Origin of the sequence: Thiocystis violacea, from assembly GCF_016583575.1 — a bacterium.
GTDB lineage: Bacteria > Pseudomonadota > Gammaproteobacteria > Chromatiales > Chromatiaceae > Thiocystis > Thiocystis violacea.
The window spans coordinates 1-111,876 of the sequence record NZ_NRRG01000006.1 but is presented as its reverse complement, the minus strand read 5'-3'; the positions used below and the strand labels follow the sequence as shown (position 1 = coordinate 111,876).

The 111,876-nt window shown below is 63.9% G+C and carries 110 protein-coding genes and 4 pseudogenes (1 of these 114 only partly in view); 55 read left to right on the top strand and 59 right to left on the bottom strand.

Annotated features, from left to right (window positions below):
- Together CKO27_RS05195 and CKO27_RS05190 are read right to left on the bottom strand one after the other, a co-directional pair.
- A protein-coding gene (locus tag CKO27_RS05195; RefSeq protein WP_200373809.1) for a response regulator transcription factor crosses the window boundary here: on the bottom strand, positions 1-188 show its 5' end (the start). 484 nt of this gene lie to the left of the window's left edge; 188 of the gene's 672 nt are visible here — the first part of the coding sequence; the start codon lies at positions 186-188; its stop codon lies off the left edge, out of view.
- On the bottom strand, positions 188-541 hold the full coding sequence (locus CKO27_RS05190; RefSeq protein ID WP_200373808.1) for a PepSY domain-containing protein: 354 nt from the start codon (positions 539-541) through the stop codon (positions 188-190). The genes CKO27_RS05195 and CKO27_RS05190 overlap by 1 nt, the downstream gene beginning before the upstream one ends.
- Before the next feature lie 174 nt (positions 542-715).
- On the opposite strand from CKO27_RS05190, the gene CKO27_RS05185 reads away from it, so the two are divergent.
- Complete coding sequence (locus CKO27_RS05185) at positions 716-934, top strand: hypothetical protein (protein ID WP_200373807.1); 219 nt, start codon at positions 716-718, stop codon at positions 932-934.
- Between the two features lie 50 nt (positions 935-984).
- Here the strand turns inward: CKO27_RS05185 and CKO27_RS05180 are convergent, their stop codons facing one another.
- The 3 genes from CKO27_RS05180 to CKO27_RS24910 all read right to left on the bottom strand — a co-directional run bounded on the left by CKO27_RS05180 (position 985) and on the right by CKO27_RS24910 (position 2,489).
- The gene (locus CKO27_RS05180; protein ID WP_200373806.1) at positions 985-1,764 is read right to left on the bottom strand and encodes a YkgJ family cysteine cluster protein; all 780 of its coding nucleotides are present in this window, start codon (positions 1,762-1,764) and stop codon (positions 985-987) included.
- 18 nt (positions 1,765-1,782) lie between these two features.
- Positions 1,783-2,265 carry a YchJ family metal-binding protein gene (locus tag CKO27_RS05175; RefSeq protein ID WP_200373805.1) on the bottom strand — a complete coding sequence of 161 codons (483 nt, stop codon included), beginning with the start codon at positions 2,263-2,265 and terminating at the stop codon, positions 1,783-1,785.
- A 92-nt stretch (positions 2,266-2,357) separates the two neighbouring features.
- Complete coding sequence (locus tag CKO27_RS24910; RefSeq protein ID WP_276570128.1) at positions 2,358-2,489, bottom strand: hypothetical protein; 132 nt, start codon at positions 2,487-2,489, stop codon at positions 2,358-2,360.
- Positions 2,490-2,963: 474 nt separating this feature from the next.
- Between CKO27_RS24910 and CKO27_RS05165 the strand changes: the two genes are divergently transcribed.
- Genes CKO27_RS05165 through CKO27_RS05155 form a run of 3 tightly spaced genes read left to right on the top strand, consistent with a single transcriptional unit; the run spans position 2,964 to position 4,022 of the window.
- Positions 2,964-3,290 (top strand): cytochrome b/b6 domain-containing protein, encoded by a 327-nt coding sequence (locus tag CKO27_RS05165; RefSeq protein ID WP_338115892.1) that lies wholly within the window; start codon positions 2,964-2,966, stop codon positions 3,288-3,290.
- Positions 3,287-3,406 carry a DUF1924 domain-containing protein gene (locus tag CKO27_RS24425; RefSeq protein WP_242470741.1) on the top strand — a complete coding sequence of 40 codons (120 nt, stop codon included), beginning with the start codon at positions 3,287-3,289 and terminating at the stop codon, positions 3,404-3,406. The genes CKO27_RS05165 and CKO27_RS24425 overlap by 4 nt, the downstream gene beginning before the upstream one ends.
- A gap of 16 nt (positions 3,407-3,422) precedes the next feature.
- Complete coding sequence (locus CKO27_RS05155) at positions 3,423-4,022, top strand: cytochrome C (RefSeq protein WP_200373803.1); 600 nt, start codon at positions 3,423-3,425, stop codon at positions 4,020-4,022.
- Between the two features lie 74 nt (positions 4,023-4,096).
- Here CKO27_RS05155 and CKO27_RS05150 read toward each other — a convergent pair whose 3' ends face one another.
- The 4 genes from CKO27_RS05150 to CKO27_RS05135 all read right to left on the bottom strand — a co-directional run bounded on the left by CKO27_RS05150 (position 4,097) and on the right by CKO27_RS05135 (position 5,815).
- Positions 4,097-4,624: a Spy/CpxP family protein refolding chaperone gene (locus tag CKO27_RS05150; RefSeq protein ID WP_200373802.1), complete on the bottom strand. Its 528-nt coding sequence runs from the start codon at positions 4,622-4,624 to the stop codon at positions 4,097-4,099.
- 125 nt (positions 4,625-4,749) lie between these two features.
- Positions 4,750-5,184, bottom strand: coding sequence for a BON domain-containing protein (locus CKO27_RS05145; RefSeq protein WP_242470740.1), 435 nt, complete (start codon positions 5,182-5,184; stop codon positions 4,750-4,752).
- Positions 5,185-5,249: 65 nt separating this feature from the next.
- Positions 5,250-5,408: a DUF3309 family protein gene (locus CKO27_RS05140; RefSeq protein WP_200373841.1), complete on the bottom strand. Its 159-nt coding sequence runs from the start codon at positions 5,406-5,408 to the stop codon at positions 5,250-5,252.
- A 230-nt stretch (positions 5,409-5,638) separates the two neighbouring features.
- On the bottom strand, positions 5,639-5,815 hold the full coding sequence (locus tag CKO27_RS05135; protein ID WP_200373801.1) for a CsbD family protein: 177 nt from the start codon (positions 5,813-5,815) through the stop codon (positions 5,639-5,641).
- Positions 5,816-6,120: 305 nt separating this feature from the next.
- On the opposite strand from CKO27_RS05135, the gene CKO27_RS05130 reads away from it, so the two are divergent.
- From CKO27_RS05130 to CKO27_RS05120, 3 genes are all read left to right on the top strand, one after another.
- On the top strand, positions 6,121-6,870 hold the full coding sequence (locus tag CKO27_RS05130) for an MBL fold metallo-hydrolase (RefSeq protein ID WP_200373800.1): 750 nt from the start codon (positions 6,121-6,123) through the stop codon (positions 6,868-6,870).
- 50 nt (positions 6,871-6,920) lie between these two features.
- The gene (locus CKO27_RS05125) at positions 6,921-7,412 is read left to right on the top strand and encodes an MgtC/SapB family protein (protein WP_200373799.1); all 492 of its coding nucleotides are present in this window, start codon (positions 6,921-6,923) and stop codon (positions 7,410-7,412) included.
- A 71-nt stretch (positions 7,413-7,483) separates the two neighbouring features.
- Positions 7,484-7,996 (top strand): hypothetical protein, encoded by a 513-nt coding sequence (locus CKO27_RS05120; RefSeq protein ID WP_200373798.1) that lies wholly within the window; start codon positions 7,484-7,486, stop codon positions 7,994-7,996.
- A 55-nt stretch (positions 7,997-8,051) separates the two neighbouring features.
- Here CKO27_RS05120 and CKO27_RS05115 read toward each other — a convergent pair whose 3' ends face one another.
- The 5 genes from CKO27_RS05115 to CKO27_RS05095 form a co-directional block, all read right to left on the bottom strand.
- The gene (locus CKO27_RS05115) at positions 8,052-8,678 is read right to left on the bottom strand and encodes a cytochrome b/b6 domain-containing protein (RefSeq protein ID WP_200373797.1); all 627 of its coding nucleotides are present in this window, start codon (positions 8,676-8,678) and stop codon (positions 8,052-8,054) included.
- A gap of 159 nt (positions 8,679-8,837) precedes the next feature.
- Positions 8,838-8,996 (bottom strand): DUF3309 domain-containing protein, encoded by a 159-nt coding sequence (locus CKO27_RS05110; protein ID WP_200373796.1) that lies wholly within the window; start codon positions 8,994-8,996, stop codon positions 8,838-8,840.
- Positions 8,997-9,147: 151 nt separating this feature from the next.
- Complete coding sequence (locus CKO27_RS05105) at positions 9,148-9,411, bottom strand: hypothetical protein (protein WP_200373795.1); 264 nt, start codon at positions 9,409-9,411, stop codon at positions 9,148-9,150.
- Positions 9,412-9,539: 128 nt separating this feature from the next.
- Complete coding sequence (locus CKO27_RS05100) at positions 9,540-10,298, bottom strand: hypothetical protein (protein ID WP_200373794.1); 759 nt, start codon at positions 10,296-10,298, stop codon at positions 9,540-9,542.
- Positions 10,299-10,755: 457 nt separating this feature from the next.
- Entirely contained in the window at positions 10,756-11,367 is a 612-nt protein-coding gene (locus CKO27_RS05095; protein ID WP_200373793.1) for a hypothetical protein, read from the bottom strand.
- Between the two features lie 346 nt (positions 11,368-11,713).
- On the opposite strand from CKO27_RS05095, the gene CKO27_RS05090 reads away from it, so the two are divergent.
- From CKO27_RS05090 to CKO27_RS05065, 8 genes and pseudogenes are all read left to right on the top strand, one after another.
- Positions 11,714-11,911 (top strand): hypothetical protein, encoded by a 198-nt coding sequence (locus CKO27_RS05090; protein WP_200373792.1) that lies wholly within the window; start codon positions 11,714-11,716, stop codon positions 11,909-11,911.
- 159 nt (positions 11,912-12,070) lie between these two features.
- Positions 12,071-12,502: a PRC-barrel domain-containing protein gene (locus CKO27_RS05085; RefSeq protein WP_200373791.1), complete on the top strand. Its 432-nt coding sequence runs from the start codon at positions 12,071-12,073 to the stop codon at positions 12,500-12,502.
- Positions 12,503-12,668: 166 nt separating this feature from the next.
- Positions 12,669-13,355: a catalase gene (locus CKO27_RS24905; RefSeq protein WP_276570127.1), complete on the top strand. Its 687-nt coding sequence runs from the start codon at positions 12,669-12,671 to the stop codon at positions 13,353-13,355.
- Positions 13,240-13,482 carry a catalase gene (locus tag CKO27_RS24900; protein ID WP_420825814.1) on the top strand — a complete coding sequence of 81 codons (243 nt, stop codon included), beginning with the start codon at positions 13,240-13,242 and terminating at the stop codon, positions 13,480-13,482. Before CKO27_RS24905 ends, CKO27_RS24900 begins: the two co-directional genes overlap by 116 nt.
- Before the next feature lie 12 nt (positions 13,483-13,494).
- A pseudogene (locus CKO27_RS25250) lies at positions 13,495-13,737 on the top strand (catalase-related domain-containing protein); the annotation flags it as partial.
- A gap of 109 nt (positions 13,738-13,846) precedes the next feature.
- Positions 13,847-14,143 carry a superoxide dismutase gene (locus CKO27_RS05075; RefSeq protein ID WP_200373790.1) on the top strand — a complete coding sequence of 99 codons (297 nt, stop codon included), beginning with the start codon at positions 13,847-13,849 and terminating at the stop codon, positions 14,141-14,143.
- A gap of 165 nt (positions 14,144-14,308) precedes the next feature.
- Positions 14,309-15,232, top strand: a complete 924-nt coding sequence (locus CKO27_RS05070; protein ID WP_200373789.1) for a hypothetical protein — start codon at positions 14,309-14,311, stop codon at positions 15,230-15,232.
- Positions 15,233-15,337: 105 nt separating this feature from the next.
- Positions 15,338-16,678, top strand: coding sequence for a diguanylate cyclase domain-containing protein (locus CKO27_RS05065; protein ID WP_200373788.1), 1,341 nt, complete (start codon positions 15,338-15,340; stop codon positions 16,676-16,678).
- 34 nt (positions 16,679-16,712) lie between these two features.
- On the opposite strand, the gene CKO27_RS05060 is transcribed toward CKO27_RS05065, so the two are convergent.
- The 4 genes from CKO27_RS05060 to CKO27_RS05045 form a co-directional block, all read right to left on the bottom strand.
- Complete coding sequence (locus CKO27_RS05060; RefSeq protein ID WP_200373787.1) at positions 16,713-16,901, bottom strand: CPXCG motif-containing cysteine-rich protein; 189 nt, start codon at positions 16,899-16,901, stop codon at positions 16,713-16,715.
- Positions 16,902-17,116: 215 nt separating this feature from the next.
- Positions 17,117-17,542 carry a ferritin-like domain-containing protein gene (locus CKO27_RS05055; protein ID WP_200373786.1) on the bottom strand — a complete coding sequence of 142 codons (426 nt, stop codon included), beginning with the start codon at positions 17,540-17,542 and terminating at the stop codon, positions 17,117-17,119.
- Between the two features lie 32 nt (positions 17,543-17,574).
- A complete protein-coding gene (locus tag CKO27_RS05050; protein WP_200373785.1) occupies positions 17,575-17,961 on the bottom strand; it encodes a DUF302 domain-containing protein in 387 nt (128 codons plus the stop codon).
- A 99-nt stretch (positions 17,962-18,060) separates the two neighbouring features.
- Positions 18,061-18,345, bottom strand: a complete 285-nt coding sequence (locus CKO27_RS05045; RefSeq protein WP_200373784.1) for a hypothetical protein — start codon at positions 18,343-18,345, stop codon at positions 18,061-18,063.
- 362 nt (positions 18,346-18,707) lie between these two features.
- On the opposite strand from CKO27_RS05045, the gene CKO27_RS05040 reads away from it, so the two are divergent.
- Positions 18,708-19,025 carry a cytochrome b gene (locus CKO27_RS05040; protein WP_200373783.1) on the top strand — a complete coding sequence of 106 codons (318 nt, stop codon included), beginning with the start codon at positions 18,708-18,710 and terminating at the stop codon, positions 19,023-19,025.
- A 456-nt stretch (positions 19,026-19,481) separates the two neighbouring features.
- Here CKO27_RS05040 and CKO27_RS24895 read toward each other — a convergent pair whose 3' ends face one another.
- The 4 genes and pseudogenes from CKO27_RS24895 to CKO27_RS05025 form a co-directional block, all read right to left on the bottom strand.
- Positions 19,482-19,832: a PilZ domain-containing protein gene (locus tag CKO27_RS24895; protein WP_276570130.1), complete on the bottom strand. Its 351-nt coding sequence runs from the start codon at positions 19,830-19,832 to the stop codon at positions 19,482-19,484.
- Between the two features lie 42 nt (positions 19,833-19,874).
- Positions 19,875-21,077, bottom strand: a pseudogene (locus tag CKO27_RS05035) (sensor domain-containing diguanylate cyclase); the annotation flags it as partial.
- Between the two features lie 27 nt (positions 21,078-21,104).
- Positions 21,105-21,542, bottom strand: coding sequence for a hypothetical protein (locus CKO27_RS05030; protein WP_200373781.1), 438 nt, complete (start codon positions 21,540-21,542; stop codon positions 21,105-21,107).
- 413 nt (positions 21,543-21,955) lie between these two features.
- Positions 21,956-22,186, bottom strand: a complete 231-nt coding sequence (locus tag CKO27_RS05025; RefSeq protein ID WP_200373780.1) for a hypothetical protein — start codon at positions 22,184-22,186, stop codon at positions 21,956-21,958.
- A gap of 769 nt (positions 22,187-22,955) precedes the next feature.
- Here CKO27_RS05025 and CKO27_RS24420 point away from each other — a divergent pair.
- From CKO27_RS24420 to CKO27_RS04995, 7 genes are all read left to right on the top strand, one after another.
- Positions 22,956-23,372, top strand: a complete 417-nt coding sequence (locus CKO27_RS24420; protein ID WP_242470738.1) for a PAS domain S-box protein — start codon at positions 22,956-22,958, stop codon at positions 23,370-23,372.
- A gap of 72 nt (positions 23,373-23,444) precedes the next feature.
- On the top strand, positions 23,445-24,545 hold the full coding sequence (locus CKO27_RS05020) for an HD domain-containing phosphohydrolase (RefSeq protein ID WP_242470737.1): 1,101 nt from the start codon (positions 23,445-23,447) through the stop codon (positions 24,543-24,545).
- Between the two features lie 231 nt (positions 24,546-24,776).
- On the top strand, positions 24,777-25,529 hold the full coding sequence (locus CKO27_RS05015) for a Crp/Fnr family transcriptional regulator (protein WP_200373779.1): 753 nt from the start codon (positions 24,777-24,779) through the stop codon (positions 25,527-25,529).
- 166 nt (positions 25,530-25,695) lie between these two features.
- Positions 25,696-26,730 carry an esterase/lipase family protein gene (locus CKO27_RS05010; RefSeq protein ID WP_242470736.1) on the top strand — a complete coding sequence of 345 codons (1,035 nt, stop codon included), beginning with the start codon at positions 25,696-25,698 and terminating at the stop codon, positions 26,728-26,730.
- Positions 26,731-26,888: 158 nt separating this feature from the next.
- Positions 26,889-27,980, top strand: coding sequence for a hypothetical protein (locus tag CKO27_RS05005; protein WP_200373778.1), 1,092 nt, complete (start codon positions 26,889-26,891; stop codon positions 27,978-27,980).
- Positions 27,961-29,985, top strand: coding sequence for an Hsp70 family protein (locus CKO27_RS05000; protein ID WP_200373777.1), 2,025 nt, complete (start codon positions 27,961-27,963; stop codon positions 29,983-29,985). The genes CKO27_RS05005 and CKO27_RS05000 overlap by 20 nt, the downstream gene beginning before the upstream one ends.
- A 132-nt stretch (positions 29,986-30,117) precedes the next feature.
- Positions 30,118-30,666, top strand: coding sequence for an SOUL family heme-binding protein (locus tag CKO27_RS04995; protein WP_200373776.1), 549 nt, complete (start codon positions 30,118-30,120; stop codon positions 30,664-30,666).
- A 149-nt stretch (positions 30,667-30,815) separates the two neighbouring features.
- On the opposite strand, the gene CKO27_RS04990 is transcribed toward CKO27_RS04995, so the two are convergent.
- A complete protein-coding gene (locus CKO27_RS04990; RefSeq protein ID WP_200373775.1) occupies positions 30,816-31,799 on the bottom strand; it encodes a ligand-gated ion channel in 984 nt (327 codons plus the stop codon).
- 217 nt (positions 31,800-32,016) lie between these two features.
- Here CKO27_RS04990 and CKO27_RS04985 point away from each other — a divergent pair, with 217 nt between their 5' ends.
- The 4 genes from CKO27_RS04985 to CKO27_RS04970 all read left to right on the top strand — a co-directional run bounded on the left by CKO27_RS04985 (position 32,017) and on the right by CKO27_RS04970 (position 35,775).
- On the top strand, positions 32,017-33,888 hold the full coding sequence (locus CKO27_RS04985) for an autotransporter domain-containing protein (RefSeq protein WP_200373774.1): 1,872 nt from the start codon (positions 32,017-32,019) through the stop codon (positions 33,886-33,888).
- A gap of 31 nt (positions 33,889-33,919) precedes the next feature.
- On the top strand, positions 33,920-34,354 hold the full coding sequence (locus CKO27_RS04980) for a hypothetical protein (protein WP_200373773.1): 435 nt from the start codon (positions 33,920-33,922) through the stop codon (positions 34,352-34,354).
- 157 nt (positions 34,355-34,511) lie between these two features.
- Positions 34,512-35,063 carry an NADPH-dependent FMN reductase gene (locus tag CKO27_RS04975; RefSeq protein WP_200373772.1) on the top strand — a complete coding sequence of 184 codons (552 nt, stop codon included), beginning with the start codon at positions 34,512-34,514 and terminating at the stop codon, positions 35,061-35,063.
- Positions 35,064-35,073: 10 nt separating this feature from the next.
- On the top strand, positions 35,074-35,775 hold the full coding sequence (locus tag CKO27_RS04970; protein ID WP_200373771.1) for a VIT1/CCC1 transporter family protein: 702 nt from the start codon (positions 35,074-35,076) through the stop codon (positions 35,773-35,775).
- A 187-nt stretch (positions 35,776-35,962) separates the two neighbouring features.
- Here the strand turns inward: CKO27_RS04970 and CKO27_RS04965 are convergent, their stop codons facing one another.
- A complete protein-coding gene (locus CKO27_RS04965) occupies positions 35,963-36,529 on the bottom strand; it encodes a Crp/Fnr family transcriptional regulator (protein ID WP_338115891.1) in 567 nt (188 codons plus the stop codon).
- A gap of 554 nt (positions 36,530-37,083) precedes the next feature.
- Here CKO27_RS04965 and CKO27_RS04960 point away from each other — a divergent pair.
- The 3 genes from CKO27_RS04960 to CKO27_RS04950 all read left to right on the top strand — a co-directional run bounded on the left by CKO27_RS04960 (position 37,084) and on the right by CKO27_RS04950 (position 39,134).
- Entirely contained in the window at positions 37,084-38,031 is a 948-nt protein-coding gene (locus CKO27_RS04960; protein WP_200373770.1) for a DnaJ C-terminal domain-containing protein, read from the top strand.
- Positions 38,032-38,036: 5 nt separating this feature from the next.
- A complete protein-coding gene (locus CKO27_RS04955) occupies positions 38,037-38,354 on the top strand; it encodes a chaperone modulator CbpM (protein ID WP_200373769.1) in 318 nt (105 codons plus the stop codon).
- A 543-nt stretch (positions 38,355-38,897) separates the two neighbouring features.
- Positions 38,898-39,134: a hypothetical protein gene (locus CKO27_RS04950; protein ID WP_200373768.1), complete on the top strand. Its 237-nt coding sequence runs from the start codon at positions 38,898-38,900 to the stop codon at positions 39,132-39,134.
- Between the two features lie 166 nt (positions 39,135-39,300).
- Here CKO27_RS04950 and CKO27_RS04945 read toward each other — a convergent pair whose 3' ends face one another.
- Entirely contained in the window at positions 39,301-39,927 is a 627-nt protein-coding gene (locus tag CKO27_RS04945; protein WP_200373767.1) for a chemotaxis protein CheB, read from the bottom strand.
- 280 nt (positions 39,928-40,207) lie between these two features.
- Between CKO27_RS04945 and CKO27_RS04940 the strand changes: the two genes are divergently transcribed.
- The 3 genes from CKO27_RS04940 (at position 40,208) to CKO27_RS04930 (ending at position 44,261) form a co-directional block, all read left to right on the top strand.
- Positions 40,208-40,354 (top strand): entericidin A/B family lipoprotein, encoded by a 147-nt coding sequence (locus CKO27_RS04940; protein WP_200373838.1) that lies wholly within the window; start codon positions 40,208-40,210, stop codon positions 40,352-40,354.
- Positions 40,355-40,467: 113 nt separating this feature from the next.
- The gene (locus CKO27_RS04935) at positions 40,468-43,905 is read left to right on the top strand and encodes an HAD-IC family P-type ATPase (protein ID WP_242470735.1); all 3,438 of its coding nucleotides are present in this window, start codon (positions 40,468-40,470) and stop codon (positions 43,903-43,905) included.
- Positions 43,906-44,042: 137 nt separating this feature from the next.
- Positions 44,043-44,261 carry a YgaP family membrane protein gene (locus tag CKO27_RS04930; RefSeq protein WP_200373766.1) on the top strand — a complete coding sequence of 73 codons (219 nt, stop codon included), beginning with the start codon at positions 44,043-44,045 and terminating at the stop codon, positions 44,259-44,261.
- A 242-nt stretch (positions 44,262-44,503) separates the two neighbouring features.
- Here the strand turns inward: CKO27_RS04930 and CKO27_RS04925 are convergent, their stop codons facing one another.
- Both CKO27_RS04925 and CKO27_RS04920 read right to left on the bottom strand, forming a co-directional pair.
- Complete coding sequence (locus tag CKO27_RS04925) at positions 44,504-44,713, bottom strand: forkhead box protein (RefSeq protein ID WP_200373765.1); 210 nt, start codon at positions 44,711-44,713, stop codon at positions 44,504-44,506.
- 329 nt (positions 44,714-45,042) lie between these two features.
- On the bottom strand, positions 45,043-45,693 hold the full coding sequence (locus CKO27_RS04920) for a lipid-binding SYLF domain-containing protein (RefSeq protein WP_242470734.1): 651 nt from the start codon (positions 45,691-45,693) through the stop codon (positions 45,043-45,045).
- Between the two features lie 671 nt (positions 45,694-46,364).
- On the opposite strand from CKO27_RS04920, the gene CKO27_RS04915 reads away from it, so the two are divergent.
- Positions 46,365-47,738 carry a sigma-54 dependent transcriptional regulator gene (locus CKO27_RS04915; RefSeq protein ID WP_276570125.1) on the top strand — a complete coding sequence of 458 codons (1,374 nt, stop codon included), beginning with the start codon at positions 46,365-46,367 and terminating at the stop codon, positions 47,736-47,738.
- A 334-nt stretch (positions 47,739-48,072) separates the two neighbouring features.
- On the opposite strand, the gene CKO27_RS04910 is transcribed toward CKO27_RS04915, so the two are convergent.
- The 3 genes from CKO27_RS04910 to CKO27_RS04900 form a co-directional block, all read right to left on the bottom strand.
- Entirely contained in the window at positions 48,073-50,373 is a 2,301-nt protein-coding gene (locus tag CKO27_RS04910; protein ID WP_200373764.1) for a putative bifunctional diguanylate cyclase/phosphodiesterase, read from the bottom strand.
- A gap of 76 nt (positions 50,374-50,449) precedes the next feature.
- Positions 50,450-53,575 carry a chemotaxis protein CheB gene (locus tag CKO27_RS04905; protein ID WP_200373763.1) on the bottom strand — a complete coding sequence of 1,042 codons (3,126 nt, stop codon included), beginning with the start codon at positions 53,573-53,575 and terminating at the stop codon, positions 50,450-50,452.
- A gap of 133 nt (positions 53,576-53,708) precedes the next feature.
- Positions 53,709-54,428 (bottom strand): Crp/Fnr family transcriptional regulator, encoded by a 720-nt coding sequence (locus CKO27_RS04900; RefSeq protein WP_200373762.1) that lies wholly within the window; start codon positions 54,426-54,428, stop codon positions 53,709-53,711.
- 431 nt (positions 54,429-54,859) lie between these two features.
- Here CKO27_RS04900 and CKO27_RS04895 point away from each other — a divergent pair, with 431 nt between their 5' ends.
- The 3 genes from CKO27_RS04895 (at position 54,860) to CKO27_RS04885 (ending at position 57,382) form a co-directional block, all read left to right on the top strand.
- The gene (locus CKO27_RS04895) at positions 54,860-55,288 is read left to right on the top strand and encodes an antitoxin Xre/MbcA/ParS toxin-binding domain-containing protein (protein ID WP_200373761.1); all 429 of its coding nucleotides are present in this window, start codon (positions 54,860-54,862) and stop codon (positions 55,286-55,288) included.
- Complete coding sequence (locus tag CKO27_RS04890; RefSeq protein WP_200373760.1) at positions 55,288-55,758, top strand: RES family NAD+ phosphorylase; 471 nt, start codon at positions 55,288-55,290, stop codon at positions 55,756-55,758. The genes CKO27_RS04895 and CKO27_RS04890 overlap by 1 nt, the downstream gene beginning before the upstream one ends.
- An 832-nt stretch (positions 55,759-56,590) precedes the next feature.
- Positions 56,591-57,382 (top strand): hypothetical protein, encoded by a 792-nt coding sequence (locus tag CKO27_RS04885; RefSeq protein ID WP_242470733.1) that lies wholly within the window; start codon positions 56,591-56,593, stop codon positions 57,380-57,382.
- Here the strand turns inward: CKO27_RS04885 and CKO27_RS04880 are convergent.
- On the bottom strand, positions 57,374-58,174 hold the full coding sequence (locus tag CKO27_RS04880) for a L,D-transpeptidase (protein WP_200373759.1): 801 nt from the start codon (positions 58,172-58,174) through the stop codon (positions 57,374-57,376). The two genes, CKO27_RS04885 and CKO27_RS04880, sit on opposite strands and share 9 nt — an antisense overlap.
- Entirely contained in the window at positions 58,162-60,522 is a 2,361-nt protein-coding gene (locus CKO27_RS04875) for a phosphoketolase family protein (RefSeq protein WP_200373758.1), read from the bottom strand. The genes CKO27_RS04880 and CKO27_RS04875 overlap by 13 nt, the downstream gene beginning before the upstream one ends.
- A 308-nt stretch (positions 60,523-60,830) precedes the next feature.
- Here CKO27_RS04875 and CKO27_RS04870 point away from each other — a divergent pair, with 308 nt between their 5' ends.
- The 4 genes from CKO27_RS04870 (at position 60,831) to CKO27_RS04855 (ending at position 64,503) form a co-directional block, all read left to right on the top strand.
- Positions 60,831-61,331 carry a tyrosine-type recombinase/integrase gene (locus CKO27_RS04870; protein ID WP_276570124.1) on the top strand — a complete coding sequence of 167 codons (501 nt, stop codon included), beginning with the start codon at positions 60,831-60,833 and terminating at the stop codon, positions 61,329-61,331.
- An 83-nt stretch (positions 61,332-61,414) separates the two neighbouring features.
- Positions 61,415-62,359: a 2OG-Fe(II) oxygenase gene (locus CKO27_RS04865; RefSeq protein WP_200373756.1), complete on the top strand. Its 945-nt coding sequence runs from the start codon at positions 61,415-61,417 to the stop codon at positions 62,357-62,359.
- Positions 62,360-63,106: 747 nt separating this feature from the next.
- Entirely contained in the window at positions 63,107-63,460 is a 354-nt protein-coding gene (locus CKO27_RS04860; protein ID WP_200373755.1) for a hypothetical protein, read from the top strand.
- An 89-nt stretch (positions 63,461-63,549) separates the two neighbouring features.
- On the top strand, positions 63,550-64,503 hold the full coding sequence (locus CKO27_RS04855) for a hypothetical protein (RefSeq protein ID WP_200373754.1): 954 nt from the start codon (positions 63,550-63,552) through the stop codon (positions 64,501-64,503).
- 55 nt (positions 64,504-64,558) lie between these two features.
- On the opposite strand, the gene CKO27_RS04850 is transcribed toward CKO27_RS04855, so the two are convergent.
- Entirely contained in the window at positions 64,559-65,017 is a 459-nt protein-coding gene (locus CKO27_RS04850) for an ion channel (protein ID WP_200373753.1), read from the bottom strand.
- Positions 65,018-65,376: 359 nt separating this feature from the next.
- On the opposite strand from CKO27_RS04850, the gene CKO27_RS04845 reads away from it, so the two are divergent.
- On the top strand, positions 65,377-66,333 hold the full coding sequence (locus CKO27_RS04845) for a hypothetical protein (protein ID WP_200373752.1): 957 nt from the start codon (positions 65,377-65,379) through the stop codon (positions 66,331-66,333).
- A 360-nt stretch (positions 66,334-66,693) separates the two neighbouring features.
- Here the strand turns inward: CKO27_RS04845 and CKO27_RS04840 are convergent, their stop codons facing one another.
- Positions 66,694-67,776, bottom strand: a complete 1,083-nt coding sequence (locus CKO27_RS04840; protein WP_200373751.1) for an META domain-containing protein — start codon at positions 67,774-67,776, stop codon at positions 66,694-66,696.
- A gap of 693 nt (positions 67,777-68,469) precedes the next feature.
- On the opposite strand from CKO27_RS04840, the gene CKO27_RS04835 reads away from it, so the two are divergent.
- The 3 genes from CKO27_RS04835 (at position 68,470) to CKO27_RS04825 (ending at position 74,645) form a co-directional block, all read left to right on the top strand.
- Positions 68,470-70,044, top strand: coding sequence for an esterase/lipase family protein (locus CKO27_RS04835; protein WP_200373750.1), 1,575 nt, complete (start codon positions 68,470-68,472; stop codon positions 70,042-70,044).
- A gap of 119 nt (positions 70,045-70,163) precedes the next feature.
- Positions 70,164-72,929, top strand: coding sequence for an HAD-IC family P-type ATPase (locus CKO27_RS04830; protein ID WP_200373749.1), 2,766 nt, complete (start codon positions 70,164-70,166; stop codon positions 72,927-72,929).
- A gap of 36 nt (positions 72,930-72,965) precedes the next feature.
- Entirely contained in the window at positions 72,966-74,645 is a 1,680-nt protein-coding gene (locus CKO27_RS04825) for a Na/Pi cotransporter family protein (protein ID WP_200373748.1), read from the top strand.
- 80 nt (positions 74,646-74,725) lie between these two features.
- Here the strand turns inward: CKO27_RS04825 and CKO27_RS04820 are convergent, their stop codons facing one another.
- The 8 genes from CKO27_RS04820 to CKO27_RS04785 all read right to left on the bottom strand — a co-directional run bounded on the left by CKO27_RS04820 (position 74,726) and on the right by CKO27_RS04785 (position 85,561).
- The gene (locus CKO27_RS04820) at positions 74,726-74,956 is read right to left on the bottom strand and encodes a glycine zipper family protein (RefSeq protein ID WP_200373747.1); all 231 of its coding nucleotides are present in this window, start codon (positions 74,954-74,956) and stop codon (positions 74,726-74,728) included.
- Positions 74,957-74,973: 17 nt separating this feature from the next.
- Positions 74,974-75,372 carry a Rap1a/Tai family immunity protein gene (locus CKO27_RS04815; protein ID WP_200373746.1) on the bottom strand — a complete coding sequence of 133 codons (399 nt, stop codon included), beginning with the start codon at positions 75,370-75,372 and terminating at the stop codon, positions 74,974-74,976.
- A 153-nt stretch (positions 75,373-75,525) separates the two neighbouring features.
- Positions 75,526-76,320, bottom strand: coding sequence for a MipA/OmpV family protein (locus tag CKO27_RS04810; RefSeq protein WP_200373745.1), 795 nt, complete (start codon positions 76,318-76,320; stop codon positions 75,526-75,528).
- A gap of 121 nt (positions 76,321-76,441) precedes the next feature.
- A complete protein-coding gene (locus CKO27_RS24415; RefSeq protein ID WP_242470732.1) occupies positions 76,442-77,260 on the bottom strand; it encodes a transporter in 819 nt (272 codons plus the stop codon).
- Positions 77,261-77,437: 177 nt separating this feature from the next.
- Complete coding sequence (locus CKO27_RS04800; protein ID WP_242470731.1) at positions 77,438-79,813, bottom strand: alkyl/aryl-sulfatase; 2,376 nt, start codon at positions 79,811-79,813, stop codon at positions 77,438-77,440.
- Positions 79,814-79,950: 137 nt separating this feature from the next.
- Entirely contained in the window at positions 79,951-80,697 is a 747-nt protein-coding gene (locus CKO27_RS04795) for a porin family protein (protein ID WP_338115887.1), read from the bottom strand.
- A 740-nt stretch (positions 80,698-81,437) separates the two neighbouring features.
- Entirely contained in the window at positions 81,438-84,488 is a 3,051-nt protein-coding gene (locus CKO27_RS04790; RefSeq protein WP_200373744.1) for an efflux RND transporter permease subunit, read from the bottom strand.
- Positions 84,485-85,561, bottom strand: a complete 1,077-nt coding sequence (locus tag CKO27_RS04785; RefSeq protein WP_338115886.1) for an efflux RND transporter periplasmic adaptor subunit — start codon at positions 85,559-85,561, stop codon at positions 84,485-84,487. Before CKO27_RS04785 ends, CKO27_RS04790 begins: the two co-directional genes overlap by 4 nt.
- 504 nt (positions 85,562-86,065) lie before the next feature.
- On the opposite strand from CKO27_RS04785, the gene CKO27_RS04780 reads away from it, so the two are divergent.
- A complete protein-coding gene (locus CKO27_RS04780) occupies positions 86,066-86,407 on the top strand; it encodes a potassium channel family protein (RefSeq protein WP_200373742.1) in 342 nt (113 codons plus the stop codon).
- Positions 86,408-86,491: 84 nt separating this feature from the next.
- On the opposite strand, the gene CKO27_RS04775 is transcribed toward CKO27_RS04780, so the two are convergent.
- The 8 genes from CKO27_RS04775 to CKO27_RS25245 all read right to left on the bottom strand — a co-directional run bounded on the left by CKO27_RS04775 (position 86,492) and on the right by CKO27_RS25245 (position 93,950).
- Positions 86,492-87,832: an ArsB/NhaD family transporter gene (locus CKO27_RS04775; protein ID WP_200373741.1), complete on the bottom strand. Its 1,341-nt coding sequence runs from the start codon at positions 87,830-87,832 to the stop codon at positions 86,492-86,494.
- Between the two features lie 11 nt (positions 87,833-87,843).
- Positions 87,844-88,875, bottom strand: a complete 1,032-nt coding sequence (locus CKO27_RS04770) for an amino acid ABC transporter substrate-binding protein (RefSeq protein ID WP_200373740.1) — start codon at positions 88,873-88,875, stop codon at positions 87,844-87,846.
- Between the two features lie 69 nt (positions 88,876-88,944).
- Positions 88,945-89,412, bottom strand: a complete 468-nt coding sequence (locus CKO27_RS24235) for a hypothetical protein (RefSeq protein WP_207280602.1) — start codon at positions 89,410-89,412, stop codon at positions 88,945-88,947.
- A 155-nt stretch (positions 89,413-89,567) separates the two neighbouring features.
- Entirely contained in the window at positions 89,568-90,641 is a 1,074-nt protein-coding gene (locus tag CKO27_RS04765; protein WP_200373739.1) for an AI-2E family transporter, read from the bottom strand.
- On the bottom strand, positions 90,638-92,116 hold the full coding sequence (locus CKO27_RS04760) for an alpha/beta fold hydrolase (protein WP_200373738.1): 1,479 nt from the start codon (positions 92,114-92,116) through the stop codon (positions 90,638-90,640). The genes CKO27_RS04765 and CKO27_RS04760 overlap by 4 nt, the downstream gene beginning before the upstream one ends.
- Before the next feature lies 1 nt (position 92,117).
- Complete coding sequence (locus CKO27_RS04755; RefSeq protein ID WP_200373737.1) at positions 92,118-93,314, bottom strand: alpha/beta hydrolase; 1,197 nt, start codon at positions 93,312-93,314, stop codon at positions 92,118-92,120.
- A 26-nt stretch (positions 93,315-93,340) separates the two neighbouring features.
- The gene (locus tag CKO27_RS24890; RefSeq protein ID WP_420825813.1) at positions 93,341-93,598 is read right to left on the bottom strand and encodes a hypothetical protein; all 258 of its coding nucleotides are present in this window, start codon (positions 93,596-93,598) and stop codon (positions 93,341-93,343) included.
- Complete coding sequence (locus CKO27_RS25245; RefSeq protein WP_200373735.1) at positions 93,492-93,950, bottom strand: DUF3611 family protein; 459 nt, start codon at positions 93,948-93,950, stop codon at positions 93,492-93,494. The genes CKO27_RS24890 and CKO27_RS25245 overlap by 107 nt, the downstream gene beginning before the upstream one ends.
- A 164-nt stretch (positions 93,951-94,114) precedes the next feature.
- On the opposite strand from CKO27_RS25245, the gene CKO27_RS04740 reads away from it, so the two are divergent.
- The 4 genes from CKO27_RS04740 (at position 94,115) to CKO27_RS04725 (ending at position 98,584) form a co-directional block, all read left to right on the top strand.
- Complete coding sequence (locus CKO27_RS04740) at positions 94,115-95,962, top strand: sensor histidine kinase (RefSeq protein ID WP_200373734.1); 1,848 nt, start codon at positions 94,115-94,117, stop codon at positions 95,960-95,962.
- The gene (locus tag CKO27_RS04735) at positions 95,959-96,579 is read left to right on the top strand and encodes a response regulator transcription factor (protein ID WP_200373733.1); all 621 of its coding nucleotides are present in this window, start codon (positions 95,959-95,961) and stop codon (positions 96,577-96,579) included. Before CKO27_RS04740 ends, CKO27_RS04735 begins: the two co-directional genes overlap by 4 nt.
- A 327-nt stretch (positions 96,580-96,906) precedes the next feature.
- Positions 96,907-97,308 carry a hypothetical protein gene (locus CKO27_RS04730; RefSeq protein WP_200373732.1) on the top strand — a complete coding sequence of 134 codons (402 nt, stop codon included), beginning with the start codon at positions 96,907-96,909 and terminating at the stop codon, positions 97,306-97,308.
- A 10-nt stretch (positions 97,309-97,318) separates the two neighbouring features.
- A complete protein-coding gene (locus CKO27_RS04725; protein ID WP_200373731.1) occupies positions 97,319-98,584 on the top strand; it encodes an arginine deiminase in 1,266 nt (421 codons plus the stop codon).
- Between the two features lie 107 nt (positions 98,585-98,691).
- Here the strand turns inward: CKO27_RS04725 and CKO27_RS25455 are convergent.
- Positions 98,692-98,814 (bottom strand): annotated as a pseudogene (locus tag CKO27_RS25455) (hypothetical protein); the annotation flags it as partial.
- Positions 98,815-98,850: 36 nt separating this feature from the next.
- A protein-coding gene (locus CKO27_RS04715; protein ID WP_200373730.1) for an IS3 family transposase occupies positions 98,851-100,031 on the bottom strand; the annotation gives its coding sequence in 2 pieces (ribosomal slippage) (positions 98,851-99,779 and positions 99,779-100,031; 1,182 coding nt in all).
- A gap of 47 nt (positions 100,032-100,078) precedes the next feature.
- Between CKO27_RS04715 and CKO27_RS04710 the strand changes: the two genes are divergently transcribed.
- Positions 100,079-100,504: a recombinase family protein gene (locus CKO27_RS04710; RefSeq protein ID WP_338115898.1), complete on the top strand. Its 426-nt coding sequence runs from the start codon at positions 100,079-100,081 to the stop codon at positions 100,502-100,504.
- Here CKO27_RS04710 and CKO27_RS24410 read toward each other — a convergent pair.
- A complete protein-coding gene (locus tag CKO27_RS24410; RefSeq protein WP_242470730.1) occupies positions 100,501-100,626 on the bottom strand; it encodes a BLUF domain-containing protein in 126 nt (41 codons plus the stop codon). The two genes, CKO27_RS04710 and CKO27_RS24410, sit on opposite strands and share 4 nt — an antisense overlap.
- 145 nt (positions 100,627-100,771) lie before the next feature.
- On the opposite strand from CKO27_RS24410, the gene CKO27_RS04705 reads away from it, so the two are divergent.
- Together CKO27_RS04705 and CKO27_RS04700 are read left to right on the top strand one after the other, a co-directional pair.
- Positions 100,772-101,026, top strand: coding sequence for a type II toxin-antitoxin system HicA family toxin (locus CKO27_RS04705; RefSeq protein WP_200373728.1), 255 nt, complete (start codon positions 100,772-100,774; stop codon positions 101,024-101,026).
- Positions 101,023-101,376: a type II toxin-antitoxin system HicB family antitoxin gene (locus CKO27_RS04700; protein ID WP_200373727.1), complete on the top strand. Its 354-nt coding sequence runs from the start codon at positions 101,023-101,025 to the stop codon at positions 101,374-101,376. Before CKO27_RS04705 ends, CKO27_RS04700 begins: the two co-directional genes overlap by 4 nt.
- 135 nt (positions 101,377-101,511) lie before the next feature.
- On the opposite strand, the gene CKO27_RS04695 is transcribed toward CKO27_RS04700, so the two are convergent.
- From CKO27_RS04695 to CKO27_RS04670, 6 genes are all read right to left on the bottom strand, one after another.
- Positions 101,512-103,266, bottom strand: coding sequence for an EAL domain-containing protein (locus CKO27_RS04695; protein WP_200373726.1), 1,755 nt, complete (start codon positions 103,264-103,266; stop codon positions 101,512-101,514).
- A 62-nt stretch (positions 103,267-103,328) separates the two neighbouring features.
- Positions 103,329-104,453, bottom strand: coding sequence for an ABC transporter permease (locus tag CKO27_RS04690; RefSeq protein WP_200373725.1), 1,125 nt, complete (start codon positions 104,451-104,453; stop codon positions 103,329-103,331).
- A 2-nt stretch (positions 104,454-104,455) separates the two neighbouring features.
- Entirely contained in the window at positions 104,456-107,218 is a 2,763-nt protein-coding gene (rbbA, locus tag CKO27_RS04685; RefSeq protein WP_200373724.1) for a ribosome-associated ATPase/putative transporter RbbA, read from the bottom strand.
- Positions 107,215-108,288 (bottom strand): HlyD family secretion protein, encoded by a 1,074-nt coding sequence (locus CKO27_RS04680; RefSeq protein WP_200373723.1) that lies wholly within the window; start codon positions 108,286-108,288, stop codon positions 107,215-107,217. Before CKO27_RS04680 ends, rbbA begins: the two co-directional genes overlap by 4 nt.
- A 4-nt stretch (positions 108,289-108,292) precedes the next feature.
- Positions 108,293-108,547, bottom strand: a complete 255-nt coding sequence (locus CKO27_RS04675; RefSeq protein ID WP_200373722.1) for a hypothetical protein — start codon at positions 108,545-108,547, stop codon at positions 108,293-108,295.
- A 463-nt stretch (positions 108,548-109,010) separates the two neighbouring features.
- The gene (locus CKO27_RS04670; protein WP_200373721.1) at positions 109,011-110,402 is read right to left on the bottom strand and encodes a hypothetical protein; all 1,392 of its coding nucleotides are present in this window, start codon (positions 110,400-110,402) and stop codon (positions 109,011-109,013) included.
- 696 nt (positions 110,403-111,098) lie between these two features.
- On the opposite strand from CKO27_RS04670, the pseudogene CKO27_RS25240 reads away from it, so the two are divergent.
- Positions 111,099-111,204: pseudogene (locus tag CKO27_RS25240) on the top strand (IS1/IS1595 family N-terminal zinc-binding domain-containing protein); the annotation flags it as partial.
- A 70-nt stretch (positions 111,205-111,274) separates the two neighbouring features.
- A partial coding sequence (locus CKO27_RS04660; RefSeq protein WP_207280601.1) for an IS1 family transposase occupies positions 111,275-111,876 on the top strand: 602 nt, incomplete at both ends.

Below are 111,876 nucleotides of genomic sequence, written 5' to 3'. Positions count from 1 at the left end.
AGCACCGAGAGTCCGTCCATGCCCGGCAGTCCCAGATCGAGGACGGCGGCGGCATAGCTCTCGGTGTCGCCACGGAACCAGGCCTCCTCGCCGTCGCCCACGCGATCGACCACGAAGCCGGCCGCCGAGACGGCGGCGGTGACCGCCTCGGCCACCCGGTCGTCGTCTTCCACCAGCAGGATGCGCATCAGTCGTCCTCCTTCAAGAGGCGTCCCTGCGTGGCGTCCACCTCGACCTCAAGGAGGCGACCATCCGGGGCGAGGATCTCAAGCTCGTAGATCCAGATCGGCTTGTCCGGACCCTCGTCGCGCTCCAGTTCCACCTCGATGACCTCCCCAGGCACCTGGACCGCGACCCGTCGCAGGATCTCCGCGATGGGCAGAATCTCTCCACTGGCGCGGGCCTGGCGCGCGCGGTCGTGGTCGTGCTCGGCGCGCCAGTGACCGAAGCCGCCGTCCGCGCCGGCCAGGCTGGGCGCTAGAGCCAGGGTCCAAGCCAGTATGCCGGTCCGCGACAGATCGATCAGGTTACCTATTGTCATGGGCCTATTCTGCCTGATCCCCGGCTGACCAAACGCTGACAAACTCCGCCAGCCTTCGGTCAGCGACCGGTCGTTAGACTCTCTCCAGCGCGCGGGCAAACGGCGAGCATAAGCACTCCCCGATGTCGCCACGGTCACCCATCCGACCACGCCGAGGAGTGCGGCTCCTGCCACATGGCCTATCAGCCGGGGCGGCTGCCGGCGCTGGCCTGGGCGCGGATCATGGACCCCGCCGCGCTCGCCGATCACTACGGCGACGAGGCATCGCTGCCGGCCGAAACCCTCATCACGATCACGACCTATCTGACCGCCAGGGCCGCCGAGCAGGCGGATGGGCAACGCGCGCAGTTCTTCGCGGTCGGCATACCGGGTGCGGGCCGCTGGGAGGACTGATCCCAGCCGAGCGAGGACGACGGCGGCCGTTCGGATCCGACCGAGTCACATCAAACCTGTCGCGCGAACCACGCCAGATCCGCCGCCGATTGCCGATAGAAGGCGCCATACTCCGCCCACTTGGGCGTGCCCGTCGTCCGTGCCTCGAAATCGATGAGAACGGGGTGTTGTTGCTTGGCGAAGCCGATCGCGTCGTCCTGTCGGCCATGGCGCAAGAATGACGCGAACCCGGTGACGAAGGCCCCCTTGGCGGGGCTGCGCGTCGCCGCGAGCACCTGCGCCATCACGGCGGGATAGAGTTTGAGCAGGGTCTCCGCGTAGGCGCGCAGCACGGGGGCCTGCGCGAGCAAGGCGGCACGCTCGCCATCGAAGTCGGCACGATCGACGATGCGCCGCTGCCGATAGACCACGGGCGCCTGCTCCGAAACGTCGCAGGCCCATCCCTTGCGCGGCACGAGCATGTCCGCCTGATCCTCTTCCCGCCGGTAGGGATAAAAAGGCATGGTGCGACACCGCAGCGGCTTATCCGCCTGAATGGCGCACAAGCCCTCCTCCGACAATGCCGGACAGGGGAAGGACGGCGGCAGATAGGCGGTCGGCGCGATCAAGACCGCGACCTGCTGGCGGTTGGGCAGATGAATGGTCGTTCCAAATGGCGCCGTCAAGTCGAACGCACGGCTGCTGCGAGGGACCGGCGTCCACACCATCGCCAGGGGAAAGCGCCCGGCCTGCGCGAATGCCTCTTCAAGCGTCAGCGGCAGCCATCCGAAACAGCACTTGCCACAGGCGGTGCAGGCGAAGCGCGGCTCCGTCGCACTCTTGTTCGCCACGCGTCCCTCCCCCACCGATCAGGCCCCGCAGCACTTCTTGTATTTCTTGCCGGACCCGCAGGCGCAAAGGTCGTTTCTGCCGACCTTGGAGACCCGCGCGGGTGGCACTTTCGGATTGATCTCGCTGCCTTGATAGAGCCAGATCCCGCCGTCGCGGCGAAATTCCGACAGCTCATGCTGCGCCAGGGTCTTGCCCTGCTGACGGGTGCGAAACACGAATTCCACCTGGCCGGTCTGATCCTCGACCGTGCCGCCGACGACCCGGCGCACCTCCAATCCCAGCCAGGTCGTCTCATCAACGACGCGCTCGGCATCGAGCCGGTTGAAGGCTTGCCGCGCCTCGGGCGTGGCCGTGCGCTCCAGGTGGTCCAGATTCCCGACCACATAGGCCGCGTAGCGCGAGCGCATCAAGGCTTCCGCCGTGGGCGCCGGCTGACCGGCCAGGATTGGCCCGCAACAGGCATCGAATTCGCGGCCAGAACCGCAGACACAATCAGACATTGGTGATTTCCATACTTGACCAGGATGGGGCGAATCCTATCACCGCCCCACTCCATCCCGAGAGTGAACCTGTGTCGAGCCGTCGCCGCCTGTCACAGACCCCCGCGATAGAGCTGCGCTGGCTGCGCCTCGACGTAACGGCGAATCGCGTCCTCGATCGAGAGGACCGGCTCGACCGCCCTCCGCTCCACGACCACAGTGCGGTCGCTTTTCGGGATGTTCATCCGCCGCACCTGGCCAGACCAGGCCCTGCCGAGGATTGGCCGCGCCCGGCTATTGGAAGGGAGACGGCGTGGATCACGGACCTGCATGGCCTGGCTGTTCATCACTGGATGCTCCTGTCGCTGCGGCAAGTAAGGGTCTTCGCCGCCAAGCATCGCGGCATGGGGAGAGCTTAAGGCGCGGCGGCTGACAGAGCCCTGGACGGGTTTGTCAGCAAACGCTCAGCCTCCGCGCCCTGGGACACCACGCGGCCGGCGCCTCGACCCGGCCCAGCGGGAAAGCCTGGGGTGATGTCCAGCAGCGAGGCTTCCCTTCCGGCACCCCTTGAGCGGGAGGGCCGTCCCGAGCGGGGCCAGGATCAGGGGCGACCAACGCCAGGCGGACCGACCGGACCGGCACCAAGCTGACAAATCGCTGACATCCCCGGGCAGGGTTCCGTCAGGGGCGCGCCGCTAATCTCACTCGCCAAGGTGGCCGTGACCCTGCGCGCCCCGCGCTATCTGGGCCACAACCCGGCGGGCGGCGCCATGGTGATCGCCGTCTTGCTGTCGGTCACGACGACCGGCGTCAGCGGGCTGATGCTCTACGGCGCGCAGGAGTTCGCCGGACCTCTCGCCGACCTGGCCACACAGGTGTCCGACGCCACGGCGCACCGGCTTGAGGATGTGCATAGCTTTTTCGCCAACCTCACGCTCGCGCTGGTGATGGCTCACCTGGCCGGCGTGCTCTTTTCCAGCCTATCGCATCGGGAAAACCTGATCGGGGCCATGACCACCGGAAACAAACGGAGAGAAGACTTATGAAACAACGTCAGGCGAAGATCGAGAAATGGCTGCTGCGCAACTGCGGCTGGACCCTCGGGCGCGAATGCACCGCGACCGAAAAGGCCGATTTTCTTGCCTACATCAAGACGCAGTAATCCGGAGACCTGATCGATGAAGCCTTCCAAACCCATTCTTATCCTGCTGGCCATCGGCCTGCTCTCGCTGGGCACCGTCGGCCTGGCTTTCGGCGATGACGACGATGATGACGATGAAGGCCGCGAGGGCGGTCGCGAGGAAAGCGGCTGGATGGAGTCCCGCGCTCCGCTCGCATCCGTCGTCAATGCCACCTACAACACGGAGTGCGGCGCCTGTCACATGGCTTACCAACCGGGGCTGCTGCCACCGCGCGCCTGGGCGGAGATCATGACGCCCGCCGCGCTCGCGAATCACTATGGCGACGACGCCTCCCTGACGGACGACCTGCGTACCGAGATCATCACCTTCCTCGGCGCCAACTCCGCCGATCTGGCCCTGCAGGGCAATCCTCAGCGCGGAGACTCCAGCGGCGCGAACACTGGCGGCGCACGGCCGCGCATCACGGAAACCACCAACTTCAAGCGCGAACATGACAAGATTCCGGCGCGTCTGGTGAAGGACAACCCCGAGGTCGGCAGCCTCAGCCAGTGTAATGCCTGTCACCGCGGGGCCACGGATGGCGACTACAGCGAGCGGCGGATCGACATCCCCGGCCATGGCCCCTGGAAGGATTGAGCCAGGCTAGGCGGTCCACCCCGCGGCCGACGCGGAACGCCCGGAAAGCGACGAAACCGCGTCGGCCGCGACCTTTAGCGGTCGCCGCCGGAACGCTTCCGGTCATTGATGTGCGCGCGCTGTTCATCGGTCAAAACCGCCGCGATGCGCTCGCGCAGCTGCGTCCGGGTCAGTTCCGGATTCGCCTGCTGTTCGTCGAACAGGGCCTTGATCTGGGTGACCTGGTCGTCGGTGAGATCGAGTCGGTCGGTCATCCGGTCCAGATCGCGTTCCATGCGCGTCTGTATCATGTCCTCGCGTTTGGCCCGTTGCGCGTCAGTCAGTACGGCACTGACCTGTTTGCGGGTCTCGATGCGCTGCAAATCGCGTTGGGCTTGTTCGGCCGCCATGATCTTGCGAATCTCCGTTTGCTGCGCCTCGGTCAGATCGAGATCCTTGGCCATCCGCTGGCTGTATGTCTCGGCGCGCTGACCGGGATCCGGACGCCAGCCCTCGTCGGATCGGGCGGACGCCGTGTCGGCTCCCACGAGCGATGCGCCGAGGAGCAGGCCGGTTGCGGCGGTGATGCCCATAAGTCCGGTACGAATGCGATGCTGATTCATGATGAAACTTCCTTGATGGTGTCTGGGATGGTGGCTCGGTTGACATCCGGGCCGATGGGCGTCCCTGCCCGGTCGAGACGCTCTCCGCGTTCCCGCGGAGATTCCGGTAGAGCGCGCTGAGGTCGCTAATCCGCTAACTTGAGGATCAGGTTGTTCTCGACCGAGGTCACGTTCTGGGTGCCGCGGGCCAAGTCCACCGCGCGATCGATCATCAGCTGAGAATCCAGGGTGCCACTCAACGTCACGACACCCTTGGTGGTGGTGACGTGAATCTGAAAGACTTTCAGTGACGAGTCGCGCAGGATGTCCGCCTTGATCTTAGCGGTGATCCCCGCGTCGTCCATGTAATTCCCCGTGCTTTCGGCCTTCTCGCTCAGCGACTCCTTCGCCGCGTCCATCCTGTCGCCGGCTTTTTCAGCCGTTTGATCCATTTTTTTCCCGGCTTCTTCAGCCGTTCCTTCTTGCTGACAGCCGACGAGCCCGACGGCGGCCGACAGGAAGGCAATCAGGAACAGACTCTTCGACGAACTCAATGGCATAGGAGCTGTTTTCATTTTCATGGGCGACTCTTCGTGTTGAATAGTGAAAAGATTTGGCCACGGACCGCCAAATGCGTCATTTGCGCTTACAATCGACCAAGCAGTAAAAGGACTAACACGATGATCAGGATCGTCCCGATCACGCCGCTCGGCGCATACCCCCAACTCCGACTATGCGACCAGGTGGGAATCACGCCCAACAGCAGCAGGATGAGAACGACGAGTAGCACGGTGCCCAGTGAAATAGTCATGACGGCACTCCCGTTGAAGTCATTCAAGCGTTCGATCAAAGGCCATTCCAAGAGGACATAGTCCGAACCCTTGGAATCGCCAACCCGCGCCCGAGGTGAGGGACCATTGCCTCAACGCATCAAGATGACCCCGGCGCTCTCCATCGGTGGGCCTGGGCAAGAACCCGCCACGCGGCGAGCCAGCCTGCCCAAGACCTGTCAACGCGGATCCGCGAATCGATGGATCAGCTTCCGTCCTTGACATCTTCCTTAAGATCGCCAACGCCCGCCTGAACCTTACCGGCGTTCTTTTGGATCTTGCCTTTGATCTCCAGCGATTCATTGCCGACCGCATTGCCGACGACTTCCTTTACCTTGCCTTTCGCTTCTTCGTAGCGGCCTTTGACTTGTTCTTTGTTCATTGAGATGCTCCTGATCGGTGAATTGGGTGTGACCTGAGCGTGGAATGATGTTTCCCATCGCCCAAGCCACAGATTACGCCTCGCGATCGAGCGCGCTCGGTGCGGCATCGCACATAAGCCGATTCATTTTTCTTTGTGCGATACCGTACGGAAAACCCCGGATGTTTTCTTTAATCTGCGCTGAAAGCGTAAAGCCGAGGCATGGACCTGAGGGCTGCCTGTCCGCGTGAGCGGCTGACAACGGATGACTGAGTGAGTCCCGATCTCGCCGGCGGCCAGGACAACGACACTCACTGGAGCCTGACATGCTGTTCAAACAACTGTTCGAGCCGATTTCCAGCACCTACACCTATCTGCTCGGCTGCGAGGAGACCGGTCAGGCGATCCTGATCGATCCGGTGCTGCCCACCTGGCAACGCGACCTCACGGCCATCGCCGAGCTTGGGCTGAAGCTGGTCTGCACGCTCGACACCCACATCCACGCCGATCACATCACGGCGGCGCTGACGCTCAAGCGCGAGTCCGGGAGCCGGATCGCGCATCCCGCCATCGACGCCCTGCCCTGCACCGACGAGCCAGTACGGGAGGGCGCACCGTTAATGGTCGGCGGCATCCGGATCGACCCGCTCTTTACCCCCGGACACACCGACGGCCATCATGCCTATCGCGTCGGCGACCGCGTCTTGACCGGCGATGCGCTCCTGATCGACGGCTGTGGCCGCACCGATTTCCAGAATGGCGATGCGCCCGCGCTCTATCAAAGCGTGCGCGAAACCTTGTTCTCGCTGCCCGATGAGACGCTCGTGTATCCGGCCCATGACTACGAGGGGCGACGGGTGTCGAGCATCGGGCAGGAGAAGATGCGCAACCCGCGCCTCGGTGGCGACCGCTCGCTCGCGGACTTCGTCGTGCTCATGAGCGCGCTGGATCTGGCCTATCCGACCTTCATCGACCATGCGGTGCCGGGCAACCGGGAATGCGGCGTCTGTCCCGCCGACGTGCCGGAGGATCTCCAGCGCTATTGCGAGCGGATGGGTGAGAGTCGCCAGGGTTGAAGCGCGTGTGGTTGAGTCGCGCGTCTTGGCGAAGCGGATGAGGAGGGTTCATGGGCGACTGGTGGCAGGCGGTGATCGATACCCTGGTGGCGGATTTCTCCGATCTTCCGAACGCCGCCGAGGCGGCCCGAATCAGCGTGCGGCTCCTGATCGCGGCGCTGCTCGGGGGGCTGCTCGGCTACGAACGGGAGCAGCAGGGCAAGTCGGCGGGGGTGCGCACGCACATGCTGGTCGCCATCGGCGCGGCCCTGTTCGTGCTCATTCCGCACCAGGCCGGGGTCTCGGAAGTAGAGCTGAGCCGCGTGATCCAGGGTGTGATCGCAGGAGTTGGCTTTCTGGGGGCGGGAACGATCATCAAGGGCGGCGATGAGGAGCATGTGCGTGGTTTGACCACGGCCGCCGGCATCTGGCTGACCGCCGCGATCGGCGTCGCCGCTGGGCTGGGACGCGAGTCATCGGCCATCCTCTGTACCCTGCTCGCCTTGCTGATTCTCTCGCTGGTGCCCAGGGTCGAGCGGTGGCTGGGCCGGCGTCGGGGTTAGCCTCGGCACGAGCCCGGCCGGAAACGATTGGATTCCTCGCCGCGAGGCGAATCACCGAGGACGCGGATGTGATGAAATTCTGGCACAAGATCTTCCCGCTCGGGCATTTCATCATCAGCCTGCTGTTCGTCATCTGTGCCTTCATCCTCATCGTCCTCGCGACCCTGCAACTCTGGCACAGCCTGCAGTTGGATCGAGACCTGTCGCTCATCCAGCGCCTGAATGAGGTACTGGAGAGCATTGCCTTTCTGACCGTCGCCGTGGCCGCCCTGGAATTGGGGCAAACCCTCCTGGAGGAAGAAGTCCAGCGCGAAGCCCATATGAGCGCCCCGACGCGCGTGCGGCGGTTCCTGTCCCGCTTCATGGTCGTGCTGGTCGTGTCGCTCTCGATCGAAACCCTGGTGCTCGTGTTCCGGGTGGGACATGACGCGCCGGAGCAGTTGCCCTACGCAGCCGCCGTGGGGCTCGTCGCGGGGGTTCTGCTGGCGGCCTGGGGTGTGTTCATTCGCTTCAATTGCCGTGCTGAGGAATTGGAGCCGGAAGCGATGGCCCAGGCCAAGCGGGAGGATGAGAAGCTCGAATAAGCCGCTCGCCGGCCTGGTCCACCCGGCACGCGAAAATCCTGCCGCCGTATTCCATTTAATCGGCTTTTCGTTTGAATCCGGTGATCATGCCGCCAATCAGGTTCTCTTGATGCGACAGGCTGGACAACAACACACCAGCCACATGCACGGCAATCAGGACGAGGGTAAGGTTCGCGAAAAATTCGTGACCGTGCTTCAGTGCGTCCCCCCATGACGCCGACAGCCCGCTCATCATGGATGCCCAAGGCCCCGCGGATTCCTGTGCGCCATAGAGCGCCAGGCCGCTCAATCCGGTGGCCGTCACCGCCAACAGTAGGATGACGACCATGGCGCCCGCGGCCGGGTTGTGACCCAGGTAACGCTGGGCGCGGAAGTGCAAGGCATCCTTCAGATAGGCCAGGACTTGGTGTGGTCCGCGCACGAAGTCGGTAAACCGCGCATGCCGGGTGCCGATGACACCCCAGACCAGACGCACGGCGATCAGGGCCAGAACCAGATAACCGGCCCAGACGTGGAGGCCGAGGAATGCGTCATCGACCAGGTAGGCGGTCGCAAATCCGGCGACGAGTGCCCAATGGAAATAGCGCACCAGTGGATCCCAGACGCGCACGCGCTCGGCCGTCTCCGGCGCGAGCGTGTCGAAGGGTGCGATCCCGGCCGGGGCTAAGGCGTGTTTCGTCATCGGCTTGTTCCTCGATAGAGAATGGGGCTCGTCGTCAGGATGGACGCCGAGCCGGGACAATCGAATGAATCGAACGCCTCTCCGGGTTCGGAATGGGAATTCGAATCCTGGGTGCCAGCATAAGCGCCAGACGGAAGACCGCCTGGGAGCGAAAACCGGTCACAGCCGTCCGAGCAACAGCAGCACAAAGAGGATGAGCACCACCAGCCCGATACCACCACTGGGGTAGTAGCCCCAGTTCTTGCTGTGCGGCCAAGCCGGAATGGCGCCGATCAGCATCAGGATCAGCACGATAAACAGAATGCTACTTAGGCTCATGGTCTTCTCCTCAAGGTGGCGGGTGAGTCCGTGACGGCTTGGTTTGGCGGACTCGGTACTTAAACAGCCTAAACAGTTCACCGAGGCAGGTCGGTACGCTGGCGAACACAGCGGCAAGATTTTGACCGCCGGGATCAGGTCGGTGCGCGGCCTACTCCCGCGTCTCATCTTCCTGCTTGGCCAGCGCCATCGCTTCCGGCTCCAATTCCTCCGCACGGCAATTGAAGTGAATCAATATGCCCAACGCCGCCACTAGGACCGCTGCGACGAGGCCCACGGCGGCCTCATAGGGCCAGTGTTCCGGCGCGTCATGTCCCACGCGGAACACGAGCACCGGCGTTTCGATCGAGCGCGGCAGCACCGGCACGAACATGAAGCGGTTCAGGAACCGCCGCACGCGCGCCGGAGCGCTCATGTGCGCCTCGCGCTGGACTTATTTCACGAACAACGCAATCAAAATGATGATCGGAATCGGAATGCCGAGAAAGAACAGCAGAAGTGAACGCATGGTTGTCTCCACAAGTGGAATGGCTGGAGCCGTGGTCAGAGGTCGCGCTGTCGACCGCCGAAAATCGCCGTCAAGCTGGCGATGAAGGCGCCGCTGAGCAGCGCGATGAAGAGCCACAGAGACGCGGAAGCGGACGCCTTGCGCGCGCGGTCGGCGGCGTCCCTGGTGGCCGCCGTGGCATCGGCCAACGGGGCGCCAGGTACAGCGGCGACGGACCCCGTCGCATTCGGATCCGCTCCGAAGAGTGAATCGACGCCGTAGCCCATCGCTCCAGCATCGCGGCCGAAGGTCGCCCGCTCGGACCCGATCGCCGCCGTGGCGACGACGCCCCCAGCCTGATGGCCATTACCGATGATCGACCCGATCACGGACGTCAGCAGCGCGGCGGTCGCCAGCGACGCGACGGCCCAGGCCAGGAAGCCGTGCGCGGTGTCACGGAAATAGACCTCGTCCGCCCGCGCCCCCACCCATCGCGTTCTCAGCCGGCCCGTGAGGTAGCCACCCATGGCGGACGCCACCAGTTGCGTGAAGGTCACCCACAGGATGGTCGAGACACCAAAGGTCGTCGCACTGATCCCGGTGCGTACCCAGGGCGACACGGCGGACAGACCCAAACCAGTTCCCAGGATCAACAGAATCAGGGACAGGGCCGCCATCGCCGTGGCGCCCGCCACGATGGCGCCCCACGACACGGCACTGGCGTGAGCTTGCCGGTGTTCGTGGGAGACGTCGGGCAAGGTGCGTCCACACCCGAATTCGTCAGCGTCAGTGGCCGTGACCGGAAGAAGGTCCATGAGGAGTCTCCAGCGGATTGAGTTCAAGGAACGATGGCACGAGGCGGTGCCGTGCATCGGTACGCCATCGCACGGAAGCGGTAAGAAATTCCCGCAGCCGTCAGCGCGCGGCATCGGTTGCCACCGGTCGTCTTCCTCGGGACGAAGATGCGCCCGGTCTCGCACGGCGGTGGAGACCGCGCCTCTTGCCCTGGACGCGGTTTATGTGCGTTGCCGTACCGAGCGCATTCAGCGCTGGTGTTAGCGTTGCGATCCAGCGATGGGAAACCTTAGGCCACGAGCCTGACCGTCTCGAGGCGACCCGTTAAGGGGCCAAGCCTTAGGCAGTCCATCTGGTGTCCAGGGTCGAGCGGTGGTTGGGCGGACGTCGGAAGTAGCCTCGGCACGTTCCGCTCATACTCCCTGTTGTCGATGATGGAGATGGGCTTGTTCGACCCATCCCATCCTGCGTCGTTTGCTATTTGCTGTATTGCTTTTTAGCCTCGTCCTTACAGCGCGCCTGATCGCCGCCTTCCAGGGTCTCGCACTTTTCCTTTGCCACCGCGTAATTTGCATCGCGTGTTTGCGTGAGCGCTTTCTGGCTCGCTTCCCTTTCCGCGTCTCGCTCCATCACGCCGGCGACCGAGGATGTCTCGTCCGCCTCTGTCTTGGCATCCGATATCGTCATCCGAGCCTCGGCATCGGCCTTCAGGCGAGTCTCAACCGCCTTGGCTTCCTTCACGCAAACATCTTCGTCATTGCCGGACAGTTCATCGCACTTTTCCTCGGCGATCGCGTAGTCGGCTTCGGCCTTGGCAACGAGCACCTTGTAATCGTGCTTGGCCGATGGCTCGTATTTCGCTTCAAGCTCCGCCTCCGCGACCTTCTCTTTACCCTTGGCCTCGGCGCGGCAGATATCCTTCTTGTTACCAGTCAGAGAGTCGCAGTTTGCTTTGTCCGATTTGTATTCATCCCCGATACGGCTTTCGGCGGCCTTGTAAGCCTCTTTCGACAGGGTCTCCGCGATGGTGCCGGCGCTAAAAATCAGGCCGATCGCGGCGGCGATCGCGGTCACGTTGAGATGATTCATGTTCTGTTCCTCGATGCGATGATGGAAGATGTCATAGGCGGATCAACCGCGACAGTGATCTTGGTTATAAACCCTCGCTCATCCATCGCGGACACGCCGAACCCTATTCAAACTGGCACATCATCGTCTGTACGGTAGCACTCATAAGCCAGGGACTGGTGACAAGCAGTGCATCCAGATTCGAGCGGTGACGAATCAATCCTGTTTCAGTCCGTGCGTTGCGCCAGATCGCTCCAGCGCACCAGGGTATCCGTCGTAGCCGCACCAGGCTTCAAAAATAACTAGAGCCTATGCGTGGTACCGCACCGATCGCGCCGGTTGTTGGCTTTAGGGTGATGATTAAGACATGGAATCAATCGTTCCATGCTCAGGTGACGACACACCGGAGCCGGATGGCGAGACCTTCGACGCGAAGATCAAGGTGCTGTCCGAGTCTGTGAAACATCATGTCAAGGAAGAGCGGAACGAGATGTTTCCAAGGGCGAAAGAGTCGAAGCGGGACATGATGGAGCTTGGAGCCCAAATCGCGTCGCGTAAAGAGTAAATTGTCGCGGAACGCTCGCGCCGAGCGTAATCCGTCATGATCAAAGTCGCGCTACCGCGACTTAAATCGGCATATCCGATGGCGGTTGCCATCAGGTGTTGATGCATTCAACGATGTGCCTGCTGCTCATTCATTCAAATGATTTTTTTGGAGACAAACATGAACTACACAGAACGCGATACATACGGCATGTACAAGGGCGAATCTCATGTGCAAGCCGGTGCCGGACCAGGCCCTGAGTTGATGGGGGCCGATACCCTCGTGGGCAATGATGTCCATAACCAAAGCGACGAAAAGCTTGGAGATATCAAAGAGATCATGTTGAACATGCGCAGCGGAGAGATCTCCTACGCGGTCATGTCCTTCGGTGGTTTTCTCGGGATGGGAGAGAAGCTCTTCGCGGTGCCCTGGAGTGCCTTGACGCTCGATACCGAGCATAAGTGCTTCGTGCTGAATGTGGAAAAGGAGCGCCTGGAAAACGCCCCAGGATTCGACAAGGACCAGTGGCCCGACATGGCCGACCCGGAGTGGGCGAAAAACATCCACGCCTATTACGGAACGGAAGCCACCGTGGACGTGCCGCGTCACTAACGCGGGTTGGCCATGGCCTCATCCAGGCGCTGTCTCGGCTGGATGAGGCCCTGTGCCGTTCGCGGCAGGCGCCGCGCCGCCTCGCTGACGGCGCGATGGCGCGATGGCGCCACCGATTCGACCCCTCCAGGAGTCCGAATCATGAGCAAGCGAGGATCAACGAGCGATGCGTCGGAGCCAGCGTCGCCGGGCGCGGACCCCGTGGGCGCTCGAAGCCATGCACATGGTGATGTGGATCATGTCCGACCGCACGCTGCCGCGTTCGCTGCGCATGATCGAAGGGTTCGGCATCCACAGCTTCCGCCTGATCAACGCGGCCGGCGCGTCAACCTTCGTGAAGTTCCACTGGCGCCCCGCGCTTGGTCTGCAATCGACGATTTGGGACGAGGCCGTCAAGATCGCCGGGGCCGATCCAGACTTTCACCGTCGCGACCTGTTCGAATCCCTCACCCAGGGTCGCCCGGCGGAATGGGAATTCGCCGTGCAGTTGTTCACGCAGGAGGAAGCCGATGGCTTTCCCTTCGACCACCTGGACGCGACCAAACTGATCCCGGAGGAACTGGTGCCGTTACAGGTGATCGGGCGCCTGGTGCTGGACCGCTGGCCGGAAAACTTCTTCGCCGACACCGAGCAGGTGGTGTTCTGCCCCTCGCACATCGTGCCCGGTATCGATTTCTCGAACGATCCCTTGCTGCAAGGCCGCCTGTTCTCCTACCTCGACCACCCAACTCTCGCGCCTGGGCTCGCCCAACTTCCACCAGATTCCGGTCAATGCGCCTCAATGCCCCTTTGCCAATCAGCAGCGCGACGGACAGATGCAGATGGACCGGCCGCAAGGGCGGGTCGCCTATGAACCCAGCTCGCTGAAGCCGGACTCACCGCGCGAAGCACCGAACGTCGGCTTTCACACCGCCGCGCTGCCCGAGAACGGCGACAAGGGCCGCATCCGTGCGGAAAGCTTCGCCGACCACTACAGCTAGGCGCGCCAGTTCTACCGCAGCCAGACCGTCCATGAGCAGGCCCAAATCGCCTCGGCGCTGGTCTTCGAGCTGTCGAAGGTCGAGCACGCGCATGTGCCGCGGGCGATGGTCGGCCACTTGCGCCACATCGATGAAGACCTGGCCCGCCGGGTGGCTGACGGACTGGGGTTGGAGTCGCTCCCGAATGCCCCGATGGCGGCGCGGCCGTGCAGGATCTTCCGCCTTCGCCCGCGTTACGAATCATCGGCAAGATGAAGGACAGCCTCGCCGGGCGGGTGATCGGCCTCCTGGTGGCGGATGGCTCCGAGCGCACCACGGTCGAGGCGTTGCGGGCGGCGCCAAGCCCAGCGGGGCGCTGGCGGCGTTGATCGAACAATCCTTCGGCAGTTTCGAGGCGTGCAAGGGCGAATTAGCCAAGGCCGCGACGAGCCAGTTCGGCAGCGGCTGGGTTTGGCTGGCGAAAGACGGCGATCGGCTCGTCGTTACCAAAACCGTCAACGCGGACACACCCATCGCCCACGGCCAGCAGCCCTTGCTCACCCTGGATGTTTGGGAGCACGCCTACTATCTGGATCACGAGAACCGGCGCGTCGACTACGCGACCGCCGTGCTGGACCACTTGATCAACTGGGATTTCGCCGCGAAGAATCTGGAGGCGTGAAGCCCGGCCCTTGACCGAAGCGCTGTCTGACCGCCGTCGGCGAGAACACACCGCCTGGCCAGGCCGCGCAATGAACAAGTTCACGGGCCTCTGTTGGTTAGCGTACCGAACGATCACCGCCATGGGCGCATGGTGCCACTTCCCACCACTCACCGGTTGAACATCATGTCTTATACCTTTCCGATTCCCGCTAACGAAATCCCAGACGCCCCGCTCATCGCCGATGTGTGCGTGGACCAGGACCAATCCAATCTCAGTGCCGTCGCCTGGGGCGCCGTCTTCGCGGGCGCGGCCACGGCCGCCTCGCTGTGGATGATCCTGATGATCCTGGGGGCGGGCCTTGGCCTGTCCTCCATCCCGCTATGGCGGAACGCGGATATCACGACCGGCACCGTCGGTGTCTCCGCCATCGCCTGGCTGGTCTTCAGCACGATCGTCGCCTCGGGCATGGGCGGCTATCTTGCCGGGCGCTTTCGCACCCGCTGGTTGGGCGTGCCGCGCGACGAGGTCTGGTTCCGCGACACCGCCCACGGCTTTCTCGCCTGGTCCGTGTCGGCACTGGTCACCGCCACTCTCCTGACCACCATGATCGGGTCTGTCGTCAGTAACGGGATCCAGGCGGACGCGGCGTATGCCGAATCCATGCCAGGGGCCGAAGTGACGGCGATCCGTGCGAACGGCGGGGGCACGGGCGACCGGCTGAGCTATTACATCGATACGCTCTATCGGACCGACACCACGGACGTACCGCGCTCGGCACCGAGTGCCGCGGCAAGCGCGGAAATTGCTCGCGTCTTCAACAACGGCCTGCACCAGGGTAGCTTGCCAGCGGCGGATATCCGCTATCTCGGGGCGACGGTGGCCGAGCAGACGGGCCTAAGCCAGGACGACGCCCAGATCCGCGTGGCGGATACCTTTGGTCAACTCCAGAGCCGGCTCGGGGAATTGGATGTGAATGAACGCGCCTTGGCGGAACAGGCCCGCAAGACGGCGGCCACCGCCACCATCTGGCTGTTCATCGCGCTGCTGTCCGGCGCCTTCCTCGCCAGTCTGATGGCGATCCTCGGCGGCCGTCAGCGCGACGCCTAAGCATTGGTGCAACCGCTCCAGCCGGCCTAGCTCATAACTCCGGCCCATCGTGTCCCGTGGCGTTGAGCGCCACGGGACATTCCCGACACCACGAGAAACATAGCGATGCGTCTATCCGAGTTCATCCTCTACGATCTCGAAGCCATTCTTCAAGAATGGGAGACGTTCGCCGCATCCTTGCTTGAACCAAATCAACGGATGGATAAAATCGCGTTACGCGATCATGTAAAAGACATACTCAAAGCGATTGCCGTCGATCTCACCGAGCCGCAGACAGAATGGGCGGAAAAGCAAAAGTCGAAGGGTCGTCATGACTTGCTGGACGCGAAAGGCCATGCGTCCATTACGCACGGCAAGGAACGATTGGCGTTAGGGTTCAGCCTGAATGCGGCGGTCGCTGAATATCGAGCACTACGTGCCAGTGTGATACGACGGTGGCAAAAGTCGCTTCTCGATACAGAGATATCGGACGCGGAGATCGGGGATATGATTCGATTTAACGAAGCCATCGATCAGTCCATCAGTCAATCCGCGACCAGTTACACTTTTGAAAAAGAGCAGCAGGCGCGCGTGTTCGATTCGATCCTGTCGTCCTTGCCGGATCTCTGCTTTACCTTCGCGCTCGATACGCGGTTTGCGTATGTCAACAAAGCGGTGAGTGAATTCTTCTCGCGGCCATCGAACCAGATCGTTGGAAAACAGTTTATCGACATTGATCCGCTCAGTGGCATCGAGATTCAGCACCAAATCGAGCACGTCATCCGCGCCAAAACAGAATTGCACGGAGAGATCCATCATCAAAATCCGTCCGGACAGATTCAATTTTTCGACTACCTCTTGGTGCCCGTCATAGACCAGGAAGGCCGCGTCGAAGCCGTTGTCGGAATGGCTCGCAACATGACCGAGCGCAAGCAGCGGGAGGATCGAATCTGGCATGCCGCCAATCATGATCCGTTAACCGACTTGCCCAATCGACGCTTGTTTCTCGACCGTCTGGAACAACAGATGAAGCATGCGGCGCGGATCGGGTCACGCACCGCTCTGTTGTTTATCGACCTCGATTCGTTCAAAGAGGCGAATGATCGATTTGGTCACGAGACGGGGGATCGGTTATTACAGATCGTCGCGGATCGCCTGCGCTTGTGTGTTCGCGAGTCCGATCCTGTGGCGCGCTTCGCCGGTGACGAGTTCTGTATTATTTTGGAGGACTGGATCGACATCCAGTCGATCGAACTGGTGGCCGGCAAAATCCTGACGGCGTTGGCAAGCCCGTTTTCTATTCTCGATCACAGTGTTCGGATTTCCGCCAGCATCGGGATCGCGCTGTCTCCGCGGGATGCCAGCACGCCTGAAGACATGATCAAAAAAGCCGATCAGGCGATGTATAGCGCCAAAATAGCCGGGCGTAATCAATTCCGTTTTTTCTCGCCCCAGGAAGCGGCTTGAGGATGTCTCAAAGATGACCCGGCGCGACTGATCTTCAGTCATCCTCGCGGTGTGTCGTCAGGGTGATCAGGTTGCCGTCGCCGTCCACCTCGGCCTGAAATTCAATGGGATGACAGCAGACGGAGCAGTCCTCAATGTAGTGCTGACTGCCCGCGGAACAGTCCACGACGGTATCGAAGTCTTCACCGCAGTAAGGGCAGTGAACCCGCATGTTTTCAAGCATCCGCGCCTCCCATCAAGGAAATACTCATGCAGGGGCGACACTTAATTCGCCTCTAAAAAACTTTCCGCCATTCAAAGTCGGAGGAAACTTAATTCCCGGAAATTGCCTAATGTTTATCCATTTCAACTTCCAGTTTAGGTCACGCGGCCCGCGATGGACCGTCAAGGATTCCATGGCGAGTCAGCCGTGCATCGGCCTTTGCCGAACCGAACGCCTCATGTGTCGGAGAGCACGGTGTCGAGGTCACGTTTGTGCTCTTCTTCCTGAATCAGGATATCCTCCAGCACGCGCCGCAGACCATATTCCTTGAGTTCCTCGGCTTGGGCGATGCGCTCCCGGTAACGGCTAATGGCCTGGTCCTCGCCCGCCAGATCCTGCTGAAGCATGTCCACGCTGCTGAATGAGGTTTCGCGTTTTTCCACTTCAAGGGACGGAACCCCGCCGAGAAAGGCGATCTGGTCGCTGAGCATCACGGCGTGCTGCATCTCCTCCTGGGCATGGATGAGCAGCTCCTTCTGGATCGAGTCGAACCTGGCGCCCGTGATGGTGGCCGCGTGCTGTATATACTGGATGGCCGACGCATACTCCCATTCCATGTCCTTGTTGAGTTCCTGTAATAGCCTTTCTCGTGAAGTCGTCATGGTTTTTTCCTCGTTGAACTGACGGTGCACCCTTAGCCTGATGCCGCCTCGTTCATGATTTTGATAATCGTGCGCTCGACTTCCTCCGCGATCCCCGCCAACCGCGGAATATTGAACAGGCCCAGCAGCGTCGTTGGCTTCAATGTCGCCAGAAACGTTTGACCGCCCTCCTCATAGAGGGAGATCCGGCAAGGCAAGGCGGTGGAGACGCTCATGTCCTGGTCAAGCACGGCCTTCGCCTGTTGCGGTTGGCAGACCTCGAAGATCAGGCATTCATGCGCAAACGCGATGCCTTTCTTCGCCATGGTTTCCTTTAGGTCATGAACCTGCATGACGCCAAAGTGATTAGCTGCCACGGCAGCCTGCAAGGCGGTGGCCAACTCCGTGACGGTTTTCTCCGTCGTTAATTTGATCAGCATCGATATTCCCTCTTGGTGAAGCGTTCACGTCACAACCCTATGGCGCATACAAGACGCGAATGCGCGATTCTTTCTTCGACAGCCCTTTCACGGCGATGATCAAAACCCGAGGATGACCGGTGGCAGATTGGTTACGGCAACGTCTCCATCGAGCTTCACCGCGATCGGTTGATCGGTAACGATGTTGACCAGTGGTAGCTTGGCGACGGCAACGTCCGCATCAAGCTTCACGGGGATCGGTTTATCGATAACGAGGTAGATCGGAATGGGTTTATCCGTTGAAACATTCAAGTTCACCGTAAGCGGACAACCGGATAAAGCCATCGCGAACAAAATAACGATGACAGCATTCCATTGAATCGCCCGTCGGATAATCTTGTTCATATCGATCCGCACCAGAAAATGACGCGCCCACCTCGATGTCGTCGTTCCCCTCTTAATCCCGATGATCGGAGTCGCAGCGCTCGATCGACGGATGGCGCACCCGGCATAAGGGTAAGGGTTGGCGCGAATATTAGCGGGGCGGGCGATCGCGATCTGTACGCTATCCCACGGAGAACCCTTGGCGCTGACGGCTATTCTCGCGCTACGTTCGTTAGCCCACCGACGGCGAACACTTCGGTATGGATGGCGCGGCCACGGGCCAACTGGCTGAAGTCATGATCCTAGAGCGGCTGTGGGGCGCTACAGTGGCCGCCTCCGGGTCGATACAGACCCCCAGCCGCCCGGTGAGGAGGCGCTGGCACATGCCACTCACTATGGTCTCTATGGGGCTGCTCATCGCCATGCCGATCGTCGGCTATTTTCTCGTCGGCTCGCATGGACACCCGGTTCTTTTCTTCAATACTCAACTTCCCGTCTTGATCGGCGAGAATGAAACCCTCCAATACGCTTTGCGGGGCCTGCATATCCTCGGCGCGATTGCGCTCGTCTTGCTTCTGGCCATGCATATCCTTGGGGCATTGCGTCATGCCTGGGCACTCAGAGACGGTGTGATGGAGAGAATGGTGCCGTCCTTGAACCGAGAGAGCCACGAGCAATCGCGATCGGACAGCGATACCTAGGCTGTTTCATCAATTCTCGTTGCGAGCCAGATGCCGGGTTGTAGGGGCGAATGAATTCGCCCCTACGAGGAGGATGCCGCGTGACATCCGGTCGATTCGAGCCTTGGAACCCTGGCCGGGCGGACGATCCCACCACGAAGACAACTACCGCATACACGCCCACTTCAAGCCGGGGTGGTGCCCCAATCGAGAGGATCGGCGCGTGGAGTGGAGGATGGGCCTCGCCGCGCTCGCCCCATCCTTTTATCTTGAGCCTCGGAGCGTACAGGATGGGCCTCGCTCTCGCTCTGCCCATCCTACGGATTGGAGCACTACCTCAAGCCGGATCTGGTCAGTAGCGCCGGGGCACGCACCCATGCGCGCGATCGTCCAGGAGGCGGGCTTCGGCGACGTCAAGAGGGTGGACGAACCTCAAGGGCGCGTTCGACTTCCATCCTTTACCTTCCGATCGTCCATTCACGCCGGCGTCGGGAGCGCTTCACCCTCACCGAACTGGATGCCGAGCAGGCACCGACGCTCGCCTGGAAGGGGGTGCGCCCAGACGATGGAGCCGGTGTGAAAGGTCAGCTCATCACTGGCGTGCCCGTCGTCCTCGACCGCGAGCCTGATTGGCGTGTTCGCCGGAAAGGTCCGCTCGGCGAGAATCCGCATCCCGTGCGCGCTGATGTCTCGCGACACCGCCTGATAGCGGCTCGGCGCGGTGATGTCACGCGAGGGATCGATCACCTGGAGCCGCACCCCATGGGTGATCGATCGGCGCGGGTCGCGTCGGCGGTCCGCGTCGGGCGCGGCGGACCCGGCCGCCATGGGAGCGGTCGCACCACCCGTCAGCTCAAGGTCGACGCGATTGCGCCCGGCGGCTTTCGCCTGGTACAGGGCGCGATCGGCGCGCTCCAGGAGCGTCTCCAGGGATTCCTGCTCACCCCTCGAACAGGCGATGCCGGCGCTGATGGTGATCGAAACGGGATGTCCGGCGAGCATGATCGGCTGTGTCGCCAACCCCAAGCGGATGCGCTCCACCACCTCATAGGCTTGTTGATCCGTCGTCTCGGGCAGCAGCAACACAAACTCATCGCCGCCCAAGCGCGCGAGGACATCGATCTCGCGGAGCATCTTCCGGCAGAGGTGGGACAAGGCCACTAACGCCTGATCCCCCGCCGCATGTCCATTCGCGTCGTTAATCTGTTTCAAATTATCAAGATCGATCACCGCGACCGCCAGCGCATGCTGGCCACGGCGCGCGCGGTTCAGTTCGCGGTCGGCCACCGTGAAGAAATGACGGCGGTTCGAGATCCCGGTGAGAAAGTCCGTTGTCGCCTGTATCTCGATGGCTTTTTCGAGGCGTTTGCGCTCGGTGATATCGAGGGCATAGCCCGCCAGCAGCGTTCTTCCACCCTGGGAGATGGGGAATTTGATCGAAGAATAGTCACGGCCGCTCCAATGCTCTTCCACGGTTAGTACCTCGCCCTTGGTTACAACAGCCCGATCGTCGGCGCTTATCCTGGCGGCGAGCTCGGGCGGAAACAGCTCCGCCATGGTCTTGCCCGCGATGTCCCGTCCCGCGAGACCAAGCACCTGGCGGAAATTCTCGCTGGCCAGGATGAGGCGGCTCGCGGTGGGCGTCACTTCCTTGAGATAGATGAAAATGGGCGAGTGGCGCATGAACAGCGAGAGCAACTCTTGATTGTCGCGCAGCGCCTTCTCGGACGCCTTGCGCTCACTGATGTCGCTCAGGATGACCCGCCAGAGGGGCGTCTCGTCCGGTCCTTCCGGCCCGAGGCTGGTCCGCACCTGAACCCAAAGGGGTCCATCGTCCGCGCCGCGTAGACGTAGCTCGTAGGACTGAGGCTGGCCTGACTCCAGGAGCGCGCGCCCGCCGCCGTAGTGGATATCCTGATCCTCGGGGAGGATGAAGCGCCTCAGCGGTTGACCGACCAGACCCGCGCGAGGGGTGCGTAACAGCGTGGCGGCAGCGAGGTTGGCCTCTTGGATCAACCCAGCCTCGTCGAGGGTCAGATAGCCCACCGGGGCCAGATCGTAGAGGTCGAAATAGCGCGCGTGCGAGACCTCTAGGGCGGCCTAGGTGCGTCGCAGCTCCTCGTTCTGCAACTCCAGCTCGATCTGGTGCACATCCAGCTCATGGCCCAGCCGCTCGGCCGCCTTCGGTGTAAGGATCCGCTTTCTGGAGGCTTTCCTCTTGACCACAAGCCGTGCCTCGGCCCGCTGGCGGAGGTCTCCCGTCATCGGGGGATGCGTCAGGCTCGTCGATTCCGCCAGGGAGCGGATACACCGCAGATCCTGGATATATTTCCAGAAAGCCGTCGCGGCGGCGCGGGCGTGCTCCTCGCACAGGTCTTCACCGGCGCGCGCGTAGTGGGCGCGAAGGGTATGACTGTGCATGCTTACGAACTTCCTGAGGCCGAGATGGCGATCGGCGAGGATGGCGGCCGTGGTCTCCGGGTCGGAGGAGATATCGCGGCAAATCTTGTCCGGATCAACAATTAGCAACTGGCGCATCGTTTCCATCCTGAGGCGTACTCCGCGACGGTCGTTGGTGTACGACTCTGGCTGGTCCGGTGGATTAAGGGGTCTGTCGGGCGTCGTGCCGGTGGTCGGCGAGACCCCGCCGCCCCCTTGGGGTCTGTTCTTATTCTGTGTTTACTCTGGCCGAGCCACCCGGCCGCGACCTTGATTTCGATCAAGGCTTCGGATTGTTTATCAATCGATACGACTTTGGGCAATCCGTGTATTCGCCAGGTCTAGAGCAGTACCGATTAAGGATGAGACGTTCGCTCGCATGGCGTGTGAAGGCGCCGATTGCCTGGAACGACCATGGCCCTAAGCCACGCTGGCCACGCGCCGGTGCAAAGGCTCCCTCCGAAAGCGGTCGCTCCCGATCGATGTCAATGAACGAAACGGTCATAAGCACCTCACCACGGGGATGGGCGCAGATACCGAAACAGGGTCACGGCCGCCTGGTGAGCCGTGGCCCGGTCCAGCGGGTAGCCACCCGCCTTGGCATAATGCCGGCGGATGGTCTCGCGATGGGTTGACACGAATTCCTCGATCGCAAGATTTCTGTCCCCCATGATCGCTCCAAAGGCACTGAGGTCGGTCTCCAGATCCTTATAGAGAATGGCTGGGTCAAGGTTCGATATCATCGTCGTAAGCATCCATGGCGAAGCGCCTGGATTCAGGCGGTCTAAGTACGGTCGCACACTCGGGAGCCATCGTTGCTCACGAGACGCTGTCGAAAGCGACGGTTCGCATTGACGCGGCATTAGGTTGCGGACGGTTGAAACCGTGCCCATTTTCGATTTCGATCTTGAGCGACGATACGCCTTCGTAATCGACTTCAGCCGCAGGCGCGACCTCATTAAAAGATCACCCTTGGCCGCGATCGCCTGGCGTCAATGAACCGCCCCAACAGGCCATGGAGCCCATCGCATTACGCGGAGACTTGCCTTAATGCCTGTCGAGTAACCAAATCGACTTATTCCTGACGGCAAGAATTCAGAGTAGACATGATACCGAATAATGTCTGTTCGGTAACGCACAGAGATTTCCAGCCTTACCACATACTGGTCGCCGCCGCTGAACCATGACGAATGATATACTTACAAATCAATAGCTTGCAACCAATGATTGGCACTCGCCGACTCACGCAAATCGCTGACCGATTTAGAGATACTCGACATTTCTTGTCGCGACCGCCCCTAATTATTCGGATTTTACCTGACCGACTATATTCAAAAATCAGTAGAAATACTCAATTAACAAGATACTTTCAATGGTTTTTTTTGTGCCAAGCGAACAGACAAGCATGTACATTGTGCGCTAAAATGTGATGGTGCCGGAGCATATTTGAACCTGACCTGACCTGACCTGACCTGACCTGACCTGAATTTCATGATGTAGCGCGGCGGCTCCATGTCTAATGATGACTCGTCCACGGAGGCAAACGCATCCGACGTTCCCACTGATAAGGTGGTAGACCCATCGACAAACGGCCAAGCCTTGCGCCTGTCGGAAGCGCGTTATCGCCGCCTCTTTGAAACCGCGCAGGACGGAATACTGCTCCTCAATGCCGAGACCGCTCAGATCGAGGACGTCAATCCCTTCTTGATCGATATGCTTGGCTATTCCTATGACGAATTCATGGGCAAGAAGCTCTGGGAGATTGGCGTATTTAAAGACACCGCCCTGAGCATCGACATGTTCATCGAATTGAAGGCGACCCGCTTCATTCGATACGACAATCTCCCGCTGGAATGCAAGGACGGGCGACGCATTTCGGTCGAGTATGTCAGCAATGTTTACGACTGCGGCGGGACGGACGTCATTTAGTGCAACATCCGCGACAATACGACGCGCCATCTGGCCGAGATCGCGCTGAGCACGACATCGCGGGCACTCAAAATGCTGAGCGAAAGCAACCTGGCGCTGCTCAGTTCGACGACCGAGCCCGATTTGCTCGCGGAATATTGCCGGATCGCCGTCGAAACCGGCGGCTACCGGATGGCCTCCGTGGTCCTGGCGGACACGGGACCGGACCGGCGTATCCAGGCGATCGCCCTCCATGGTCACGAGGATGGATACGCGGCGGTGGGCCCGCGAACCTGGGCGGAAACAGAGCCGGTCGATGGCCCCATTGGATGCGCGATCCGGTCGGGGCAGGTTCAGTTTTCGGAGGACATTTCCACCGACCCGGTGATGGCACCATGGCGGGCCGAGGCGCTGAAGCGTGGTTACCATTCCCTGATCGCCGTGCCCTTTCCGCTGCCCAGCGAGACCATGGCCTGCCTGATCCTCTATGGCAAGCGACGCGATCTCTGGTCCGGCCCCGAGCGGAAACTCTTGCAGGAAATGGCGGCCGACCTGGCCTTTGGGATCGCCGCCCTGCGCACGGCGGCGGTCAAGGTGCAGTATGAGGCAAACCTGCAAGTCAGCCTGGAGCAAACCATCCAGGTCATCGCCGACACCATTGAAGAGCGCGACGCCTATACCGCCGGACATCAGCGACGGGTGGCGAGCCTCTGCACCCGCATCGCCGAGGAGCTTGGCTTGCCGGCCGATCGCGTGCGTGGCCTGCATCTGGCGGCGACCATTCATGACCTGGGCAAGATCAGCATCCCAGCCGAGATCCTGGCGAAACCCCGGCGCCTGAGCACGATGGAATTCGGACTGATCAAGGAGCATCCGGCCATCGGGTTCGAGATTCTCAAGAAGGTCGTCTTCCCATGGCCGATCGCCACCATCATCCGGCAGCATCACGAGCGGATCGATGGGTCCGGTTATCCGCTGGGTTTGACGGGGGAGGCCATCCTGCTGGAGTCCAAGATCCTCGCCGTCGCCGACGTGGTCGAGGCCATGGCGTCGCACCGCCCCTATCGATCCGCCTTGGGTCTTGAGGCGGCCCTGGACGAAATCACCACGCATCGCGGCCTCACCTTCGACGCCTCCGTGGTGGATGCCTGCCTGCGCGTCTTCCTCGATCGGGGGTACAGCCTTGATGTGTAAGGTGCGCTCCGTGCGCCGTCCGGCAACCAGGGCCAGGGTGTCATCGTCAAGGTCGTGTCCGAGCCTGTCGTGCCCTTGCCGCCGGTGGCCGAGTGGCCGGGCGACTAGCCGGAGGATCGACTAACCTTGCCTTGTACGCCAGCGAACATAAACCGTCTCGGCCGCGCGACGTTACCGACGCCGAAACCCTCGCGGCCCGACGCCCGGCCGATCACTTTATGAAGGCAACGCATGCCCATCCTGCCCAACCCACCGCTCCCGTGCCCGCGACAGAACCATCTGCTCGCCGCCCTGCCCGCGGGTGAATTCGAGCACCTGAGCACGGAGCTGGAATCGGTCCCACTGCCGCTCGGAATGGCCCTCTACGAGCCCGGCGTGGAACTGAGCCATGTCTATTTTCCCACCAACGCCATCGTCTCCCTGCTGTACGTCATGGAGAACGGCGCGTCCGCCGAGATCGCCGTGGTCGGCAACGATGGCATCGTCGGCATCGCCCTCTTCATGGGGGGCGGCACCATGCCGAATCGGGCCGTGGTGCAGAGCGCGGGTCACGCCTATCGCCTGAAGGGACGGCTGCTCAAGCAGGAGTTCGCGCGCTTCGGAGGACGTCGCCACGGTACCTTGCAGCCACTGCTGCTGCGCTACACCATGGCCCTGCTGACCCAGATGGCGCAGACAGCCGTCTGCAATCGTCACCACACGGTGGACCAGCAGCTCTGTCGCTGGCTCCTGCTCAGTCTCGACCGACTACCCGACAACGAGCTGCGCATGACCCAGGAGTTGATCGCCAACATGCTGGGGGTGCGGCGCGAGGGCGTGACCGAGGCGGCCGGAAAGTTGCAAAGCGCTGGGTTGATTCACTACAGCCGGGGTCACATCAACGTGCTGGACCGACCGGGTCTGGAGGCGCGGGTGTGCGAGTGCTACGAGGTGGTGAGGAAAGAATTTCGCCGACTGCTCCCCGATGTGAAACCGCCGTCCTGAGCGCCTGAATTCGGTGACGCGCGGACGAGGCCGCGCGTCATCCGATCAGCGTTTGATCGGCCTGATCTTCGTCCCTTCGGTGCCGAAACTGGCCATGAGTCCCTTCTGACCGAAATTGTGGTTCTTGAGATCGATCACCTGAACGTCGTTGAGAAGAGATCATGCCATGCCAATGAATCGCGTCCACTTCCAGCCGGGCTTGTCGGTGACGGCATCCCATGAGCCGTTTGGCGCCAAGACCCCAGGAGAAGCGGCGCGGGTGGCCGTCGCCGACTGGGCCGTCCGAGATCGAAGACAAGGGTCGCGTGACCAGCCCGCCGGACATGGCCTGAATCGCCGACGCGCTTGGTGGTGGCTGGCCTTGTGCGGCCTGCTTGGGCTGGTGCTTGCCGGTCCAGCCAGCGCCGGCCGAATCCTGGTGCTGGTGCATGGCTACCTGGGAGACTCGGCGACCTGGCGACAGAGCGGGGCGCTGGCGGTGTTGGAGCAGGCGGGCTGGAAGGTCGCCGGAAACTGGCGGTCGACCCCATACGGGGTGTGGCTGGAGCCGTCGGCAAATCCCCCCGGCGAGTTCGCGATCCATACGGTCGACCTACCCTCCACCGCTCCGCTGATGGAGCAGGCGCGCCTGCTCGGCGGGATGCTGGGTGCCATCGCGCAAGGGCACCCAACGGACAGTGTCGACCTCATCGGACATTCGGCCGGCGGCGTGGTGGCCCGACTCGCACTGGTGAACTATGGCGCGGGCCGGGTCACGCGCCTCATCACCATCGCCGCTCCCCACCTGGGCACCGAACGCGCCACGCAGGCCCTGGAGGCGACCGACGATCGCGGGCTCTTTGGCGGCGTCAAGCGCTGGCTCGTTGAGCGCCAGGTGGGAGAGGACATCTATCACACCGTGCAGTCGTCACGCGGGGCGCTCGTGGATCTGGCCCCGCCGATGCCCGGCAACCTGCTGTACTGGCTCAACGCGCGCCAGCACCCGGACATCCATTACGTCGCGGTCATCCGTGGCGGCGGGTACGGAATGCCGGGCGACCAGGCGGTGCCGGCGGCCAGTCAGGATCTGCGCCGGGTCTTCGCGCTGAATCAGCGGGCCGACATCCGGGTCGTGCCCGGCGATCACCTGCTCAGCCGGCAGGATGGACTACTGCTGTCGGAGCTGGTGTCCAAACCTGCCGAGGCCGCCGCGTCCAAGTGAGGCCGCCGCGCGGTGCGCGAAGGCGCCGCCAATCGGCGATCCGCGTCGGGCTTGGCGACCCGGCCGATCCGGGCTTCCGTGCGGAACCGAACGGATGCGACTGGCCCAAAGGCATAGGGTGCGCATTGGACGTCAGGTTGCCGCGCGGAGGATTCATCATGTCGGTCATTCTCGAAGAGTCGATCCGCGCCTGGATGGCGGGAAGCCAAACCCTGCGCGAGCGGATCACCGAGCAAGGCACGGAGCGCTTCCTCGCCGTGCTCGGGTCGACCGAGCCACCGGATCGGGCGCGGGTGGATCGGGCCAGTGCCAGCGCTCGCGATGAGGTCTTCGCCGCCCTGACTGCGGACGCGGTGCTGGATTCCCTGCCGACCGCACCGACCGATGCCGGCGCCCGCGAGGCGTTGCGCAGCCGTTGGCTCAGTCTCAGCCCCGCCTGGAGCCTGCCGCTCCCCGTCTCCGGACCCAGCCTGTCCGCCCAGCGGCTGGCCATCGCCGCCGCCATCGGCAGTCTGCTCGGCATGATGCTGCTGGGTGGATTACTGAACCTGACCCTGGGCATACGCGGGGTGGGGATGCTGATCGGCGGCCCCGCTGGCGCGGCGCTGGCCATGTACGCGGTCGGCCGGCTCACCGAGAGCAAGGCCCTGCGGCGGACGCTCAAGACCCTGCTGGGCGTGGCCTGGACGGCGGACCTGCTGGGTGCCGCTTCGCTCGGACTCGGCGCACTCTGGGGCCGGCTGGCCGGCGTCGGTCTGCTGCGGCGCATTCTTGTCTACGCCGGCGCTGTGTCCCTATTGGCCTTCACCCGTGGCGGTGCCCAGTACGATATCCGCGCCTATCGCCGCTCGGTTCGCGATCTCATCCGCCAGTGGGTCGAGGTCTCCTCGGTCCTGCTCGGCTGTCTGTCCGCCGGACCGGTGACCAGTCACGCCGAGGCGGCGCTGGACGCCGGGCTTGCAAGGGCGATTCAGGATCTGCACCGCTCCGAGGCCGCCAGTCTTCCAGCTGCCGCCGAGGCGCTGCTGCTGGAAGCGCGCCGGATGGGTCTGGAGGGCATCTCAGCGCCGCCGCGCTTCGCAGAGTCCGGGCGCGCAGAGCGCCCGCGCCTGCGCTGGAGCCCGGAACTGGAGGAACGCTATCGACCCTTCGGCCTGATCGAGGACGGCGACACCGTCATCGTCGAGGACGAGCCGGTGATCCAGAATGGCCGCATACTGGAGAAGGGTCATGTCCGCAAACAGCGCTAGCACCGCGCCCATGTCGGCGGACCCCAAGCCGGTCCTGGCCATCGACTTCGGCACCTCCAACACCTATGTCACCAAGTGTCCGGGCGACAAGGAAGATCCGGTCGGCGTGGACTTCGGCGACGGCCGCGACGGCATTGCCACCGCCATCCTCTACCGCGACGACAAGGCCCCATTGATCGGCCACGTCGCGCTGGAGGAGTTTGGCGACGCCGGCGCCGAGCACGCCGACTACCGCCTTCACGCCCAGTTCAAGCCGGATCTGGTCAGCAGCGCCGAGGCCCGTACCGATGCACGCGACTTCCTGGCCGGTCTGCTGGCGCTCGCCCGGCGGCAGAACAAGGACATCGCGCCCTTGCAGCGCCAGGTCATCTTCGGGGTGCCGAGCGAGGCATCCGAGACCTATCGGGAGACCTTGCGCGCCATCGCCCATGAGGCGGGCTTCGGCGAGGTCAAGACGGTGGACGAGCCCAAGGGCGCGCTCTACTTCCATCTCCAGCGCAAGGACATCACCCCCATCGAGGCGCTCAAGGGCGCGCTGGTGGTCGATTTCGGCGGCGGCACCTGCGACTTCGCGCTCGTGGTGCGGGGCGAGATCCTGCACTCCTGGGGCGACATGCACCTGGGCGGACGCCTCTTCGATGACCTCTTCTACCAATGGTTCATCGAGCAGAATCCCGAGGCCGTCGCGGCGATGCGCCGCGAGCGGGCCGAGTTCTTCGTGCTGGCAGTGCGCTGCCGCGAGGTGAAGGAAAAATTCTCTTTGGCCATGGCGCTCGACCCCACGACGGTCTATCGCAAGACCCTGGGCGAATACGGACGTATCGACGCGGTGACCTGGGAGAGCTTCCTGGCGCGCGCGGGCCGCTACCGGCCATCGGAGACCTTTTCCCAATATCTGCGCGCGATGAACCCGCAGGCCGGCGCCCATCTGGACTCCTTCCCCCAAGGAGTCGACCTGCTGGACTGGTTTCGCCAGACCCTGCGTCAGGGGCTGGCGCATGAGCAGGTGCGCCATCAGGATCTGGCCTGCGTCATCCTGACCGGGGGCAGCAGCGCCTGGCCCTTCGTCGCCGACATCGTTGTGGACGAGCTGCGAAAGATCGACCGGTCGCCGCGTCTGGTGCATAGCGACCGACCCTATGTGACCGTGTCCCAGGGGCTCGCCATCGTCCCGGCGCTCCAGCGGCGGCTGGCGGCGACCCAGATCGGCCTGCGCGCAGAGCTGCCGGAGTTCATCGACACCCGCATTGCCCCCTTGATCGAGCGGCGGATGGACGAGGCCGCAAGCCGCATCGCCGAGCTGGTCGCGGTCGGCCTGTTCGACGGGCGGATCGAGCCCATCCTGCGCCGCTTTCGCCAGGAGGGCGGATCGGTCGCGGACCTCAAGTCCAGGCTCACGGAAGACGCCGCCGCCTTCAGGCCGCAGCTCGAAGCCATTGTCACGACCCAGCTCGCCAAGGTGCTCACCGGCGTCGCCGCCGACACCACCGAGCTGATGCAGGACTGGTACCGACAGCACCGCCTCACCGTCGATCAGAGCCTCACCCACGCCGGAACGCCGGTGGACATGGCCGAGGGGCTGCGGCTCGCGGACGTGGATGTCTATGGCGAGATCACGGGCGTCGTCCTGGCGCTGTCCACGACCCTCGTGACCGTCCTGGTCGCCACCATCAGCGGCGGAGCCGGCACCGCGTTCGTCATGTCCGGCCCCCTCGGTTTGCTGGTCGGCGCCCTGATCGGCCTGATCGCCGGCGCCCTGGCGATGCGCTACGGGACCGGCGAGGCCAAACGCCGGGCCGAGCAGTGGGAAGGCGCCCCGCTCTGGCTCCTCGCACGCGCACTCTCCGACACCAAGATCGCCCGCCTGCGCGACGACCTCAAGGGCCAGGTGGCGGACAAGGTAAGCGCCCAATCGGAGCAGGCCAGACAGGAATTGGAAGATCAGATCAGGGAGCGGGTCGAGCGGGAGATCGCGAGCCTGTCGGCGATCAGTCAGATCTGGTGAGCCGGGCTTCGTCTTTGGTTAGCGGGTGACGAGGTGGAATCCCATGGTTATCGCACGATATTCCGGAGTCCCTCGATGATGCGTTTTTGGTTTCTTACGGCCTTCATGTTCTGCGTGGTTTGGAGTCCTGTCATGGCTATCGACGAGCCCCCGTACAGCGTCGTCCGCGCGGACGATACCCTCGAAGTGCGCCACTATGAGCCCTATCTGGTCGCGGAAACCCTGGTCAAGGCGCCGGCCGACGAGGCCGGAAACCAGGGTTTCCGCATCCTGGCCGGATACATCTTCGGCGGAAACAAAGGGGAACGCCGCATCGAGATGACCGCTCCGGTCGCGCTGACACCCACCAAGATCGCGATGACGGCGCCGGTGGCTCAGAGCGCCAGCGTGGGCGGATACCTGATTCAGTTCGCGATGCCCCGCGAATGGACGCTGGAGACCCTGCCGGAGCCGACCGACCCGCGCGTGACGCTGCGCGCGGTTCCGGCTCGAACCATCGCCGTCATCCGCTACACCGGCACCTGGTCCCAGAGCCGCTACGAGGATCACTTGAAAACACTGAAGGACACCCTCGCGCAACGTGGCCAGACCTGGCATGGCGAGCCGGTATGGGCTCGCTATGATCCTCCCTGGAAGCCCTGGTTCCTGCGACGCAATGAGATCTGGCTTGAACTTGATTGAACGCCGAGCGGTTGTTGAGTGACGCTGACCGCCGCGTTCCGATTTCTGATCCGGGTCACCTTGGTTTTCGCGAGGCCGGGGGCGGAGAGGACACATCGTGTTTTCTGCCGCCGACTTCCATGCGCGCATGAAACTCTCGCGATCAGCGGTCAGGTCGTCACGACGAAGATAATCACCGCGCCACTGATGATCAGATAGGCGCCAAACAGCAGGCCGCCGCCCCAGCGATCAACCTTGACCGCCGCAGCCATGCGTGCCGCGTCCTGGCTGAGTTTGGTCGAATAGACCAGCACACCAATTATGGCGATGCCATAGAGATAGGAGAGCAGATAGAGGATGTCGAGCAGGGTCAGGTATTCGATCGTCGGCAGATCATCACCCTGAGTGATCTGCAAGGCGACAATGGTGAAAATGGAAAAGATCGCAATCTGAAACCGCGTATCCACCAGACTCGGATGAAGCAGAAAGACGAAGGACGCACAGATCGTCGCCAGCAGCATCGGCAGCACATTCTTGACGATGGCATTGACGGTGGGTCGGGAGATTCGCAGGTCGATGCGAACACGGGAATACGCGTCGCTGTCGGCGACCCGAGTGTCGCCGAAGTTGGTCGGATGGCGATAGTCATGCACCTGCATGGTCGGCGCCTCATAGTCGAAACCCGGCAATTCCAGCGCCGGATTCGCGCTGACGCGCTCGACCTTGAAGGCGAGACCGGAGACGTCCAGGACCGCGTCTTCCATCTCGATGGTGATGGCCTGTCGGTCGAAAGGATAATGCCGCAGATTGAATTTGTGGCTCATTCGTCCCTCGATATGCATGACCTGGTAACACTGACCGTCCGGCAGGACCTCCGGGTTTTTCCATCGAAACCAGAGATAGAAATCGACCATGTAATTGTGGTTCTTGAGATCGATCGCCTGCACGTCGTTGAGATAGGCGCCGATGGTCACGACCTCCGGCCCGGCTTCCGGCTCGGCGGCGGCAACTCCTGGATCCGGCGCGGCGCCGGTCTGTTCCTGAGCGAAAGCGGTCATTCCGGCAAGGTTCATCAACAGAGGAAGGCCACCCAGGCAGGCCATCAGGATGGCGGTCGCCAACCCGCGCGCCGTGCGTTCCATCATGAAGGCCATCTCGGCTTCCTCTCGTGCTTTGTTTGTATGATGTAGACCGTGCAGAATGGTAACGCCTTCGCGGGACTTCACCGCACTGGCCCCTTCGGACCGATCGGGACAGGCTAAGACGAGTCAGACTAGCCTCAAGATTGCCGTCACAGGTTTCACACCGGGCGACATCCTGGTCAGCCCGGATTGAAAACAACACACTCACCCAGATTAAGAGTCAGGCGGAATGAGCAACCAACAGGTTCCCATGCTGAAACACTGGGCCGTTGTCGCGGCGCTGTTGATCGGAACGGCGGCGGGCGCACAGGCCGCCAGCTACTCGAATCTCTACATCTTTGGCGACAGCCTCAGCGACTCGGGCACCTTCGGGCCGCGGCTCGGTGCCGGTCGGACCGATCGCTTCACCACCAAACCCGGAACCGTCTGGGGGGAGAACCTTGGCTCCAGCTACGGTTTGTCGGTCACGCCAGCCTATACGGCGATGCCAGGAGCGGACGGAGTGCTCCTCTTTCCCCTGAATGCCAGCGGCAACAACCTGGCCGTGGGTGACGCGCGCATCAATGCCGAGCCGCCGAACGTCGCGGCCGCCGTGAATCTGCCGTCGGTGAGCACCCAGGTGACCGGCTTTCTGGGACGCGGGTCTGTCGATTCAAAGGCGCTTCATGCGCTCTGGGCGGGCGGGAACGATGTCTTTGCCCAGTTCGTTTCAAACGGCGGTGCGATGCCATCGGCGACGGCCCAATCGGCTATTGCGACAGCAGCGAACGATCTAACAGCACAGGTGACGCGCCTGCAATCGGCTGGGGCGCGCAACCTGATCGTGATCGGATTGATGGACACCGCCACGGCGCCCTTTGGACTATCCGCGTCGGAATCCGACCAGGCGCAGCTCAGAAACCTCAAGGCAACGTTCGACACCAGCTTGATCGCGGGCCTGACCGGCAAGAATCTGATCTATTTCGATACCGGCAAGCTGATCGGCACCATCCGCGCCAACCCATTGGCTTACGGATTCACCAACACGACGGATCGCGCCTGCGGTGCGGTCGATGCGCTGCACTGCCAGGCACCCGCCAACGGACACATGTACGCGGACGACAAACACCCGTCGACCCTTTTCCACAAAGTGGTTTCAGACTGGGTCTATACCTCGCTGGAGGGAGCGAACCGCATGGGCCTGCTGTCGCAGGTGGCTTTGTCGCGCTCCAGCGCGCAATGGCGCGCGATCGATGCCCGGATGCAGGAATTCCAGAACTTCGGCGATCAAGGTCAGGGGGTTTTTGTCACCGGCGACTATGCCGCGTCCGACCTGGATGCGTCAGCCGGTGTGCCGTCGGCGGATGGCGACGGTGGCAGCCTGGTCGTGGGTTATGAGAAGGCGTTCACCGACCAACTTTTTGGCGGCGTGACCCTGGGTTACGGCAACGCACCCTTCGATCTGGGCGATCATCAGGGCAGGGTCGAATACGACGAGTGGGCCTTGTCCGCCTTCGGTTCGCACACCTTCGGGGCCTTTTACGCCAACGCCCTAGCGACTTACTCCTGGCTCGATTTCGAGAGCAGGCGCAACATCGCGCTCGGCCCCTTCACCACCCGCGAACGCGGCGACACCGACGGCGACCGGTTCGGCGTGAAAGGGCAGCTCGGCTACAACCTCGTCAGCGGCAACCTCGTCCATGGTCCACTGATCGGTCTGGCGTGGGAGCGTATCCATGTCGACGGCTTCAGCGAAGCATCGAACAGCGTTACCGCCATGACCTTTGGCGATCAGACCCGCGAGTCGCTGCGCTCGCGCATCGGCTGGCAGATCGCCGCCGAGACCCATTGGTCGGGCATGGCCCTGCGGCCCTATGCCCAGCTCACCTACGACTACGAGCACCTCGACGATGAGCGCCGCTACCGCGCCGGCTTTGTTGGCGGACGCTCCGCCCTGGAGATCGAGACGGCGAACGAGACCGGCGGCTATGGCACCCTCCTCGTTGGCGTCACCACCGAGCTGACCAAGACCTTGAGTCTTGGCATTGGTGCTTCGACGACGATCGACCACCCGACCGGACAAGACTCGGCGATCAATGTGACGCTGGCCGCCGCGCTCTGATCCGGGTCACCTTTCACCCCAGGAGAAAACGATGAACAGTTTCAGAAAATCCGCCCTCGGCCTCGCGCTTGCTGGATCATTGCTCGGTGGCGGACTGTGCGCCGCCGAGTCCGAGATCCCCAATCTGGTCGGAACCTGGGTCGTTGAAGCGGAAGGCGGTGTCCTCGCCAAGGGGCCGGACATCAGGGAAGAAACCCATCACCGTGGCGAATTCAGCACGCTCAAAGCGGAAGCGGTGGTTACCAAGCAGCAAGGTCGCGTGCTGCATGGCGTTTTCACCGCCCCGCGCGCGACCGAAAAATTCATCGCCGTGATCGGCCTGGATAACAAGACGCTTGCGTTTGCCGATGAGGATGGCTTCTTGGACGGAGAAATCGTCAACGATGACCGGCTCAATGTGATCTATCGGCATAGCACCGCGACCGATACCGTTGTCGGTGTTGGAACCTGGACCAGGAAGAAATAGACCGTCCATTCACCACCACGGGGAATGCGGCAATGATCAAGGCCGGCGCGGACATTGAACGGATCCCGCGTGGCCTTCGCTGGGCGGAGCCAGATCGACCATCACCACCCCGGCTGACCGGGCATTGCGCGCCTCACGGCGCGAAGGAGTCATCTTCATGAGCCACTATCGGATCGCTGTTATTGTCGGCAGCCTTCGCCGCGATTCCTTCAATCGCAAGCTGGCGGAGGCCATCGTGAAACTGGCGCCACCGGCGTTTTCGTTCAGCCAGGTGCGGATCGACGACCTACCGCTCTACAACCAGGACGATGACGCGAATCCGGCCGCGTCCGTCACGCGGCTGAAGGCCGAGATCGCGGCGGCTCGGGGCCTTCTATTCGTCACGCCCGAATACAACCGGTCGATCCCCGGCGTGCTCAAGAACGCGATCGATCATGCCTCGCGCCCCTATGGTCAGAGCGCCTGGGCCGGCAAGCCCGCCGGGGTGCTGGGGGTTTCGGTCGGCGCCATGGGCACCGCGCTGGCGCAACAGCATCTGCGCAACATGCTCGCCTATCTGGATGTGCCGACCCTGGGCCAGCCGGAAGCCTTCATCCAGGCCAAGGATGAGCTGTTCGATGCGGCCGGCGACATCGGCGCGGACAGCCTGGGTTTCCTGCAAGGCTGGATGGACCGCTATGTCGCCTGGGTCACCAGGCACGCGGCTTGATCGCGGCGCCATGACCGGGTCGCGACACCACACCGAACGCCATCGCACCGACCGCATCGGCTGGCTGCGGGCCGCCGTGCTCGGCGCGAACGACGGCATCGTCTCGACCGCCAGTCTGCTGGTCGGCGTGGCGGCGGCCAGTGCCAGTCACGGTAACATTCTGCTGACCGGGGTCGCGGGACTGGTGGCCGGCGCCATGTCGATGGCCGCCGGCGAGTATGTCTCGGTCCATTCGCAGGCCGACACCGAGCAAGCCGACCTGGCGCGCGAGCGCGCCGAGCTCGAACAGAATCACCCCGCGGAATGCCGTGAACTGGCGGCCATCTATGTCGCGCGCGGGCTTGAACCGAATCTCGCGGAGCAAGTGGCGGAGCAGCTGATGGCGCACGATGCCCTCGGTGCCCATGCGCGCGATGAACTCGGCATCTCCGAGACCCTCGGCGCGCGCCCGATTCAGGCCGCCCTGGCGTCGGCCGCCAGTTTCGCGGTCGGCGCGGCGCTGCCGCTGAGCGTGACGGCCCTGGCGCCCGAGCCGATCCTGATTCCCTGGATCTCGGGTGCCTCGCTCGCTTCGCTGGCCTTGTTGGGTGCCATCGCCGCCCGTGTCGGCGGTGCCAGTGTCCTGATCGGCGCCTGGCGGGTCACCTTCTGGGGAGCGCTGGCGATGGCCATCACGGCCGGCGTGGGTGCCGCGTTCGGTGGCGCTATTTGATCGCTCGCCGTCACGCCGGAAACCGGAATGAAGCCTCATCCCCCGAGGCATTACATTGATGTGGAACGGGGCGAACCCTGTAGCGGCTGACTCGATCCAAGGCTGATCGCGCGATTGTCCGGAATACGTCGATGATTCGTTTTCGTTTTCGGTTTCGGTTTCCGGCTCGGACGTTGTCATCGGGCACTCAATAGCGCCCGCCGGACTTCAACAAATAATTACGCAGATCTTCATCCTCAAGGCGCAAGCGCGCCAATGTGGCGTGGGTGATGAGAACGAAGGCACGCATCACTTTATAGAGTAAACGAGGATGACCCTCCTCCATGGCTTCCAAGGCGGCGGACTCCAAGGTCAGAACCGTGCTGTCGCCGACGGAGCGCAACCCAAAGACGTAAGCCGAGCCGTCGATGAAACTACGTGTCCCAACGCATTCACCGACGTGCATCTGATAGAGGATCTCTTCGTTACCCGCGCGCTCCCGATAGAATTGGATGGCGCCAGCCGCTTGAAGGAATAGGGTCTGGCACAGATCCCCTTCGGCGACCAGTACCTCACCATCGCACAGCGTCCTTACCCCCATCCGGTCCGCGAGCGCCTGCGTTTCGCCTTCATCGAGCTCGGCCGTTAGGAGTGAGCGTCGAAGCGCTTCCAGCTTGTCTATTTCATTCATCGATCCGTTACCTCTGGTGGCCATGGGAAGGACATGACGGACACCTTCCGCCCGCGCGTCCTCGGCCAGAGTCAGTTCAGGCATGCCGCGTCATGTCAATGAGACCAAGGCCAGCGTGAAATGCGTCGATCGATGCCCGCGCGCGTGGAACTTAGGATGCCCACCCCTTCGCCGGGAAGAATAGGCGCAGGATCGAGGGCGGTCGGTACGCTAACGCACCGAGGGATGGAACGCGGGCCTTGATCATCGTTTCGGCCATCGACGACGTCGAGGGACGATTCCGACCTGATCGTCCTGGGATCGCCGAGTGGCACTCGGCCCTCCGGCCGCTAGGCCGGAGAAAAGCGCCGAGTGCCACTCGACGATCCCAGAAGCGGCTCGATGCCAAGTGGCCGGAACGATGATCGACGCCGGAACGCGTTGGCTTTGCGCGATACCGGTCTCGAAGAATGCGTGCGATAGCGTACAGACGGAATGACTCTACCGAGCTAGGTTGAGCCAAAGGAGCCCAAGAGCCTCTCGACACCAGCGACGGCCGTCTGCCCTCCCCTTCTCACGGCGTTCGCACGACCGCAGTGTGGCACTTGCCGCTTTCCACTGAGCTCATGCCCCGTCGCAAGCCACCAGCCGGAGGTTTGATGGAATTCAAGGATTATTACGCGGTGCTCGGACTGGAGCGCACGGTCGCTCAGGATGAGATCAAGCGTGCCTATCGCAAGCTGGCGCGCAAATATCACCCCGACGTCAGCAAGGAGCCGGATGCCGAGGCGCGCTTCAAGGAGGTGGCCGAGGCGTATGAGGCACTGAAGGATGTCGAGAAGCGGGCGGCCTACGACGATGTGGGGAACCGCTACAAGCACGGTCAGGAGTTCAACCCTCCTCCGGAATGGAACAGCGGTTTCGAGTTCAGTGGCGGCGCCGAGGGCGACGGCCACGACTTCAGTCGCAGCGATTTCTTCGAATCGCTCTTCGGGCACCAACCGGCCGGCGCGCGCGGCTCGCGTGGGCGAGGCCAGCGGGCGGGCGAGGACCATCACGCCAAGGTGCGGATCGACCTGCAAGACGCCTATCGCGGCGGTCGCCGTAGCATCTCGCTGCGCGTCCCTCGGATCGATGCGAACGGACGCGCGAGCATCGAGGAGCGGCACCTGGAGGTGAACATTCCCAAGGGCATCCGCGACGGACAACACCTGCGACTCGCCGGCCAGGGCGGACCCGGACAGGGTGAGGCGCCGGCGGGTGACCTCTACCTTGAGATCGAGTTCGCGCCGCACCCGGATTTTCGGCTCGACGGCCGCGACATCTACCTCGATCTGCCGGTCACCCCTTGGGAAGCGGCCCTTGGTGCCGGCGTCACCGTCCAGACCCCTGATGGCAGTGTCCAACTGACCGTACCGCCCGGCTCGTCGCCGGGCCGCAAGCTGCGCCTCAAAGGCCGGGGGCTTCCGAGCGTTCCCCCTGGCGATCTCTATGCGGTGCTGTCGATTCGGCTGCCGCCGGCCGATACGGAGATGGCGCAAGACGCCTACCGCCGCATGGCCGAGGCGTTCGGCGACTTCCAACCGCGACCCGCCGTGGAGGTTTGATGTCGATGAACAGAATCAACAGGACCGAGACCCCCTGCGTCATTGTCGAGGAGGAGGTCCAATTCACGCTGATCGAGCTGAGCCAGGTGTGTCGGACCGAGGTCGATCAACTGATGGAACTGGTCATGGAAGGCGTGCTGACGCCGAGCGGCGAGGATCCAGAGCGTTGGCGTTTCGGCGGCACGACGCTTAGACGCGCGCGGGTGGCGTTGCGTCTCACGCGCGATCTGGAATTGAACGCGGCTGGCACGGCCCTGGTGCTCGACCTGCTCGATGAGATCGAGGCGCTCCGGTCACGCCTTCGGCGCCTGGGCGGCGACTGAGGCTCGGCCCCGGCGATCCTCCCGGGCGATGCCGCCAAGCGGTTTCCGAACCATGGTCAGGCTTACCTCAACGCGCCACATCGAGATGCCTGATTTCAAGCATGGAGCGCGATTCCTTGCGATTGTCCGGCGATTTGCTCCCTGGAGCGGAGCGTGCGAAAGCCCTCGCCGCCTTGTCCAACTGGCTCAAGCTGTCGCCACCATAGACCGAGTCAGCGCGGGTCCGCGCGTGTTACGAGGTGGTCAGGAAGGCCAAGGCCAAGGCCATCGGGGGGGGCCATGCGCCAGCAGGATCGGTCCGCCGCGCCCAGTCGGGGTGAGGAACTCGTGCTTATGTTTGCTAGAGCACCGACAGCGTTGGTCCGCCAGTCCATGGTGGCCACATCAGGATGAAGCGTCGCACCACTCCAGGCCATTCGAACCCGGCCAGGAGATCAACGATCAAGCCCACTTCTGATTGGCCCTGCGGTGGTCATCGCCAGTTCAGCGACGCTGATCAGGGGCGCCGCCAACGGCTTTACCTGTCACCCTGGAGACAACACCATGAAATTTTCGATCATCTGCGCCGCCGTTGTGATGGCGCTTGGATTGAGTGCCTGCACTGGACCTCAAGGTCCGGCCGGGGCTCAAGGTGTTACCGGGCAGACCGGGCGGACCGGCGCGGATACCCTGATTGTTTCTCCGACGGAGAAAAAAACGACCACCGTTGACACGGTGATCACGGCGCCAGCGCGCCCGACGACAACGACGACCACGACTCGCAGATACGATGCGTATTAATGGGTTGTAGTTTTAAGGTGATTTCCTGAAAACCCGATACCCAATGAAAGATCGTTAATGGACAGGATTTCGCAGGATGGACAGGATTCAAAAACTGCTGTTTTTCATCCTGTCAATCTTGAAACATCCTGTTAATCCTGTCGATTTCGAAGCCTTGGGTCTTGGGTCACGCCTTCGGCGCCTGGGCGGCGACTGAACCACGGCCCGGACCATCCCCCTGGGCGATGCGGACAATCTTGTCCGCGATCGCTTCCGGTGAGAGCACGAAATCGATACACCCGGTGGCGATGGCGCTCTCGGGCATATCCGGCTGCGCGGCGGTGTCGAGCCGTTGCGCGATGGTGATGCCGCCCACCTCTTGAATCCCGCACAGCGCCTCGGCGCCATCGCCATCGTAGCCAGAGACGATGACCGCGATGAGCTGGCCATCCCAATGCTGGGTGAGCGAACGCAGAAAGACCGTGATCACGTCCGGCCATCCCCTCGGCTTCGAGATCGGCTGGAGACGGAATTCGCCATCGAATACGTGCAGGTCGCGCTGCGACGGGATGATGAAGACCCGGTTCGGCTGAATGAGCAGACGTTCACTGATCAGCTCGACCGGCATCGTCGTGACGTTCGGGAGAATCTCGTGCAGATGGGTGGCGACGGTTCGCAGGTGATTCACGATGACGATCGCGACCCCCATGTCGTTGGGCAGATGGCGCAGCAGCCGGGTATAGGCATCGAGACCCCCGGCCGAGCCGCCGACACAGACGATCGGGAAATCGGTTTCAAAACGCTTGGTATTCATCTGATGGGTCCGGTGGGTGACGGTGGTGCCTGCGTCGGGCCAGACCCTTTCGGATCCAGGGCCAGCAAACGCCACGGGAGGCGGCGGCCTAAGTTCGCTAGCGCACTGAAGCGCCCGGCCCTTCCGGCGTAGATTAAGTCATCCCAGGTGCATTCGCCGAGACCGCGCGCCGCCGGCGAGCGTAAGCGGCCAGACCCGAGGCCGTCGATCGGGAACGGAGGCACGCTGGACTGACCGGCCGCTATGCAACGCCAACCGATGGCCAAGACAACAGGTGATGATGATGAATAAGCTTTTAACACTAATGTTGCTGATCACGATCAGCGGATTGTTCGGCTGCAACACCATGGAAGGCGCCGGCAAGGATATTCAGCGCGGCGGTGATGCCGTGAGCGATACGGCAAGAGACGTCAAGAAGGATATGTGAAGCGGCGTGCCGCGCATGCACACCGCTAGCAACGCCAGGAAGCCAACCGTGACGGACGCGATCGGTGCCAGGGATGGCTCGCGTGTCTCTCGCCGCGATGGAGGTCGGGTTTGATGCCGCCTGAGGCTCTCGATGCCCTGCTCGCCGATCTGGCTGGATGGCCCTGGATGTGGGGCGCGGACGCCGTGGGCTTCGCGCTCCTGATCGGCTATCAGCTCTTTGTGAGCTGGCTCGCGCGCCGTCATCCCGAGCGCACCCACCAGGGCCGCTCCAACCGGCTGCGCCGGGCCTGGATCGAGGCCGTGCGCGGCGGCGGCAAGGACAACTTGGCGATCCAGACCCTGCGCAACTGGGTGATGTCCGCCGCTATGTTTGCCTCGACCTGCATGCTGATCAGCCTGGGCATCATGGGCGTGACCTTCGGCGGAATCGATCTGGCCGATCTGTCGCAGGCGCTGAGCGCGGCACCGAGCGGACCGGATCTGGTGCGCGTCAAACTGCTGTTGCTCGCGGCACTCTTCTTCGCCGGCTTCATGTCCTTCCTGTTGGCGCTGCGGTACTACAACCAGGGCGGTTTCGTCATCAATCTGCCGGACGGTTTCTTCAACGGTCCAGCGATCGACCCCATCGCCGAGACCCTCGATCGCGCCGGCCGCCACTACAACCAGGGCACCCGGGTCTTCATCCTGGCCGTGCCCTTCGTGCTCTGGCTGATCGGTCCGGACTGGCTCCTGGGCGGTGCCCTGGCCGCCATCCTCTTGCTCTATCGCTTCGATGTTCACGACGACCGCGCGCTGGCGCCTGCGGCGGCGCTTCCCAGCGGGCTCGCCGTCGGTGCGCCGCACGCGCTGCCGGCCGAGGAGGTCTTGCAAGCGCTGCGCAGCCGACTCGACGGACTGTCAGCCGCCGAGGCAGCCACGCGCCTCGCGCTCGTCGGTCCCAATCGGCTGCCCAGCCCGGCGCGAGCCGGTCCGATCAGACGCTTCCTCAGGCATTTCCACGACAGCCTCATTTACATCCTGCTCGCCGGCGCGGTGGTGACGGCGCTCATGGGTCACTGGGTCGATACCTGGGTCATCCTGGCGGTGACGGTCATCAATGCCGTCATCGGCTTCATCCAGGAGGGCAAGGCCGAGCAGGCGCTGGCGGGCATCCGCAAGATGCTCGCGCTGCACGCCCAGTGCCGGCGCGATGGCCAATGGGTGCTGATCGACTCGGCCGATCTGGTGCCGGGCGACCTGGTGCGACTGCGCGCCGGCGACCGTGTCCCCGCCGATCTGCGTCTGTGTGAATCGGCGAGTCTACGCATCGACGAGTCCGCGCTGACCGGCGAGTCGGTACCCGCCGACAAGTGGACCGATCCGGTGGATCTGGCGGCGGGGATCGGCGACCGGCGGGGCATGGCTTACTCCGGCACCCTGGTCGCGGGCGGCGCCGGGCTGGGTGTGGTCACGGGCACCGGGCCGGCCACGGAGCTGGGCCGCATCGGCCGCCTGATCGCGGAGGTGCAGACGCTGGCGACCCCGCTGACCCGGCGGATGACCGCCTTCGGCCGGGTGCTCTCCTTGGTGATCCTCGCCATGGCGGCGGGGATGTTCCTGATCGGCTGGCGGCTGCACGGCCTTCCGCTGGGCGAGCTGGTCATGGCCGTGATCGGTTTTGCCGTGGCTGCCATCCCGGAGGGTCTGCCGGCCATTCTGACCATCACCCTGGCGCTGGGCGTGCAGCGGATGGCGCGGCGCAATGCCATCACCCGTCGGCTCCCGGCGGTGGAGACCCTGGGCTCGGTCACCGTCATCTGCACCGACAAGACCGGCACCCTCACCCGCAACGAGATGACCGCGCGCCATCTGGTCACCCGCGTCGCTCAGTACGAGGTGACGGGGATCGGTTATGCCCCGGACGGTCAGGTCCGATGGAACGGGCAAGCCGTTGTGCTCGCCGAGACCCCGGACCTGCTTGCCTTGGTCGAGGTTATGGCCCGCTGCAACGATGCCCACATCGCCGAGGAGGACGGCCACTGGAAGGTGATCGGCGAGCCGACCGAGGGCGCGCTGCGTACCCTCGCGCACAAGGCCGGTTTCGCGTCGGGCGACGCCCGGCGCCTGGCGGTCATCCCTTTCGATTCAACCCGCAAGCTCATGGCGACGCTCGACCAGAGGCCGGAGTCAGCGCCAGGACAGACGCGGCGGCTGCTGGTCAAGGGCGCGCCGGGTCCAGTGATGCGGCTCTGCACCGAGCAGCGCGGCGTCGACGGCGGTCGCGAGCCGCTGGATCTGGCGTTCTGGGAGGATCAGATCGCCTCACTCAGCGCCGATGGGCTGCGCGTGCTGGCCGCCGCCGTGGGTGCTGCGGCGGACGACAAGAGCGATCTCACGCCTGCGGACCTCGATGGCGGGCTGCTGTTCCTGGGGCTGGTCGGCATCCTTGACCCGCCGCGCCCGGAGGCGGTCGCCGCCATCGCCGCCTTCCGACAGGCCGGCATCCGGGTCAAGATGATCACTGGCGATCATCCCGGCACCGCGATCGCCATCGCGCGGGAGATGGGCATCGGCAATGGCCACCGCGCCGTCACCGGGGCCGAGCTGGAGGCCGCCGACGAGGCGGCGCTGCGCCGCATCGTCCAGGACCATGATGTCTTCGCCCGCACCAGCCCGGAGCACAAGCTGCGGCTGGTGCAGGCGCTCCAGGCCAATGGCGAGGTGGTCGCCATGACCGGCGACGGGGTCAACGACGCTCCCGCGCTCAAGCGCGCCGATGTCGGCGTGTCCATGGGCATCAAGGGAACCGAGGCGACCAAGGAGGCGGCCGCCATCGTGCTGGCCGACGACAACTTCGCCTCCATCGAGCAGGCGGTGGAGCAGGGCCGCACCATCTACGACAACCTGCGCAAATCCATCCTCTTCCTGCTGCCGACCAATGGCGCCCAGGCGCTGGTCATCCTGGTCGCGGTGCTGTTCGGCTTCGCCCTGCCGCTCTCGCCGGTGCAGATCCTCTGGGTCAATCTGGTGGTCGCCGTGACCCTATCGCTCGCGCTCGCCTTCGAGCCCGCCGAGCCGGGGCTGATGCAGCGCCCGCCGCGCCGACCCGATGCGCCCATCCTCGGCGGCTGGCTGCTGTGGCGCATGGTCCTGGTCTCGCTGCTGATCGGCGCGGCCACCATCGCCATCTTCCTTTTCGAGCAGGACCAGGGCTACCCCATCGCCTCGGCTCGGACCATGGCCGTCAACACCCTAGTGCTGGGGCAGGTCTTCTTCCTCTTCAACTGTCGCTCGCTCGACGCATCGAGCCTGAGGCCGCGTCTGTGGCTGACCAATCCGGCGGTCTGGATCGCGGTCGGGGTGCTCGCCCTGCTGCAAGCCCTCTTCGTCTATGCGCCCTTCATGAACGCCTGGTTCCACACCGCGCCCCTGGCCGGGCGCGATTGGCTGCTGCCGGTTGGGCTCGGCACGGGGATCTTTCTGCTGGTCGAGATCGAGAAGGCGATCGGCCGGTGGCTCGCGACGGCCCCGGTCCCGGAAAAGAGCGAGGGAGGCATCGAGTCAGTCTGAACACATTTTCTCAGGACTTCCCATCCGCCAAGCGCGGACGGGAAGGACCGGAGCCGCGACCCGATCCCAACCGATCCCGCCACGAACCGATCCGGCACGGAGGCCGCGTTCTATCCTCAACCACTGGAGCATCCGTTATGCATTTCGATATCACCAAACCCAACGTCGGCACCATCGACCGTCTGATTCGCGCGCTTGTCGGCGTCCTCCTGATCGTCGCCGTCTTTCGCGGCAGTAGCTGGATCGGCGGAGTGATCGGCGCGGTGCTGCTCGCCACCGCTTACTTCCGCTTCTGCCCGGCCTACACCATCTTCGACTTCAGCTCGAACAAGGACGAGGCCCCTGTGAGCAAATAGGTCGTCAGGCCACCCACCAACCGGGCCATCAGCCCCGGTGGTGTTATGAGGTTATCCGCACGACCGCATCGGGCCGATCGACGCCATCGAACCCTTGCGGGAGATCGTCCGCGCACGGGTCTTGGAAGTGCCCCGAGGTGGCTCCAATGCCGGCGGGGACGAATGGATTGACCGCGTTGGTGGCGCGGATGTCGGGGCGAATGAATTCGCCCCTGCAAGGATGCCGCGCGTCGATCCGAGCCTCAGCGAAGATACGCCTTCGTGACGTATTGCAGCACCATGCGCTGGGTATTGAAAAACGAACCGTTGAGTGCGATCGCGTGACGCATGAAGTCAATAAACCGCTCCTGGTCGCTGTAGAACAGCGGGGCAATCTCAATCGAGAAATAGGCGATGCGAGCTTCGTTCACAATAGCGTCCGGATTCACGTTGAGCGCATGTGTCATGCCCATGTGTCCTGTTCTCTTGTTGAATTGGCCTTGATCATCGATTAGGCCCTCCGGTCATTCGGCGATTTCCGGGAACCTCCATACCCGACCGAAAGTCCTAAAACGGGACAGGATTAACAGGATTCTTCAAGATTGACAGGATTAAAATCCTGTTAATCCCGAGAAATCCTGTTAATCCTGTCTATGATCAGGCGTATCACCGGGCCTTGATCATCGTTTCGGCCTTCTACGACGCTGACGGACGGTCTCCGACGTCTCGGGACCGACTGGATCGCTCCAGGAATCCCGCCCTTTGACCGGTGGCGCGCGGACAGCATCCGCGCGCCCTCGCCTCAGCGTTTGATGCGAGTGATTTTCGTGCCTTCGATACTCAAGCTGGCCATGAGACCCGACTGATCGAAAATGATGGCGTAGGCATCGTCCTTCAATGTCGAGGATGACAGATTCTTGGCCGCGCCTTCATTCACGACCACGAGGGTCGGCCCGACGCCGATTTCCCATCCTTCGGACTTGTCCAGATAGCTCACGGCCTTGTCGTTCATGAGAAAGACGACGTAGCTGTATGACTGGGCGCCGGCCTGCCAACCCCAGGACGCGGAAACGGAATTAAAGTAGCCCGCGAAATTGCCACCCTTCGTCAGCACGCCTTCGCCATAGCTTCCTCCGAAGACCAGTCCGGCCTTGACGACATTCGGGAATACCAGGGTCGCCCTAGCCGTCTCGCCAAGCGTAGCGGCGGTAGGATTGCTCTTGTACAAGAGCTGCAAGGCCGCGGCGGCGTCGCGATCGAGATCCTCCGCCGTCGCGGCCAGCGCTTGGCCGCCGATCGAAGCCAGTGAGAAAGCCGCCGCCACCATGAGTAGGAGGCTTTTCATCATTCGTCGCGGATTGTTCATCTTCATCTCCTGAAAATCGCTTTGAAACGGGTGTGTGGACGTTAAGGCCCGCTCGACATCCATCCGTGTCGCTCCGGTCTGCCGCATCCGAACCTCTCGGATGTCCCTAATGACAGTGGCTAGATTAAGCGCGGTTCCATGCCAGTTCCGTTCGGTTCCGTACATAGCCATGGCTTCGCGCGACGATTCCGGCTCGCGGGCTCATGAGTCCAAGGGCGAAGGCTGACGATAGCCGTCAACGAATGGCGCACAGGGTTGAAATCCCGGCTATTGATCACAAACGCGCTCGCGTACCTGCCTTGCGGTATCGCACAGGGGCGGACGATTCGGCTTATGTACGATACCGTACCGACCGCCTTCGCTCCTTGGCCTAATCTGTGGCTAGGGCGATTGGTAAAAATCGCTCCGTGCTCGGATCATGGCTCGTCGTGGGCTGGCGATTATTATCCTGGCGATCCCTCGGGCTTATCGCCTTTCAACAGGATGACCGGACACCCTAACGTGACGTAAGAGGGCGGATGGCAATCCGCTCTTTACGAGGTTGTTGTCCGGTTATCGGGTTGGAAATCGAGAGGGCATCGAGATCCTTTCATTTACCTTTCGGACACTGAAACGCCTGGCCTCTCCGAACCAGCTTAAACCGCCGTCGCGCTTTTCCTCCAAGGCCGGCGTTCATGCTTTAGCGTCGAGACTGACTCATGTAAGAGTGATTTTGACTCGCGAGCGACGATCAACGATAACCGCTTCGGTCTTTCATCATGCTGGATACTCGCCGATCACTGCTGTACATGGGATTGACGTCCAGGGAAGCGCCGTTCGCGCCATTCCCGCAGAGCCAAGACTGGGACATTCATGAAGCCCCCCACCCCCAGGCCGCGATTGAATTGATGAGCCAGCGGAAATTCCTGGTTGGCCTATTCTATTGGGACGACACGAACCACGATATCCATGCGCTGCGTCTCCAGGCGGAAATGCTGCACAACGCGAACAACCGCATGAATTGGGTTGGTCTCTTCTCGGGTGTGACCTGCTCCTTACCTCACATATCCCGTGTAATCAGCTCCCATTTCTATGACTACCACACCTTGCCGCTCGATGCGGAGCGGCTTTCCTTCACGCTCGGGCATGCCTATGGCATGGCGGAAATCGCCGAGTCCTTATCCGGGGGAGAGGACGACTCCGAATTCGCCATGATTGGACGGAGCCCGGCCATGAAAACCGTGTTCCAGACCATTCATAAGCTCGCCTCGATCGATCTCAATGTGATGATTCGCGGTGAAAGCGGCACCGGCAAGGAACTGGCGGCACAGGCCATCCATCAGCTCTCGCATCGCGCCAAGGGGCCTTTCGTCGCCGTGAACTGCGGCGCGCTGCCGCGTGATCTCATTCAGGCCGAATTGTTCGGTCACGAGAAAGGCGCCTTCACCGGCGCCGATCGCCGCAAGATCGGTCGGATCGAGGCCGCCCAGAATGGCACGCTCTTCCTCGACGAGATCGGGGATCTACCGCTCGACATGCAGGTCAATCTGCTGCGCTTTCTACAGGAGAAGACGATCGATCGGCTGGGTGGCACGAACCAGATTCCAGTGGACGTGCGCGTTATCGCGGCGACCCATGTGAATCTCGAACGGGCGGTGGAGGAGGGGCGTTTTCGGGAGGATCTCTATTACCGGCTCAACGTGCTGCATCTGGAGATGCCGCCGCTGCGCGATCGTGGCGAGGATATCGAGTTGATCGCGGATCATGTGCTCCGTCAGTTCGCGAACAAGGTCAAGCCTAGTATCAGGGGTTTCAGCCAACCGGCCCTGGAGGCCATCAAATCGCACTCCTGGCCGGGCAATGTGCGGGAGATGATCAACCGCATCCAGCGCGCCGTGGTCATGGGCGATGGGAAGCTCGTCAAGCCACGCGAACTCGGCCTGGATCAGGACATCCCAAGCTCCATTCTCATGACGTTATCGGAGGCTCGCGCGGTGGCGGAAAAGGACGTCATAGAGCGCACCCTGAGCGAAGCGCGCAATAACGTCTCGAAGGCCGCGCGGCGCCTGGATATCTCGCGCGTCACCCTCTACCGGCTGATGGAACACCACGCCATCGATTGGCAGGGAGCGACGCTCGGATCCGATGCCTGAGTCAAGGCGGATCGGGTTTCGCGGTGCGACCAGAACCGATGCTTGGCAGGGAAACCCCGGCAACGGCGTCATGCTGAGCCCTGTAGGGACGAATTCATTCGCCCCTAGGTAGTGCCTCGATTCGTAGGATGACGATAAACGAGCACGCCCGTGGGAGCGGCTTAAAGCCGCGAAAAACCTCGCGTCGGCGCTCATCGCGGCTAAAAGCCGCTCCCACGAAATCCTATCGATTGGGGCGCTACCCGCCCCTACAACCCGGCGGGTTCTTGGTGTCCGTGCTCACCCCTTACGACGAGAATTGATGACAGGCCCTAAGCCTTGAGCCACGCGACGGTCACTGAACGACCGCCGAATGCTCACGGTACCAGTCGGTGAAGTGATCGCCCGACATGGGAACGCCCAGGTAAAACCCTTGGACCTGATCGCAGTCGCGATGGCGGAAAGACTCCAGGTCTTCCTCGTTCTCGATGCCGACCGCCGTGATGTCGAGCCGTAAGGCTCGGCCGAGACAGAGGATGGCGTCGACGATGGCGGGCATGCGCCCCTCGACGCTCAGTCGCTGGACCAGCGTCCGATTGATCTCCAGCCGACTCAAGGGCAGGTTCTCCAATTCGCCGAGGCTGTAATAGCCCATGCCGAAATCATCCAGAGCGACCAGAACCCCGAGCTGTTTCAGTTCCTTCAATACCTGCCGCGAAGCCTTCGGATCCTGCATCAGCGCGGCCTCGCTCACTTCCAGCGAGAGTGCCGTGGGGTCGACCCCAGCCATCCGGGCGGCGGCGGTCAGTTGCTGCTGGAACCCCTGGTGGTGAAACTGCCGGGCCGAGACATTCACGGCGACGCGGATCGGTGGCAGTCCGTTTTGCCGCCAGGTTTGATGCTGACGGCAAGCCTCCTGGAAGACCCAGTGGCCCAGCTCATGGATCAGCCCACTGGATTCCGCGACCGGGAGAAACGCCAGGGGGGCCATCTCGCTCCCATCGGCCAGCGGCCAGCGCAGCAGGGCTTCGACCCCGGTGACGCCGCCGCTTTTGGTGTCCAGCACGGGTTGGTAGACAAGCCGGAACTCCTCCCGCTTCAGCCCCTCCCGCAGGCGGCTTTCCAGCGTCAGCGTGGTCCGTGCCTGCTGGTTGAGTTCCTCGGTCACGAACTGGTAGTGACCGGGGCAGGTCTGTTTGGCGTGATACATGGCGATATCCGCGCGCTGGATCAGACCGTCGATGCTGTCTCCGTCTCGCGGAAACAGACTGATGCCGATACTGGGAAGGGAAAACAGCTCTAGGCCCGCGATCCGATGGGCCGGGGTCAGCGCCTCGATGGCGGTATGCGCCGCGCGCGCCGCGTCGTCGCCGTCGCGGATGTTCGCCAGCACGGCGACGAACTCGTCTCCCCCGACCCGCGCGACCAGATCCTCCGCGCGGAAGGCATCGCGCAGCCGGCGAGCCACCGCTTGCAGGAGCTGATCGCCCACCTGATGGCCATAGAGATCATTGATCGGCTTGAACTTGTCCAGATCGACAAAGAGCACGGCCAACTGTCGACCCGACCGGCGGGCGCTCGCGAACATGTGATCGGCCAACTGGTGGAGCAAGGCACGGCTGGGCAGACCGGTCAGGGGATCGTGCTGTGCCAGCCGAACCGCCTGGTCCTCGCATTCCTTGCGCCGGGTGACATCCTGGTGGACCAGCAGCACCCGCGCCAGCACGCCCCGCGCGTCCCGGATCGCTTCCAGGCGGGCGACGAACCAGCGATAGATCCCGTCCTTGCAGCGCAGCCGGTATTGGATCTCGCCAGGCGTCCCAGGCGCCTCGACGAAATGCTTGAGATGGTCGAGGATCCGCTTCCGGTCCTCCGGGTGCAGCAAGGCGGTCCAGTCTCCGAGACGCAGCGGCAACTCGCCCAGGGCATAGCCGGTCTGACGCCACCATTCGGGTGGAAAGAACACCTCGTTGGTGGACACATCCCATTCCCAGAAGGTCAATTCGGCGATCTCAGCCACCCGCCGCAGCCGCTCCCTGGTGTCGATGAGATCCTGCTCGCCATCCTTGCGCGCGGTGATGTCGATCAGGATGACGCGCCACAGCGGCTGATCGCTCCGCTCCTCTAGCGCGAGGCTGATATCCAGGCGACCCCAGATCGAATGCCCCTCCACCCGCCGCAGACGCAGCTCGCAGGACAGCGGCTCGCCCGTGGAGCCGAGCTCGCGGCGACAGTTGTAATAGATGTCCTGATCCTCGGGGAGGATGAAACGGGTCAGCGGATGGTCAACCAGGTGATCACGCGAGGAGCCCAGAAGGGTGGCCGCGGCGAGGTTGGCCTCCTGGATCCGATCCGCGTCGCCGAGCGTCAGATAGCCCACCGGCGCGAGGTCGTAGAGGTCGAAATAACGCGCGCGCGACGCTTCCAGCGATTCATGGGCCCGGCGCAGCTCCTCGTTCTGAAGTTCCAGCTCGATCTGATGAACGCGCAGCTCATGGACCAGCCGTTCGGTCGGCTCGGACATGAAGGCCGCCATCCCTGGGTTTTCCTGGCCGGCGAGTCGCGCCTCGGCGCGCTGGCGCAAGTCCGGTTCCGACCCGAGCCCTGTCGTCACCGGGACGCCGGACTCCGGGCCTGTCTTGTCCTTCTTAGACATTGAAACATCTCCTGATCCCGGTGCTCAATGCGTCGCCAACCGCGGGGGGGGGGAGCGTGGCGGCCTGGCCGATCCTTCATCGCGTGGGTTCATCAACACTCTCCGGCGCCGATGGCTCGCTGGCGGCCTCCAGACCGACCCTCGACAGCCACTCGGTCACATCCTCAATGGCGAGCAGGATCCGGCCAGCCTTGCCGGACGCGGCCTCAAGCCGGCGGGCGTTGAGCCGCATGGTGCGAGGTCCGATGCGCGGAAAGTCGTGGGTGACTTCATAGTCCTCGAAGCTGGAACCTTGGGACTGGATCTCCAGCAGGCGTTCCCTGAGCGCCGGAATGTCCCATTGCCCGTCGCCCAGCTCATAGAGTAGCTGGCCCTCGCTCTGCGCGGGGGTCACCTGAAACTCGCGGTAGAAGGATCGGTTGGCCGAGATCAGGCGCAAGGTCGAGTCCAGCACCAGCAGCGGCTCGCGCACGGTGTCCACGATCCCCTCGGCCAGGACGCGGGCCTCGCCCAGCGCTTCCTGGTCCCGCTTACCGGTGGAGATGTCCATGAAGGTGATCACCGCGCCTTCGATGACGTTGTCCAGGGTCCGATAGGGTCCGATACGCATCATGTACCAAGCACCTTGCCGGGTCTGGACTTCTTTTTCCCGTGACACCAGGTCCGCCAGAACCGCCCAGACATCCTCAACGAAACTCTCGTAATTCAATATATTAGAGACGATATCCCCGACCGGACGGCCGATGTCGGTCGGGATCAGCTTAATCAACTGGGTCGCGGTCGGGGTGAAGCGGGTGATCCGCAACTGGTGGTCGACGAACAGGGTGGCCACGCCGGTGCCGGCCAGCAGATTGTTCATGTCGTTGTTGACGCGCGAGAGGTCGACCACCTTGGTCTGAAGCTCCGCGTTGACGGTGGCCAGTTCTTCATTGACCGATTGCAGTTCCTCCTTGGCGGTCTCCAGTTCCTCGTTGGAGGATTGGAGTTCCTCATTGACCGATTGCATCTCCTCGTTGGTCGACTTCAGCTCCTCGTTGGCGGTCTCCATCTCCTCCAGGGTGGTTTGGAGATAGTCCTCCTTGGTGCGCAGCTCCAGCTCCAGCTCGGCGATCCGCCGCTCATGCGTCGTGTCGAGGGGGTCCGTCGCCTCGGCGGTCGATTCCGGTTCCAGCATCGCTATCGCCTCCAGCACCACAAGATAGAGATCCGACAGGACGCCGCCATCGTTGACCGACTGTATCGGATGCACCGTCAGATCGACCCCGCTGAAATCGCCGTTGGTCTTGACCCGCAGCCTCGGCAAATGGACCACCTCCTTGCGTGCCACCGCCCGATGCAACGCGGCCGTCAAGGCGCGGCGCAGCCCCTCGCGAGCCATCCCAAGGATATTGGTGGCGATTTCCCCTGGAGCCAGCTCCAGATACCGCCCGGTGTGGCCATGGATGTTGAGGATCTCGCCACGGCCGTTGACCAGCACGGCCGAGGGGTCGAAATGGCGCAGCAGAACCTGTTCCGTCAGGACGCGCAGATCGATTCCACCCTTGCGCCGCTCCGATGGCGCCGGCGCCGGGATACCGCCGTCGGGGTGCGGCGCTCGCAAGGTGCCCAGCACGGGCACCTTGGCATTGGTCATGGATGTCTGGCGAGCATAGAGCTTCCATTTGCGGTTCAGGGACGAGAACAGTCTCAGCGCCTCGCCGATGCTCTCCGAGTTCCCCAAGAAGAGCACGCCGTCCGGGTTCAGGGCATAGTGGAAGAGCGGCATCAACCGCTGTTGCAGATCTCCATTGAAATAGATCAGGAGATTGCGGCAACTGATCAGATCCAGCCGGGAGAACGGCGGATCCCTGATCAGATCCTGCTGGGAGAACACGATGAGATCGCGCACCACCTTCTGGATGCGGTAGACCCCCGTCTCCGGATCCTGGGAAAAGAATCGCGCGAGGCGTTCGGGCGAGACGTCGGCGGCGATGCTCGGCGGATAGACCCCGGCGCGCGCCTGCTCGATCGCGCGGTCGTCGATATCGGTGGCGAAGACCTGCACCTTGAAGGTCTGTTTGAGGAATTCCAGGTGCTCCTGGAGCAGGATGGCGATCGAATACGCCTCCTCGCCGGTGGAGCAGCCGCAGACCCAGATCCGCACCGAGGCGCCCGCCGGTTTGTCGGCGAACAGGCGCGGGATGACCTCCGTTCGCAGGGCGTCGAAGGCTTCGGGGTCGCGGAAGAAACTCGTGACGCCAATCAGCAGATCGCGATACAGCGCCTCGATCTCGGCCGGATCCTGTCGCAGGTAGCGAACATAGTCGCTCTGGTGCGGGATCCGATGCAGCGCCATGCGCCGCTCGATGCGCCGCACCAGGGTGCTCTGTTTGTACTGGTGGAAATCGCGGCCGGTCCGGTCGCGCAGCAGGAGGCAGATCTTGGTCAGGGCCTCCTCGGTCTTGGTGGACACGACCAGCGCGCGCGGGCCCTTGCCGAAGGCGTGGGCCACGTAGGTCATGAGTCGCGTCGGCATCGCCTCCGGCGACAGCACGAAATCCGTCAACCCCGTGGCGATGGCGCTGCGCGGCATGCCGTCATAGGCCGCGGACTCGGGCGACTGGACCAGGATCAGGCCACCCTCACCCTTGATCGCCCGCGCGCCCAGGGTGCCATCGCTGCCGGTGCCGGAGAGGATGACGCCGATCGCCCGTTCGTGCTGATCCTGGGCCAGTGAGCGGAAGAAGAAGTCGATGGGCAGCCGCAGACCCCGAGGCGACGAGGGCTCCAGCAGTTTCAGTCGGCCGTTGAACAGCGCCATGTCATGACTGGGCGGAATGATGTAGGCGCAGTCCGGCCGGACCGCCATGCCGTCCTCGACCTCCTGGACCGACATGCGGGTATAGCGTTTGACCAGCTCGGTGAGGAGGCTTTTATGGTTGGGCGCGAGGTGCTGCACCAGCACGAAGGCCATGCCGGTCTCGATGCCGGCGGGGATGGCCGAGAAGAAGGCTTCGAAGGCCGCCAGACCACCGGCCGAGGCGCCGATGCCGACCACCGGAAAGCCTGGTTCGGGCGGCGGATCTGGCTCCGGCTCCGGGGTAGTCTCCAGATCGACGGCGACCACCGGATCCGACTCCAGCGCGAGTGGCGGCGCGTCGGGCGGTTCAGCGACGGGCGCTGGGTGAGCCGGATCCTCGTGGGGCGTCTTCTTCCTGGTCATGGCCGGTCTCTGAATTCTGGAAGTCGAATAAGGCGAAGGCCTTGACGGTAGCACCCATCGATCGACGCCCCCACGCTATTTTCAGCCTCGCGGCCACCCCAGGCGATCCGGAAGAACAGGTTTACACCATGATTTAAATGGCCAAGCGATTGGGCAGCAGCCGGTCGCACTCCTTCTTGACCACGGCATAGCACTCGCAGCTCCGTTGCTCCAGTCCCTGACGGTCGAGCACCGTGATATGGCCGCGCGCATAGCGGATCAGGCCGGCCTCCTGCAAATTGAGCGCGGCCTCGGTGACACCTTCGCGACGCACGCCGAGCATGTTGGCGATCAATTCCTGCGTCATCACCAGGTCGCTGCCCTCCAGACGATCCAGACTCAACAGCAGCCAGCGGCAGAGCTGCTGGTCGAGCGAGTGATGTCGGTTGCAGGCGGCCGTTTGCGCCATCTGGGTGATCAGCGCCTGGGTATAGCGCAGCAGCAGATGCATCACCGGACCGGCGCGATTGAATTCGTCTAGCATCATCCGCGCCTTCAACCGAAAGCCGACGCCGGCGCTTTGCACCACCGCGCGGCTGGGCGTGGTCTCGCCGCCCATGAACAGCGAGACGCCGACGATACCTTCGTTGCCGACCACCGCGATCTCGGCCGAGGCCCCGTTTTCCATGACGTAGAGCAGCGAGACGATGGCGGTGATCGGAAAGTAGACATGATCCAGGGCGCGGCCCGATTCGTAGAGCACCTGGCCCAGCGGCATCTCGACCGGTTCCAGTTGCGGCAACCAGCGCTGCCACTCAGACTCCGGAAGCGCGGCGAGCAGGTAATTTTTCTTGGGGTCGAGGTCGATGGCCATCGGTTTGCTCCGTGGATAAGGTGGGATCGAGGCAGGAGATCCCGTCAGCGGCTATCCCTTTGCACCCTAGGGTAGCGAGGCTACTCCGTCTGTACGTTAACGCACAAACAACGCGACCCCGCTCCCGGCCATCCACCCCGTCAGACGGCGGCCAGGATCCAACCCTTCGCGCTCGGACGCGCGAAGCCGAGGGATGTGGTTGAGAGGCGCCGAGAGGCCGCTCGGACCCGGCGGCGCGCCCCAGTGGCCGAGAGCCGGCGCGGCTTGATGCGCGCCGGCGCGAGCGGCCCTTTCAGCGGAGGATTGTCGTGGAAGATCGATCTGTCCGACCGACCGACAGAGAGGCAGGGAAACGAGGGTCGCAACCTGATTCAAGGGGTATCATATAAGCGAATAACTCTATTCAACTGATACTATAAAGTCTAAAAACCATGGTCCTTGTCAGCCCTGAAAAGATCGCCGCCGTGATGGCGCTTGCGTCGGTTCCGCATTCTTTCGCCGAGTTGGATGCCCTGGTCGCTCATGGCCTGCCCAAGTCCGCCTTGAAAGCCAGTGTGGAGTGCGTCGGCGGCGGTCGTGAGGAACGTCGGCATCTGCTCTACCGCCTGATTCCGGAAGCCACCTTCAAGCGTCGCCGCGACCGGCTCACGGCGGACGAATCCGCGCGGGCCGAACGCTTGGCGCGCGTCTATGCGACAGCCCGCTATGTGTGGGATTCGGACGATGACGCCCGCGCCTTTCTGCATACCCCGCATCCCATGCTGCAAGGGCAGGCCCCGCTGGAGGTCTCCCTGACCGAACTGGGCGCGCGCCGGGTCGAAACGCTGCTCTGGAAGCTCTATTACGGCATCGCGGCCTGATGCGGATCTTCCGCATCGGCGACGAGCGTCACCCCATCTGGGACGGCACGGGCGCGGCGCTCGTCGGCGGACGCTGGAACCGCCCAGGCAAACCAATGATTCATGGTTCCTTGAGCTATTCCTGCGCCATGCTTGAAATCCTCGCGCACGCCAGCATTGGACGTATTCCGACAACGCATCGCCTGGTGATCGTCGAGGTGCCGGACGGGGTCTCCATCGAACGCCATGATCTCGATGCGCTGCCGGCGGGGTGGGATGCGGAAGACAGTGCCTCCGCCATCGCCTTTGGTGACCGATGGCACGAAGAGGCGCGTAGCGCCATTCTCATCGTGCCCTCGGTGGTGGCCCGATTGGATTCGAATGCCTTGGTGAACCCCTTCCATCCAGACGCGAGCCGGTTGCGACCAGCCGATCCCGTGCGGGTGATCTGGGATCGGCGGTTATTCGAACGACCGACCGAGCCGCGTTGAGGGGTCGTTATATCTAGGGCAGAGGCGCTCAAATGATGCGAACGACGTAGGCTGGATGAAGCGCGGCGCATCCACCAAACGCTCGCGGACAACGGCGCGGTGGCTGGTGGATGCGGCGCGTCCGCGATTCGAGTCCGGCCTGAAATGACGGAGCGCGCGCCTTCATCCAGCCTACGAAGCTTTTCGCGCCCAAAAGGTGCGGGAATATTTTGCCCCCTGATGACGAGAAATTTACTATCGATACGTGTTCGATTTAACTGAAACCAAGCGAAAAATGAGCAAAAAATATTCCTGACTACACGTTTAGTTATGCGGAATGTCGGGTTATAGTTTGCAACGGCTCCGCTAGGTGCGCGCGTCCAACGTGCGCCGCCGTACAGACAGGCGGCTCCGTGAAGGCTATGCTAGCAGTCGGGCATCGCGATTGGATGCTGGGTCGGTAGTGTACGGACAGACGGATCCGTGCGGTGATGCTGGACGTCAAGCATCGACAGCGCCGCCGTAGGTTCAGTAGCGTGAATTTCTAAAAATGCTAAATCAGGTAACGAAAAATGAAAAACATTTCCATAAGCGCTCTTCTTCTTATCACCATGACCTCGGGGCTGCTGCTCACGGCTTGCAGCACCGCCTCGAAGCATGAGGCAGCGCCATATACCCCCCCTCCGGCGACCCCGATGTATGAGCCAAAACCAGATCGCAATTGATAACCTCCCGGTTTCAATAGCATTCGCCGTCAACTTTGAAAGTGAAACACTCAAAGTTGACGGCGAAGGTCGAGAGGGAGGCCGTGCCATGACATTCAAGCCTTTCGGCTTCCTATTTCGGCTTCCTATTGGCGCAAGCCTTTGACACCATTGTCGTGACTTTCATGCCTTTCCGGCCCGCTGTGATCGGCTTCCTCGCCATACTCGTCAGCCATGCCGGTTTGGCCGATTCCGCCTCGTCGCGGCCGATTGTTGATGACGCTCAGGGATCGGTTTCGCGTCCACTTCCACCAGAGTACCTGATCGACCCGCGGGGGTCCGTCACGTTGCGAATCTGCTTTAACTGGTCGTGCGCGTACAGACAGACCATGACCTTTACTTCCAAGGACATGGCCATCCTGAAAAGGCATCTGGCGCTTTGTCCAGGCACAAGTCTTCACGACCGATTGCAGCATGTGCGTATCGGCATCTGGCAAATGGAATTATTGGCACAAACATATCAGCCGTTGTTGGCCAACGACCTGGCCATTAACGATTCCGAGGCGGGAGTCGAGGGGCGAATGGATTGCGTCGACAATGCCAGCAATACCACGACCTATCTGCATATTCTCCGGGATATAGGGGAACTGGCCGGTTGGACGGTTTCATCGCCCAAAGCACGCAATTTTTTCGATATCACGGCGGTTCACTGGACGGCCGTCATCATCGATACGGAGAGTGGGCTTCCCTGGAGCGTTGACTCCTGGTATCGGCCGAACGGCCATCTGCCAATGGTCATGCCACTGCCGAGCTGGAGCGACGATAAGAAGGGATGGGAACCGCCCTTCGAACGTCTGAATGCCACCCCGCGATCAATCGACGAGCTATGCGACACGCCGCCGCTGGGCCACTTGGGACCAGCGGCGTTTTCCTTACGATGAGGCTCCAGCCCGCCTGGTTTCCGGCATGACATAAACAACGCCAGCCGTCCCGGAAAAATGGCGATGGATCACGTCCGTGAAGAATTCCGGTGGAACGTTGATGCAGCCAAAGGAAATCCGGTTATCGAGCGGCGTTGGACTGGCCAGGCGTTGCGGTCGGCGCTGCTTGGGGATGCTCGTCACGACCGGATGCATGGAGATGGAGTTTTTGTAGTCCAGCCAGAGGATTTCCTTGCCATGGGAATTGCGGCCTATTGCCGTCACGAAACGACCCGCGGGCGTTGTACGATCCTCGGGGGGGATACGTGACATCCGCATGTCATTGATGCCGGGGGCGACGTCATCACCTTTCCCCATCCCCAGCAGCACGGGGGCCGCGCCCTTGAGCTGTCCGTCCGCGCTAAAGACAAAGACCTTCGCGTTGACCTTATCGACGATCGCGAACGGCATGTTGAGATTGTCTTTTGAGATGACCACCCAATCCGCCGTCTCCCGTGTCCTGCGCGAGGCGGTCTCCGACCCAAAGTTAGCCCGCTTGGAACTCAATGGCTTGGCCGTTTTTGGTTCCATCACGAACGGAACCTCGGCCTCTTCCTCATAGCTTGCATTGAGCATCGGGTTGGGTATTTGAGCGGCCTCGTCCGCCTTCGTGGCCAGGCGCGGGCCGCACCCGGCAATGAATAGAACAGAACAGAGGCTGAGTACCGTGCCGATCCTAGCCCGATCGAGCCCCCTGTTACGAACGCACGCCTGACGCTGGCCGCCGGTTGCCGGTTGCTCTATGTCACCCATTTCCAATTTCTCACCTCCGGTAGATCCTCGCCATGCTCGGCGATGTAGTGTTTGTGCTCGATGAGTTTGTCGCGAATCGCCTGCTTGGCGTAGGCGGCCCTGGGACCAAGTCGCGGCACCCGATCGATGACGTCGGCGACCAGGTCGAAGCGATCCAGATCGTTCTTCACCACGGTATCGAAGGGCGTCGAGGTGGTGCCCTCTTCCTTGTAGCCGCGCACATGCAGATTGTGGTGGTTGGCGCGGCGATAGGTGAGCCGGTGGATCAGCCAGGGATAGCCATGATAGGCGAAGATGATGGGCTTGTCTGTGGTGAAGAGCCGGTCGAAATCCCGGTCGCTCAAGCCGTGTGGGTGTTCGCTGGGCGGCTGAAGCTTCATGAGGTCGACCACGTTGATGACCCGGATCCTGAGGTCGGGAACATGCGCGCGCAGCAGGGTGACCGCCGCCAGGGTTTCGAGTGTCGGCACGTCGCCGGCGCAGGCCATGACGACCTCCGGCTCGCCGTCCTGGTCGCTGCTGGCCCAGGGCCAGATACCGATGCCGGCGGTGCAGTGCTTGATGGCGGCGTCCATGTCGAGCCACTGAGGCGAGGACTGTTTCCCGGCCACGATGACGTTCACATAGTTGCGGCTGCGCAGACAGTGATCGGTCACCGAGAGCAGGGTGTTGGCATCCGGCGGCAGATAGACCCGAATGACCTCCGCCTTCTTGTTGATGACATGGTCGATGAAGCCGGGATCCTGATGGCTGAAACCGTTGTGATCCTGACGCCAGACATGCGACGACAGCAGATAGTTCAGCGAGGCGATCGGCCGCCGCCAGGGGATGTCGTTGCACACCTTGAGCCACTTGGCGTGCTGGTTGAACATGGAGTCGATGATATGGATGAAGGCTTCGTAGCAGGAGAAGAAGCCGTGACGGCCGGTGAGCAGATAGCCTTCGAGCCAGCCTTCGCACTGATGCTCGCTCAGCATCTCCATCACCCGGCCATCGGGTCCGACATGCTCATCGCCGGGGAGGATCTCCGCGATCGAACAGCGATCCGTCACTTCGAACACCGCGTCCCAGCGGTTGGACGCCGTCTCATCCGGGCTGAAGACCCGAAAGTTCTGGGGATTGAGTCGCACCAGATCACGGATGAAGCGGCCCTGGACGCGGGTCGCCTCGGCGTCCACGCCACCCGGCTGGGGCACGTCCACCGCATGATCGCGGAAATCCGGCATCCGCAGATCGCGCAGCAACAGCCCGCCGTTGGCGTGCGGACTGGCGCTCATGCGCCGCTCGCCCTGCGGGGCCAGGGCCGCGATGTCCGCGTTGAGTCGGCCGCTGGCGTCGAACAGCTCCTCCGGGCGATAGCTCTTCAGCCAGTCTTCCAGGATCTCCAGATGCCCTGGGTGCTTCATGTCGGCCATCGGCACCTGATGGGAGCGGAAGGTGCCCTCGGTCGCCTTGCCGTCCACGCTTTTGGGACCGGTCCAACCCTTGGGCGAGCGCAGGATGATCATGGGCCAGCGCGGACGGGTGTCGAAACCGAAGGCGCGCGCGTCGTTCTGGATGCGCTGGATCTCGGCAACCACGGTATCGAGCGTGGCGGCCATGAGCTGATGCATCGTCGCGGGATCGTCGCCCTCGACGAAATAGGGCGCGTAGCCATAGCCGTTGAACAGCGCCTCCAGCTCATCGCGCGGGATGCGCGCCAGCACCGTGGGGCCGGCGATCTTGTAGCCGTTTAGGTGCAGGATCGGCAGCACCGCGCCGTCGTGGATGGGGTTGAGAAACTTGTTTGAGTGCCAGCTCGTGGCCATTGGGCCGGTCTCCGCCTCGCCATCGCCGACCACGCAGGCGACGATCAGATCCGGATTGTCGAAGGCTGCGCCGAAGGCATGCGAGAGCGCATAGCCCAGCTCGCCGCCCTCGTTGATCGACCCCGGCGTCTCCGGCGCGACATGGCTGGGGATACCGCCGGGGAAGGAGAACTGCTTGAACAGCCGCCGCATCCCGTCCTCGTCCTGGGAGATATTCGGATAGACCTCGCTGTAGGTGCCTTCCAGATAGGCATTCGCCACCATCGCCGGTCCGCCGTGGCCCGGCCCGGCGACATAGATGAGACTGAGATCGTGGTCCTTGATGACGCGGTTGAGATGCGCGTAGATGAAGCTCAATCCCGGTGTCGTGCCCCAATGACCGAGCAGGCGCGGTTTGATGTGCGAAAGCGAAAGCGGCTCTCTCAGCAGCGGATTGTCGTAGAGATAGATCTGACCGACCGAGAGATAGTTCGCCGCGCGCCACCAGGCGTCGAGCTTGCGGAGCTGTTCCGGGTCAAGGGTCTGGGTCGCCGTCTTCATGGGCTGATTCCTCAATGGGTCTGGCCTGGGTGATACCACCTGGCCATGCAGCGGCCCATCGAGACGGTGGCGAGCGGATACCGGACATCGCGTGTCCGGGAATCGCCAGCAGACACCCTTTCCGCCCCCCGGTCCGTGCGTTGCTGAACATTGGGTTGCGAAAGCGTTAAGGCGAAAGGCAAGGGCGGGCGTACGAGACGAAGGTATGAGCAAGGTGACGAAGCAGCAAACCGAAGCGTTTCCTCGTTTTCCTCGTTCCCACGCTCCAGCGTGGGAGCCAGAAGTGAAGCCGGGCGGTTTTCCGCGATTTGTTTTTCCCGATTCCTTGCCAACAGCATAATGCCCGTGTCGGGGCGGTGATCAAGATGCGGGTGGAGGACGTCTATATTCAGGGCCGGCGCACCTGGGTGCGGCTGCACGAGAAAGGTGGTAAGCGCCATGAGATGCCCTGCCATCACAACCTGGAGGCCTCGCTGGAGCGCTATCTGGACGTGACCGGACGACGCGGCCAGCCGAAGGCAGTCCTCTTCCCCACAGCCCCGGGCAAGCGCGGACAGCTCACCGAGCGCGCGCTCCAGCAGTACGAGGTCTACCGCATGATCCGCCGGCGTGTCCTGGCCGCCGGGATCGGCACGGCGGCCGGCTGTCATACCTTCCGGGCGACCGGGATCACCGAGTATCTGAGGAATGGCGGCAAGCTCGAAGTGGCGCAGCAGATGGCCAACCATGAGAGTGCGCACACCACCGGCTTCTATGACCGGCGCAACGATCTGGTCAATCTCGATGAGGTCGAGCGAATTATCATTTGAGACGTCTATCCGCTGCGTGCGCCAGACCGTTTTCACTCCCCTGGGAAGACGAAACATAGAGGGAACCTCAAGGAGTTCAGCCGTTGCTCTTGCAACCACATCACCACCATCACCCATTCCCCTTTTTCTGTGTCGATTCCGCATTCTCCGACGAAGAGTGTGCGGCACTTGAGGGCCTCTTTTTACAAACCAATGATTGGCCGCATCGGGATGGTGCGTTCTACCAGTGCGCGCTTTGCGACGTGACCGAGAAGATTCCAGCCTCCTTTCAGACCGAACTACGCGCTAGAATGCGCGAGATTACCCAGTTGCCACTCGTTGATCGTGTTGTCGTCACGGCGCAACGAATGCGGCCCGGAGACGTCATTGGGAGACATAGTGACCGACCACTCTTGGGCTATGAGATGGCGCGACTGGTCGTGCAACTGAATAAACACTGGCAGCCTGAGCATGGCGGTGTTCTGGAATTATTCGCATCGCCGGATGGCCAAGCGGTGTTCCGTGTTGATCCTGAGTACAACAAAGCCTTTGGCTTTCCGCTTCACGCGGGTTCATACCATGGGGTGACCGAGGTGACCCAACCGCGCCAAACCCTGGTCTTCAACTTCTGGCATGTGGCAAACACCCCCGAACTGGCTGCATACGTTCAAGCCTTGTTGGCCAACCTTCATTTCTCAGAGTTCCCGGCGGCACTCAACCCTGTGGCCTCATCGGCAGAATCGACGCTGCCCGAGGAGACGACATTTCGTGCCGGCACAGCGGCGGTGGCACTCCAGCGCTTGGGCTACGATGAGGCCACCATTGTGACCGGGTACCGGCACAGCGCTGGACTGGCGATCTGTGAGACGGGCGACGCGGAAACCGATGCGGCCGTGCTCCTGGCGGACTGGATGGCGTACCTGTATCGGGAGTCGTTTGATCTGGCACGATGGAAGATCTTGCGAAACAAACTTGATGGAGTAGAGATGGTGTCGCGCCTGCGGCCCGCATGGCGGCTTTGTCTGCCGGAATGGAGCGAGTCACCATAGGCAAGATGGTAACTCAGGTTTCGGAGTTCAAATATCATGACGACCACTCAAGCGATGGCTTTAACCCAGCGCATTAGAAGCACTCGTGGAGCCATCACGTTGAGATAGACCAAACACCGCTGTTATGAACCGCCATGTGCCTGCCGGCAACCATGTCGTCATGGTTTTCGGTTGAATCAGATTTCCGACCGTTTTTTTGGCATTTTCAACGCCGCTTGCTGGCCATTGCCGAGGCCATTCCCGCCGTGTCGAGAAACAGAGCTGTTCCGACAGGTCGCGTCACTGCTGGCGTTTCACGAAATGGCGGTCTCTGACATGACGGCGTGTTCGACCTCAACTTCGAGCGCGCATGGACCACCGGCCGCTTGATCGGCGCAACGATCAGATCAACCTCGATGAGCTCGAGCGGAGCTTGCTCTGAGGTGCTGATCGTTTCGCGTGCGACGGATCGTCGACGTCAACCCTGGAAGACGAAAGTTCGGGGACACCTCACGGCGATCCTCCCCATCCAAACGGGCGCCGACCGGCCAACGCGGGGACATCGGACAGTCCCGCGATCACCCCTCACGAGATGGTCGAACCCATGAAGGCAGCCGGTAGACGCTTTTCGCGCGCCCCCGAGAGCGTTGCATAAGGATCGATCCGCCAGCATGTCTCTCTCGCCCTTCCCCGTCACGACTCCCCTTATCCATGCGAGGAATCCTCATGAAACCAAGCCGCTTTCTCCAGGCTGCCATGTGCGTTTGCGTGGCGACCCTGCTGCCGGTTGTCTCGGCCGATGCGCAAGGTGAGCGCGCGCAACGCAAACCTGACTTGGCCGATGTCGCGCAAGGTACCTATGGCGGTGATGTCACATCCGATTCCAAAGGCTCGTCGCGCAGCGATGTGACCCTGACCGTGACGCGGATCGGTGAGAATCGGGTGCGGATCACGTCCGATTACGCGCGACTCCCCAGGGTGGAAGTCCCCTTGACGCAAGCCATGGAAACGATTCTGAATGCGAGTGGCTCCACCGTCTTCGTTCTTGAGCGTTCGAAACGGCCGATCCGGTTGAATGTGACCTTCAACAACGAAGTGAGTTGGGCTGGGACGAAGCCCTAAGGATCGATCGCGACGACACCTCGGAGCCGCCGACACGATTCCACCCATCGCCCTGAGCAAGCCGGGATGTCAACAGGATCACACCGTCCATGACCGCCGCCCTCCTCGTCTTCATCGCCCTGGCCGGTGTCGTCCTGGCGTTGCTCATGCTGATGTTGCGCTTACTCCGGTGGCTGGCACTACCGGTCCTGATCCTGGGCGTGCTGATCAGCGTCGCCGCCGGGCCGCAGGCCGCCGCCGACCTCTGGGGCGAGCGGTTGGATGGCGTAGTGGCCGCGACCCAGGAATCCGTCCACGTCGAGACGGCGCGCGCCACGGGGACGCGGACAAGCCAGCTTGTGGTGCGCCATCGTTACGGAATCATCCTCTGCTACCGCGCGCCGGATGCCCTTGGACTGGGCGCGGGCGCACCCCTGGATCCGGCGATTCGCGCCGCGATCGGCGAGCCTGAGTCGGACGCCGACCGCTGGTGTCAGCAGGCGCCGGGGCATGGCACCTTGCGGCAGGTCGAGGTCCGCCTCGATGAGGCGTCGCACGACGCGGCGGTGCCCGGTCGTGTGGTGAGGTTGAAACGGCTGCGCCCGTTCGGGTGGCTGGAATGGACGTGGCCGGTCGATGCGCCGCCGTTGCCGATGGTGTCCCTCCCATCACTCGGCGGGCATGGGCCACGGGTGGCGATGGCCGCGCAGGTGATGGCCATCACCATTGATGCGAAGGGCCGAGGACTCTTGAGCCGCCGGGCGCGCACCTATGCCGTGCCGGTGGCCTATCTCCGGCTGCGCTATGCCGCGCCCGATCATCCCGATGGGGTGGAGGGTGTGGACCGGGTGGACGCGCCATCGGTCAGCGCACTGAGGGTAGGCAGCCCGGTCGTTGTCACGATCGCCACCGACGCGCCCCGTGCCCCACGATTGGTGGGGGCGGAACGGTCCTATTGGTGGCGCAACGTGCGCGACGAGATCCTGGTCATCACCGGGATCGTCGGAATGTCTCTTGTCATTGCCGGGGTGCTGAAACGTCGCCGAGGAAGGGGCGAGGCGTAACGGATGGTTTGGCGTGGGCGGGGGCTGAATCCTGCCTGTGTCGGTGCGGTGGCCCTCAACCCTGATGCTCCCAAACCGCTTGGATGACGACGAACAGAAAGGCGGTCGAACAACCGAACATCAGCAGGCCGCTGATCGCCGTCAGGGGGCCAAGGAGACGCCAGGGCGGCGGCAGCACGACATCGCCATAGCCGAGCGCGGTCATCGACGTAGCGGAAAAATAGACACCCTCGGAGAAACTCGACACCAGCCCCGCACGCCAGATCAGGAGCCCCCAGGCCATGGCCTCCGCGAGGTGGGCGAAGAAGAGCACGACGAAGCAGCCCAGGATAATCGCCTTGCCAGCACCACGGGGACCGAGATGCAAGATGAGCCACGGGACGAATATCCGAATTTGCCAGGCGACTTCAAACAGCAGGCTGGCGTGGAAGATGAACAGGCTCGCGACCAGCAGCCAGGCCAGGGTAAAGACAACCTTCACACGACGTCCGGGGACGCCCTCAACGCATGGCATGACGCAACGCACCTTAGATTGGCCTTCGCCGTCACCACAGGAACCTGACGCGGCCGTCGGTCATGGGCGCGCCCAACGCGCCAGGCGGCGATCCGGATGCGGCCCACGGGCCGCCGCAGGGACATCGGACAGGATCGCGAGCGATTCTAGCGTGAAAGACCGCCACGGCGTCGAGCGATGGCGTACCACCGGCACACGGCTGCTGATGTCTCGCCCCAGGGCGTGTCCTAACGGTTGCCCCCTTGGCCGTCACCATCGCTCGGTGGGCATTCAGGATTCAAACCAAACCCCGCGTTGCGTTCAAACAGCGAAGGGCGAATCATCCTGAGACGCCCTCCCTGCCGACGCGCCTCCGAGCCATGAAGACCGACACGCCAAGCCCCCACCGCCGGAAGGTCTCGGTCATGGCCATCGCGCTGAGCACGCTGCTGTGCGCGAGTTGCGCGAAACTGGCTGAGCGTCCTCAGGACATCGTCCAGGCCACCACCTTGCCCGACCTTAGCGGACTGGCGTGGGTCGAGGACGATCTCTTCATCGGTGTCCACGACGCCAAACGCACGGCCAAACAGGCCGCCTGGCCGCGGATCAGTTTAGTGAAACTCCCCACATCGGAACTCGAAGGGGTCACCTGGAGGTCCTTGAAGATCTCCTTCCCAGGTCCGGATGGTCCCAGCAGCGATCTGGAGAGCGCCAGTCGCCTGCCGGGCGGGCGGGGGTTCGTCTTCGCCGAGAGTGGCCAAGCGGGCGAAGGCGCTCGGCGGCTCTTTTTCGCCGAGTACCAGGCGGGGGCGCTGAACATCGCGCACGCCATCCCCTGGCCGGTGCCGGTGGAGAACGTCGAGGCGATGGAGGTCTGCGAGGTCGCCGGGCAACCGGTGTTTCTCTACGCCGAACGGGCGGAGGGTCGACCGGAGACCAAGCTGCGATGGGCGACGTTATCGCTGGATCCGGTGGCCTTTGGGTCATTCGAGGAAGTGACCTATGTGGGCGTCGACCCGGTGGGGAGGGGCGCGCGCCCCATCGTGGCCCTGACGGTCGACCGCGAGGGTTTGATCTACAGCGCGTCCGCCTATGATTCGGGCAACGACGAGGGTCCGTTCCGCAGCGTGGTCTGGCGCATCGGGAGGATCCTGGCCGATGCACAGGGACGCCCACGGGTTCGACTGGAGCGGGGTAAGCGGCTGGCGACCCTGGACGGCTTGAAGGTCGAAAGTCTCGCCGTGCGCGAATCCAAGGCAGGTGGGAAGCAGGTGTTCGTGGGGACCGACGACGAGCACTATGGTGGTCTCGTGCGCCGGCTCCCAACCGTGCGATAACCACGCCGAGGGATCACTGGAAATGCCTTGCGGAGATTACCCCGTTGCCAGTCTGGCACGGCGGCCGGTTGTCACACCTTCCGGGCGACGGGATTCACCCCTCATCAAGGGGTTTGAGGTGCAACGGAACAGAAAATCTAGGTAAGCCCGTCGACCGTCTCGTTCAGGTCTAGATCGTCGTCCACGGGTGCCTCAGATTGCCTGGTAAGACCCTAATGAGGCCGTCAATCCGTCTCATCGGAGTGTGCCGTTAAGGTCTACCCCAGCGGAATGACAAGCCGGAAGTCGCCGAAAAACTTGGGGTTCAGCGCTTACCTAGGTTTTCTGTTCCGTTGCACCCTAGACCCTCTATCCGCTCCCTCACTCACCCCTGGAACTGGCGGTCAGCACCCGTTCGCCATCGGCACGATGGATATCCAGCATTCCTCGCACAATGTCCCAGGTCGTTGCACTTTCCAACGCATTAAGGAACGCTCGCTCCTGGACCATCAACGCCTCGTCGCAGGCCTTGCGCGTGGTCGCCAGCGGATGGATCGTCAGCCTGTTTTCTTCCACTGTGAATGATCCGTGGAAGCGATTGCAGCCGCTGCTGCCCGAAACCTGGCCGTCCTGGAACATTAGGGTGAGCCGGGTACCGGTCTGTGGGCTCACCACGGCCTGCCGTCCGTTGTTGTAACCAGTGACCTCCCATTGCATGCCCTCCAATGGGAGTGGCACCTCGCGCTCGAAGCGCAGCCGCGCCCCTCCGCCCACCGGCGTCAAGATCAGCTCGTCTCCGGCACCGGCAACCCCCAAGGCTCCGGAGAACGATCGCAGGAAAGCCTCCTCGACCGACATCGCCGGTTCCGGGCAGGCCCTCATCGTTCCGCCCAGCGTACCGAGGACGAGCGTCTCGCCTTCCAGGGTGTACGACCCCATGAACTGATTGCACCCCGAGAAACCATCCGTCCGACCGGCTTGGAACCGGACCGTGACGGCATTGCGAGCGTAATCAGTCGGTAGCGTCTTGCCCGGCAGCTCGGTGAGACGCCAGGTCGCATTCTCGACGGTCGCCGAAACATTCAGCGTTTCTGGCACACGGCAGCAACCGGTGTAATGACGTCCATTCGGGAGCGCAACCTTGGCCGCATAGGGATGTACGGCATCCGACATCCCGTCGCTACAGGCGCCCTGGTGCAAGAACGCCACCAGCTCCCCTCCATCGGACGTGATTGCCTGACCACGCCAGACCGACTCCTTTCGCCCGGCCGTTGTATTCGCGTCACCGAGATATTCCACCACCGGAGAATCCGGCGTCGAGAACCGAGCCTTCCCTGTCTCAGTGAGGTCCAGGCGCCAGAACGGCTCATTTCCGAAGCAGATCAATGGCTGCTCTTGAGCCAGGGAGGCGGTCATCGGCGCGGCCACGAAGACAAGCGCCAGCGGCCAAGTGTTTCTGCTCATGTCGATACCCCGGTTGTCATGAGTCAAGTCCGGCGCGACGGCGACACGGCGCTGTCGCCCGGTGGCCCGGTTCGGCGGCATCAGAGCGGCGCAGGGTCTGCTCGATCCGCTTCAATTCCGTGCCTCGGGCGTGAAAGGTCGCGGGCGCCTGACCCACGGTACCTAGCGTACGCACAGTAGATCGGCGGGTTTCCGGCGGCTATTGCACCTTGGTTAAAGGTGACAGAAGACGCAGGAGATCCGCGGTCGGGACTCATCGGCGGCCGGTGGAGTGCGGCGACCACGGCTTTCCACCGGCCACCAATGAACTCGGCGTGCGTCCTGGGCGTCTGACGATCCGAGGGAGCGGTGCACGGTTGAGGCATCCGCCGTGCTTGGGATGGTGATCCGGCGTCCTTACACCAGGGGGTCGCCAAATCGATCGGCCTTTAACCTAGGTACAATAGCCATCGCAGCGATGCTCGGATAGTGTCATCACGACTCTAAGCCGCGCCAGCTCCGACGGTTGTGGATTCGGTCGAGGTGGACTCAACCCAACAAGCATCGTCGACCGCGCGAGGCGCGGTTTCATGCGAGAGAGACGCCTGTGATGCTGCGGCTCCAGCCTGAATCAGCGTTCTCGGATTTTCCTCTCCGCCGGTGCCGCCGAATCGGCGGTCCGGGCGGAGAGCATTCCAGTCCACTGCAAACAGCATGAAACCCTCCCCCGAGCCGTCCTCCGCCAAACGGGCCACATGCGCGTGCCTCCTCGGTGTGGTGCTGAGCGCCTGTCAGTCGCTCGCGCCTGACCGGTCCGCCGCCCTGTCCCAGGAGCTGGCCGAATCGATCCGTACGGCAGGGTCGCCGTTGGTCAGCGAGCGCGAGCGACGCCAAGCCGCGGTCGTCTATCGCGAGCGCCTCGCGGCGACCTTTCCGAGCCGGCTCGCGGAGTCCGTCGATCCAGGCCCGGCGGTGCTCAGGGCCGTGCCGCGTGGGGAACGGTCCGGGATCATCGATCCCGGAGACTTCGATCAGATCGCCGCCGTGCGCGCGGCACGCGAGACCCGTCCGGGCCTGCACCGGGCGGGGCTGGGGCTGCCAGTCGTTGGGCGACTCGCCCCGGACGGGAATCCGAATGCACCTGATGCGGGATTCAAAGTGCCGCTCACGCTCGCGGCGCTGCCGCCGGAGGGCGGCAGCGACTGCTGCGACTCCGCCCTGCTCGACCCCCGCCGCATCGACAGTCTGAAGACCGACCATGGCGAGGTATCCCTCGCCATGGACCTCGAGGCGTCCCTGCGCACCGCGGACGCCACCGGCCCCAGGTTCGGCTCGGGGCTCGCCAACCTCCTGCGCCCCGGGCTCTTCGCCGGGCACCCGCGGATCCTGTTCCTAGAGCCATTCGACCCGAACCGCCGGCCTCTGGTCCTTGTCCATGGCCTCTTGTCCACGCACCGGGTCTGGACCCCGCTGCTCTTGGACCTGCTCACCGATCCGGTCATCCGCCAGGCCTACCAAATCTGGTTTTTCTACTACCCGACCGGCCAGCCCGTACCACTCTCGGCCCTGCAGTTGCGCGAGGCCTTGGATGAGGTGGCCGCGCGCTGGCACCCGCGTTACCCCATGGTGCTCGTTGGCCACAGCATGGGGGGCCTCCTGGCCCGCGCTCAGGTCTCGCGCGTCGGATCGGACGCCGCCGAGACCGTCCTCCCCGGCGTCAGCCGGCTTCCGGCCAACAGCCGCGTGCGTCGGGCCCTGATCTTCGAGCCGCGCCGAGACGTCAGCCGGGTGGTTTTCATGTTCACTCCGCACCGAGGCAGTCGGCTCGCCTCCGGGGGCCTGGGCGCATGGGGGATCCGTCTGATTCGTCTGCCGGGCACCCTGGTGGAGGAAGTTTCGAGCGCTCTGGGCACGCTGACCGGGGCCGAGACCGGACGCATACCCACCAGTATCCAGGGTCTGTCTCCAGATTCGCTTTTCCTGCGAATCCTGGACGCCACCCAGCCCCAGGTGCCGGTGCACTCCATCATGGGCGACCGCGGCCGCGGCGATGGCTGGACGGGCTCCGACGGTGTCGTGCCCTACATCAGCTCGCACCTGAGCTTCGCCCAGTCCGAGGTCGTGGTCCCCACGGGCCACGGGGGGTTCGGCCATCCCCGCGCGGTCGCCGAACTCAAGCGGATTCTGCGTCTCGAGCTTGCGCGGCCCGACGAGGCTCCGATCGCGCCAGGCGTCGCCACCGAAGAGACCGGGGCTCAAGGCATCGTCGATCTCGTGAACCTTCGCTGACGACGACGACGGACGACCTGCGAGGTGTTGCACCAAGGTTCAATGGGTTTTCGACCCTTGATCACGTAGCCTTCGGGCCTGCGCCCGACGACGGCTACTGCGAGGTTTGAATCCGAGCGATGAATACGCACAAGACGGACTTGGCCGGCCCCGGCTGGCACGCAATGGCGACCGATGCGGTCTTGGGACGGCTAGCGGCCGATTCGGCCACAGGACTCGATGCCTCGGAGGCCGCCAGGCGCCTCGCCGAGCATGGAGCCAACCGGCTTCCGGCCGGCAAGCGGCGCGGACCTTTCATGCGCTTCCTCTCCCAGCTCAACAACGTCCTGGTCTATGTCCTGCTGGGCGCGGGCTTCACCAAACTGATGCTCGGGCTCTGGATCGACGCCGGGATCATCCTCGGGGTGGTCCTGATCAACGCCCTGCTCGGATTCCTCCAGGAGGGCAAGGCGGAGAAGGCGCTGGAGTCGATCCGCAACATGCTCTCCGCCGAGGCCCGGACGCGGCGCGGCGGAGAGACCCGCATGATCCCGGCGGAGGACCTGGTCCCCGGCGACATCGTCCTGCTGGAGTCCGGCGACAAGATCCCGGCGGATCTGAGGCTCATCGAGGTCAAGAACCTGCGCACCGAGGAGGCCGCCCTGACCGGCGAGTCGGTCCCCGCCGACAAGTCCACCGATACGGTGCCGGAGAAGGCCACCGTCGGCGACCGCCACAACCTGGGCTTTTCCGGCACCATGGTGGTGTCCGGGCGGGCAACCGGTGTCGTCATCGCCACCGGAGCGCGGACCGAGCTCGGGCGGATCAATGCGATGCTGGCCAGCGTCAGCCCCCTGGAGACCCCGCTGCTCCGTCAGATCAAGAAGTTCGGCTATGCGATCACGACAGTGATCGGGATCGTCAGCGTCCTGGTCTTCGCCTACGGGAAGTGGGTGATCGGAATGGACTTCGTCGAGCTCTTCCAGGCCGTGGTCGGCATCGCCGTGTCGGTGATCCCCGAGGGTCTGCCGGCGATCATCACCATTGCGCTGGCGATCGGGGTGCAGCGGATGGCGAGCCGCAACGCGATCATCCGCCGTCTGCCGGCGGTGGAGACCCTGGGCTCGGTCTCTCGGATCTGCTCGGACAAGACCGGGACCCTGACACTGATGGAGATGATGGTGGTCTCCGCCGCCAGCGCCGAGTCGCGGTACCAGGTCAGCGGCAACGGCTATGCCCCCGAGGGGGCAGTGACCCGCGACGGCGAGCCGGCACCGAAGGACCCCGTGCTGGAGCTGATGGGCCGGGTCTCGATGCTCTGCAACGACGCGGTGCTCTTGCAGCAGGACGGGGTCTGGAAGGTCGAGGGCGATCCGACCGAAGGGGCGATGTACCCCTTCGCGACCAAGCTCGGGATGGACCGCGCGGCCGAGATCGCCGCCTGGCCGCGGGTCGACGCGATTCCGTTCGAGTCCGAGCACAAATTTATGGCGACCCTGCATCGTGGCGCCGACGGCCGGGAGATGCTGCTGGTCAAGGGGGCGCCCGAGGTCATCCTCGGTCACTGCGACCGTCAGCAGCTGGGCGCCGGTGAGAGCGCCGCGCTGGATCTCGGGCACTTCGAGCGGGTTGCCGACCAGCTCGCGGCCCAGGGAGAGCGGGTTCTGGCCCTGGCCTGGCTCGCGGATCCCGGGCTCGCGGCCGGAACCCTGGGTCCCGCCGATCTGCCTCGCAACCTGGTCCTGATCGGTCTGATCGGGCTTCTCGACCCGCCGCGCCAGGAGGCGATCGAGGCGGTGAAGGTCTGCCACGACGGCGGCATCCGGGTGACGATGATCACCGGCGATCACAAGATCACCGCGGCGGCGATCGCCAGGATGCTCGGTATCGGCGACGGCCGAACCGCGGTCTCCGGGGCTGAGATCGAGGAGATGAACGAGGCGGCCCTTCAGGAGTGCGTGCGGACCGTGGATGTCTTCGCCCGCGCGAGCCCCGAGCACAAGCTGCGCCTGGTCAAGGCGATCCAGGCCAACGGCCAGATCGTCGCGATGACCGGCGACGGGGTCAACGACGCCCCGTCGCTGAAGAAGGCGGACATCGGTGTGGCGATGGGGATCAAGGGAACGGAGGTGACCAAGGAGGCTGCCGGGATGATCCTCGCCGACGACAACTTCGCCTCGATCACCGCGGCGGTGAAGGAGGGCCGCACCGTCTACAACAACATCGAGAAGGCGATCCTCTTCATGCTGCCGACCAATGTGGCCCAGGCCCTGGTCATCGCGGTGGCGATCTTCCTCGGCTTCACCATGCCGATCACCGCGCCCCAGGTGCTCTGGGTCAACATGGTGACCTCGGTCGCCCTGGGTCTGGTCATCGCCTTCGAGCCCCATGAGCTCGATGTGATGCGGCGTGCCCCGCGGACCGTCGATCGAGCCATCCTGACCGGGTTTGGGATCTGGCGGGTGGTCTTCGTCGGCCTGGCATTGTTGGCCTATACCCTCTGGGCCTTCTTCTGGATGAAGGGACAGGGCGCCTCCGACGAGCTCGCGCGCACCGTGGCGGTCAACGCCATCACGATCGGGCAGGTCTTCTATCTGCTCAACAGCCGCTTCCTGCTGGAGTCGTCCCTGTCGTTCAAAGCCCATCTGGGCAATCGCTACCTGCCGATGGGGATCGCGGCCGTCGTCGTCCTGCAGCTCCTGTTCACCTATGCCCCGCCTTTGCAGTACCTGTTCCACAACGAGGCGATCCCGCTGATGGTTTGGCCCTGGCTCTTCCTCGGCGGGCTGGTGTTCTTCCTAGTGGTGGAGATCGAGAAGCTCGTCATCCGCCTCACCCCCAGCTTGCGTGTCGCCGTGACCTCGGTCGAGGCCGGGAGTGCCAAGACCCGCGCCGCGATGTCGTGACCGACTCCCATTGCTCGAAGAACAGAGAGGTTGGCCATGACTGAGCTGGCCCCCCTGACAATGACGATCGAGCTGCTCGGCGGGCTCGCGCTGTTCCTGTACGGCATGGAGAAGATGACCGACGGGTTGAAGGCCGCGGCCGGCAAGCAGATGAACGGGCTCTTGGCAAAGCTGACAGGACATCCGGTGTTGGGTGCCATCACTGGGGCCATCGTGACCGCGGTGATCCAGTCGTCCTCGGTAACCACGGTGCTAGTGGTGGGTTTCGTGAGTGCCGGGCTCATGACCCTGGTGCAGTCGGTCGGGGTGATCTTCGGTGCCAATGTGGGCACCACGGTGACGGCGCAAATCGTGGCGTTCAACACGACTGCCCTTGCATTCCCCCTGATTGCCATCGGCTTTGGTATGAGCTTCCTGTGGAAGCAGGGCGTGGCACGCCACTATGGCGCCATGTTGATGGGGCTTGGTCTGATCTTCTATGGCATGGCGGTGATGGGCGCGGCCATGTCGCCGTTGCGCACGCACGAGGGCTTCGCCGGGGTTCTACAGTCTCTGCAGAGCCCGTTCCTGGGCATGCTGGCCGGCGCCGCCTTTACGGCCCTGGTGCAATCGTCGTCGGCCACCATCGGTCTCGCGGTCGTCATGGCGACCCAGGGGCTGCTGTCCCTTCCGGCGGGGATCGCGATCCTGTTCGGGGCAAAGATCGGAACCGGGATCACGGCGGTTCTCGCCGCGATCGGCAAGCCGCAGGATGCCAAGCGCGCGGCAGCCGTGCATGTCCTGTTCAATGTGCTGGGCGCCCTGATTTGGCTGCCGTTCATCGCGGCGCTCGCGGCGCTCGCCGAGACGGTTTCGCCGGTGGCCGCGCATCTGCATGGCGTGGAACGGCTTGCCGAGGAGGTGCCGCGCCAGATCGCCAACGCGGCGACCATCTGGGCCACGGCCAACACGCTGATCTTCCTGCCGTTTGCCCCGTTGTTCGCGAAGATGGCCATCAGGATCATCCCGGACCGGGCGGTCGAGGTGAAGGAGATCGTTCGTCCCAAATATCTCGACGACGAATTGATCCGGGTGCCCTCGATGGCCCTGGAGCGTGCACGGATGGAACTCGGGTACATGGGTGAGCTGACCGAAGGGATGCTGGTGAAGGTCGGATCGGCCTTCAAAGCCAGGGATCTCAGCGAGCTTTCGCAGCAGTATGACCAGGTCGTGGTGCTGCGAGAAGCGGTGCTCGCCTATCTGCAGCGCGTCGGGCGTGGCGAGCTGAGCGACGCTCAAGCGGACGAGCATGCACGCCTGGTTGCCGCCACCGGAGAGATCCTGTCCATGAGCGCGGCGATCGGCCGTGAGCTGGCACCGCTGGCCCAGACCCTGAAAGAGACGGGCATCACACCGTCGCAAGAGACCGCCGAGCTGCTCGAACACCTGTTTCGGACGATACAGGAGTCCGCGCATGCCGCGCTGCGAGCCTTGGTCGAGGCGGACGAACGGGCGGCACAGGCCGTTGTGGCCAATCGCGTGACGATCCTCGAGCTCAGCTCCGAGCTGCACAGGCAACAGGCCGCGCGCCTCGCCCTGGACGACCCGGAGCGCCTGCTCAAGTACCGCGTGCAGTTCGAGATACTCGACATGCTGAGACGCATCTACAGTGTGGCTGAGCGCATGGCGATCTCGGTACTGCCGCGGGGCGTTCTGGCCGGGGAGCTGTCGGTCTGATCGACGGGCTCCAGGCTGTGATGGTGCGGGGGAAACGCCGATCGGGTCGGCGCTTCCCCACTCTCCGGCCGGAGGCTGGACTACTGGAAGCTGCCGCGGCGATGCTCATCGGCGAGCACACCGCCGAGCGCGCCGACGCCTGCTCCGAGCAACGCGCCGCGCCCGGCGTTGCCGCTGAAGGAGCCGACAACGGCACCGGTGGCGGCGCCCATCGCGGTGCCGCTGGCAACGCTGGCCCGGGGGGTGCTCCCGCAGCCAGGGAGGACGGCCGCCATCGTGGCCGCCAGGACGAGGATGGATATGGACTTCATGGGATGACCTCCGATGATTACTTGCAGGATCTGGCTTTGGCCAGTGCCCGGACCACGCCGACCACCGGCATCTCGTTCATCAGCGTCTGATTGCCCTTGTTCTCGGCCCCCCAGGTGAGGAACGCCTGTCGGCCATCCTCTATCGTGTCGTTCACCTTGTAGCAGATCAGCCGCTTCACTCGCTTCCTGTCGCTCACCACGTCATGGTACTGGACGCTGGCCTCGATGAACGCCCGGCAGGCGAGCAGGGCCTCGAGCGCGGCGGGACTGTCGCCGGTTGCTCCGCAGACCTGGAGCAGATCCTCGGTGGTGTCGAAGTTGAAATCGCTTTCATCGAGGGCCTGGGACGTCATCGGTTGCACGGCCAACGCCAGAAGGGCAGCGAGGGCGGCTGGATGTTGGATGATTCGATTCATGTCTATTAGGAGTCCTGTGGAGGATTGATTGGGTTGGGAGCCAGCGGGAGGGCTGGCGGTTTGGTTTCTGACGGACAAGGATCAGGAAGGTGGTCGAGCCGCATCTCTTTGGGAAGCAAGCCTCTATCAAGCGACTCCTGAACGCCCCGTCACCTACCAGGCGTAGAGAGCACCGACCCCATAGATCCACTGATTCTTGGAGCCCTCCAGCGCGACGAGCGGGCTGTCCGCGGCGTCGCCCAGGATGCGCGAGTACATGATGCCGACGCCCAGATGCCAGTGCAGACTCAATGAAAGCACCGCCGTGGCCCACCCTCGCACGTCACGCACCCCGCCCCCAGGCACATGGATCGGCAGACCGCTAGAGAGTGAATCGGCTTGCGTCACCCCGAAGTACTCGTTCGTGTAGTTGTCGCTGCCGTACGTGAAGGCGGTACCGGCCGCCAGGGTCACCATCCGCGCGACGGGCTGCATCGCGTAGGCATTGAGCCCGGCCGTCCAACCGTTGTAGACATCGGTGGCATCCCCGAGGGCCCAGGCACCCACTCCCGCCTGCCTGCGCATCTCCTGGGGATCCCGCCAGATATAGCCACCGAAGAGACCGAGGCTCAAGGCATCGTCGATCTCGTGAACCTTGTTGACGACGGGGTTCTCCACATCCTCGCGGCTGAAGCGCCAAAGCGCCGCCGGACCCAACTGCCAGTTGCGGTTGTCGAGCAGGTTGACTCGGATCTCGTTTCCAAGGAGACGAACGAAGCGTGAGCCGCCCAGCGAGAGCCGCCCGAACGGAGCGACGCCGATATCTTGATCCTTCGATCCAAAGTAGTCGGGATAGGCGCCCACGCCGCCCCCGAAGAAGTTGAGCTGCGGCAGATCCAAGGGGATCATGAGGTCCTCGGCTTGGACGCCCGGAGGTATCACGCCGAGGGCGCCAAGTAGTGCGGCCACGAGCCGTAAGGATCGTCTTGATGTAATCGAGTCTGTCATCTCTTGGCTCCAGAACATGACTGATGTGCTCCAGTCGATCAGTAACCGGCTTCTTGGCGTGGCGATGGGCCGCTACCGGGCTTTACCGCGGGAGCAGCAAAGTGAAGGTGACCCGCGCGCCCCAGCCTTCGGGACCAGCGTCCGGGCTCTCGACCCAGTAGTGAACGCCGCCTGCGATGCTCACCGGCAGCTTGCCGATTCGCACCACCTTCGAAACCACACCGCGGATCGGTATCAGCCACTCATGGGCATCCCAGTCGTAGAAGCTCTCGCTCTGAAGCGTATAGGTCCAGGCTGTGGGTGTCGTGTACGAGAGGAAGGGTTGCAGGAAGGTCCGGTTGATGTCGGCTCGGTCGTCGTCCCCCGCGAAGGACCACAGGTGGTTCGTCAGCCCTCCCAGGGTCCAGGGCCCCCGCTGGCGCAGTGCCACCGCCGTCGGACCGGCCGCCCACTGGTCGGCGGTCAGCAGGTCGTCGCCGCCCGTCGGCAGCAGCAGGACCGGCCCCGCGCCCCAGATCCAGCCCCCCGCCGTCGGTGCGGCGGGTGAGAAAAAGAGGCTTTGCAGGACGTCGCCGACGCCCGACTGGCTGCCGGCGCCGGGAAAGAGATCGTTCTGGTAGACCAGTGGCACGATGGTCCGCGAGATCAGGTTCCAGTCCGAATTCAGCGTAAAGGGAATCACCGGCTGGATGTTCAGCTGCCACTGCTCGCCATCGTCGAGCGGACCGAGACCCTGGTTGTAGTTGAACTGGAAGGGGATGCTGATCAGCGCGGCCACCGGGTTGGCGAGCTGCATCGCCAGTGCCTCCTCGCTTTGCTCCGCCAGCGCGAGTCCGGGACAGGCCATGCCCGCGGCCGTCAAGACGGCCATTGAGACTCTTGGTAGCTTGAACGTCGACATGCGACTCACTCCACGCCGAGGGTTTGATCATGGCGCCTGGGCGCGACCCGAAATCGGGGCACAGCCATGCAGCGGGTCCGCCGTGGCCACCGACTCGGCGATCGGCGGCGCCAAGTGGCCTTCAAGCGGTCCGCCGGCACTGGTGTGCCGGCCTGCGTGCCTGGAATCGATCGCCGATCAGTCGTGCTCGAGATCGATCTGCTGGAGCACCTCGAACGGCTTCGGTGGGGTGGCGTGCTGTTTGGGCGCCGTGCCGGGCAGGATCTCGAAATCCGGCGTGAACGGCACGAGGATCGAGCGCAGCTGGTCGAAGCCCGTGCGGTCGCCGTCGAATGTCGCCTTGCCGGCCTTGATCAGGTCGTCGAACGACGCCTGTCCCATCATCACCCCGTTGAGGTCGGCACGGTTCACGGTGATGCTGAGGTCCGGTTTCTTAGCCTGGAATCCCGCGATGGTGGTGAGCGTCGCGTTGCTCATTTCGACGGCGTATTGCTCGCCGTTGTCCGGCGTCACGAGGTTGATGGTGAACTTGAGCCCGTCGGCCTTCCTCGGGTCCATGCTGATGGCGACGAAGTCGAGCCACTGCTCGGTGGACATGGCGCGGACCACGTCCGGGCCGGTGGAGCGGGGCGGGACGCCGCCCGGCAGGCCGTTGCGCAGCTCGTAGGCGCCCTGCAGGAAGCTGTTGCGCACGCTGGTGCTCTCCGCCTGGTAGCCGAGCTGCTCGAAGGTGTCGGCCAGCAGGCGCCGTGCGGCCTGGTTGTGCGGCTCGGCGAACACCAGCTTGTTGAGGATCTCGGTGGCGTAGAGATAGGCCCCCTCGTCATCGAGCTGCCGGGCGCGCGCGAGGATTTTCTCGGCGCCGCCCATCATCTCCACGTAGAGCGGGGCCGAGTCGGCGGGCGACAGCGGGATCAGGTTGGTTGGATTGCCGTCGTAGTGCCCGAGGAAGCGGTTGATCACGCCGCGCGCGTTGTTCTGCACGTCGCCGTGGTAGCTGCGCGCGGCCCAGTTCTGCCGCAGGCTCTTCGGCACCTCGTAGACGTTCTGGATCTCGTTGATCGTCACGCCCTGGTTGGCGTAGTGCAGCGTCTGATTGTTGAGGTTGGCGTAGGCGTCGCGCTGTGCACGCAGGACCTCCTGGATACGGTCGTTGCCCCAGCGCGGCCAGCTGTGCGAGGCGAACATGACCTCGGCCTCCTGGCCGAACTTGTAGAGCGCCTCGTTGATCTCCTTCGACCAGTTGATCGCATTGCGCACGGACGCGCCGCGAATCGTGTAGATGTTGTGGATGGTTCCGGTGATGATCTCGGAGCCCCAGAACGCCTTGAGCTGGGGGAAGTAGGTGTTCATCTCGACCGGCGCCTCGGTGTCCGGCGCGTTCTGGAACACCATCTTCACCCCGTCGAGCGTGATCTCCTCGAAGTCCTTGCTGATGAGGCGATTGGGCGCGATCAGCCCGGTATTGCCGTTCGCCACGTTCTTGCCGATCGCCTGGTCGACATGGCCGAACGGGTTGCGCTGCAGCAGCACGGCATACTGCCACTGCGTGCGGCGCGACATCGCGTTGCCGGCGAAGACGTTCTCCGAGATCGCCGCGTCCATGAAATTAGACGGGGCGATCACCATCACCTTGCCGCTCGCGACGTCGGCCTCGTCCACGACGCCGCGCACGCCGCCGAAGTGATCCACGTGCGAGTGCGAGTACACCACGCCCACGACCGGCCGCTTGCCGAGCTTCTCGTTGATGAAGTCGAGTGCGGCCCGGGCCGTCTCCTTGGCGGTCGCCGGATCGAAGATGATCCAGCCGGTGTCGCCCTTGATGAAGCTGATGTTGGCCAGGTCGTAGCCGCGCACCTGGTAGATGTGCCCCGGCAAGACCTCGTACAGTCCGTAGGCCATGTTGAGAACGGCCTGGCGCTGCAGCGAGGGGTTGATGGAGTCGAAGTCCTGGCCCTTCAGCAGCCACTCGTAACTGCCCATGTCCCAGGCCACGTGGCCGGCATCGGCCATGATCCGCGTGTAGGGCGGCTCGGCGATGAAGCCCTTCTTCGCCTCCTCGAAGTCGCGCTGGTCCTCGAATGGAAGCGTGGCCTTGAGACCCTTGCGCAGCTCGATCGTGAACTCAGAAGGCGCCTTGCCTTGCGGATCGAAATGGCCAGCGGTGGAGACGTTCGCCACTGTCTGGGGTGGCTGGGCATCCCGCGCGGGCTCGGTCTGTGCGGTCTGTACCGGATTTGCCGTGACCAGCGCCGCTGGCAAGACGTAGGGGATCTCCGACCAGAGCCGAACGGCGGAATCCAGGCTCACGGACTGGGCGTTCTTCCAGACATAGCCGAAGTGCCGATTGAACCAGTCCCGGTTGGCGAAGAGGATTTGTCTGACGCACTCGGGAGCCGTGACAGCGACCCCGGCCTGGCGGATCTGGGTGCAGAGGCCGGAGAGATGCTCGCCGCGCTCGAGGGTGAAGGTGTGCCCTTGGCCGACGTCGGTCGGCGATTCGGCGCCGACGGCAAGCCCCGCTGTTGCGGCGGCGGCGAGGGCGGTGAGCATGACTGGGAGTCGAGCGGCCATTGGCGTTACCCCGGTAGGAATATTCGTTGAAACTGGTTGGGCGAATGCGCCTTGAGCAGGCGTCACGGAGCCGACGTTGGGGACAGGAGCAGGGTGTGGTCGCGGTAAGGGGCGCATCAGAAACGCACCGTGAAACCAAGCAAGGGGCCGTTGAAGTCGGTCTTGACATCCCGGCCATCGATCTCCTTCTCGGCCGAGAAATAGCGCCAGCCGCCTTGCACCGACCAGCGCGGGTCGAACTGGTAGCCGAGGCTCGCGAACAGTTGCCAGGTCAGATCGGAATCGCCGCCCGCGCCACCGACATCGCCGAAGACGGTCGCGAACCACTTGTCGTCGAGCGCCACACGGGCGCGTGCACCGATCACCGGGTCGACCCAGGTTTCGCTTACACCGAGGCTTTGGCGGGGAAGCCGCCCGGGGGAGAGCGTGAGATCGAGATCGATGGCGCTGAGGCGCAAGCCCGCCATCAGGTCGATGGCCGCCCGCTCGTTGTCCGCGACACGGTAGGCGACATAGGCGCTCATCGCCTTCGCCTCGACCTCCATGCGTGCGCGGCTAAAGAGCAGACCGAGTGGCGTGGCACGACTCTCGGAGAGGTTGGCGTAGAAGAGGTCCGCGATCAGGCCCCAGCGGCCGTTGCGCGCCTCCAATGCCCCCATGAAGGCGAGATCCAGGCTGGAAAGGACATCGCTCGTGCTCTTGTCGACCTCGACGCTTCCCCAGACCGTATCGACCGAAGAGGTGATCCCCGGCGCCCAGAGGTATGGCGAGAGCGCAAAGCTCCAACCACTGTTCTGCGCCGCCACGGGAGCGGCGAGGAGTGCCGTCAGACTCGCTGCGAAGACCTTAGCCTGTAACGTCACGACCTACGCCTCCAAAATGATCATGCCTAACCCAAGCGGATGCGGCGCAAGCGGGGTGCGACCACAACTGATGTGCCTGGGGTGAGCGGGAGCGAACCCAGCAAGCCGCCATGCTGGGGTTCGTTCCTCACCCCAGCCTACTTGACACGAATCGTTCGCGAACGCTCGATACAAGCCAATGTTCTGGCGGATATTCGGCGGCGGCGCTGGATGTTCGCGGACGCTCTCGCCACGGCATTGAAGCAGGCGCAGGATAGTTCGGTGGAAAGTTGGCCGGCTATTGCACATTGGTTAAACGCGCGGGCGCATGAGCGACGGGGCGGGAGGACAGAACACGGCCCAGAGGGATTCCGGCAGGACGCCGATTGGGAGCACCCAACGGCGGCCATCCATCCATCTGGAGGATCGGCAAGTGTGCCTGTGCGCGATGCTTCCGGCGTTATCGGCCCTCAGGCGACAATCGGTGACTAAGGCAACGCCCGCGAAATACCATGCCAATTCACGTTAGGTTCGGCTCGGAAGGCTGTCTGAGCCACCTGATATCGTCCGAAGCGCGAAGCTCCGAAACGGCCGAGCGGCCTGTCTGACATTGAGACAGGATTAACAGGATTTCTCAGGATTGACAGGATTCATGTCAGGCCGGATGTTTCTGAAAAAAATCCTGTAAATCCTGCAAAATCTTGTTAATCCTGTCCATTTTATTGGGTGAGATTCATGGAATGGTTTTTGTCGGGAGTTGCCTAACCACGGCGCAGATCGCTGCCCCTGAGCGACTCCCAGGTGACATAGAGCGTCGGAACCACCACCAGCGTCAGCAGCGAGGCCACCGACAGTCCGCCCATGATGGCGAAGGCCATGGGGCCCCAGAACACCGTCGGCGCGATCGGGATGAGCCCGAGCACGGTGGACAGCGCGGTCAGCATGATCGGGCGCACGCGCGAGCTGCTGGCGTCCACCACCGCATCCCAGATCGGCCGTCCGCCGGCTCGCTCCTGCTCGATCTGGGAGATCAGGATGACCGAGTTCTTGGCGATCATGCCGATCAGCGCCAGGATGCCGAGGATCGCCACGAACCCGAGCGGCCGCCCGGAGACCAGCAGCGCCCCGACCACCCCAATGAGGCCGAGCGGCACCACGCTCAGCACCATCACCAGCAGTGGGAAGCTCCGCAACTGGAACATCAGCAGCGTCAGCATCAGGAACAGCATCAGGGGCACCACGGCCATGACCGAGGCGCGGGACTCGGCGCTCTCCTCGACGGTTCCGCCGACCTCGATGTCGTAGCCGACGGGCAGACCGCCGGCCAGCGCCGCCACCCCCTCGGCCAGCGCGTCGACCACGGTCTCCGGCAGCAGGCCCGGGGCCGTGTCCGCCTGCACCGTGAGCGTCGGCACCCGGTCCCGGCGCCAGATCAGCGGCAGGTCCTGGCCGAAGTCGAAGGTGGCGATCTGGTTGAGCGCAACGGTGCGGCCGTCGGCAAGGGCCACCGGCAGGGTCCGCAGGCTGGAGGTGGAGAGCGTCTGGCCGCCGACCTCGCGGGTGATGACGTCGACCAGGAAGATGTCATCGCGCACCTGCGTCACGGTGCTCCCGGAGATGTTGGTGGCGAGGACCGCCGACACCGCCTGCGAGGACAGGCCGAGGCGGCGCGCCTCGTCCTGGTCGATGCGGATGGTCACCTCGCGTGCCGTCTCCATCCAGTTGAAATTGATCTGGCGGGTGAGCGACGACTCGGCCATCAGCCCAGCCAGCTCCAGCGCGATGCCGCGCAGCCGCTCCGGGTCCGGGCCACTGACGCGGTACTGAACCGGCCAGCCCACCGGCGGCCCCAGCTCCAGCGGAGAGACCCGGCTGACCGCCTCCGGAAAGACCTCCGGCAACGACTCCTCCAGGCGTTCCTCGATGCGCAGCCGTCCCTCGAAGTCCTTGGCGACCAGCACCGCCTGGGCATAGAAGGGGTTCGGCAACTGGACATTGAGCGGCAGGTAGAAGCGGATCGCGCCCTGGCCCACGTAGGTGCTCCAGTGGTCCAGGTCCGGGTCCTCGGCGAGCATGGCGTCCAGCCTTTCCGCCGCCGCCGCGGCGGCGTGAATGGAGGCGTTCTGCGGCAGCGTCAGGTCCACCAGCAGGTCCACGCGGTCCGAGGCCGGAAAGAACTGCTGCGGGATCAGCCGCACGCCGAGGATGGCCACCACGAACAGCGCCAGGGTGACCAGAAGGGTCAGCCAGCGCAGGCGCATGGCGCCATTCAGCAGGCCGCGGTACAGGTGCAGCGCCCGGCCCGGCGCCGCGCCCGCGGCCTGCGCCGGCGCCTTCAGCAGGGCCGTGCCGAGCAGCGGCGCAAAGACCACGGCGACGAACCAGGACACCAGCAGCGCAATCGCCACCACCGCGAAGATCGAGAAGGTGTACTCGCCGGCGCTGCTCCGGGCAAAGCCAATGGGCACGAAGCCGGCGATGGTCACAAGGGTGCCGGTCAGCATCGCGAACGCGAGCGTGCGATACGCATAGGTGGCCGCCTCGCGCTTCGGCTCGCCCAAGGCCAGGCGCCGGGTCATGGCATCGACGGTGGTCATGGCGTCGTCCACCAGCAGCGCCAGCGCGATGATCAGCGCGCCGAGCGAGATGCGGTGCAGGTCGATGTTGGCGAGGTCCATCAGCGCGAACACCAGCGCCAGCGTCAGCGGGATGGTGAGCGCGACGACGGCGCCGGCGCGCACGCCGAGCGCGATGAAACCGATGGCCAGGATGATGGCGATGGCCTGCCACAGCGAGGTCGTGAAATCCGCTATGGCCTCGTCCACCGTGACCGGCTGGTCGGCGACGCGGATGACGTCGATGCCGAGGGGGAGCTCCCCGATGATGGCGGCCATCCGCGCCTTGACCCTGTCGCCCAGGGCCAGGATGTCGCCGCCCTCGCGCATGGCGATGGCAAGCCCCAGGGCCGGCTGGCCGTTGACCCGGAACAGGGATTGCGGCGGGTCCGCGTAGCCGCGGCGCACTTGGGCGATGTCGCCGAGCCGCAGCATGCGCCCGCCGACGGCGAAGCTGACCTCCAGCAGATCCGCCGTGTCGCGGAAGGCACCGGAGACCCGCAGCGAGATGGCCTCGTCGCCAGTCTGGAGCACCCCGGTGGGCGTGACGACGTTCTGCGCCCGCAGCGCGGCCGTCAGCGCCGCCGGGTCGATGCCGAGCCCGGCGAGCTCGTCCATCGCGAACTCGATGTAGAAGTGCTCGTCCTGGGCGCCGAGGACGTCGATCTTCGCCACGTCCGGCACCCGCAGCAGTTGCGAGCGCACGTCTTCGACGGAGTCGCGCAGCTCGCGGTGACTGAAGCCGTCGGCGGTGAAGCCGTAGATGATGCCGTAGGTGTCGCCGAACTCGTCGTCGAAGCGCGGACCCACCAGCCCCTGCGGCAGCGTGTGGCGGATGTCGCCGACCTTCTTGCGGACCTGGTACCAGGCATCCTCGATGGCCTCCGCCGGCGTGCGGCCATCGAGGTCGACGAAGATCGTCGTGCTGCCCGCGCGCGTGAAGCTGCGCAGCCGGTCCACGTGCGGGGCCTCCTGCAGCGTGCGCTCCAGCCGCTCGGTGACCTGGTCCAGCGTGTCCTGGAGCGTCGCCCCCGGCCAGGCGGCCCCCACCACCATGGTGCGAATCGTGAACGCCGGATCCTCGGCGCGGCCGAGCTTGAAGAAGGCACCGACGCCGGCCGCGACCGCGACGATCATCAGATAGACGACGACGGCGCGGTGGTTGATCGCCCATTCGGACAGGTTGAACGGCTTCATCGCGGCGTCCCGCCGGTCGTTTCGCCCGCGCCCTCGGGCGCGGCCTCGTCGGGGGCCGCCGGCGGCTCGGCCGGCGTTCCGCCCGCGCCGCCAACCGCTGGCGCCGCACCGAACAGGCGCACCGGCTGATCCGGGCGTAGGCTCTGCACGCCCGCGGTCACCACCAGGTCGCCCGGCATGAGCCCGTGCTGCACCAGCACCCTGTCCAGCTCATAGGCGATCACGTCGATGCTGCGCAGCGCCACGCGCTGCGTATCCGGGTCCACCACCCACACCGCCGGCTGCCCGTCGGCGCGGGTCAGCGCCGCAGCCGGGATCGAGAGGCCTTCGGCATCGCCGCCGACCGGCACCTTGCCGCTCACCGAGGAGCCGAGCCGGAGCGCCTCCGGCGGATTGGCGAGACCGACCCGCACCCGGAAGGTGCGCGTCACCGGGTCCGCCTGCGGCGAGACCTCGCGCACGCGCCCCACCGCGCGCACCTTGGGATCGGTGGTGGAGACGACCTCGATCACCGTGTCCGCCGCCAAGGCATCCTTGACCCGCGACGGGAAGTCGAAGACCGCATCCCGTCCGCCCTCGCGCGCGAGCTGGACCACCATCTGGCCCGCGGCCACGACCTCCCCGGGCTCGGCGCCGCGGGCCGTGACGGTGCCGGCGGCATCGGCCACCAGCTCGGTGAAGGAGAGCTGGTTCTCGGCGCTGCGCAGCTTGGCCTCGGCGGCCTCCACCTGGGCCTCGGCGGCATTGCGCGACTCGACGGCCCGGTCGAACTGCTGCCGGGCGACGAAGCCGCGCGCCACCATCGGCTCATAGCGGGCGATGGTGGCGCGCGTTTCCACCAGCCGCGCCATCGCCGCGGCGACGTTGGCGCGCGCCGCATCGGCCGCGTTCCGCGCCGTCTCCGGATCCAGCCGCGCGACCGTCTGTCCCGCCCGCACCCGGTCGCCGACGTTGACCGAGCGCTGGATCAGTTGGCCGCCGACGCGGAAGGCCAGGTTGATGCTGTCCTCGGCCTCGATGGTGCCGCTCAGCGTGATCTCCTCGCCGCCGCCGGCCTCGGCGACTTCTGCCACGCGCACCGGCCGAATGGGCTCTGGTGCGGCCGAGGGCTCCGCAGATTGCTCGAGCTCGCAGCCTCCGATCAGCAGCGCCGTGCACACGGAGACGACGGAGACAAGTCCAGATCCACACCTTGACGTGCGTTGTGAGACCGCCTGTTGCATAGGGCACCCCTCGTGCTGGTTGCGGCGATCGCCGCCCCCAAGTGAGTGATCGATGAGGGCCGCGGCCTCCGGATCTCGCCTCCCGGCAAGGTGTTCGGCGTTTGCGCGCGGCCGGGAGCCCCCGCCGCATGCAGGCCGATGAAGACGCCCACTGGACGCGGTTTAAAGATCCGTAGGATAGTTAGGCGGGGGTTGGCCGGCTATTGCACGTTGGTTAAAGCCGGGGCGCACGTGAGACCGATCGAGGAGAGCGCCCGCGCGGGACGGCAACGAGAGACTGCCGCAGCGTTGCTCGTTACGGGTAGCTGCTTCATGGCATCATGGGTTCAAATCTAGCGAGCTGTTGCGTGATCAATGGAGTTCACGCTGACTTTCCTCCGCATATTTTTTTTGGACATCCTCTATGCGAGCCCGGTTCTGGGCTTCCTTCTCCTCCTGATCGTACTCGTCGGCTCCCTCATTGGCCGACTCGAGGGGTGGTCGGCGTTCGACGCCCTTTACCACGCCTTCATCAATGCGACGACCGTTGGTTATGGCGACTTTCACCCGTCGAAGAAGGGCTCCAAGGCGCTCGCGATCCTCCTCGCGCTCGTCGGCCTGATCTTCACCGGCATGGTCGTCGCGATCGCGCTGCATGCGGCGAGCTTTGCTTATGCGGAGGTGTACACCGTCGCTGGGCTCTGGCGCCGGTCATGAGGCTCGTCGGCTTCCCCTGGAATGGCGCCAGGCTCGGCACCCGCGATTCTCCCGCACCGACAACGCGCCCAAGTTGCAAATGCGCTAACCCAGAATCGCATCCAGCGCCAAGACGTAGAGAGTCCCGACAGATAACTGCACCGCGGCGATCGGCAGGCCAATGCGTAGGAACTGCATGAAGGTCACCCGCTTGCCCTGGGCCGCGCAGATGCCGGCCGCGACGACATTGGCGGAGGCACCGATCAAGGTGGCGTTGCCGCCCAGCGTGCCGCCAAACATCATGGCAATGAACAGGGGCAACGTCGCATCGGGCCAATCGGTGAAACCAGGGCCCAGCGCGATCTCGGGCACGGCTTCGGCTGCCACCAGGTAACCGGTCGTCATCACCAACGCGGCCGCGACCACCGGGATATTGGCCAGCAGGCTCGACAGGACGCCGATGCCGGCCAGCGACAGGAGCGCGACCGGCATGAAATCGTCTCCGAACCAGTGGTAGAGCTGGATCGATAGCCCTTGCAGCAGCTCGGTTTTGACGAAGGCCTGAACGAGGGTGAAGATGGCGCCGAGAAACACGATCGTTTTCCAGTCGACGTCGCGGATGACCTCGCCCACCGGCTCGATGCGTGCGCCGTAGACCACGAGTAGCGCCAGCGAGGCGCCGATGATCGCGACCTGGGGCGGGATGATGGTATTCGGCAGGGACTCTCCGACCAGGAACAGGACCACCATGATCCCGAGCACCAAGAGCGATAGCGCCAGGAAGGCGGGTCGCTCGATCGTCACGGGCGGGCGCTTGGGGGGCAAGGTCACCCGTGCGGCCCAGATCTCCGGCAACAGGCGTGGCAGCAGGGGCACGATGACCAAGAGTGCCAGCAGCCCACCGAGGCTCACCAGCCGCAGATAATCGATGAAGGACAGCCCAATCGCGCTGCCGACCAGAAAGGTCGCGGGGTCACCCACCAGGGTGAGCATGCCGGCGGCGTTGCTGACAATGGCCGTGATGATCAAGGGGCCGACGAAATCCACTTTGAGCGCCTGACAGACCCCGACGATGATCGGCGCCACCAAAATGACCGCGGTCGCGTTGGGAAGTACGGCGCACACCGGAGCGACCAGCACGACGATCAGCAGCAGCAGGCGTTTGCCGCTCCCGGCGGTGGCACGCAGCAAGGCCTCCTCGAGCCACGCGAAAATCCCGGTCCGACTGATCACCCGCGCCACCACCATGCCGCCGAAGAGCAGGGCGAGCGGACCACTGGCCGTCTGCACGATCTGGATGAGATCTCCGCCGTCGAGGATATCGAACATGATCAAAACGCAGACCCCGAGCAGGGCGGCGACCGCCATATCGACGACGTCGAGCGCAATCACCAGGATGACGGCGGCGAAGACGCCGATGGTCAGGTAGATCTGAATGTCGGTCATGGCCGCCTCATTCAATCCATCGGCAGGGCATAGTGCAGTCCGCCCTGGGTCCAGAGCCGGTTGAGACCGCGTTCGATCTCGAGCGGGCTCTCGCGGCCAAGGTGGCGCTCGTACATTTCGCCGTAGTTGCCGACGGCTCTCAGCACCCGCGTTGCCCACAGGGCAGGTATCCCCAGGGATCGCGCGATCATGGCCTGCTCCTCCGCGGAGCGTCGCACCAGGGAATTGCGGTTCTCCGCGATGACGGCGTCGAGGTTCTCGCGCGTGACCCCGTATTCCTCGGCGAGGATCAGGAGGTTCAGAACCCAGCGGACCACCGTGGTCCACTCGGGGTCACCGCCCCAGACGACGGGGCTGAGCGGTTCCTTGGAAATACGCTCGGGCAGGATGACGAAATCCCGAGGATCATTGGGCGCGTGCAGACGCATCGCGGCGAGCTGCGCGGCATCCGAGCTGTAGGCGCGGCAGCGGCCGGCGAAGAAGGCTTGGGCCGCCTCGGCGGCCGAATCGATGACCAGCGGCGTGACCGACCACCCCTTGGCACGAAACCATTCTTCGAGATTGCGCCGGTGCGTCGTCCCTTTCTCGATGCAGACAGTCGCGCCGTCCAGGTCCGCCGGCGCCGCAATGCCCGCCGCAGCGGGCACCATGAATCCCTGGCCGTCGTAGAAGAGGATTCCAGGAAACTGGACCTTCAACACCGCCTCGCGGGTCAGGGTCCAGGTGGTGTTGCGCAGGAGCAGATCGATCTTGCGCGCCTGCAATGAGGGAAATCGTGTCGAGGCGCGCAGGGGCAGGTACTCGACCTTGTCCGGGTCCCCAAGGACCGCGGCCGCGACCGCGCGGCAGAAGTCCACGTCGAAACCCTGCCAGCGTCCATCGGCGTCGCGCTCGGAGAAGCCTGGAATGCCTTCACTGACCCCGCAGCGCAGCAGCCCGCGGGCTTTCACTCCCTCCAGGACTTCGCCCGCTTCGAGCCGCGGCAAGACCAGAAGCATCAGGACGAGCGCGGCAACACGCCAAAGCCTCCAGTCGAGATGCATTGAAATCTCCCAACCACCAGCGCCAGTCCTCCACCACCAGAGGTCTTGCATGAGATTTTGCATGGCCGCTCAGCAGGGTCCGTCACACTGGGTGACGACGCGTACGCAATTGGATGCCTCGAAAGTGTCATTGGTGATAGCGAGATCACCCCCTCCGGCATGGATCAATGTCGCCTTGTTGCACTGCGTCTGTCGGGTGCCGAACTGAACGGGGGACACCCAGCGCACGTTGGAGCAGTCCGCGTTTCCCCGCCCTAGCTGGATGCCCGTTTCGTAGGTCGCGCAGCGCAGCCGCGTATGCGTCACCGCGGCGCGGAGACTCCAGGCACCGGAGTCATCGACCCGCCCCCGAGTCTCCCCCGCCTGGAACGCCTTCGTCGCGGGTTGCCGGGCGCCGGTGGACGGGGCCGGGAGCAATGGCACATCAAGGGTGCTCACAATGCGCGAGCTGTCCGAGCGCGGCGCTTGGGAGACGCTGTCATTGGATTCTCGTGCGGCGCACGATGCCAGCAGGAGGACGGGCAGCAGTTTCCACATGGTGTCTCACCAATGAGTGCTTAGAAGGGTCCATCGCTGCCTTGACATCGTCGTGGTGCCGTTGCAGCAGGCTGGATTCCGAGGTGGGCGACCGGGCCTGGCCCGCGACGCCGCCGCCGTCTCCCCACGGGGCCGGGCCGATCGCATCCGGCCGTTCACGGCTGGAGTGCCGCCTGGTCTTCCGCGGGGCTTTCGGTCGGCGCAATGTCCGGACCGAGCAAGATGGCCACCGGCCGGGTGTGGGGGCTGGCCTCGAGCGCGATCATCAGCACCATCGTCAGCGGAACCGACAGGAAGGCGCCGACCGTCCCGAGTACCCAGCTCCACAGCAGCAGCGACAGAAACACCGCGAGCGTCGAGATGCCGAGACCCCGGCCCATGATCCTCGGCTCCAGAACCGAGCCGATCAAGGTGTTCGCGAGCAGATAACCGAGCGCAACCAGGAGTGTGGTCGGCACATCGGTCTGCACCAGCGCCATCAGCACGGCCGGGACCGCCATCAGAACGGATCCGACGAAGGGAATGAAGTTCAGCAGGAAGGCCAGGATGGCCCACAGTACGGCGAAGTTGATGCCCAGAAACGACAGCCAAGCCCAGATCAACAGCGCGGTGGCCAGGCTGGTGCCGATCTTGATCACCATGTAGCGGCCCAGCGCGTCCAGCACCCGGCGGAAGCGGGCCTCGGACTCCTCCGTCAGGCAAAAGGCCGTGCGCAGCTTCAGCCAGAGGCTGGGTGCCTCCAGGAGCATGAAGACCACGGCCAGCAGGATCAGCAGTCCGGTCCCGAAGACCGTGCCCATGTTGCTCAGGGCGAGACGCGCCAGGCTGCCCGCCAGGGCGGGGTCCAGGATATCGGGTACGGCCTGCGTCGAGTTGGCGATGCCGTTGCCTTCCAGCCACAGGCCCAACTGCTCGTTGAGCAGTGTCAGGCGCTCTTGATAGCCGGGCAGGCTGTCCCGGAACCCCTCCAGGGCGCCGGTGGCGATCAGTCCGAAGAGGCTACCGGCGTCCAGCAGCACGAAGGCGACGAGCGCCAGGGCGCCCCATTTCGGCACGCCCTTGCGCTGCATCCAACGCAGCGGCGGGGCCGCGACCACCGCGATGAACGCGGCAAGCAGAATGGGCGCGACGACGGATTCGGCGGCTTGCAAGAAGAGCAGGACGATGGCGATGGCCGCCGTGACGATCAGGCCACGCGCCGCGGGGGAGAAGCTGGCAAGGGCGTTCATGACTCACTCCTGGCTTTCAGCCATTGCAGGATCCGCGCTTCCAAGTAAGGGTAGAAGGGGTTGTAGCGCTGCCGCAGCAGCCAGTCCGCCGGAATGCGTACCAGGCCCCGCTCGCCCCTGAGCGCCATGTCCCCGAGAAAGAGGCGATCGTCGCTGTCGGCGGGACCGCTGCCGTAGAGGGGATCATCGGGCGGGAAGGCCAGAGCCACGTGGGACAGGGAGACCACGCCGCTGGGCCAGGCGAGACCAAGCGGCCGGGCGCTCGACGCCTGGGGAGAGAAGGGCGCCTTGTGGCGGGCAACGACATTGGCGCTCCGCGAACTCTCGTTGGTGACGAAGGTCACCGCGAATGGCAGGCTCGCCTCGGCCATCAGGCGATCGGTCAAGGGGGCCGGATCCGCGACGAGGAGGCTGGACGCGATGGCCGCATGGCGGTTGATGTCGAACAGCACCAGCTCGTTGCGGTGCGCGGGAAGACGCTTCAGCAGGTCGTCGACAATGGCCTCGGTCGTCACCGTGGCGTCGACCGTGGATTTGAACGCGAGCACGGGCGGAAAGCCGCGGGCCGTCGCTGGCTCTTGCACCAAGGTGCGGATACGCCGATCGACGTCGCGGGTGAGGGCATGGACCTGCGCGCCCGCGTTGGTCGCGAACGAGTTGTAGTTGAAGGGATCAAACTCGCTCATGACCGCCAGGTAGGCCAGATCCCCGAGGCCCGGCAGGACCGACAGGGCGTCCTTGAAGCGGGCCAGGGCGCTCGCGGGATGGACCCGGATGGCCGGGGACACCAGCACCAAGCTCGCGGGCACGACCCTGGCCCCGTCTTCGATCGCGTCGAGGGCGACATCCAGGCCCAGGGATCCGCCGGTGGAGTAACCGATGAGGTGCAGCGGCTTGTCCCCGAGCTTGTCGGCCAGGTGCGTCATCGCCAGTCGAACCGCGGCGGCCATGTCTTGCCAGGTGACGGATGTCAGCCCCGAGGGCGCCGTGCCGTGACCGGGCAGGCGCAAGCCCAGGACCAGATACCCGGCGCGGTTGAGGGTCTCGCCCAGGGCGCACAAGGAATAGGGTGAGTCGGACATGCCGTGGAGCAGCAGCACCCCGCCGATGGGTGCGTCCGCGTCGAGCTCGAAGGTCCGGTTCCAGTCGCGCGGCCAGCGGCTCGGGCTCGCCGCACTGCCGCGGCTGTAGCGTACCAGGGCATACTCGGGGCCGATGGGGGTCTTCTGGACGACCTGCTCGTCCAGTTGCCGGAAGAGACGCTCCTCCAGATCCAGGTAGTCCCGCAGGGTGTGGACCTGCTCACCCGCCATGTCGGCGGTGAATTCCTCGGTGAGCGCCAGGGTATGCCAGGGTGCCAGGGGACGGTCGTCGCCGCAGCCCTGCGCGCCCAGGAGGAGCACGGCGAGCACAAGACCCGCCACGGTCGGGATGGCCTGACGCAGCCGAGGGTCGTCGCGGGAGGTTGTCGGCACCTCAGCGCCCCCGTGTCAGCACGAAGTAACGTACACCCGCGGGCGTCTCCAGGAAGTAGAGCTCACGGGTCTGCGGTAGCTTGGTACTGGTCAAGCGCAGGAAGAGGTCGTCGAAGAACTCCGGCGTCTCGAGACTGAAGTTGTGGAAATTGCGGGTTCGATTGACGGGGGTAACGTCGACCAGCACCAGCCGCTCATCCCCCGGCTCGATCAATCCGGAAAGGCTTGCCGCTTGCTCGGCCTGGCTCGGGCTCGCCGGGTCCAGCGTGCTCTCGCCCAGACGCAGCCCTCGGTTGATGAGGCGGCTCACCAGCAGCGCCCGGTCGTTGGACGAGACATAGACGGTGACGTTGCCGGCAAGCGCCTTGATCTCCTCCTTGAAGCGTTCGTTGAAGTCGGCGTGATCGATGTCCGCCGCGGTCAGCACCACGGTCTCGATCTCGGCGGGAGCGTCGGAGAGGTCAGCGTCCCGATAGAGGGTGTGGAAGGCGTCTACAACCACCTGCCCACCCATGCTGTTCGCCATCAGCCACAGGCGGCTCGGCCGAACCTCGCGGAGGACGAGCTCAAGGGTCGCCGCCAGCTCGGCCCCGGAGGCGTGCGCGACCTCGCGCGCCCGGCGGTAACCGCGCAATGATGAGCCCTGATCGCCGGGCCAGTCGAACAGCAGCACCGGCGTGTCGATATCGAGGACGTGCGCGAGAAAGGCGGTCTTGCGCAGCGCGGACGGATAGGCCTCGCGGAAGCCGTGGACCACGACTAGGAGCGATCGATAAGGAGAGGCCTCCACCTGGGTGCGGAGCGCTTCGATCAACGGCTCGCGCTCCAGGGCTTGAGCACTCCGCAGCTGGATCTCCTCGTTGAGAAACCAGTCGCTCGGGTCGATCAGCATCCCCAGACCGAGCGTGGGCTCGATCCGGGTCTCGAACGCGCCGAATCTCAGGGTACCTGCGCGCTCCGAGCCGAAACGGGCCTCGATTGGCCCGTTCTCCTCGACCGGAACCCGATTGGTGGCATAGAAGAACCGAAACACGCCCTGCTCGGAGAGCTGGGACACGGTCATCCGGCGAAAGGCAAAGGCCTCGGCGTGCTCCAAGACCGTGCGCGTACCCACGAAGTAGACGTAGAGTGCGGCACCAACGAGAACCCCCGTGGTCAAGCCCGCGCCCCACAGCAGCCGGTTCCTGATGCCTGGCATCGCGTTCTTCGCGCGCGCCTCGCGACTTAGATGGCCGCGGCGGATTCGACCGGCGCCGACCTGGTCGTCCTGAACAGTAGCCAGACCGACAGGCTCAGCACGATCAGCTCCGCGCCGAGAATGACGAGCAGGGATGTCAGGCTGATCGCATCCATCGCGGAGATCGACTGACCCGGATCACCGCCTAGCCCCGGCGAGATCATGAGCCCTGTCTGCGGATTCGCCAGCAGGACGAACAGCAATCGCCCAGCGGCGCCGAACAGCAAAATCATTGAGAAAGCGATCCCGACGCCGCTTCCCCAGAGACCCACCCAGAGCACATGCATCAACCGATGCCCGTGCCGGACGCCGCATCGGGTCGGCGATCTCCTTTCCGATACGCGTGTAGCGAAAGAACCAGAAGGTCGTGAAGACCATGACGAGCAGGCTGCCGTAGGACAGATAGTTGCTCAAGTCGATCCCGATGCGCCGGGCAGACCCCGGACTGCTCATCAGGAGGACGTAGGCGAGCAGCAGAAGCGGAATTGTGAGCAGCGTGAACTGAATCCAGAAACCGAGCCAGCCAAGCCGAGAAAACTGCTTCGATAGCCGTTCCGGCTCGACTGGCAGCCAAGGTCTGCTTGCGACGGCGTCCATAACGAATCCTCGGGATCTATGATTGGTATGGCGCCAAGCTGGTATGCTTGGGCACTGTGGCCGCATCGGAGTGGCGGATGGCCCAATCTTATGGAAGCGGCCGATGCGCCGAAATTGCACCTTGGTTAAACGCTGCGGCACACGGCATGGCCGTCGGATAGGCGATGCGCTGGATCACGATGCTCTATGGCGCGACGGCGACCATCGCGTCCACACTTGCCGGGATTTATCTCGCCGCCTGGGTCATGCAGCGGGACAATGGGGCCTACCTGATGTTCGTGCTGCTCGCGGCCAGCATCGTCGGCGTCGTGGGGACCGAGTTCTGGATGCTGCACACACGGACGCTGGAAGAATACGGCCTCGCGATGCGCTGGTGGCACGTACCGACCTGGTCGGGCATTTGCGCCATCGTCGGTTTGGTTCACTTGCGCTTGCGGCCACGGTTTTTATGGGTGGGTTGGCTCGCCGTGGCGCTGCGGACGGTTGCGCTGGTCGCCAACTTCACCTCGGGATCCTCTCTCAACTATGCCGCTCTGACCGGAATCGACCAGATCAGGCTGCTCGGCGAACCGCTCTCCATGGCGACCGGCGTGCCCAATCCCTGGATGCTTGCCGGCCAGGTGAGCAACGTCCTCCTGCTGCTTTTCATCCTCGACGGCGGCCTCAGTGCCTGGCGGCGTAGAGAGCGCCAACGCGCACTGTCGTTGGTGCTCAGTCTCCTGATCCCCGTCGCGCTCGGCACGATCCAGGTGGTGCTCGTGTTCTGGGGCTTCGTTCAGATGCCCGTCTTCATCGCGCCGCTGATGCTGTTCATTGCCATCGCGATGGGCTACGAACTCAGTATCGGGCTGCTGCGCGCCGTGCGCGCGGAGCGTGAAGTCCAGTCGATGGACGCCGCCCTGGGCGTCAGCGCGCAGCGTCTCAGCCTGGCGGCGGAGGCCTCCGGCGCCGGATTCTGGAGCCTCGAGGGGCCATCGGAAGACGTGTGGGCCACCGAACGGACGCGCGAGCTCTTCGGATTGCCGCGCACCGGGAGCCTGAATCTGGCCGATTTCCTGGAACGGGTGCATCGGCGTGACCGGACGCGACTCAAGGCGCTGATCGAGGTCGCTCTGCGCTCGAATGACAGTTACCGCACCGAGTTCCGCGTCCTCGACCCCGACGGCGGAGTGCGCTGGCTTGCCGGTTTGGGCCGCTGCGTCGCCGAGACCGCGTCGGATCCCCGGACGCTCATGGGCGTGAGCATGGACATCACGGCGCGCAGGGCCATGCAGGACAAGATCCGCCGCCAACGGGCGCGACTTGAGCGCGCGTCCAGGGTGGAGGCCTTGGCCGAGTTTTCGGCGTCCATGGCCCACGAGCTGAGCCAGCCGCTGACCATGATCCTCACCAACGCCGAGGCGGCTCAAGCCCTGATGGCCCAGCCCGTGCCGAACCTGTCCGAGGTGCGCGAAATCCTGGCCGACATCGTCAGCGCCGACCGGCGCGCGGCCGATGTGATTCGGCACGCTCGCTCAATCCTCGAGCGCGGCGAGCCCGAGCCCGAGCCCGAGCCCGAGCATCTGTCCGTCAATGATGAGATCAAGCGTGTGCTGACCCTGATTGGCAGCGAGCTCGACGATCAGGGCGTGAACCTGTCCCTGAGCCTGGCTTCGAGCCTGCCCTCGGTGCAGGCCAACGGCCTCATGATCGAGCAGGTCGTGGTCAATCTCCTGAACAATGCCTGCGAAGCCGTGGCCGGTAACCGGCCGCACGAGCGCCGGATTTCGGTCGTCACGCTTGCCCACGCGGACAAGATCTTGGTCGAGGTGGCGGACAACGGGTGCGGCGCGCCCGATCCGAAACGCATCTTCGACGCCTTCTATACCACCAAGCCCAAGGGGCTCGGGATGGGGCTGGCGATCGTCCGCTCCATTGTCAGGGGCCATGGCGGGCGGATCTGGGCAGAATCGGCGCCCGGCCGCGGAACGACCATTTACCTGTCCTTACCCAGAGACGGCCCAACATCATGACCGATGAACCGCTTGTCTATGTCCTGGACGACGAGCCCGAGATCCTGAAGGCGCTGACGCGGCTGCTCGGCGCCGCCGGACTCAAGGTGCGCGGCTTCACCAGCGCGCAGGAGTTTCTCGCCCACGAGCGCCATCCGGGGCCTGCCTGCCTGGTGCTGGATCTGGCCATGCCCGAGATCGATGGTCTCGAGGTCCAGGAGCGGCTGCGCCGCGGCGGCGTCCAGCTTCCCATCGTCTTCCTCACCGGCCATGGCAGCATCCCTTTGAGCGTGCGGACCTTGAAGGCGGGTGCCGAGGACTTTCTGACCAAGCCGGTGAATGCGACCGAGCTGCTCGCGGCGATTCGCGCGGCACTGCAACGCGCCTCCGCTCAACAAATCGAGTACGTGGAATTGGAGACCCTGCGCCAGCGGCTCGCGTCGCTGACGCCGCGGGAGCGGGAGGTGCTCGACCACGTCATCGCCGGGAAGCTGAACAAGCGGATCGCGGCCGACCTCGGCACTGGCGAGCAGACCATCAAGGTCCACCGCGGGCGCCTGATGCGCAAGATGGGCGTGAGGTCGGTGGTGGAACTGGCGCGCATGGCCGAGCGGTTGGGACGCACCCCCATGGCTTGAGACCTCGCCGTCATCCCTTCCCGGCATCCCGAGCGGCGGGCGCCCTCAGGTTTGCCAACGTCGATCGCGCGCCACCCACCCACCTGCCGTCCAATCCGCGACGGGCGTCTCTCGACGCGTCCGCACCTGCGCCGCGGCCACCCCGCGGCCCACCAACCCCGCGTTGGGAGGCGGCCAAGCCCGTCTCGCACCCATTTCACCAAGGTCCAATAGCCGCCTTTCAGCCGGTCTCTTACAGTTCCCACGGTCGCCGAGCCGCGGTCGGCCCTGACTGTTCATCGAATCACGAATCAATCCGAAGCTGTTGCTCAAACGAGGAGAAACCCGATGCAAGCCAAGCTAAGTCAGCGCGTGGGTGAGCTCGTCGCCTATGGCTGGGAGCCGGTGACGACCACCGAGACCACCGCCGCGCTCGTGGGACGCCGGCCTTTTGGCTGGTGGCTGTTCCTGATCGTGCTGTTCCTGTTCCCGTTGTTCGGCGGTCTCCTCTATCTCATCTTTTGGCTGGCGACCTCGAAGGCGACGGTGTTCCTCCACGCGGAAGGCGACGAGTTGGTGATCAATGGGGACGAGTGGCTGATCGGGCTTCAAGAGGCCGAGCGAGAGGCCTATGTGGCGCGTCAGCGTCAGGTCAAGGAGAAGGGGTTCTTGCGGGTCATGTGGCCGCAGCTCGTGGTTTCGCTGCTGCTGATCGGGCTGTGGATCTATCTGCTGAAAACCTACCTGTAGACCGCATGCCATGGGCAATGCAAGCCTTCTCGCGCCCGCGTACGGCGTCCACTCGGAGGTCGGTACGCTGCGCAAGGTCATGGTTTGCGCGCCGGGTCTCGCTCACCTGCGACTCACGCCGGGCAACAAGGACGATCTGCTGTTCGATGATGTCCTTTGGGTGGAGATGGCCAAACGGGACCATTTCGACTTCATGACCAAGATGCACGACCGCGGGATCGAGGTCGTGGAGATGCATGACCTGCTCGCGCAGACCGTGGCGATCCCGGAGGCCCGTGACTGGCTCCTCGACCGCAAGATCACCCCGGACAATGTCGGTCTGGGATCGATGGAGAGCACGCGGGCCTATCTGGAAAGCCTCCCGCCCCGGGTGCTCGCCGAGTACCTGGTCGGCGGCCTGTCGGTGGTGGACCTGCCTGACGAGTACCGCGCCTCGGGCGATCTGTCGCTGGCGCGGGAAGCCCATGGCGTGCACGAATACCTGCTGCCGCCCCTGCCCAATACGCTCTACACCCGCGATACGACCTGCTGGATCTACGGCGGCGTGACACTCAACCCGCTGTTCTGGCCGTTGCGTCGCGAGGAGACCCTGCTCACCACCGCGATCTACAAGTTCCACCCGAGCTTCACGAGCGCGACCATCCAGGTCTGGTGGGGCAATCCGGATCAGAACTTCGGCCGCGCGACGCTGGAGGGCGGCGATGTGATGCCGGTAGGCAAGGGTGTCGTCCTGATCGGCATGAGCGGGCGCTCCTCACGCCAGGGCATCGCACAGGTGGCGACGGCCTTGTTCGAGAAGGGAGCCGCCGAGCGTGTGATCGTCGCCGGCATGCCCAAGCGGCGCGCGGCGATGCACCTGGACACCGTCTTCACCTTTGCGGACCGGGACCTGGTCGCCCTCTATCCGCCGATCATGGACCAGGTGCACAGCATCTCCCTGCGGCCCAGCGACCGACCCGGCGCCATCGATGCGACCCTGGAGAGAAGGCCTTTCGTGGAGGTCGTCGCCGAGGCCCTGAACCTCAAGAAGCTGCGGGTGATCGAGACCGGCGGTGATCACTCCACGACCGAGCGCGGCCAGTGGGACAGCGGCAACAACCTGGTCTGTCTATCGCCCGGCGTCGTGGTCGCCTACGACCGCAACACCTGGACCAACACCGAGCTGCGCAAGGCCGGGGTCGAGGTCGTCACCATCGTCGGGGCCGAGCTTGGCCGCGGTCGCGGGGGCGGTCACTGCATGACCTGCCCGCTGATCCGGGATGCCGTGGACTTCTGATCCCCAGGCCTGGCTCGAGCCAAAGGTTGGCGGGATGGCCTCGATCATCAATTCGGCCGGTAGGGGTAGATCCAACAGTGACGCTGGTAGCGAATTGTCCGACCGGGTTAGCCCGCTCCTTGTTGCAGAGCGGCGAACCTGGAACACCCAATGCGAATCAGGTTGATCGCGACGACGGTGAGGAGATGTTGGAGGTGAGTCTTGGCCTCCCCCAGATAACGGCACTCTGAGGTTCCCTCGGTTTTTCGTCTTCCAAGAGAGTTGGTTCATGCGACCTGCAACTCTTCCTGGGGTGGCCTGATCCAGTTTTTCAGGAACTGAACCGGGGACACATAACCCAGGGTGGAGTGCAAGCGTCGACGATTGTAAAACACCTCAATGTACTCGAACGTCATGGTTTTCATCGCCTCACGGGTGGCGAAGTGCTCCCCGAAGACCCGCTCGTGCTTGAAACTGTTGAACCAGCTTTCGGTGGGGGCGTTATCCCAGCAATTGCCCTTGCGGCTCATCGAGCAGACCATCCCGTAGCTCATCAGCTTGTCTTGGAAAACCTGGCTGGCGTACTGGCTGCCGCGGTCGGAATGGTGAATCAGGCCCGGCTCCGGCTTGCGTCGGAACCAGGCCATGGTCAGCGCATCCGTGACGATGTCGGCCGTCAGGCGCGGTTTCAGCGACCACCCCACCACCTCGCGATTGAACAGATCCAACACGATGGCCAGATACAGCCAGCCTTCATCGGTCCACAGGTAGGTGATGTCGGCCGTCCACACCTGATTCGGAGCGCTAGGGGTGAAGTCGCGTTTTAGCAGGTTGTCGGCCACCGGCCGCGTATGTTGGGAGTCGGTCGTAACCTTGTAGCGCCGCTTGTGACGCCCACGAATCCCGTGCGTGCGCATCAATCGCTCCACCCCCTCCTTGCTCGCCGAGAAACCCCGTGCCCGTAGCTCTCGCGCCAGGCGCGGGCTGCCGTAGGCGCCCTTGAACTCGGCGTGGATGGATTGCATCAGGACCAGCATCTGGGCATCGGTGAGCCCTTTGCGATCAGGCTTGCCACCGTGTTTCCAGGCCCGGTAGCCGCTGAGGCTGACCGCCAGCACCGCACACATCGCGGTCAGATCGAACGTCGGGCGTTGCGCGTCAATCCAGGCATACTTCACAGCGCATCCCTCGCAAAGTATGCCGTCGCTTTTTTTAAGATCTCGACCTCGCGCTTGAGACGAAGGTTTTCAGCGCGCAGGTGCGACAGTTCCATCTCCTCTGGCGTCACCTTCCGGGTGCCAGGGCCATCGAGCTTGCCGGCATGTGACGCCTTGACCCAGTGGCGCAACGTCTGCTCGACCAGTCCCATCTCCTTGGCCACGGCGCCCACGGTCTTGCCATCCTTGACCCGCTTGATCGCCTGCTCCTTGAACTCGACGGTGTATTCCTGCTTCGGGATCTTCTGCATCAGCCTCTCCAGTGTGAACGTCAGTTTACGTCACCCTTGGAAGACTAATTTTCGGGGGAACCTCACTCTCGCAAGCCGCTCCGGCGACCCGCCTCGATCGACTCGCACGCTCGGTGGCGGATCTGATGGGGATCATCGACGTCCTGGAACAAAAGCGGGTCGGGTTGCGGATCTTAAATCTGGGGATGGATACCCAGACCCCGACCGGAAGGCTCATGCTCACGGTCTTAGGCGGTGTGGCTCAGTTCGAGCGTGAGGTGATGCTGGAGCGTCAGCGTGAGGGAATCGCCCAAGCGAAGGCGGCAGGGAAATACAAAGGACTTCAACCGGTGGCGCGCGACAAGCGACAGGAAGTCGTTCGCCTGGCCGCCGAAGGCCTGACCAAAACCAGGATTGCCCACCAGCTCAACTTGGGCGAGGCCACGGTTTATCGCATTTTGGCGACCGCTCGCAGAGAGGCCGCCAGGGCTTAAATGCGTTTTCTGTTCCATTGATTCCCAAACCCCAAGACCCGCCGGCGCGCCGGACCCTTGATGACGATGCGCGCGTCGCGGTGACGCGGGTCGGTCTTGACCTTGTCGATCAGCGTGGCCACGAACTATCGCTGGTTTTGTACTGGCGACGACCGGCTAGGATGGCGCCTAGGCCGGGGCGGGGTGAAGTCGTGGAGGGTTGGGCCTGGCATGGCCGCTCCCATCGACTGATGGCGCATGTTCTATTTTTTGCTATCGTTTTCACCCATGAACAGCAAGCACCGAAAGACCCTTGAGGCGATCTTCTCCGATCCCGTCAATGGGAATCTGGAGTGGTCGCGGATCGAAGCGCTGCTGATCGCTGTCGGCTGCCGGGTGGTCGAAGGCCACGGCTCGGCCGTCACCTTCGAGAACGACGGCCGTAGAGCCAACTTCCATCGGCCGCACCCGCGCGAAGAGGCGCTCAAATACCGCGTCAAGCAGGTGCGCGAATACCTCCAACAACTCGGTATGACCCCATGAGCGCAACCAACGTGATGCACTATCGCGGTTATCAGGCCAGCATGACCTTTGACCCGGACGACAAGATCATCGTCGGGCGTGTGCTCGACATTGACGACATCATTGGTTTTCATGGCGAATCGGTTAGCGAATTCGAGCAAGCCTTTCGCGAATCGATCGACAGTTACCTGGAAGCCTGCGCCAAGCTCGACCAGGAGCCAGACAAGCCGGCCTCCGGTCGGTTGATGCTGCGCGTCGACCCGGCCATCCATGCCGCGGCGATCAAGGCCGCCAAGCGCAGCCGCATCAGCCTGAACCAATGGGCCGCGCGGGTGCTGGCCGAGGCGGCTCATGAAAGTCACTCGGGCTGACGGGCGCCGTGGTCTGACGCCCATCATGCCGCTTGCTCCACCCCTCCTTCACGGCTTTGCGTGAGACGCGGCCAACGTGGAACCTTCCGAGGCATTGGCTAAACTCTCCGCGCTGTTGGCGGCGGGCGATTGACGTCAGGCCCTGATTCCCTCCGACATGCCGCCGCCCGCGTAGGCGGTGAGATAGACGTAGCAAGTCCGCGCATCCTCGGCCAGATCGCGGAAACTCAAGCGGCGGCCCGGCCAGGGCGTGAAATCCGGTTCGTCCGGACCTGGCGTCAGGTCGCGTACCACCATGCCCCAATCCAGGAAGACCCGCCGGCGCGCCGGACCCTCGATGACGATGCGCAGGTCGCGGTGACGCGGGTCGGTCTTGACCCGGTCCATCAAAGCAGACACAACCTCCCGCTGGCCTTCGAGCATCTGCATGAAGAGTCCGTCCTGGTAGAGCAGACAGCCGGTTAGGCCGGTCGAGCGATTGAGGGTTCTGGATTGTTCCCGCAAGGCGTCGAGCGTCGCCTCGGTCATCGGCGGCGTTGCCTGGCTGACATAGATGAGAAAGTGGAGTGGCGACGCCGCGTCGGCCAGGCCGCCGCCCCGAAGCTCGGACTCCAGGGTCGCGACGAACGCCGGCTCTTCGAGCGGACGGTGAAAGTAATAGCCTTGGGCGAACTCGCAGCCATGGGCGCGGAGTTCGAGCCGCTGGGCGTCGGTCTCGACCCCTTCCGCCACCAGTTTCAGCCCAAGCGCGCGGCCCAGCCCGATCACGGCGCGGATGACGGCGCGATTCTCCGGGCGCTTGTCGAGGCCATCGACGAAGGCCCGGTCGATCTTCAGCACCGCGACCGGCAGGCGCGTCAATTGCGCCAGCGAGGAATAACCAGTGCCGAAATCGTCCACGGCCACTCGCAGACCCAGCTCGGTCAAGCGGCGCAGAAGGCGCAGATTGAGTTCGACATCCGCCATCAGCGCGGTCTCGGTGATTTCCAGCAGCAGGCGCGCCGGGTCGGCCCCCGTCTCGCACAGGATGGCGGCAAATTCCTCGACCAGCGATTCCTTGCTCAACTGTCGCGGCGAGACATTCACCGACACATAGGGCGCCTCGGTGCCCCAGCGCCGACGCCAGTTGGCCTCGGCCAAACACGCCTGACGGAAGACCCAGACGCCGATGGGCACGATGGCGCCGGTCATCTCGGCGATCGGAATGAAGACCGCGGGCGAGATCTCGCCCTCGGACGAGTTCCAGCGCAGCAGCAGTTCCGCGCCGACGATGCGACCGCTCTCGGCGACGACGATCGGCTGAAAACGGGTCGACAGCTCGTTGCGCTCGATCGCCGTGCGCAGACCATTGACGATGGCGAACCGCTGCTGGTCCAGGTCGTGCTGACCTGGACTGAAAAACCGCCAGCCGTCGCCGCCCTCTTCCTTCACCGCCGACATCGCCGTCTCGGCATGGCTCAACAGATCATCGACGCAATGGGTATTGCCGTTACCGATGGCGAGCCCGACGCTCGCCGTCACGATCCGTCGCCGCCCGTCGCATTCGAATGGCTGACGCAACGCCTCGTTGAGGCGATCGGCCAGGACGGACAGCGTGGCCGGTTGTTCGATCTGCTCGCAGAGGATGACAAATTCCTCATTGGCGAAACGCGCCAAGGTATCCCCCGGCCGGATCTGCTCGGCAAGCCGGGCGGCCACCTGCTTAAGCAAACGGTCGCCGACGTCATGGCCATCCGCGTCCTTGAACAGATTGAAGCCGTCGAGATCGACGAACAGCACCACCAGACTCAAGCCATTGCGCCGTGAACGCTGCAGGGCATTGGCGAGCCGATCGCGGATCAGCGCCCCGCTGGGCAGTCCGGTGACGGGATCATGGCTGGTGTGTCGCATCCGTGTTTTTCCTCCCTACTCATACCGATCGCTCCAGTCATGATGGCGTTTGGGATCTGGACTCACGCCATCGCGCTAATCGTCCGGCGAAAGCGGGACAGCGCGACGGCGAAGAATATCCCACCGATCGCGGCGAGGGCGAGGAACGGCGGCCAGACCACGTCGAGGCCGGCGCCGCGATAGAGGATGGCTTGGGCGGCGGTGACGAAGTGCGTGGTGGGCGCGGCCAGCATCACGTCCTGTACCAGCTCCGGCATGCTCTCGCGCGGGGTGGAGTTGCCCGAGAGCAGTTGCAGCGGCAGCAGGATGAGCACCGCGAGCATGCCGAACTGCGGCATGGAGCGCGCCAGGGTGGCCATGAAGATGCCGAGCGAGGTGGTGGCGAAGAGATGCAGCGCGGCGGCGGCCAGGAAGAGCGCGAGCGAGCCCTCGATCGGGATGCGCAGCACACCCTGCACGACGAAGACCAGCGCCACGCCAGCGGCCAGCAGCACCACCAGACCCATCGACCAGACCTTGGCCAGCATGATCTCGGCGGGCGTGACCGGCATCGCCAGCAGGTGCTCGATGGTGCCGTGCTCGCGCTCGCGGATCAGGGCCGCGCCGGTCAGGATGATCGACAGCAGGGTGACGTTGTTGATGATCTCCATCAGGGCGCCGAACCAGGACTGCTCCAGGTTGGGATTGAAGCGCGTGCGCAGGGCCAGCTCGACCGGCAAGGGTGCGCTGCCACGATAGCGCTGGACGAACTCGCCCACCTCGCCCAGCACCATCTGCTGGACAAAACTGCTGCCGGTGAACGCCTGGCTCATGCGCGTGGCGTCGACATTGAGCTGGATGGCGGGCGAGCGCCCGGCCAGCACGTCGCGTTGGAAGTCCGGCGGGATGTCCAGCACGAAGGTATAGGTCCCGGCATCCATGCCGGCGTCGATCTCCGAGAGGGCGATCATCGCCGGCGGATCGAAGCGCGGCGGATAGAAGGCGCTGGCGATGCGCGCCGACAGCGGCGAGGCGTCCTCGTCGACGATGGCGATCGGCGCCTTGTGCAGGGTCTCCGGCATCGCCGTGGCCGCCACATAGATGGAGACGGTGAAGGTGTAGGCGATGAGGACGAGCATCATGGGGTCGCGCGCCAGGCTCCAAAGCTCCTTGACGCCCAGCCGATAAATATTGGCGAGATGCGGCATCCTTAGCGCTCCTGCTTCTTCAACAGCAGGATCGACAGGGTCAGGATCACCGGCACCGCCAGCGCGAGCGGCCAGAAGGAGGCGTCGAGGCTGGCGAAGCCCAGCGCCTTGTTGAAGACGCCCCGCGTGATGGTGAGGAAGTGCGCGGCCGGATAGACCTGGCCGATGAGATACCCCACGCCTTCGAGCGAGGACACCGGGTTGAGCATGCCGGCGAACTGGACGGCCGGGATGATGGTGCCGATGATGGTCACGAACATGGCCGCGATCTGGCTGCGGGTGAAGGTGGAGGCGAAGAGCCCGAAGCCGGTCGAGAAGGTGACGAAGAGCAGCGCCCCCGTCGTCAGCGCCAGCAGGCTGCCCTTGACCGGCACCCCGAAGACGGTGACCGCCAGCAGCGTCAGCAGGGCGAAGTTGAGCATCGCCAGCAGGATGTAGGGGAGCTGCTTGCCAAGCAGGAATTCGCTGCGGGTGACCGGGGTGACGTAGAGATTGATGATGGAGCCAAGCTCCTTTTCGCGCACCACCGCGAGCGCGGTCAGCATCGCCGGGATCATCAGCAGCAGCATGGGGATGACCGCAGGCACCATCGCCGGCAGGCTGCGCACGTCCGGGTTGTAGCGAAAGCGGGTCGCGATCGTCGCGGGTCCGGTCGCGGCGTCCTGGCCGAGCCGGTGTTTCGCCTGCTCCAGCAGCCAGCCCTGGTGCATGCCCTGCACGTAACCCCGCACCGTCTCGGCGCGTACCGGCATGGCGCCGTCCACCCAGGCGCCGATCTGCACGCTGTGACCGCGCGCGATGTCGCGCGCGAAGCCGTGCGGGATCTCGATGGCCAGCGCGAGCTGGCCGGCGCGCATGCGCCGGTCGAGATCGCGGTCATCGAGGATCGGCGGGCGCTCGACGAAGTAGCGCGAGCCGGACAGGTTCAGGGCGTAGTTCTGGCTCAAGCCGGTCCGGTCGCGGTCGAGCACGGCGTAGCTGAGATCCTCCACGTCCAGGCTGATGCCATAGCCGAAGACGAACATCAGCAGCGCCGTCCCGAGCAGCGCCATGGTGGCGCGCATCGGGTCGCGCTTCAGCTCCAGCGTCTCGCGCAGGGCGTAGCTCCAGGCGCGCCCAGGGCTGAAGAGAAGGCGGCGCGCGCGCGGCGCCGTCGCCGGAACCGCTGGGGCCGCCGTCGCCGGTGCGGTTGAGGTCTCGCCACGCGCGCCGGCGTCCTCCAGATAGCCGATGAAGGCCGCCTCCAGGGTCGCCGCGCCGCGTTGACGCACCAGCTCGGCCGGGACATCGGTGACCAGCACGCGCCCGGCGTGCATCAGCGAGATGCGGTCGCAGCGCCCGGCCTCGTTCATGAAATGGGTGGAGATGAAGATGGTGACCCGATCCTGGCGCGCCAGGTCGATCATCAGTTGCCAGAGGCTGTCGCGCGCGATGGGGTCGACGCCCGAGGTGGGCTCGTCCAGGATCAGCAGCTCGGGCCGATGCACCATGGCCACGGCCAGCGAGAGACGCTGGCGGATGCCCAGCGGCAGCGTGCCGGGCATGGCGTCCACCGACTCGGCCAGACCGAAGCGCTGGACCATCTCCTCCACCCGCGCCGGGATTTCGGTCTCCGGCACCTGGAAGAGACGCGCGTGCAGCACCAGGTTCTGGCGCACCGACAGCTCCGAATAGAGCGAAAACGCCTGCGACATATAGCCCACGCGCCGGCGCGTGGCGATGTCCTTGGGGTCGACCGCCTGCCCGAAGAGCGCGGCGCGGCCCGCGCTGGCCGGCAGCAGTCCGGTCAGCATCTTCATGGTGGTGGACTTGCCGCAGCCGTTGGACCCGATGAAGCCGAAGATCTCGCCGCGGCGGATGGAGAGATTCACCTGATCGACGGCGACGAAGTCACCGAAGCGCATGGTGAGGTCTTTCGCCTCGATGGCGATCTCGGCATCGACTCCGGCGGCGAGCGGGGGAATCGTCACGGTTCGATGACCGCGCCGACGGTCCTCCGGCAGCAGCGCGATGAAGGCCGCGTCCAGCGACTCGCTGCCGGTGCGCTTCAGCAGCTCATCCGGTGTGCCGGTCGCCAGGACACGGCCGGCATCCATGGCCACCAGCCAGTCGAAGCCCTGCGCCTCGTCCATGTAGGCGGTTGCGACGATCACGCTCATGCCGGTTTGCTTGATTCTTATCCCTTTGATCAACTCCCAGAACTGCGAGCGGGCGAGCGGATCGACGCCCGTGGTCGGCTCGTCCAGGATCAAGAGGTCCGGATCGTGGATCAGGGCGCAGCAGAGACCCAGCTTCTGTTTCATGCCGCCCGAAAGCTTGCCAGCCGGGCGCGACAGGAAGGGGGTCAGGCCGGTGCTTGCCGTGAGCACGTCGATGCGACGGCGGCGCTCGGCGGCCGGGTGGCCGAATAGCCGACCGAAGAACTGAAGGTTTTCCTCGATCGACAGGGTCGGATAGAGGTTCTTGCCCAGCCCCTGGGGCATGTAAGAGATGCGGGGGCAGACTCGGCTCCGATGGCGCGCGCTCGCCATGTCCCCGCCCAAAGCCTGCACCCTGCCCTCTTGAATGGCGCGGGCGCCGGACAGCAGCGCCAGCAGGCTGGACTTGCCCACGCCGTCCGGGCCGAGCAGTCCGACCATGCGCCCGGCCGGGATGTCCAGCGCGATGGCGTCCAGCGCCACGACCTTGCCGTAGCGCAGACTCACGTCGGTCAGGCTGGCTACCGGCGCCGGCGCATCCTGCTCCGGCGGATCGACAGCGGTCAATCCGGCACCTTCAGCACCAGGTCAGCCGGCCAGACGGCCTGCTCGTCGACCTTGAGCCAGGCCATGCCGGGCAGGCCGGTCTTGACCAGGGTGCGGTGTTTTTTCAGCAGCTCCGGGTCGATCCGCGCCTTGACGCGGAACATCAGCTTCTGCCGCTCGCTGGCGGTCTCGACCGTCTTGGGCGTGAACTGCGCGGTGCTGGCGACATAGGACACCCGCGCCGGAATCACATATTGCGGCGCCGCATCGAGCACGAGACGCACCTCGCTGCCCAGCGCGACCCGACCGGCCGCCCGCTCGGGCAGGAAGAAGGTCATATAGACATCGCTGAGATCCACCAGGTTGAGCACCTTGCCGCCGGCGCCCAGCACCTCGCCGGGCTGCGCGATGCGGTATTGCACCCGCCCGGCGCGCGGGGATTTGAGCTGACTGTCCTCGATGTCGGCCTCGACGCGGGCGACCGTCGCCTCGCTCGCCTCGACGCCGGAATTGGCGCCGACGACCTCGGCGCGCGCGGCTGCGGTCGCCGCCTCGCTCGCGGTCACCTGGGCCTCCGCCCCGGCCAGCGTCGCCTGCGCGCCATGCACGCTGGCGCGGTCGTCGTCGAGGATCTGGCGGGTGGTCATGCCCTTTTCGGACAGGGTTTCGGAGCGCGCGTAGCGCCGCTGCGCCGCGTCCAGCTCGCTCTCGCGCTGCCCCACCAGGGCCTGCGCGGCGGCGGTGTCGCTCTGGCGCACCGCGACCTGGGCCTTGGCGCTGGCGACGGCGGTCACGGCCTGGCGGGATTTGGCCAGCGCCTCGTCGCGCTGCGCGTCCAGGACATCGACCTGCATCCGCGCCAGCGGCTGACCGGCCTCAACGAAATCGCCCTCCTTGACCAGAATGCTGTCCACCCGTCCGCCAAGCTTGGTGGCAACATCGACCTCGGTGGCCTCGATGCGGCCGTTGCCGCTGACGAAGCCGGCGCCGGGACCCGAGGGTTGCAGGGCGGTCCAGGCCAGTCCCGCGATCGCGGCGACGGCAATCAGGATGACTGTCGCCGCCGCCTTCTTTTTGAATGCGGGGGTCACGGTTTCAGATCTTCCGTTGGGCGACACAGCGCTGGATGGCCGGGATATCGATGTTGTGGCTGGCGAGTTCGTGATCGATGATTTCCAGTCGATCGCGGTCGAAGTCACTCTGACTGCGCCGGTAGGCCAGGGCGATCCGGCGGCGTTCGCGGATCAACTCCTTGGCCTGCAGGATCCGAGGCGCGAGCGATTCCGCCATCGGGCGATGGGGTGGGAGGGGTTCTCTCTGATTGAGTGAAGTCTTGCTTAACCGACCCATGGCCATGCTCCTCTGTCTGCTCGTTGGTTCGCTGATTCCCACGCGCCGCACTCGAACACGGCGCCATTTGAACCAGGCTAAACGCGATGTCAGGCCCGAGTCTGTTCGCTAACGCACACGGCGAGTTGGATAAACGATTCGCTGTGCCCCGTGCCTCCGAATCCAGCCTACAGCCGCCAGCGATCAGCCTACAGCCGTTGCATGGCCGAGGTTTTCGCTTCTTGCTGGCTTCACCCAATGGCTGAGCCTCGGCCGGTCTTGGTCAATGGCCAAGTTGCGGATTCCCAATAGCTGGCGGCTGGAGGCTGAAAGCTGACAGCTTTTTTAGGGTTATCCATGGAGCGCCCTGCCGGGCTCATTAGGAGAACGCCCGCACCATAAGGGCACGGGCGGGCGACGAAACATTGCCGGCGGATCGCTCCGCCGGCCCGAGGTCGACCCAAAGGTCACCTCGTCATCCGGCTCAGAGGCTGCCGATGGTCACCGGATACTTGTCCTCAAGCGGGGGATAGGCATCCGACTTGAAACCGTGCAGGGTTGCGATCTGGTTCCCCGGAACGTCCGGCGCCATCAGTGCGTTGTTGGAAAACACCAGCGACGACAGCTCGATCGCCATTTGCTTATCGCCGAATCCGAGAAGGCCGCCGGAGCCGATCACGGCATAGAGTCGGTTGTTCACGCTCACCACTTTGAGGATATCGCCGAGCTTCTTCACATGACTGTCGACAATGGCGTAGCCGGTGATGTCCCCGACGGTCGACGGCATGTCTCGCGTGGACGCGGCACTCACGGCGGTATTCGCGTCGTCGCGGGCTTGCCCGCTAGCCGCTGCCGGCTGTGCGACCTGCTCAGACGGCGCCGCCGTCTGGCCCTGCATCCGTGAAGCCTGCTGCTTCGCCATTTCCCGGGTCTCGTCGGCGCTCATCTGCCGGATCTGGACGCGAGCCTCGCCTGACTGGACGAACTCAACCCGCGGCTCGCCTTCGCTCTCGATCTGGACCACCGGCTGGGCCGCGTTGTAGCGAACCTGGGGCTGGGCTTCGGAGATGCTCACCGCCGCTTGCCGCGCGTCGTTCATCCTGACCTGTGCCTGCCCCTTCTCGACCCGGACGTCAGACTGTCCCGTGCCCGCGCTCGCGTCGCTGCCGACCTGCACTTCTGGCTTGCCCTGCTCGACGGTCACCGTCGGCGCGGCCTGGTCGACCGATACTTGCGGTTGCGGCACGTTCACCGACACGGTGGGATTGGGCATCGCCACGAGAATATCGGGGGCCGGCATGTCGATGGTGATCTTCGGCTGCGGCATGTTCACGCGCACCTGCGGTGCGGCCTGATTGACGGTCACCTGTGCGCGGCCCGGGTCGACCGCGACCTGCGCCTGCCCCTGCTGGACCTGGACGATCGAATCGGACTGGTTGACCGTGACCACCGGCTCGGGAACGTCCACCGATACCATGGTCCGAAGGATCGCCCTTTCGCCCTCACCCTGGCTCTGTTGCGCGAACCCCTGCAGTGCCTGGCGCGCTTTCCGCGAGTCGTTCTGGCCAAGCGCCGCAATGGCCTCTGTCACTCCGTCCCGGATCTGGGTCAGTACCTTCTGGCGTTCGGCATTGGCCCGCGGGCCAGTCTGCTCGATTTCGTGCAATACCTGCTCCAGCATCCCGCGGGCCTGCGCCACGTTCTGCTGTGCCAGCGCCTCATCGGCCTGGCGGATCTGTTGCTCGACTCCGGCCGCTTCTTCGCTTTCGGCCGTCTTCCGCGGTGTCGCCGGGCCAGTGACCCCGTCATCGCGGGCCTGTGCCACGCCCTGCGGCGCCGGCGCGTCGGCGGCCTGGGGGATCGGCGGCTGTGCCACGCTTGCCGCTTCTATTGCTTGGGGTGCCTGCTGCGGGGCCGCGGCCATACCCGAACCCTGAGCACCAGGGCCGTAGCCATAACCCGGAGGGCCGTAACCCGGAGGGCCATAGCCGTAACCAGGGGCGCCGTAAGGCTGAGCAAACGCGGCCGGAGCCACGACACCGGAAAGGAGGAAGGCCATGGCGAACGGAAGTTTTCGGGTTGGGAACCGAGAAGCCGTGGTCAGGATTGAATCCGTCGGGTTTTCGACGGGATGTGCGTCAATCGGCTTAAACGTCGGCGGAGCACCCTCTACTCGGTCCGTCGCCCCCCTCGGAAAGCCGGAAACTGCTGAGAATAACTTCTTCATACTCAATACCGTCTCTTGTTGATTCGAAACCGCGAACAAGCACCAGAAACATTCAATCTGGGAAGCTTCGTTGATGTCCGAGATCAGCTTAGAGACGAACCCCAGCTACCGTCTGTGCGCTACCCAACGCAATAGAATTAGGTTCCAGCGCCCTTCCGTTGGCGGTGACGGCGGATTTTGGAACATTTCGAACGCCAATGAATAAGCAATTGGCACACAAGCGATTTATAGCGCATGCGTCACCCCTGCCACACAATCCCACGGCCAATGAGAAGTCAATCGCAATAGGTTTTTGGGTAGTGCCACAATCTATATGATCTATTATCTGACTGGATTTATTCAAACATGAATCACTGCCCTACTTGCAACTCTACCAAGATCGTGAAGAATGGATTTAATGCAACCGGAAAGCAAAACCATCTTTGTCGGGAATGTGGTCGTCAATTCGTGCTTGACCACTTAGTTTCAGATATTTCTGAAGAGACCAAATCGCTGATTGATCGACTGCTTCTTGAACGGANTTTAATGCAACCGGAAAGCAAAACCATCTTTGTCGGGAATGTGGTCGTCAATTCGTGCTTGACCCCTTGGTTTCAGATATTTCTGAAGAGACCAAATCGCTGATTGATCGACTGCTTCTTGAACGGATTGCGCTTGCTGGTATCGCGCGTGTTGCAAATGTCTCTGAATCCTGGCTACAAATCTATGTCAATCAAAAATACGAGGGCGTTCCGCGCCAATTAAACGTGCCAAAGTTGTCTCATTTTCGACTGGTTGTCGAGTGCGATGAACTGTGGTCATTTGTTTTGAAAAAAGATGAAAAACAATGGGTTTGGATCGCGAAGGATCGTGACTCTGGATATGTTATCGGCCTGTATATCGGATCTCGTGGCATTGAGAGTGCACAAGGATTATGGAATTCATTGCCACGCGATTATCAAGAATTAGCCGATTTCTATACCGATTTTTGGGAAGCTTATAACGCCGTCTTTCCGGAATTCCGTCATTACGCTGTCGGCAAGGAATCGGGAAAGACAAATCACATCGAACGATACAACGGCACACTCAGGCAACGTATTTCCAGGCTCGTACGAAAAGCACTTTCTTTTTCAAAAAAGCTTCA

What these genes read in the sequence shown, in the direction of transcription:
- CKO27_RS04825 (WP_200373748.1), top strand. Translation starts at nt 72,966, where the DNA reads ATGACTGAGCTGGCCCCCCTGACAATGACGATCGAGCTGCTCGGCGGG.
- CKO27_RS04835 (WP_200373750.1), top strand. Translation starts at nt 68,470, where the DNA reads ATGAAACCCTCCCCCGAGCCGTCCTCCGCCAAACGGGCCACATGCGCG.
- CKO27_RS04995 (WP_200373776.1), top strand. Translation starts at nt 30,118, where the DNA reads ATGGCTATCGACGAGCCCCCGTACAGCGTCGTCCGCGCGGACGATACC.
- CKO27_RS24235 (WP_207280602.1), bottom strand. Translation starts at nt 89,412, where the DNA reads ATGTGGAAACTGCTGCCCGTCCTCCTGCTGGCATCGTGCGCCGCACGA.
- CKO27_RS04725 (WP_200373731.1), top strand. Translation starts at nt 97,319, where the DNA reads ATGGGCAATGCAAGCCTTCTCGCGCCCGCGTACGGCGTCCACTCGGAG.
- CKO27_RS04895 (WP_200373761.1), top strand. Translation starts at nt 54,860, where the DNA reads ATGGTCCTTGTCAGCCCTGAAAAGATCGCCGCCGTGATGGCGCTTGCG.
- CKO27_RS04755 (WP_200373737.1), bottom strand. Translation starts at nt 93,314, where the DNA reads ATGCCAGGCATCAGGAACCGGCTGCTGTGGGGCGCGGGCTTGACCACG.
- CKO27_RS05030 (WP_200373781.1), bottom strand. Translation starts at nt 21,542, where the DNA reads ATGCGCCAGTTGCTAATTGTTGATCCGGACAAGATTTGCCGCGATATC.
- CKO27_RS04950 (WP_200373768.1), top strand. Translation starts at nt 38,898, where the DNA reads ATGAAATTTTCGATCATCTGCGCCGCCGTTGTGATGGCGCTTGGATTG.
- CKO27_RS04960 (WP_200373770.1), top strand. Translation starts at nt 37,084, where the DNA reads ATGGAATTCAAGGATTATTACGCGGTGCTCGGACTGGAGCGCACGGTC.
- CKO27_RS04700 (WP_200373727.1), top strand. Translation starts at nt 101,023, where the DNA reads ATGAGCGCAACCAACGTGATGCACTATCGCGGTTATCAGGCCAGCATG.
- CKO27_RS05065 (WP_200373788.1), top strand. Translation starts at nt 15,338, where the DNA reads ATGCGTCTATCCGAGTTCATCCTCTACGATCTCGAAGCCATTCTTCAA.
- CKO27_RS05110 (WP_200373796.1), bottom strand. Translation starts at nt 8,996, where the DNA reads ATGAGCCTAAGTAGCATTCTGTTTATCGTGCTGATCCTGATGCTGATC.
- CKO27_RS04880 (WP_200373759.1), bottom strand. Translation starts at nt 58,174, where the DNA reads ATGGGTGACATAGAGCAACCGGCAACCGGCGGCCAGCGTCAGGCGTGC.
- CKO27_RS05015 (WP_200373779.1), top strand. Translation starts at nt 24,777, where the DNA reads ATGCCCATCCTGCCCAACCCACCGCTCCCGTGCCCGCGACAGAACCAT.
- CKO27_RS04935 (WP_242470735.1), top strand. Translation starts at nt 40,468, where the DNA reads ATGCCGCCTGAGGCTCTCGATGCCCTGCTCGCCGATCTGGCTGGATGG.
- CKO27_RS04770 (WP_200373740.1), bottom strand. Translation starts at nt 88,875, where the DNA reads ATGCATCTCGACTGGAGGCTTTGGCGTGTTGCCGCGCTCGTCCTGATG.
- CKO27_RS05020 (WP_242470737.1), top strand. Translation starts at nt 23,445, where the DNA reads ATGCTGAGCGAAAGCAACCTGGCGCTGCTCAGTTCGACGACCGAGCCC.
- CKO27_RS04815 (WP_200373746.1), bottom strand. Translation starts at nt 75,372, where the DNA reads ATGAATCGAATCATCCAACATCCAGCCGCCCTCGCTGCCCTTCTGGCG.
- CKO27_RS05060 (WP_200373787.1), bottom strand. Translation starts at nt 16,901, where the DNA reads ATGCTTGAAAACATGCGGGTTCACTGCCCTTACTGCGGTGAAGACTTC.
- CKO27_RS04780 (WP_200373742.1), top strand. Translation starts at nt 86,066, where the DNA reads ATGGAGTTCACGCTGACTTTCCTCCGCATATTTTTTTTGGACATCCTC.
- CKO27_RS04910 (WP_200373764.1), bottom strand. Translation starts at nt 50,373, where the DNA reads ATGTCTAAGAAGGACAAGACAGGCCCGGAGTCCGGCGTCCCGGTGACG.
- CKO27_RS24425 (WP_242470741.1), top strand. Translation starts at nt 3,287, where the DNA reads ATGAAACAACGTCAGGCGAAGATCGAGAAATGGCTGCTGCGCAACTGC.
- CKO27_RS04830 (WP_200373749.1), top strand. Translation starts at nt 70,164, where the DNA reads ATGAATACGCACAAGACGGACTTGGCCGGCCCCGGCTGGCACGCAATG.
- CKO27_RS24420 (WP_242470738.1), top strand. Translation starts at nt 22,956, where the DNA reads ATGTCTAATGATGACTCGTCCACGGAGGCAAACGCATCCGACGTTCCC.
- CKO27_RS05045 (WP_200373784.1), bottom strand. Translation starts at nt 18,345, where the DNA reads ATGAACAAGATTATCCGACGGGCGATTCAATGGAATGCTGTCATCGTT.
- CKO27_RS04925 (WP_200373765.1), bottom strand. Translation starts at nt 44,713, where the DNA reads ATGGGCATGACACATGCGCTCAACGTGAATCCGGACGCTATTGTGAAC.
- CKO27_RS04705 (WP_200373728.1), top strand. Translation starts at nt 100,772, where the DNA reads ATGAACAGCAAGCACCGAAAGACCCTTGAGGCGATCTTCTCCGATCCC.
- CKO27_RS04965 (WP_338115891.1), bottom strand. Translation starts at nt 36,529, where the DNA reads ATGCCTGAACTGACTCTGGCCGAGGACGCGCGGGCGGAAGGTGTCCGT.
- CKO27_RS05130 (WP_200373800.1), top strand. Translation starts at nt 6,121, where the DNA reads ATGCTGTTCAAACAACTGTTCGAGCCGATTTCCAGCACCTACACCTAT.
- CKO27_RS04975 (WP_200373772.1), top strand. Translation starts at nt 34,512, where the DNA reads ATGAGCCACTATCGGATCGCTGTTATTGTCGGCAGCCTTCGCCGCGAT.
- CKO27_RS04845 (WP_200373752.1), top strand. Translation starts at nt 65,377, where the DNA reads ATGAAGACCGACACGCCAAGCCCCCACCGCCGGAAGGTCTCGGTCATG.
- CKO27_RS05175 (WP_200373805.1), bottom strand. Translation starts at nt 2,265, where the DNA reads ATGTCTGATTGTGTCTGCGGTTCTGGCCGCGAATTCGATGCCTGTTGC.
- CKO27_RS04915 (WP_276570125.1), top strand. Translation starts at nt 46,365, where the DNA reads ATGCTGGATACTCGCCGATCACTGCTGTACATGGGATTGACGTCCAGG.
- CKO27_RS05095 (WP_200373793.1), bottom strand. Translation starts at nt 11,367, where the DNA reads ATGAATCATCTCAACGTGACCGCGATCGCCGCCGCGATCGGCCTGATT.
- CKO27_RS05040 (WP_200373783.1), top strand. Translation starts at nt 18,708, where the DNA reads ATGCCACTCACTATGGTCTCTATGGGGCTGCTCATCGCCATGCCGATC.
- CKO27_RS04980 (WP_200373773.1), top strand. Translation starts at nt 33,920, where the DNA reads ATGAACAGTTTCAGAAAATCCGCCCTCGGCCTCGCGCTTGCTGGATCA.
- CKO27_RS24905 (WP_276570127.1), top strand. Translation starts at nt 12,669, where the DNA reads ATGCGTCGGAGCCAGCGTCGCCGGGCGCGGACCCCGTGGGCGCTCGAA.
- CKO27_RS24910 (WP_276570128.1), bottom strand. Translation starts at nt 2,489, where the DNA reads ATGAACATCCCGAAAAGCGACCGCACTGTGGTCGTGGAGCGGAGGGCG.
- CKO27_RS04875 (WP_200373758.1), bottom strand. Translation starts at nt 60,522, where the DNA reads ATGAAGACGGCGACCCAGACCCTTGACCCGGAACAGCTCCGCAAGCTC.
- CKO27_RS05005 (WP_200373778.1), top strand. Translation starts at nt 26,889, where the DNA reads ATGTCGGTCATTCTCGAAGAGTCGATCCGCGCCTGGATGGCGGGAAGC.
- CKO27_RS05105 (WP_200373795.1), bottom strand. Translation starts at nt 9,411, where the DNA reads ATGAGCGCTCCGGCGCGCGTGCGGCGGTTCCTGAACCGCTTCATGTTC.
- CKO27_RS04990 (WP_200373775.1), bottom strand. Translation starts at nt 31,799, where the DNA reads ATGGCCTTCATGATGGAACGCACGGCGCGCGGGTTGGCGACCGCCATC.
- CKO27_RS05135 (WP_200373801.1), bottom strand. Translation starts at nt 5,815, where the DNA reads ATGAACAAAGAACAAGTCAAAGGCCGCTACGAAGAAGCGAAAGGCAAG.
- CKO27_RS05120 (WP_200373798.1), top strand. Translation starts at nt 7,484, where the DNA reads ATGAAATTCTGGCACAAGATCTTCCCGCTCGGGCATTTCATCATCAGC.
- CKO27_RS05000 (WP_200373777.1), top strand. Translation starts at nt 27,961, where the DNA reads ATGTCCGCAAACAGCGCTAGCACCGCGCCCATGTCGGCGGACCCCAAG.
- CKO27_RS05090 (WP_200373792.1), top strand. Translation starts at nt 11,714, where the DNA reads ATGGAATCAATCGTTCCATGCTCAGGTGACGACACACCGGAGCCGGAT.
- CKO27_RS04900 (WP_200373762.1), bottom strand. Translation starts at nt 54,428, where the DNA reads ATGGCCATCGACCTCGACCCCAAGAAAAATTACCTGCTCGCCGCGCTT.
- CKO27_RS05190 (WP_200373808.1), bottom strand. Translation starts at nt 541, where the DNA reads ATGACAATAGGTAACCTGATCGATCTGTCGCGGACCGGCATACTGGCT.
- CKO27_RS05145 (WP_242470740.1), bottom strand. Translation starts at nt 5,184, where the DNA reads ATGAAAATGAAAACAGCTCCTATGCCATTGAGTTCGTCGAAGAGTCTG.
- CKO27_RS05185 (WP_200373807.1), top strand. Translation starts at nt 716, where the DNA reads ATGGCCTATCAGCCGGGGCGGCTGCCGGCGCTGGCCTGGGCGCGGATC.
- CKO27_RS04890 (WP_200373760.1), top strand. Translation starts at nt 55,288, where the DNA reads ATGCGGATCTTCCGCATCGGCGACGAGCGTCACCCCATCTGGGACGGC.
- CKO27_RS25245 (WP_200373735.1), bottom strand. Translation starts at nt 93,950, where the DNA reads ATGGACGCCGTCGCAAGCAGACCTTGGCTGCCAGTCGAGCCGGAACGG.
- CKO27_RS05115 (WP_200373797.1), bottom strand. Translation starts at nt 8,678, where the DNA reads ATGACGAAACACGCCTTAGCCCCGGCCGGGATCGCACCCTTCGACACG.
- CKO27_RS24415 (WP_242470732.1), bottom strand. Translation starts at nt 77,260, where the DNA reads ATGTCGACGTTCAAGCTACCAAGAGTCTCAATGGCCGTCTTGACGGCC.
- CKO27_RS05010 (WP_242470736.1), top strand. Translation starts at nt 25,696, where the DNA reads ATGCCAATGAATCGCGTCCACTTCCAGCCGGGCTTGTCGGTGACGGCA.
- CKO27_RS04920 (WP_242470734.1), bottom strand. Translation starts at nt 45,693, where the DNA reads ATGCGGCAGACCGGAGCGACACGGATGGATGTCGAGCGGGCCTTAACG.
- CKO27_RS04855 (WP_200373754.1), top strand. Translation starts at nt 63,550, where the DNA reads ATGACCGCCGCCCTCCTCGTCTTCATCGCCCTGGCCGGTGTCGTCCTG.
- CKO27_RS04820 (WP_200373747.1), bottom strand. Translation starts at nt 74,956, where the DNA reads ATGAAGTCCATATCCATCCTCGTCCTGGCGGCCACGATGGCGGCCGTC.
- CKO27_RS04945 (WP_200373767.1), bottom strand. Translation starts at nt 39,927, where the DNA reads ATGAATACCAAGCGTTTTGAAACCGATTTCCCGATCGTCTGTGTCGGC.
- CKO27_RS05055 (WP_200373786.1), bottom strand. Translation starts at nt 17,542, where the DNA reads ATGACGACTTCACGAGAAAGGCTATTACAGGAACTCAACAAGGACATG.
- CKO27_RS04690 (WP_200373725.1), bottom strand. Translation starts at nt 104,453, where the DNA reads ATGCCGCATCTCGCCAATATTTATCGGCTGGGCGTCAAGGAGCTTTGG.
- CKO27_RS05150 (WP_200373802.1), bottom strand. Translation starts at nt 4,624, where the DNA reads ATGAATCAGCATCGCATTCGTACCGGACTTATGGGCATCACCGCCGCA.
- CKO27_RS04940 (WP_200373838.1), top strand. Translation starts at nt 40,208, where the DNA reads ATGATGAATAAGCTTTTAACACTAATGTTGCTGATCACGATCAGCGGA.
- CKO27_RS04675 (WP_200373722.1), bottom strand. Translation starts at nt 108,547, where the DNA reads ATGGGTCGGTTAAGCAAGACTTCACTCAATCAGAGAGAACCCCTCCCA.
- CKO27_RS05070 (WP_200373789.1), top strand. Translation starts at nt 14,309, where the DNA reads ATGTCTTATACCTTTCCGATTCCCGCTAACGAAATCCCAGACGCCCCG.
- CKO27_RS04985 (WP_200373774.1), top strand. Translation starts at nt 32,017, where the DNA reads ATGAGCAACCAACAGGTTCCCATGCTGAAACACTGGGCCGTTGTCGCG.
- CKO27_RS05025 (WP_200373780.1), bottom strand. Translation starts at nt 22,186, where the DNA reads ATGATATCGAACCTTGACCCAGCCATTCTCTATAAGGATCTGGAGACC.
- CKO27_RS05125 (WP_200373799.1), top strand. Translation starts at nt 6,921, where the DNA reads ATGGGCGACTGGTGGCAGGCGGTGATCGATACCCTGGTGGCGGATTTC.
- CKO27_RS04790 (WP_200373744.1), bottom strand. Translation starts at nt 84,488, where the DNA reads ATGAAGCCGTTCAACCTGTCCGAATGGGCGATCAACCACCGCGCCGTC.
- CKO27_RS04775 (WP_200373741.1), bottom strand. Translation starts at nt 87,832, where the DNA reads ATGACCGACATTCAGATCTACCTGACCATCGGCGTCTTCGCCGCCGTC.
- CKO27_RS04930 (WP_200373766.1), top strand. Translation starts at nt 44,043, where the DNA reads ATGCATTTCGATATCACCAAACCCAACGTCGGCACCATCGACCGTCTG.
- CKO27_RS05100 (WP_200373794.1), bottom strand. Translation starts at nt 10,298, where the DNA reads ATGGACCTTCTTCCGGTCACGGCCACTGACGCTGACGAATTCGGGTGT.
- CKO27_RS04850 (WP_200373753.1), bottom strand. Translation starts at nt 65,017, where the DNA reads ATGCCATGCGTTGAGGGCGTCCCCGGACGTCGTGTGAAGGTTGTCTTT.
- CKO27_RS04955 (WP_200373769.1), top strand. Translation starts at nt 38,037, where the DNA reads ATGAACAGAATCAACAGGACCGAGACCCCCTGCGTCATTGTCGAGGAG.
- CKO27_RS05085 (WP_200373791.1), top strand. Translation starts at nt 12,071, where the DNA reads ATGAACTACACAGAACGCGATACATACGGCATGTACAAGGGCGAATCT.
- CKO27_RS04840 (WP_200373751.1), bottom strand. Translation starts at nt 67,776, where the DNA reads ATGAGCAGAAACACTTGGCCGCTGGCGCTTGTCTTCGTGGCCGCGCCG.
- CKO27_RS04695 (WP_200373726.1), bottom strand. Translation starts at nt 103,266, where the DNA reads ATGCGACACACCAGCCATGATCCCGTCACCGGACTGCCCAGCGGGGCG.
- CKO27_RS05050 (WP_200373785.1), bottom strand. Translation starts at nt 17,961, where the DNA reads ATGCTGATCAAATTAACGACGGAGAAAACCGTCACGGAGTTGGCCACC.
- CKO27_RS04970 (WP_200373771.1), top strand. Translation starts at nt 35,074, where the DNA reads ATGACCGGGTCGCGACACCACACCGAACGCCATCGCACCGACCGCATC.
- CKO27_RS04905 (WP_200373763.1), bottom strand. Translation starts at nt 53,575, where the DNA reads ATGACCAGGAAGAAGACGCCCCACGAGGATCCGGCTCACCCAGCGCCC.
- CKO27_RS24895 (WP_276570130.1), bottom strand. Translation starts at nt 19,832, where the DNA reads ATGGCGGCCGGGTCCGCCGCGCCCGACGCGGACCGCCGACGCGACCCG.
- CKO27_RS04765 (WP_200373739.1), bottom strand. Translation starts at nt 90,641, where the DNA reads ATGAACGCCCTTGCCAGCTTCTCCCCCGCGGCGCGTGGCCTGATCGTC.
- CKO27_RS04800 (WP_242470731.1), bottom strand. Translation starts at nt 79,813, where the DNA reads ATGCTCACCGCCCTCGCCGCCGCCGCAACAGCGGGGCTTGCCGTCGGC.
- CKO27_RS04735 (WP_200373733.1), top strand. Translation starts at nt 95,959, where the DNA reads ATGACCGATGAACCGCTTGTCTATGTCCTGGACGACGAGCCCGAGATC.
- CKO27_RS04730 (WP_200373732.1), top strand. Translation starts at nt 96,907, where the DNA reads ATGCAAGCCAAGCTAAGTCAGCGCGTGGGTGAGCTCGTCGCCTATGGC.
- CKO27_RS04740 (WP_200373734.1), top strand. Translation starts at nt 94,115, where the DNA reads ATGCGCTGGATCACGATGCTCTATGGCGCGACGGCGACCATCGCGTCC.
- CKO27_RS05155 (WP_200373803.1), top strand. Translation starts at nt 3,423, where the DNA reads ATGAAGCCTTCCAAACCCATTCTTATCCTGCTGGCCATCGGCCTGCTC.